This window comes from Xanthomonas sp. LMG 12461 (assembly GCF_009192935.1).
In the GTDB taxonomy this organism is placed as follows: domain Bacteria; phylum Pseudomonadota; class Gammaproteobacteria; order Xanthomonadales; family Xanthomonadaceae; genus Xanthomonas_A; species Xanthomonas_A sontii.
This window is the reverse complement of the sequence record NZ_NQYT01000036.1, coordinates 54,429-135,524: the sequence shown is the minus strand read 5'-3', so window position 1 is coordinate 135,524 and position 81,096 is coordinate 54,429. Positions and strand designations below refer to the sequence as shown.

General features: G+C 68.8%; 63 protein-coding genes and 1 pseudogene (1 of these 64 cut by a window edge). 1 reads left to right on the top strand and 63 read right to left on the bottom strand.

The window, feature by feature from the left end; genetic code table 11:
• The 40 genes and pseudogenes from CEK68_RS10430 to CEK68_RS10230 all read right to left on the bottom strand — a co-directional run.
• Nucleotides 1-1,802, bottom strand: a 1,802-nt coding sequence (locus CEK68_RS10430; RefSeq protein WP_152239313.1) for a methyl-accepting chemotaxis protein, incomplete at its 3' end; no start/stop codon positions are given.
• Between the two features lie 346 nt (nt 1,803-2,148).
• Nucleotides 2,149-4,377 carry a methyl-accepting chemotaxis protein gene (locus CEK68_RS10425; RefSeq protein ID WP_152239312.1) on the bottom strand — a complete coding sequence of 743 codons (2,229 nt, stop codon included), beginning with the start codon at nt 4,375-4,377 and terminating at the stop codon, nt 2,149-2,151.
• A gap of 249 nt (nt 4,378-4,626) precedes the next feature.
• Complete coding sequence (locus tag CEK68_RS10420) at nt 4,627-6,996, bottom strand: methyl-accepting chemotaxis protein (RefSeq protein WP_193314159.1); 2,370 nt, start codon at nt 6,994-6,996, stop codon at nt 4,627-4,629.
• Between the two features lie 13 nt (nt 6,997-7,009).
• Complete coding sequence (locus CEK68_RS10415) at nt 7,010-7,780, bottom strand: transporter (RefSeq protein WP_017913687.1); 771 nt, start codon at nt 7,778-7,780, stop codon at nt 7,010-7,012.
• A 238-nt stretch (nt 7,781-8,018) separates the two neighbouring features.
• The gene (locus tag CEK68_RS10410; protein WP_152239311.1) at nt 8,019-10,667 is read right to left on the bottom strand and encodes a methyl-accepting chemotaxis protein; all 2,649 of its coding nucleotides are present in this window, start codon (nt 10,665-10,667) and stop codon (nt 8,019-8,021) included.
• A 383-nt stretch (nt 10,668-11,050) separates the two neighbouring features.
• Nucleotides 11,051-13,303: a methyl-accepting chemotaxis protein gene (locus CEK68_RS10405; RefSeq protein ID WP_152239310.1), complete on the bottom strand. Its 2,253-nt coding sequence runs from the start codon at nt 13,301-13,303 to the stop codon at nt 11,051-11,053.
• Nucleotides 13,304-13,768: 465 nt separating this feature from the next.
• The gene (locus tag CEK68_RS10400) at nt 13,769-16,030 is read right to left on the bottom strand and encodes a methyl-accepting chemotaxis protein (RefSeq protein ID WP_152239309.1); all 2,262 of its coding nucleotides are present in this window, start codon (nt 16,028-16,030) and stop codon (nt 13,769-13,771) included.
• Between the two features lie 743 nt (nt 16,031-16,773).
• On the bottom strand, nt 16,774-19,014 hold the full coding sequence (locus CEK68_RS10395) for a methyl-accepting chemotaxis protein (RefSeq protein WP_152239308.1): 2,241 nt from the start codon (nt 19,012-19,014) through the stop codon (nt 16,774-16,776).
• Nucleotides 19,015-19,505: 491 nt separating this feature from the next.
• Nucleotides 19,506-21,509, bottom strand: a complete 2,004-nt coding sequence (locus CEK68_RS10390; RefSeq protein ID WP_148827701.1) for a chemotaxis protein CheA — start codon at nt 21,507-21,509, stop codon at nt 19,506-19,508.
• A 31-nt stretch (nt 21,510-21,540) separates the two neighbouring features.
• Complete coding sequence (locus CEK68_RS10385) at nt 21,541-21,906, bottom strand: response regulator (RefSeq protein ID WP_010341778.1); 366 nt, start codon at nt 21,904-21,906, stop codon at nt 21,541-21,543.
• Nucleotides 21,903-22,211 carry an STAS domain-containing protein gene (locus CEK68_RS10380; RefSeq protein WP_010341777.1) on the bottom strand — a complete coding sequence of 103 codons (309 nt, stop codon included), beginning with the start codon at nt 22,209-22,211 and terminating at the stop codon, nt 21,903-21,905. The genes CEK68_RS10385 and CEK68_RS10380 overlap by 4 nt, the downstream gene beginning before the upstream one ends.
• Before the next feature lie 109 nt (nt 22,212-22,320).
• Nucleotides 22,321-23,571 carry a chemotaxis protein CheW gene (locus tag CEK68_RS10375; protein WP_226977836.1) on the bottom strand — a complete coding sequence of 417 codons (1,251 nt, stop codon included), beginning with the start codon at nt 23,569-23,571 and terminating at the stop codon, nt 22,321-22,323.
• Between the two features lie 224 nt (nt 23,572-23,795).
• Nucleotides 23,796-24,578, bottom strand: coding sequence for a ParA family protein (locus CEK68_RS10370; RefSeq protein ID WP_017910758.1), 783 nt, complete (start codon nt 24,576-24,578; stop codon nt 23,796-23,798).
• Nucleotides 24,578-25,525 (bottom strand): flagellar motor protein MotD, encoded by a 948-nt coding sequence (gene motD / locus CEK68_RS10365; protein WP_150411407.1) that lies wholly within the window; start codon nt 25,523-25,525, stop codon nt 24,578-24,580. The genes CEK68_RS10370 and motD overlap by 1 nt, the downstream gene beginning before the upstream one ends.
• 7 nt (nt 25,526-25,532) lie before the next feature.
• Nucleotides 25,533-26,273: a flagellar motor protein gene (locus CEK68_RS10360; RefSeq protein WP_010341770.1), complete on the bottom strand. Its 741-nt coding sequence runs from the start codon at nt 26,271-26,273 to the stop codon at nt 25,533-25,535.
• Nucleotides 26,274-26,616: 343 nt separating this feature from the next.
• Nucleotides 26,617-28,368 carry a chemotaxis protein CheA gene (locus CEK68_RS10355; protein ID WP_152239306.1) on the bottom strand — a complete coding sequence of 584 codons (1,752 nt, stop codon included), beginning with the start codon at nt 28,366-28,368 and terminating at the stop codon, nt 26,617-26,619.
• A gap of 4 nt (nt 28,369-28,372) precedes the next feature.
• The gene (locus tag CEK68_RS10350) at nt 28,373-28,984 is read right to left on the bottom strand and encodes a protein phosphatase CheZ (protein ID WP_152239305.1); all 612 of its coding nucleotides are present in this window, start codon (nt 28,982-28,984) and stop codon (nt 28,373-28,375) included.
• Complete coding sequence (cheY, locus tag CEK68_RS10345; protein ID WP_010341542.1) at nt 28,985-29,377, bottom strand: chemotaxis response regulator CheY; 393 nt, start codon at nt 29,375-29,377, stop codon at nt 28,985-28,987. It lies immediately after the preceding gene.
• Between the two features lie 19 nt (nt 29,378-29,396).
• Nucleotides 29,397-30,146 carry an RNA polymerase sigma factor FliA gene (locus CEK68_RS10340; RefSeq protein WP_010341541.1) on the bottom strand — a complete coding sequence of 250 codons (750 nt, stop codon included), beginning with the start codon at nt 30,144-30,146 and terminating at the stop codon, nt 29,397-29,399.
• Nucleotides 30,143-31,027, bottom strand: coding sequence for a P-loop NTPase (locus CEK68_RS10335; protein ID WP_010341540.1), 885 nt, complete (start codon nt 31,025-31,027; stop codon nt 30,143-30,145). The genes CEK68_RS10340 and CEK68_RS10335 overlap by 4 nt, the downstream gene beginning before the upstream one ends.
• Nucleotides 31,014-32,630, bottom strand: a complete 1,617-nt coding sequence (gene flhF, locus CEK68_RS10330) for a flagellar biosynthesis protein FlhF (protein ID WP_152239304.1) — start codon at nt 32,628-32,630, stop codon at nt 31,014-31,016. The genes CEK68_RS10335 and flhF overlap by 14 nt, the downstream gene beginning before the upstream one ends.
• Before the next feature lie 170 nt (nt 32,631-32,800).
• A complete protein-coding gene (gene flhA / locus CEK68_RS10325; RefSeq protein WP_026143395.1) occupies nt 32,801-34,861 on the bottom strand; it encodes a flagellar biosynthesis protein FlhA in 2,061 nt (686 codons plus the stop codon).
• Nucleotides 34,862-34,878: 17 nt separating this feature from the next.
• A complete protein-coding gene (flhB, locus tag CEK68_RS10320; RefSeq protein ID WP_017909010.1) occupies nt 34,879-36,009 on the bottom strand; it encodes a flagellar biosynthesis protein FlhB in 1,131 nt (376 codons plus the stop codon).
• A 105-nt stretch (nt 36,010-36,114) separates the two neighbouring features.
• Nucleotides 36,115-39,003: a diguanylate cyclase gene (locus CEK68_RS10315; protein WP_152239303.1), complete on the bottom strand. Its 2,889-nt coding sequence runs from the start codon at nt 39,001-39,003 to the stop codon at nt 36,115-36,117.
• A 234-nt stretch (nt 39,004-39,237) separates the two neighbouring features.
• Nucleotides 39,238-40,029, bottom strand: a complete 792-nt coding sequence (fliR, locus tag CEK68_RS10310) for a flagellar biosynthetic protein FliR (protein WP_017909008.1) — start codon at nt 40,027-40,029, stop codon at nt 39,238-39,240.
• A 529-nt stretch (nt 40,030-40,558) separates the two neighbouring features.
• Complete coding sequence (locus CEK68_RS10300) at nt 40,559-40,828, bottom strand: flagellar biosynthetic protein FliQ (RefSeq protein WP_010343869.1); 270 nt, start codon at nt 40,826-40,828, stop codon at nt 40,559-40,561.
• A gap of 4 nt (nt 40,829-40,832) precedes the next feature.
• Nucleotides 40,833-41,663: a flagellar type III secretion system pore protein FliP gene (gene fliP / locus CEK68_RS10295; protein WP_026144375.1), complete on the bottom strand. Its 831-nt coding sequence runs from the start codon at nt 41,661-41,663 to the stop codon at nt 40,833-40,835.
• Nucleotides 41,664-41,665: 2 nt separating this feature from the next.
• On the bottom strand, nt 41,666-42,085 hold the full coding sequence (gene fliO / locus CEK68_RS10290) for a flagellar biosynthetic protein FliO (RefSeq protein ID WP_193314162.1): 420 nt from the start codon (nt 42,083-42,085) through the stop codon (nt 41,666-41,668).
• A 5-nt stretch (nt 42,086-42,090) separates the two neighbouring features.
• Nucleotides 42,091-42,366: a flagellar motor switch protein FliN gene (gene fliN, locus CEK68_RS10285; RefSeq protein WP_223875781.1), complete on the bottom strand. Its 276-nt coding sequence runs from the start codon at nt 42,364-42,366 to the stop codon at nt 42,091-42,093.
• A 59-nt stretch (nt 42,367-42,425) separates the two neighbouring features.
• A complete protein-coding gene (gene fliM / locus CEK68_RS10280; RefSeq protein WP_017911180.1) occupies nt 42,426-43,433 on the bottom strand; it encodes a flagellar motor switch protein FliM in 1,008 nt (335 codons plus the stop codon).
• A 13-nt stretch (nt 43,434-43,446) separates the two neighbouring features.
• The gene (locus tag CEK68_RS10275) at nt 43,447-43,965 is read right to left on the bottom strand and encodes a flagellar basal body-associated FliL family protein (RefSeq protein WP_017909004.1); all 519 of its coding nucleotides are present in this window, start codon (nt 43,963-43,965) and stop codon (nt 43,447-43,449) included.
• A 251-nt stretch (nt 43,966-44,216) separates the two neighbouring features.
• Nucleotides 44,217-45,533 (bottom strand): flagellar hook-length control protein FliK, encoded by a 1,317-nt coding sequence (locus CEK68_RS10270; protein ID WP_152239300.1) that lies wholly within the window; start codon nt 45,531-45,533, stop codon nt 44,217-44,219.
• Nucleotides 45,530-45,991, bottom strand: a complete 462-nt coding sequence (fliJ, locus tag CEK68_RS10265) for a flagellar export protein FliJ (protein ID WP_010341649.1) — start codon at nt 45,989-45,991, stop codon at nt 45,530-45,532. Before fliJ ends, CEK68_RS10270 begins: the two co-directional genes overlap by 4 nt.
• 3 nt (nt 45,992-45,994) lie before the next feature.
• Nucleotides 45,995-47,371, bottom strand: a complete 1,377-nt coding sequence (locus CEK68_RS10260; protein ID WP_152239299.1) for a FliI/YscN family ATPase — start codon at nt 47,369-47,371, stop codon at nt 45,995-45,997.
• Complete coding sequence (locus CEK68_RS10255; protein WP_017908680.1) at nt 47,368-47,991, bottom strand: FliH/SctL family protein; 624 nt, start codon at nt 47,989-47,991, stop codon at nt 47,368-47,370. Before CEK68_RS10255 ends, CEK68_RS10260 begins: the two co-directional genes overlap by 4 nt.
• Nucleotides 47,988-48,977, bottom strand: a complete 990-nt coding sequence (fliG, locus tag CEK68_RS10250) for a flagellar motor switch protein FliG (RefSeq protein WP_017912588.1) — start codon at nt 48,975-48,977, stop codon at nt 47,988-47,990. The genes CEK68_RS10255 and fliG overlap by 4 nt, the downstream gene beginning before the upstream one ends.
• A gap of 10 nt (nt 48,978-48,987) precedes the next feature.
• Nucleotides 48,988-50,709 carry a flagellar basal-body MS-ring/collar protein FliF gene (gene fliF, locus CEK68_RS10245; protein ID WP_043091960.1) on the bottom strand — a complete coding sequence of 574 codons (1,722 nt, stop codon included), beginning with the start codon at nt 50,707-50,709 and terminating at the stop codon, nt 48,988-48,990.
• Nucleotides 50,710-50,721: 12 nt separating this feature from the next.
• The gene (gene fliE, locus CEK68_RS10240; protein WP_010341655.1) at nt 50,722-51,084 is read right to left on the bottom strand and encodes a flagellar hook-basal body complex protein FliE; all 363 of its coding nucleotides are present in this window, start codon (nt 51,082-51,084) and stop codon (nt 50,722-50,724) included.
• A gap of 256 nt (nt 51,085-51,340) precedes the next feature.
• On the bottom strand, nt 51,341-54,865 hold the full coding sequence (locus CEK68_RS10235) for a glycosyltransferase (protein ID WP_152239316.1): 3,525 nt from the start codon (nt 54,863-54,865) through the stop codon (nt 51,341-51,343).
• 138 nt (nt 54,866-55,003) lie between these two features.
• Nucleotides 55,004-55,600: pseudogene (locus CEK68_RS10230) on the bottom strand (leucine zipper domain-containing protein); the annotation flags it as partial.
• Between the two features lie 305 nt (nt 55,601-55,905).
• Between CEK68_RS10230 and CEK68_RS10225 the strand changes: the two are divergent.
• Nucleotides 55,906-56,355 (top strand): hypothetical protein, encoded by a 450-nt coding sequence (locus CEK68_RS10225; protein WP_152239298.1) that lies wholly within the window; start codon nt 55,906-55,908, stop codon nt 56,353-56,355.
• Nucleotides 56,356-56,746: 391 nt separating this feature from the next.
• Here CEK68_RS10225 and CEK68_RS10220 read toward each other — a convergent pair whose 3' ends face one another.
• The 23 genes from CEK68_RS10220 to flgJ all read right to left on the bottom strand — a co-directional run.
• Nucleotides 56,747-58,057 carry an FkbM family methyltransferase gene (locus CEK68_RS10220; RefSeq protein ID WP_226977835.1) on the bottom strand — a complete coding sequence of 437 codons (1,311 nt, stop codon included), beginning with the start codon at nt 58,055-58,057 and terminating at the stop codon, nt 56,747-56,749.
• A gap of 116 nt (nt 58,058-58,173) precedes the next feature.
• Nucleotides 58,174-58,791 carry an acetyltransferase gene (locus CEK68_RS10215; RefSeq protein ID WP_017912569.1) on the bottom strand — a complete coding sequence of 206 codons (618 nt, stop codon included), beginning with the start codon at nt 58,789-58,791 and terminating at the stop codon, nt 58,174-58,176.
• Nucleotides 58,788-59,927 (bottom strand): aromatic ring-hydroxylating dioxygenase subunit alpha, encoded by a 1,140-nt coding sequence (locus CEK68_RS10210; RefSeq protein WP_152239296.1) that lies wholly within the window; start codon nt 59,925-59,927, stop codon nt 58,788-58,790. Before CEK68_RS10210 ends, CEK68_RS10215 begins: the two co-directional genes overlap by 4 nt.
• Before the next feature lie 25 nt (nt 59,928-59,952).
• Nucleotides 59,953-60,600, bottom strand: coding sequence for a NeuD/PglB/VioB family sugar acetyltransferase (locus CEK68_RS10205; RefSeq protein ID WP_152239295.1), 648 nt, complete (start codon nt 60,598-60,600; stop codon nt 59,953-59,955).
• Nucleotides 60,597-61,358, bottom strand: coding sequence for an SDR family oxidoreductase (locus CEK68_RS10200; RefSeq protein WP_017908527.1), 762 nt, complete (start codon nt 61,356-61,358; stop codon nt 60,597-60,599). The genes CEK68_RS10205 and CEK68_RS10200 overlap by 4 nt, the downstream gene beginning before the upstream one ends.
• Before the next feature lie 14 nt (nt 61,359-61,372).
• Nucleotides 61,373-62,134, bottom strand: coding sequence for an SDR family oxidoreductase (locus tag CEK68_RS10195; RefSeq protein ID WP_017908528.1), 762 nt, complete (start codon nt 62,132-62,134; stop codon nt 61,373-61,375).
• 2 nt (nt 62,135-62,136) lie between these two features.
• Entirely contained in the window at nt 62,137-63,177 is a 1,041-nt protein-coding gene (locus CEK68_RS10190) for a ketoacyl-ACP synthase III (RefSeq protein ID WP_152239294.1), read from the bottom strand.
• Between the two features lies 1 nt (nt 63,178).
• Nucleotides 63,179-63,403, bottom strand: coding sequence for an acyl carrier protein (locus CEK68_RS10185; RefSeq protein WP_017908530.1), 225 nt, complete (start codon nt 63,401-63,403; stop codon nt 63,179-63,181).
• Nucleotides 63,400-64,578 carry a DegT/DnrJ/EryC1/StrS family aminotransferase gene (locus CEK68_RS10180; RefSeq protein ID WP_152239293.1) on the bottom strand — a complete coding sequence of 393 codons (1,179 nt, stop codon included), beginning with the start codon at nt 64,576-64,578 and terminating at the stop codon, nt 63,400-63,402. The genes CEK68_RS10185 and CEK68_RS10180 overlap by 4 nt, the downstream gene beginning before the upstream one ends.
• A 271-nt stretch (nt 64,579-64,849) precedes the next feature.
• Nucleotides 64,850-66,334: a sigma-54 dependent transcriptional regulator gene (locus CEK68_RS10175; protein WP_017908532.1), complete on the bottom strand. Its 1,485-nt coding sequence runs from the start codon at nt 66,332-66,334 to the stop codon at nt 64,850-64,852.
• A complete protein-coding gene (locus CEK68_RS10170; protein WP_010341669.1) occupies nt 66,331-66,714 on the bottom strand; it encodes a response regulator transcription factor in 384 nt (127 codons plus the stop codon). The genes CEK68_RS10175 and CEK68_RS10170 overlap by 4 nt, the downstream gene beginning before the upstream one ends.
• Nucleotides 66,715-66,729: 15 nt before the next feature.
• Nucleotides 66,730-68,133: an RNA polymerase factor sigma-54 gene (rpoN, locus tag CEK68_RS10165; protein ID WP_152239292.1), complete on the bottom strand. Its 1,404-nt coding sequence runs from the start codon at nt 68,131-68,133 to the stop codon at nt 66,730-66,732.
• A 267-nt stretch (nt 68,134-68,400) separates the two neighbouring features.
• Nucleotides 68,401-69,033: a response regulator transcription factor gene (locus CEK68_RS10160; RefSeq protein WP_017908534.1), complete on the bottom strand. Its 633-nt coding sequence runs from the start codon at nt 69,031-69,033 to the stop codon at nt 68,401-68,403.
• Nucleotides 69,034-69,125: 92 nt separating this feature from the next.
• Nucleotides 69,126-69,704: a PilZ domain-containing protein gene (locus tag CEK68_RS10155; RefSeq protein WP_017916432.1), complete on the bottom strand. Its 579-nt coding sequence runs from the start codon at nt 69,702-69,704 to the stop codon at nt 69,126-69,128.
• Nucleotides 69,701-70,000 carry a hypothetical protein gene (locus CEK68_RS10150; RefSeq protein ID WP_150411152.1) on the bottom strand — a complete coding sequence of 100 codons (300 nt, stop codon included), beginning with the start codon at nt 69,998-70,000 and terminating at the stop codon, nt 69,701-69,703. Before CEK68_RS10150 ends, CEK68_RS10155 begins: the two co-directional genes overlap by 4 nt.
• A complete protein-coding gene (gene fliS, locus CEK68_RS10145; protein WP_010341674.1) occupies nt 69,997-70,416 on the bottom strand; it encodes a flagellar export chaperone FliS in 420 nt (139 codons plus the stop codon). The genes CEK68_RS10150 and fliS overlap by 4 nt, the downstream gene beginning before the upstream one ends.
• 148 nt (nt 70,417-70,564) lie before the next feature.
• Nucleotides 70,565-71,887, bottom strand: a complete 1,323-nt coding sequence (gene fliD / locus CEK68_RS10140) for a flagellar filament capping protein FliD (protein ID WP_017916434.1) — start codon at nt 71,885-71,887, stop codon at nt 70,565-70,567.
• 198 nt (nt 71,888-72,085) lie between these two features.
• Complete coding sequence (locus CEK68_RS10135) at nt 72,086-73,270, bottom strand: flagellin (protein WP_152239291.1); 1,185 nt, start codon at nt 73,268-73,270, stop codon at nt 72,086-72,088.
• Nucleotides 73,271-73,365: 95 nt separating this feature from the next.
• Complete coding sequence (locus CEK68_RS10130; RefSeq protein ID WP_152239290.1) at nt 73,366-74,550, bottom strand: flagellin; 1,185 nt, start codon at nt 74,548-74,550, stop codon at nt 73,366-73,368.
• Between the two features lie 829 nt (nt 74,551-75,379).
• The gene (locus tag CEK68_RS10125; protein ID WP_152239289.1) at nt 75,380-76,564 is read right to left on the bottom strand and encodes a flagellin; all 1,185 of its coding nucleotides are present in this window, start codon (nt 76,562-76,564) and stop codon (nt 75,380-75,382) included.
• A 332-nt stretch (nt 76,565-76,896) separates the two neighbouring features.
• Nucleotides 76,897-78,102 (bottom strand): flagellar hook-associated protein FlgL, encoded by a 1,206-nt coding sequence (gene flgL, locus CEK68_RS10120; RefSeq protein ID WP_017915411.1) that lies wholly within the window; start codon nt 78,100-78,102, stop codon nt 76,897-76,899.
• Nucleotides 78,099-79,973, bottom strand: a complete 1,875-nt coding sequence (flgK, locus tag CEK68_RS10115) for a flagellar hook-associated protein FlgK (RefSeq protein ID WP_017915412.1) — start codon at nt 79,971-79,973, stop codon at nt 78,099-78,101. Before flgK ends, flgL begins: the two co-directional genes overlap by 4 nt.
• Before the next feature lie 11 nt (nt 79,974-79,984).
• Nucleotides 79,985-81,096, bottom strand: partial view of a flagellar assembly peptidoglycan hydrolase FlgJ gene (gene flgJ, locus CEK68_RS10110; RefSeq protein ID WP_148828686.1) — the 3' portion only. It continues 97 nt past the right edge of the window; 1,112 of the gene's 1,209 nt are visible here — the last part of the coding sequence; its start codon lies off the right edge, out of view; it ends in the stop codon at nt 79,985-79,987.

The window sequence follows — 81,096 nt, the reverse complement described above, 5'->3', positions numbered from 1 at the left end:
TCGTCGATCGGCGTCTTGATCTCCTTGGCGGCGTTGGCCGAACGCTGGGCGAGGGTGCGCACTTCGCTGGCGACCACCGCGAAACCGCGGCCCTGTTCGCCGGCACGGGCCGCTTCCACCGCCGCGTTGAGCGCCAGGATGTTGGTCTGGAAGGCGATCCCGTCGATCACCGAGATGATGTCGGCGATCCTCTTCGACGAGGCCTCGATGCCGCTCATGGTCTCGACGACCTGGCCGACCACCGCGCCGCCCTGCGAGGCGACCGAGGCGGCGCCCACTGCCAACTGGTTGGCCTGGCGCGCGTGCTCGGCATTCTGCTTCACCGTGGAGGTCAGCTCCTCCATCGACGCGGCGGTCTCTTCCAGGCTCGCCGCCTGCTGCTCGGTGCGGCGCGACAGGTCGTCGTTGCCGGCGGCGATTTCGGTGGCAGCGGCATTGATGCTGACCGCCGCGGTCTGGATGCGGCCGACGATGCCGGTCAACTGGTCGGCGGTGGCGTTGGCGTCGTCGCGCATGGTGGCGAACACGCCGTGGAACTCGCCTTCCATGCGCGCGGTGAGGTCGCCGGCGGCGATGGACTGCAGCAACGCCGACAGCTTGCCCAGGTTGTTGTCGCTGACCTCCATCATCGCGTTGAGGTCCTGCACCATCAGCCGGAAGTCGTGTTGGAAGTGCGCGGCATCGCCGCGGGCGCTGAAGTCGCCGGCGGCGGCGGCCGCCGCCAGGCGCTTGATCTCGGTATTGATCGCCAGCAGGCTGGCCTTGGCCGCATCCATCGACTCGTGCAGCACCGCACGACTGCCGGGCAGGCGCCGGGCGTCGCGGCGCAGGTCGCCGTTGGCGTATTCGTTGAGCACGCCGATGGCGTCGACGATGGCGTCCAGGTGCTCGAACATCATGGTGTTGATGCCCTTGCTCAGCTCGCCGTAGACGCCCGGGAAGTCCTGCGGCATGCGGTGCGACATGTCCTTGTCGGCATGCAGTTCGATCATCAGCGCGGTTTCGCTGGAGAAGCGCTGCAACTGGGTCTGCATCCGGCCCATCGCGACCAGCAGGCGGCCGGGTTCGTCGCGCGCGTCAGTGCTCACGTCGTTGTCCAGGCGGCCATCGGCGATGGCTTCGGCGGCGCGGGTGGCGCGGCCGAGCGGCCCGGTCAGGCTGCGGGTGATCGTCCAGCCCAGCAGGCCACTGACCAGCAGGACCGCAAGGCCGCCGGAGATGAGGATGATGCGGCCCCGCGCCATCGCTGCCGAGGAGATCGCATAGGCCTCCCGGCTCAAGCGCCGCTGCAGATCGGCATTGGCGCGGATCGCCGCCTGCTGCTTCTCCATCGCCAACGCGGCATCGCCCAGCAGCAATGCCTGCGCCTGGGCGTTCAGGTCCTTCTCGCCGAGCGCCAGCACCTGGTTGTTGAGTTGCACCGACTGCGCCCGCGTGCGCTCGATCGTGGCCATGGCCTGGCGTTCGGCCGGGGTCGCCGGCATCGCCGACAATGCATCGTGCGCGGCCTTGTAGCGCGCCCGGTTGCGCTGCACGATGTCGATCATCTTCTGGTTGGCCGCATCGCCATCGACGATGGTGATGGACAGCAGCCCGATCTGCACATTGGTGTTGGCGTCCAGCATCTCGTTGGAGAGGCGGACCTTTTCCATGTTGCCGTTGACGATGCTGTCCAGTTCGCGATGCGCCCTGGCCATGGTCAGCAGCCCCATGGCGACCAGTACACCGGACAACAGGATGAGGATGCCGAACGCCATGCCCAGGCGCCGACCGACGTTGTAGCGTTGCAGAAGTGCGTTCATAGCCGACCTTTGGGGGGCAGAAGGAGTCGGGTCGCACGCGCTGGCAGGCCAGCGTTGCGGCGCCTCGTGGCGATGCGCTGCCACCCCATGGATATCGACATGGCGGCCAGGAATTGAGCGGTGTGCGGATCCTTGTTGGCGGGCGGTTAGGAAGCTGTCTGCCTTCCGACGCGTGTTGGTCGGCGAAGGCAAAATCCGACGTGGTTCCGACATGCGCCGGCGTGTAATGCACCGAGCTATGGTTCGCGTATTGCAGGAATGCGCAGCTGCGTAAGGGCTGCGCTGCGAACGCCGGGCGTTACCGCCGGGACCGGTCGCCATGCCGGCGGCATGGCGACCGTACGACTCAGAACTCCTGCCAGTCGCCGCCGGCCGCGACCGCGGTGCGCTTGGCGGGCTGCCGCTGCGGACGCGCCGTCACCTTGGCCGCACGCGGCGCGTTGCCCGTGGCAGGCGGCGCCGTTGCCGCACGCACGCCGGCGTTGTCGATCTTGAACAACGCCACGGTGTCGCTGAGCTGGCCGGCTTGTTCCTCCATCGAGCGTGCGGCGGCGGTGGCTTCTTCCACCAATGCGGCGTTCTGCTGAGTGGCCTCGTCCATCTGGGTGACGGTCTGGTTGACCTGCTCGATCCCCGACGCCTGCTCCTGCGAGGCCGCCGAGATCTCGCCCATGATGTCGGTGACGCGTTGCACCGAGGCCACGATCTCGCTCATGGTGCGGCCGGCCTGATCGACCAGCGCCGAGCCCTCGGCCACGCGCGCGACCGAGTCGTCGATCAGCGACTTGATCTCCTTGGCGGCGCCGGCCGAGCGTTGTGCCAGGGTGCGCACTTCGCTGGCGACCACGGCGAAGCCGCGGCCCTGGTCGCCGGCGCGGGCGGCTTCCACCGCGGCATTGAGTGCCAGGATGTTGGTCTGGAAGGCGATGCCGTCGATGACGCTGATGATGTCGGCGATCTTCTTCGACGAGGCCTCGATCCCGCTCATGGTCTGAACAACCTGGCCGACCACGTTGCCGCCCTGTGAGGCCACAGAGGCCGCGCCCACCGCCAACTGGTTGGCCTGACGCGCGTGCTCGGCGTTCTGCTTGACCGTGGAGGTCAGTTCCTCCATCGACGCGGCGGTTTCTTCCAGGCTCGCCGCCTGCTGCTCGGTGCGGCGCGACAGGTCGTCGTTGCCGGCGGCGATCTCGGTCGAGGCCGCGTTGATGCTGACCGCCGCGGTCTGGATGCGACCGACGATGCCGGTCAGCTGTTCGACGGTGGCGTTGGCGTCGTCGCGCATCCGCGCAAACACGCCGTGGAACTCTCCATCCATGCGCGCGGTGAGATCCCCGGCGGCGATGGATTGCAGCAGGGCCGACAGCTTGCCCAGGTTGTGGTCGCTGACCTCCATCATCGCGTTGAGGTCCTGCACCATCAGCCGGAAATCGTGCTGGAAGTGCGCCGCATCGCCGCGGGCGCTGAAGTCGCCGGCGGCGGCGGCCGCGGCCAGGCGCTTGATCTCGGTATTGATCGCCAGCAGGCTGGCCTTGGCCGCGTCCATCGATTCGTGCAGCACCGCGCGGCTGCCGGGCAGGCGGCGGGCGTCGCGGCGCAGGTCGCCGTTGGCGTATTCGTTGAGCACGCCGATGGCATCGACGATGGCGTCCAGATGCTCGAACATCATGGTGTTGATGCCCTTGCTCAACTCGCCGTACACGCCCGGGAAATCCAGCGGCATGCGGTGGCTGATGTCCTTGTCGGCATGCAGTTCGATCATCAACGCCGTTTCGCCGGAGAAGCGCTGCAACTGCCGCTGCATCGCGTCCATCGCCAGCAGCAGGCGTCCCGGCTCGTCGCGGGCGTTGGTCGTGACGTCGTTGTCCAGGCGGCCGCTGGCGATGGCCTCGGCGGCACGCGTGGCGCGGTTCAGCGGCATGGTCAGGCTGCGGGTGATCGCCCAGGCCAGGAAGACGCTGACGACCAGGACGGCCACTCCACCTGCGATGAGCATGTTGCGGCCGCGCGCCATGGCGCGCGTTGCCGTGGCGTAGGCGTCGTGCGTCTGCTGTTCCTGCAAGGCGACGTTCTGGCGGATTTTCGCTTGCCACGCCAGCGTGGCCGGGCGCGAACGCTCGCTCAGCAGTGTCTGCGCCTCGGCGTTGCGCCCGGCGTTCGCCAGGTCGATCACCTGATTGTTGAGGGTGCGCGCGATATCGCGCGCCGCATCGATGTCGGCGCGCAATTTGACCACGCTTGCACTGGTTGCGGGAAACTTTTCCAGTTCGTTGCGCAGGTCGCTATAGCGTTGACGCTTATCCTTGATCTCGGCGAGCGCCTCTTTGTTGAGATCCTCGCTGGTCACCATGGACAGCGTGCCGAGTGCGACCAGGATGCTTGAGTTGGCATCGAGCATGCCGTTGCTGATCCGCATCTTCTCGACACTGACCTTGACGATGTTGTCCAGTTCATGGCGCGCGCCTGCCATGGATAAAAGGCCGGCCGCGACCAGCAGGCAGGACAGCAGGATCAGCAGGCCGAAGGCAGCGCCGAGGCGGCGTCCCACGTTGTAGCGTTGCAGAAAGGAATTCATGTCGACCTCTTCGTTGACGGTGTCCCTGGCACGTCCAGGTCCTTGTCCCTACAGGCTCCGGCGGCATGTGCGTGGCCGGAGGGGCGAGCGTGGCGGTCAGAAAAGTGAAGAAAGAAACCCAATATCTTGCTGTACACCATGTTTTGCCGTCGCTCGAAGGTGATATCGGCGTAACGGCGTAGTTCTGGATGCGTCGTTGGTCGTAAGGCGATTCCCGACGCTGTCTGATTCATTTCCCTACACGCCTCCTCAAGCGGTGAGCGGCTGCCACTGGGTGCCGATCGCGTCGGCGATGGCCTGCGCGTTCGGTTGAGGCGCCTGCGTGGCATGCGACGTTGCAGCAGTGGCCGAATGGCCGGCCACCACCGCGGCGATGAAGGCCGGGGCAGGGGCGGCATGCACGGCGTGCTGTTCCACCCGGAACACCGCCACCGCGTCGCTCAGCTGCGCCGCCTGGTCCTCCATCGACCGCGCCGCGGCGGTGGCTTCCTCGACCAGGGCAGCGTTCTGCTGGGTGCTCTCGTCCATCTGCGTGACGGTGCGGTTGACCTGCTCGATGCCGGCGGACTGCTCCTGCGAGGCGGCGGAAATCTCGCCCATGATGTCGGTGACGCGGCCCACCGAGGCCACGATCTCCTGCATGGTCTGGCCGGCGCGCTGAACCAGTTCCGCGCCGGTGGCGACGCGGCCGACCGAGTCGTCGATCAGGCCCTTGATCTCCTTGGCGGCATTGGCCGAGCGTTGCGCCAGCACCCGCACCTCGCTGGCCACGACGGCGAAACCGCGGCCCTGTTCGCCGGCGCGTGCGGCTTCCACCGCAGCGTTGAGCGCCAGGATGTTGGTCTGGAAGGCGATGCCGTCGATCAACGAAATGATGTCGGCGATCTTCTTCGATGCGGTCTCGATGCCGCTCATGGTGTCCACCACCTGGCCGACCACCGCGCCGCCTTGCGAGGCGACCGCGGCGGCGCCGGCGGCGAGCTGGTTGGCCTGGCGCGCGTGCTCGGCGTTCTGCTTGACCGTGGCGGTCAGCTCTTCCATCGAGGCGGCGGTTTCCTCCAGGCTGGCGGCCTGCTGTTCGGTGCGCTGCGACAGGTCGCTGTTGCCCTGGGCGATTTCGGTGGCGGCGCTGTGGATGTCGCCGGCGGCACGCTGGATGCGGCCGACGATGTCGGCCAGGCGCTCGGCGGTGCCGTTGGCGTCGTCGCGCATGGTGGCGAAGATGCCGTGGAACTCGCCGTGCATGCGCGCGCCGAGATCGCCGTCGGCCAGCGCGCTGAGCAGCCGCGAGACCTCGGCGATGCTGATCGCGTTGGCGTCGAGCAGGCCGTTGAGTTGCTGCGCCAGCATCAGGAAGAAGCCCTGCTTGCCGGTGCGGTCGATGCGCTGCGACAGGTCGCCGGCGGCGGCGCTGCGCACCACCGCGGCCACTTCCGCTTCGACACGGGTCTCGGCGGTGCGGTCGCGCCATTCGCAGACGAAGCCCAGGTGCGCGCCTTCGGCATTGCGGATGGCGGAAATCTCCTGGGCGATGCAGACCTCGCGGTAGCGCACCTCGCGCTGCGCCGCGCCTTGCCGATCCAGCCGCTGGTAGATCTCCGCGTCCTGCGAATTGCCGACTTCCAGCAGCGCCACCGATTGGCCCAGCAGCGGCGCAGAGCGGTCGAACGCCGGCGCGCAGGCGCGGATGTCCTCGGCGTGGGTCTGCAGCAGGGTCTGCAGCGCGGTGTTGGCGTAGATGATGGTCAGGTCGGGATCGGCGATGTACATGCCGGTGGAGGCGTTGTCCAACGCGGTGCGGATGCGCAGGTTTTCCGCGGCGACGCTGCGTTCGCGTTCGATGCGCTCGCGCAGTTCGCGCTGCATCCGCGCCAGCGCCGCCATCAGGCTGCGCCCGTGCCTGGCCGCGACCGGGATGGGCTGGTCCAGGCGGCCCTCGGCGATGTGCTGGGCCGCGTCCATCGCCACCCGCGGCTCGCCGCCGAGCAATTGCGCGATCGAGCGCAGGATCCAGGCTGCGGCGGCGGCCAGGCACAGCACGGCCACCAGCACCGCGCCGGCCTGCTGCCAGGTGGCGCGCTGGCTCTGCTGTTCGGCGGCTTTGCGGCTCTGCTCGTTCAGCGCCAGGATGCTGTCGCTGATCGTGTCCATCTCGGCTTCCAGCCGCGTGAACTGCGCGGTGAAGTCGGCATAGGCGGCACTGCTGTCGCCCTGCGACTCGGCCAGCGTCACCACCTTGTCGGCGGCGGCGATGTAGCGCTGCAGCGCCGGTCCCGCCGCATCCAGTTGCGCGCGCAGGGTGCCGTCCAGCGGCAGCTTCTGGTTGTCGTCCAGCGCCTTGCGGAACTCGCCGGCGTGTTCGCCCAGCGCCGCGCGCGCCGCCTTGACCCCGTCCGCATCCTGGTGCGCCGCCGCCAGCAGCGCAGCGGTGACGTCGCCACGCAGTGCGTCATGCATCATGTCGGCCTGCATGTGGTTGCGCAGCGCGTCCGAGGATACGACCTGCGCGGCGACCGAGCGCAGCAGCCCCTGCTGCGCGCCGTAGCCGACCCCGCCCAGCGCGAGCAGGGCGAGCACCGCCACCAGCACCAGGATCCCGAGCATATGCATGATTTTCATCGGTGTGGCCCGATCAGAAACGGAAGGACAGGCCCGCGCCGAGCGCGTGGTCCGGCGAACGGTCGTTGAGGCCGCGGCTGTACACCACGTCCAACTGCACGTCCTGGGTGAGCAGCCAGGCCGAGCCGATGTCGAGCAGGGCGATGGTGCCGCCGTCGTCGGCATGCGCGATCTGCGGCAGGGCCAGCTCCACGAACGAGCGGGTGCGGTCGTTCCAGGCCTTGCCCAGCACCACGCCGAAGATGCCGGCGGTGTAGCGATGCCCGCCGTCGCCTTCGTCGCGGATCACGCCCGGCATCATGCCCAGGGACACGCTGTCGCTGAGTTCCCATTCGGCCACCAGGCGGAACGAGGGGCGTGCGCCGCTGCCGCGTACGTTGCGCGCGCCGCTGGGCAGGTCCACGTGCAGCAGCCAGGCCAGCGAGGCGCCGCCGATCTCGCTGGCCAGGTGGTGCTTGAGGCCCAGCGAGATGTCGGAGAAGCCGGAGACGTCGCCGCCGACGGGGACGTCGATGGTCTGCCAGCCGTCGGTCTCCAGGCGCAGTTCCCAGGTCGGGCCGATGCCGTAGCGGAACAGGGTGGGCGTGGCATAGCCGTCGACATCGCCGTCGCGTTCCCAGGCCACGCTGGTTTCCACCTGCAGGCGGCGGTCGCCGACGGTGAGGCTGGATTCGACGAAGTCCGGGCGATCGGTGGCGATCGGCTCGGCCTCGGCATGGACATGGCCTGCGAGGCTGGCGAGGCCGCACAAGGTCAGACAGGTGGCGATAACGCGTCGCTTCATGGCGGCTCCCGTGGCGGTTCGGTCGGAACCGTGGATCCGGGCGCAGTGCGGCCGGCGCCGGGGCGCGCGTCGCGGCGCCCATGGCATGGCAGTTCCGCTTTCTATATCGACCCTGAATACACTTTCTTTACGAGCGTGACGCGCTAAGCGCTCTGTGGGACGTCGTCACCCGCTGCCCCGCAGCCGCACCGCGAGACGCACAGCGCGCCTCGCGGTGGCAGCGGGGCGCTGCAGCGGCTCAGAACTCCTGCCACTGCCCGTCGTCGGTCGACGCGGTCGCGCGCGGGACCGCCCGCAGCGGGGCCGCTGCCGGTCGCCGCGGCGTTGCTGCCGGGGCGGCCGGAGCAGGCGGAGCAGGGCGGCGCACAGGCGCCGGCGCGGCGCTCGCCACCGCGGCGCTGGTGTCCAGCTTGAACAGGGCCACGGCCTGGTTGAGCTGGCCGGCCTGGTCTTCCATCGAACGCGCCGCGGCGGTGGCTTCCTCGACCAGCGCGGCGTTCTGCTGGGTGGCCTCGTCCATCTGGGTGATGGTCTGGTTGACCTGCTCGATGCCGGCGGACTGCTCCTGCGAGGCGGCCGAGATCTCGCCCATGATGTCGGTGACGCGCTGCACCGAGGCGACGATCTCCTGCATGGTGGTGCCGGCCTGTTCGACCAGGGCGGAACCTTGTGCGACACGGCCGACCGAGTCGTCGATCAGGCCCTTGATCTCCTTGGCGGCATTGGCAGAGCGCTGGGCGAGGGTTCGCACTTCGCTGGCGACCACGGCGAAGCCGCGGCCCTGTTCGCCGGCACGCGCCGCTTCCACGGCCGCGTTCAAGGCGAGGATGTTGGTCTGGAAGGCGATGCCGTCGATCACGCTGATGATGTCGGCGATCTTCTTCGACGAGGCCTCGATCCCACTCATGGTCTCGACCACCTGGCCGACCACCGCGCCGCCCTGCGAGGCGACCGTGGCTGCACCGGTGGCGAGCTGGTTGGCCTGGCGGGCGTGCTCGGCGTTCTGCTTGACCGTGGAGGTCAGCTCTTCCATCGACGCAGCGGTCTCTTCCAGGCTGGCCGCCTGCTGTTCGGTGCGGCGCGACAGATCGTCGTTGCCGGCGGCGATCTCGGCCGCGGCGCCGTTGATGCTGACCGCGGCGGTCTGGATGCGCGCGACGATGGCGGCCAGCTGTTCGGTGGTGGCATTGGCGTCGTCGCGCATGGTGGCGAACACGCCCTGGAACTGGCCGTGCATGCGCGCGGTCAGATCGCCGGCGGCGATCGCTTTCAACAGCGTGGACAGCGCCTGCAGGTTGCCATCGGCGGTGGCCATCAACTGATTGAGGCTCTCGACCATCAGGCGGAAGTCGTACTGGAAGCGCTCGGCGTCGCCACGCACGCTGAAGTCGCCGGCGGCGGCGGCGCCGGCCAGGTGCTTGATCTCGGTGTTCATCGCGGTGAGGTTGCGCTTGACCGTGTCCATGGTTTCGGTCAGCACCGCCTTTTCGCCGGGCAGCCGATCCATGTCCTCGGACAGGTCGCCGATGGCGTAGCGGCCCATGATCTGCGCCAGGCGCATCTTGACCGCGATATGCGAGGCGGCCAGGGCGTTGCTGTCGTGGACCATGCGCCCGTAGTCGCCGGGGAAGGCCGCTTCGTCCATGCGGTAGCTGATCTCGCCGGCGTCGTGGCGCTGGGCCATCTCCTTCTGCGCGTCGAGTACCGCGCGCAGCTGCTGCTGCATGCGTTGCAGCGATCCCAGCAGCTGCCCCAATTCGTCGTTGCGCGGATACTGGATGCGGCTGTCCAGGCGGCCGGCGGCGACCGCGCTGGAGACTTCCACCGCACTGGCCAGCGGCTTGACCACCAGCCGCCGCAGCAGCAGGTAGAGTCCGCCGCTGAGCAGCAGCGCGGCGCACAGGCCGACCGCCACGATGGTCCACAGCAGGCTGCGCGCCTGCGCCATCAGCACCGCCTTCGGCACCGCCACGCCCAGCGCGAAGCGCTCCTGGGCCTGGCCGATCTGCAGCGGCACATACACTTCCACGTCGGTGGCGCCGGTCTGCGGATCGACGGTGTTGCGGCCGACGGTCTTGCCCTGGGCGATCTCGGCCAGCAAGGCGCGGGTGGCCGGATCCTGCAGCTTCTTGCCGACCAGTGCCGGATCGCGGTCGGCGACGATGGCGCCGCCCGGCGAGAGCAGGCGCACGCGGCCGGCACCGAGCGGGCGCAGCTTGGCGACGCGCTGCTGCAGCGTGGCCAGGCCGAAATCGGTGGTGACCACGCCCAGGAACTTGCCGTCTTCCAGGATCGGCGTGCTGACCGTGGTCATCAGCACCTTCTTGCCGGCGATCTCGTAATCGTAGGGTTCGGCGACGGTCGGCCGCAGCAGCTTGCGCGGATTCAGATACCAGTCGCCGGCGCCGGCCACGTCGTAGTCGCGCAGCGGATCGCGCACCAGTTTCCCGTTCTGCCAGGACCAGTACACCATGTAGCGGCCGCTGGCGTCATGGCCCGCGCTGTTGACGTAGTCCGCGTCCTTGCCGTCCAGCGCCTGCGGTTCCCATAGCGTGCCCATGCCGGTCCAGTCCGGATGCTGCTGCAGTTCGCGGCGCAGGCTGTCGCTGAACAGCTCGCGCGCCTTGTCGTGGCCGCGCTGGGCGAGCAGGGCATTGGCCAGCGCCTGGTTGGAGACCGCGGAGGCGCCGATGGTGTTGCCGATGCGCTCCGATTCCAGGCGCGCGGTGTCGGTCATGCCGACCTTGGCGGAGGCGAGCAGGGCGGAACTGCTGCGGGCGTAGATGATGGCGGCGGTAATGCCGAAGCACAGCAGGGCGGTCGCGGCCACGCCGAGCATCAGGCGGGTGGCGACACTGCTCGGGCGTGTGGAGGACGTCGTGGACATCGCGGTCGTCTCGATGGCGAGGAGGGAAAGATCGCGCTGTCGTGGACCGGAGTCTGTTGCCTGCGGGCACAGCAGGCCGGAGCGGAGACGTGCGCGACCTTACGGTTATCGGCACGGCGTCCCAGAAATGTAGGGCGTGTTTGTGGTGCGCCGCCACACGCGCCGCGGCACCGGCCCTGCGGCCGGAACTGGATGCTCTGTCGGTCGCGGTGGACGGCACTGCATCGCGATCGGTCCCCGATCACGGCATGTCGAGCGTCGGGCGCGGCGCCGAGCCGCACGACCAAGGCGGCTCGGCGGCCGACAGGACGATGACAACGAAAAAGCCCCGGGAGCGATCGCTCCCGGGGCCGTCGACGCGGACCGGCGGCGACGGCGCGTACTCAGAACTCCTGCCAGGTGTCGTCGCCCGCCGCGACCGCGACCGGCCGCGCCGATTGCCGGACCTGGCGGGCGGGGGGCTTGGCCACCGGCTTGGCCGCCGACCGTGCGGCCGGGCGGCTCGGTGCGCTGGGGACGCTGGCGACAGCCGGGTGGCCGAGCGGGGCGCTGCTCGCCTCGATCTTGAACACCGCCACGGCCTGGCTCAGCTGGCCGGCCTGCTCTTCCATCGAGCGCGCGGCGGCGGTGGCTTCTTCGACCAGCGCGGCGTTCTGCTGGGTGGTCTCGTCCATCTGGGTGACGGTCTGGTTGACCTGCTCGATGCCGGCCGACTGTTCCTGCGAGGCGGCGGCGATCTCGCCCATGATGTCGGTCACGCGCTGCACCGAGGTCACAATCTCCTGCATGGTCTTGCCGGCCTGATCGACCAGCGCCGACCCCTGTGCGACACGGCCGACCGAGTCGTCGATCAGACCCTTGATCTCCTTGGCGGCGTTGGCCGAGCGCTGGGCCAGGGTGCGTACCTCGCTGGCGACCACCGCGAAGCCGCGGCCCTGCTCGCCGGCACGCGCCGCTTCCACGGCAGCGTTGAGTGCCAGGATGTTGGTCTGGAAGGCGATGCCGTCGATGACGCTGATGATGTCGGCGATCTTCTTCGACGAGGCCTCGATCCCGCTCATGGTCTCCACCACCTGGCCGACCACCGTGCCGCCCTGCGAGGCGACCGTGGCGGCACCGGCGGCGAGCTGATTGGCCTGGCGGGCGTGCTCGGCGTTCTGCTTGACGGTGGAGGTCAGTTCCTCCATCGAGGCGGCGGTCTCTTCCAGGCTGGCCGCCTGCTGCTCGGTGCGGCGCGAGAGGTCGTCGTTGCCGGCGGCGATCTCGCTGGCGGCGCCGTTGATGCTGACCGCCGCGGTCTGGATCCGCGCGACGATCGTCGCGAGCTGTTCGGCGGTGGTGTTGGCGTCGTCGCGCATGGTGGCGAACACGCCCTGGAACTGCCCGTGCATGCGCGCGGTCAGGTCGCCGGCGGCGATGGCTTTCAAGAGAGTGGACAGCGCCTGCAGGTTGCCGTCGGCGGTGGCCATCAACTGGTTGAGGCTCTCGACCATCAGGTGGAAGTCGTACTGGAAGCGCTCGGCATCGCCACGCACGCTGAAATCGCCGGCGGCGGCGGCGCCGGCAAGGTGCTTGATCTCGGTGTTCATCGCCGTCAGGTTGCGCTTGACCGTATCCATCGTTTCGGTCAGCACCGCCTTTTCGCCGGGCAGCCGGTCCATGTCCTCGGACAGGTCGCCGATGGCGTAGCGGCCCATGATCTGTGCCAGGCGCAGTTTGACCGCGATGTGCGCGGCGACCAGCGTATTGCTGTCGTGGACCATGCGGCCGTAGTCGCCGGGGAACACGGTTTCGTCCATGCGGAAGCTGATCTGGCCGGCGTCGTGGCGCTTGGCCATCTCCGCCTGCGCGGCGAGCACCGCCTGCAACTGGCTCTGCATCTTGTCCATGCTCAGCAGCAGCACGCCGGCCTCGTCCTTGCTGCGCAGGTCGATCGCATTGTCGAGCTTGCCGCGGGCGATGGCGTCGGCCACGCCGATCGCGGTGCCGAGGCGCTTGAGCAACTGGCGGCGGATCACGATTGCCATGCCGATCGCGGCCACGATCACCAGCAGGTTGCCCAGCAGCACCGCCCACTTGTTCTGCGCGCGCACGGCGATCAGGGTCTCGGTGCGCTTTGCCAGCAAGCTGCGCTCTTCATTATTGAAGTCGCGGAGCAGGCCGCGGATCTCCTGCATCGCCTTGCGGTCGCGGGCCTCGCCGAACGCCGCGGCGATCTTCGCCGGGTCGTTGGATTGGGCGCGCAGCGCGATGATCTGCTTCTCGATGCCGACCAGGTCATCGAACGCCGCGTGCACCTTCTCCAGCCGCGCCTGCTGGCGTGGATTGTCCGCGGTCAGGCGCTTGGCCTCGGCGAAGTTCTTTTCGAATTCGGCGACGCCCGTGGTGAACGGTTGCAGATGCTGCTGCTCGCCCGCCAGCAGATAGCCACGCGAGCCTGTCTCGACGTTGAGGGCATCGATTTCCATCATGTCGCCGGTGGCCATCACCTTGTAGGTATGGTCGTTCATGTCGGCGGCGCTGTTGAGCGAAGACAGGCTGCTCAGGCTGATCGAGCCGATGACCACCGTGATCAGCACGATGACGGCAAAGCTGAGCGCGAGCCTGGCGGAGAGACTGAGATTCTTGAGCGTCATCGTCGGAGTCCTGGTGGAAAGGTGAAGCGTTGGGGATGGCGTTGCCCCTTGCCTGAGTCGATGTCCGCGAAGGCGTTGGGCGGTGCCCTATCTGTTTTTGTTGCAAGTCGAAAAGCTCAGTTGATAGTTCTTGTCTTTTCAATAGGCATTGACGATTTAGACTTCCTTTACGATTTGGCTTGTCTTGCTTTGGTTGCTTTGTGGCAACTCTTGTTCAAATTTGTAGACAATTTGTGTGCGCTACCCCCGTATCGGCGTGCGCACTCTGTTCTTTAAGGCGGGATGGCGCGGATTTAGATGCGCTTCACGTTGGCTTCACTCCGGAAGGGATAGGCGTCGCGCTTTTTCCGGGCGCCACGCCCGTCGATTCGCCTCCGGCCGTGTGGAATGACTCAAAAAAAAGCCCGGGAGCTGGCGCTCCCGGGCTTCGTTACCCGTGTCAGTGGGATCCGGGGTGAAGCGCGATCAGAACTCCTGCCAGTCGCCGCCGCCCGCAACGGCGGCCATGGGCTTGGCCGCGGCAACGGCCACCGGCCGGCGTGCGGCCGCCTGCGGTGCAGGCGCCTTGGCCGGTCGCTTGACGCTGGCGAGCGCGGCCGGCGGTGCGGCGCGGCGCGGTGCCGTCGGCGCCTGCTGGTCGATCTTGAATAGGGCCACGGCCTGGCTGAGCTGGCCGGCCTGATCCTCCATCGAACGCGCGGCGGCGGTGGCTTCTTCCACCAGGGCGGCGTTCTGCTGGGTGGCTTCGTCCATCTGCATCACGGTCTGGTTGACCTGCTCGATGCCGGCCGACTGTTCCTGCGAGGCGGCGGAGATCTCACCCATGATGTCGGTGACACGCTGCACCGAGGCCACGATCTCCTGCATGGTCTTGCCGGCCTGGTCGACCAGCGCCGAGCCCTGGGCGACGCGGCCGACCGAGTCGTCGATCAGGTCCTTGATCTCCTTGGCCGCATTCGAGGAACGCTGGGCGAGGGTGCGCACCTCGCTGGCGACCACGGCGAAGCCGCGGCCCTGCTCGCCGGCACGCGCCGCTTCCACCGCCGCATTCAAGGCCAGGATATTGGTCTGGAAGGCGATGCCGTCGATGACGCTGATGATGTCGGCGATCTTGCGCGAGGAGGCCTCGATGCCGCTCATGGTCTCGACCACCTGGCCGACCACCGTGCCACCCTGCGAGGCGACCGACGCGGCGCCGCTCGCAAGCTGGTTGGCCTGGCGGGCGTGTTCGGCGTTCTGCTTGACCGTGGAGGTCAGCTCTTCCATCGACGCAGCGGTTTCCTCGAGGCTGGCGGCTTGCTGCTCGGTGCGGCGCGACAGATCGTCGTTGCCGGTGGCGATCTCGCTGGCGGCGGCGTTGATGCTGACCGCGGCAGTCTGGATGCGCGCGACGATGGCCGCCAGTTGTTCGGTGGTGGCGTTGGCATCGTCGCGCATGGTCGCGAACACGCCATGGAAGTCGCCTTGCATGCGCACGGTCAGGTCGCCGGCGGCGATCGACTGCAGTAGGGACGACAGCGCCTGCAGGTTGCCGTCGGCGGTGGCCATCAGCTGGTTGAGGCTCTCGACCATCAGGCGGAAGTCGTACTGGAAGCGTTCGGCGTCGCCACGCACGCTGAAGTCGCCCGCCGCGGCGGCGACGGCCAGGTGCTTGATCTCGCTGTTCATCGCGGTCAGGTTGCGCTTGACCGTGTCCATCGTCTCGGTGAGGTTGGCTTTCTCGCCGGGCAGGCGATCCATGTCCTCGGACAGGTCGCCGATGGCATAGCGGCCCATGATCTGCGCCAGGCGCTCGGTCACCGCGATGTGCGCGGCGGCCAGGGCGTTGCTGTCGCGGACCATGCGCCCGTAGTCGCCTGGGAACACGGTTTCGTCCATGCGGTAGCTGATCTGGCCGGCGTCGTGGCGCTGGGCCATATCGGCCTGCGCGGCCAGCACGGCCTGCAGCTGCTGCTGCATGCGACCCATGGCGTTCAACAGGCGGCCGGTTTCGTCGCGGGCCTCGGTGCGCACGGCATTGTGCATGTCGCCATTGGCGATGGCCTCGGCGGTGCGGGTGGCCAGGCCCAGCGGTGCGGTCAGGCTGCGGGTGATGGTCAGCGCCAGCAAGGCGCTGAGTACCAGGGCCAGCACGGTACCGCCGATCAGCAGCATGCGGCCACGGTGCATCGCGTCCAGCGCCGACTGATAGCCTTCGGCGGCCTGCGACTTCTGCCGGTCGGCGAACTCGCGGATCTTGCTCTGCCACGCCAGGGTTGCCGGCAGCGCTTCGCGATTGAGCATCTCCAGCGCCTGGGCATTCTCGCCCTTTTCGCCCAGCGCGACGATGGCGTCGTTGATCTGTTTCGCAGCGGCGCGTTTGGCGTCCATGTCGGCGCGGATGACGCGGCCGCCGGCGGTGCTGGACAGCTTGTCCATCTTGGCGCGAGCCTCGGCGTAGCGCTCGCGCTGCCGATTGAAGGTCTCCAGCGCCTCTTGCCGCATCGTCGCGTTGGTGGAGGTGGTATAGGTGCTCAGCGCAACCAGCACGGAGGAGTTGGCGTCGAGCATCTGGTTGCTGAATTCGATCTTCGCCATGCGGTCCAGCACGATCATGTCCAGGTGCTTGCGCGCCTCGGCCATGCCGGACAGCCCGATGATCACCAGGACCACCGAAAGAAGAATCAGCACGCCGAAGGCCGCCGACAGGCGGACACCGACGTTGTAGCGTTGCAGAAGGCGGGTCATTTCACATCTCCAAGGGGCGAAAAGGTTGCTCGGCGCGCAGGAATGCGACGTCGGCGGTGGACGCGGGCAGACGCGGACGGCCTGCGCTGGGGGCGGCGCCAGTCACATGGCGTGATGACGGGCGACGCGACAGGCGGGTCGTGCGAAAGCGCCGCACTCGCGACGGTGACCATGGCGTTGGCATGCCCCAGTTCCGCCGGCCATCGCCGACGGCGTCGGTCGATCGCTCGGTGGATGCGTCTTCGGTGTCGCAAGACCGCATGCATGGTGGCCCCCCGTGTACGAATGAAGGAACGACGCGTGTTGTGGCGCGCCGGAGATCCCGGGTGTAGGCAAGCTGACGAAACGGACCAAGGAACGGCAAGTCGAAGCTGCGCGCGTGCCGAAGGCAGGCGCGAAAAGGAACAGTCGTCAGGGCTGCGGTTTCCCCGTTCGGTTTTGCGACTTCAGCGATCGGCGCATGCACCGAGCGATCCCTCTGAAGCGCCGAAGGACCTCCCCAGGCCCTGTCGGCACGCACCGGTGTAGACAAAAAGCGTGCGCTCGATTTGGTATCGACAGGCGCAGGAGATTCTTGAGCGCCTCAGTGCGGTCGTGCCGGCAGTGGTTGCCGTACGCCGCGTCGATGGAGACGATGCGGGCGCCAGCCAGCCAGCCTGGCTGCCCCGCACCGACATCGCGGCATCGCCTATCGAGCGGCCGTGCAGTGCACGGCCGCGCATCGACGCGACTGGGGCGAGGACTCAGAACTCCTGCCAGTCGCTGCTGGCCACCTGGGCAAGCGCAACGGACTGCGGCGCCGGCCGCGGCTTGCGTGGCGGCGCAGACGGCACGCTGCGTGGGGCGGGGCGGGCCGTCGACGCGACCGCGATCGATGCGATCGCCGGCAGGGTATCCAACTTGAACACGGCCACCGCGTCCTGCAACTGCGTGGCCTGTTCCTCCATCGAGCGCGCGGCGGCGGTGGCCTCTTCCACCAGGGCGGCATTCTGCTGGGTGGTCTCGTCCATCTGGGTGACGGTCTGGTTGACCTGCTCGATCCCAGACGCCTGCTCCTGCGAGGCCGCCGAGATCTCGCCCATGATGTCGGTGACGCGCTGTACCGAGGCCACGATCTCGGCCATGGTCTCGCCGGCCTGGCGTACCAGGGTCGAGCCATTGGCCACCTGGTCCACCGAGTCGTCGATCAGGCTCTTGATCTCCTTGGCCGCATTCGAGGAACGCTGGGCCAGGGTCCGCACCTCGCTGGCGACCACCGCGAAGCCGCGACCTTGTTCGCCGGCACGCGCCGCTTCCACCGCCGCGTTCAAGGCCAGGATATTGGTCTGGAAGGCGATGCCGTCGATCACGCCGATGATGTCGGCGATCTTCTTCGACGAGGCCTCGATGCCGCTCATGGTTTCGACCACCTGGCCGACCACGCTGCCGCCTTGCGAGGCCACCGAGGCGGCGCCCGCTGCCAACTGGTTGGCCTGGCGCGCGTGCTCGGCATTCTGCTTGACGGTGGAGGTCAGCTCCTCCATCGACGCAGCGGTTTCTTCCAGGCTGGCGGCCTGCTGCTCGGTGCGGCGCGACAGGTCGTCGTTGCCGGCGGCGATCTCGGTCGAGGCCGCGTTGATGCTGACCGCCGCGGTCTGGATGCGACCGACGATGCCGGTCAGTTGTTCGACGGTGGCGTTGGCGTCGTCGCGCATGGTAGCGAACACGCCGTGGAACTCGCCTTCCATGCGCGCGGTGAGGTCGCCGGCGGCGATGGACTGCAGCAAGGCCGACAGCTTGCCCAGGTTGTGGTCGCTGACCTCCATCATCGCGTTGAGGTCCTGCACCATCAGCCGGAAATCGTGCTGGAAGTGCGCCGCATCGCCGCGGGCGCTGAAGTCGCCGGCGGCGGCGGCCGCGGCCAGACGCTTGATCTCGGTGTTGATCGCCAACAGGCTGGCCTTGGCCGCATCCATCGACTCGTGCAGGACGGCGCGGCTACCGGGCAGGCGCCGGGCGTCGCGGCGCAGGTCGCCGTTGGCGTATTCGTTGAGCACGCCGATGGCGTCGACGATGGCGTCCAGATGCTCGAACATCATGGTGTTGATGCCCTTGCTCAGCTCGCCGTACACGCCGGGGAAGTCCTGCGGCATGCGGTGGGTCACGTCCTTGTCGGCATGCAGTTCGATCATCAGCGCCGTTTCGCTGGAGAAGCGCTGCAACTGGGTCTGCATGCGGCCCATCGCGACCAGCAGGCGGCCGGGTTCGTCGCGCGCCTCGGTGGCCACGTGGTTGTCCAGGCGTCCATCGGCAATGGCTTCGGCGGCGCGGGTGGCCTGGTTCAGCGGTCCGGTCAGGCTGCGGGTGATGGTCCAGGCCAGCAGGCCACTGACGATCAGCACGGCCAGGCCGCCGCCGAGCAGCATGTTGCGGCCATCGGTCATCGCCTCGGTGGCCGTGGCATAGGCCTGCTTCATCTGCGCGTCCTGGATATCGGCGTTTTCCCGAATCTTGGCCTGCCAGGCGGCTGTGGCCGGTCGCGCCTTTTCGTTCAATAGGGCTTGCGCTTCGTCGTTGCGATTGGCCGCGCCGAGCGCAATCACCTGATCGTTGATCTTGCCTGCGACCGTCCGTTGCGCATCGATCTCCGCGCGCAGCGTGCGGATGCGCTCGCTGGTTGAAGGGAACGCATCGAGTTGCCTGCGCATCTCCATATAGTGCGCGCGATGCTGCTTGATTTCCGCCAGTGCTTCCCGGTTGAGCTGTTCGCTGCTCACCATTGCCAAGGTGCCGAGCGCGACCAGGATGTTGGCGTTGTCGTCGAGCATGCCGTTGCTGATGCGGATCTTCTCGACGTTGATCTTGACGATGCGGTCCAGCTCGTTCCGCGCCCGCGACATGGACAGCAGGCCGGCCGCGACCAGCAGGCAGGACAGCAGGATCAATAGGCCGAACGCGCCGCCGAGGCGGCGGCCCACGTTGTAGCGTTGCAAGAGCGACGTCATGTTGGAACCCCCTGAAAATGGACGAGTCACGGCGTGGTCGGTAGCAGGGAAAACCGGTCGTAATGCTGGTTTCATCTGTGATGAAGTGCGTAAAACAGGCGAGAGGCATGCGAAAACATGCGCTCAAGCCACGCAAACACGACACACGACCCGTTTTCCCCGTTGCTGCGGCACGGCTTCAGCGACCGGCAGCTCCTCCGATCGCTCCCCTGAAGCGCCGGTTCCACCTCCCCAGGTGGGACCGACACGCACATGTAGACAAAAACTGTGCGCTCAATTGGCTATCGGCACCCTTGGCGCTTTCTTGAGGGCCGCGTTGCGGTCTTTGCAGTTCGGATGTGGGGCCACGTGGAGGCATCTGCTTGCAGTGCGTGTCCTGTTTCTAGCGACTGCGTACGCAGACACGCCGATCTGCAGCGCGCACCGCAAACAAAAAGCCCCGGCATCGCTGCCGGGGCTCGTGTGTGGCGTTGCGCGGGAGGGCGGGGCGGTCAGGCCGCCTGCTGCACCCGCAGCGAGCGGACCAGGCCACCGATGTCCACGATCAGGGCGACGCGGCCGTCGCCGAGGATGGTGGCACCGGAGATGCCGCTGATGCGCCGGTAGTTGTTCTCGATGTTCTTGACCACCACCTGCTGCTGGCCGATCAGTTCGTCCACTTCCAGCGCCAGCTTCTGCCCGTCGGCCTCGACCACCACCACCAGCGGTTCTTCGCTCTGCTCGATGCGGCCGAAGCCGTAGGAGTCGCTGAGCGAGAGGATCGGCAGGTATTCGCCACGGACCCGCAGCACGCGGCCTTCGCCGGCCATGGTGCGGATGTCGTCGGCCTTGGGCTGCAGCGCCTCGATGACGTAGGCCAGCGGCAGGATCAGGGTTTCGCCCGACACCGCCACGGTCATGCCGTCGAGGATCGCCAGGGTCAGCGGCAGGCGGATCAGCACGCGGGTGCCGCGGCCGGATTCGCTTTCCAGCTGCACTTCGCCGCCCAGGCCCTGGATGTTGCGGCGGACCACGTCCATGCCGACGCCACGGCCGGACAGGTCGGTGACCGCGTCGGCGGTGGAGAAGCCCGGGGCGAAGATCAGGTCCCAGACCTGCGCATCGCTCGGGTTGTCCGGCACGGCGATGCCGCGTTCGGCGGCCTTGGCCAGGATGCGGTTGCGGTTGAGGCCGGCGCCGTCGTCGCTGACTTCGATGACGATGTGGCCGCCCTGGTGCGAGGCCGCCAGGGTGATGGTGCCGGTCTCGTCCTTGCCGGCGGCGCGGCGCGCCTCCGGCAGTTCCAGGCCGTGGTCGATCGAGTTGCGCACCAGGTGCACCAGCGGATCGGCGATCTTCTCGATCAGGCCCTTGTCCAGCTCGGTGCCCTCGCCGATCGTGCGCAGGCGCACCTGCTTGCCGAGGCGGGTGGAGAGGTCGCGGACCAGGCGCGGGAAGCGGCGGAACACCGCGTCCACCGGCAGCATGCGCACGCCGATCACCGCTTCCTGCAGGTCGCGGGTGTTGCGTTCGAGCAGGTCCAGGCCGGCGAACAGGCGCTCGGCCACCGCCTGGTCCAGGCCGGTGGAGACCTGCTTGAGCATGGCCTGGGTGATGACCAGTTCGCCGACCAGGTTGATCAGCGCGTCGACCTTGTCGACGCTGACGCGGATCGAGCTTTCCGCTTCGTGCGCGGCGGCGGCGTTGCCGGCCGGCGCGTTGGCAGCCACGGCAGCGGCTGGCGCCGCGGTGGCGGCGGTCGGCGGCGCGGTCAGCACCGGCGCCGGCGCAGTGGCCAGGCTCGGCGGCGGCACCGGACGGATCTCCAGTTCGCAGTCGTCGATGACCCAGGCGAAGGTGTCTTCGATCGCGCTGCGCGGGATCTTGCCGACCAGGCCCAGGTCCCAGGCCAGGTAGGCCTCGAGCGGATCGAGTTCGGCGAAGCCGGGCAGGCGCGTGCTGCGGCAGGCGACCTGCAGCGGGCCGAGGTGTTCGAGTTCGCGGATGATGCGCAGCGGGTCGTTGCCGCTCATGAACAGCGACGGCGCCGGAGTGAAGCCGATCTGCCAGGCTTCCGGCTCGGCCGGCTGGTTCGCCGCCGGGGTGGCGACGGTGGGCGCGGCCGGGCCGCCGTTCAACGCGTGCTGCAGGCGCTCGTGCACGGCCTTGACCGCGGCCGGATCGGCCGGGACGCCGTGTTCGGCTTCGCGCAGCAGGGCGCGCAGCACGTCCACCGAGCCGAGGATGGCGTCGATCGCGTGCGCTTCGACTTCGCGCTTGCCGGCGCGCAGTTCGTCGAGCAGCGTCTCCAGCACGTGGGTGAGGCCGGCCATCGCCTCGAAACCGAAGGTGGCGGCGCCGCCCTTGATCGAGTGCGCGGCGCGGAACACCGAGTTGATGGTCTCGGGGTCGCGATTGCCTTCTTCCAGCGACAGCAATCCGGCTTCCATCGCATCCAGCCCTTCGCGGCTTTCCTCGAAGAAGGTGGCGTGGAAACGTTGCAGGTCCATGCTCATGGGGCGGGAATCCGGAAAAGGAGGGGAGGGATCAGCCCAGGACTTTCTGGACGGTGGCGATCAACTGTTCGGGATTGAACGGCTTGACCAGCCAGCCGGTCGCACCGGCCGCCTTGCCCTCGGACTTCTTCTCCGCCGCCGACTCGGTGGTCAGCATCAGCATCGGGGTGAACTTGTAGTCCGGCAGTTGCCGCAGTTCGCGGATCAGGGTGATGCCGTCCATGTTCGGCATGTTGACGTCGGTGACCACCGCGTTGAAGCGCTGGCCCTTGGCGCGGCCCAGCGCGACCGCGCCGTCTTCGGCTTCTTCGACGGCAAAGCCGGCCGAGGTGAGGGCGAAGGAGACCATCTGGCGCATCGACGCCGAATCGTCCACTACCAAGATACGTGCGCTCATGCCGCGTTCTCCACAGATTTCAGATTGTCAGGGGTTGCAGGAAGGCCCAGCGATTCGCTGACCCCTAGCAGGCGTGCCGCGTCGCGAAAGGTGGCGTTGCAGGCCTCGAATTCGGTGCGCTTGCCGTCCTTGCGACGGGCATCGACGAATGCGCACAGCACCTGTACGGATGCGGTATGGATGCGGCGGACTTCGCCGGCGTCCAGCCGCAGCACGTCGTCCGACGCAAGGAACGCGGTCAGGCGTTGTTTCAGGTCGGCGCTGGTCTCGATACCGAGATCTTCGCCAAGGGGGACTGTGCTCATCATTGCTCCGCACCAATGGTTCTATGGCAGATAACGGCCGTGGCCTGAAAAGCTTTAGCGGCGGTTGGAAAGTGCGGCACCGTTCCCAGTTGCCGCCCGCCGGCCCGGGTCAGTGCAGCAGTTGCTCGGCGTCGAGCAGGATCATCGGCTGCTGCGCCAGCCGCGCCACGCCGCGGAACAGATGGTTGGAAATGCGGCAGATGCGGGCGTTGTCCGGCGGCTCGATCTGCTGGTCGCTGAGGCTGGCCACGTCTTCCACCGCGGACACGCGCAGGCCCAGGGTCTCGCCATTCTCTTCCAGCACCACCACCCGGGTCTGCATGTCCATCTCGATCGGCGCCGCGCCCAGGTGCACGCCGAGGTCGAGCACCGGCACCACCTGGCCGCGCAGGTTCATGATGCCGAGCATGGCCGGCGGCGTGCCGCGCAGCGCCAGCAGCGGCACAGGCAGCACCACTTCCTGCACCTTCAGCAGTTCCAGCGCGTAGGCCTGCTCGCCGCAGCGCAGGCGCAGCCAGCGGGTGCGGCGCTCGGCCAGGCGTTCGGGGGCGATGGCCGAGCCATGCGGCACGGCCGGTGCCATGAAGGCCTGCAGGTTCGGCGGCAGCTTCGCGCCGGCGGCCTGGGCGCGGCTGGCTTCGGCGCGGCGTTCCGGCGGCACCGCCATCGGCGGACGCTTGACCGCGCGCGCGGCGGCGGCATCGTCTTCGGCGGCCAGATCGCGCGGCACGGCGGCACGCTGCCGCTCCATCGCCGCGACCGCGTCCAGGTCGGCCTGGCGCTCGGCCTGCTGGGCCGGGGTCAGCGCGGCGGGCGCGGGTGCTGCTTGCGACATGATGCCGGCCAGGGCTGGATCGGAATCGGCTTCGGCCAGCACCGCGGCAGCGATTTGCTCGGGCGTCGGGCCGGCCGGCGCAGGTGCGAGCGCCTGCTGCGACATGATGCCGGCAAGGGCCGGATCGGAATCGGCTTCGGCCAGGACCGCGGCGGCGATCTGTTCGGGCGTCGGACCAGCCGGCGCGGGCGCCAGCGCCTGCTGCGACATGATGCCGGCCAGGGCCGGATCGGAATCGGCTTCGGCCAGGACCGCGGCAGCGATTTCTTCGGGCGTCGGGCCGGCCGGCGCGGGCGCCAGCGCCTGCTGCGACATGATGCCGGCCAGGGCCGGATCGGAGTCGGCTTCGGCCAGGACCGCGGCGGCGATTTCTTCGGGCGTCGGACCGGCCGGCGCGGGCGCCAGCGCCTGCTGCGACATGATGCCGGCCAGGGCCGGATCGGAGTCGGCTTCGGCCAGGACCGCGGCGGCGATCTGTTCGGGCGTCGGACCGGCCGGTGCGGGCGCCAGCGCCTGCTGCGACATGATGCCGGCCAGGGCCGGATCGGAGTCGGCTTCGGCCAGGACCGCGGCGGCGATCTGCTCCGGGGTCGGTCCGGTTGCGGTCGGGGCGGGCGCCGTCGTCGCGGCGTCCGCTTGCACGTCGGCGACCGCGACCGGCGCGGGGCTCGGCGGCACGGCCTTCTGCTCCTCGGCGATCACGTCGTGGAGCAGGCCTTCCAGATAATCGTCGATGATCCCGGGGGTGCTCATGCGGCTTGCTCCATCGGCGTGGCGTCGCTGGCGATCAGCCATTCCAGCGCGCGGCGGTAGGCGGCCAGGCCGCGGCCCGGGTAGTCGCCCGGCACGCCGGCCACCGTCAGCGCCTTGACGTTGCAGATCTTGGTGTCGACCGGGATGGCGTCTTCCCACACCCGCTCGCCGTAGCTGTCCTGCATTTGCCGCAAGGTCTCGTTGCCGGCGCGGGTGCGCTTGTCGAACAGGGTCGGCAGGATCGAGGCGGGCAGCGGCCGGCGCCGCGAGCGCTCGACCATGTCCACGGTGCGGACCATGCTGGCCAGGCCGTGCAGGGCCAGCGGCTCGGCCTGGGTCGGGATGATCACGCGGTCGGCCGCCGCCAGCGCGTTGATCATCAGCAGGCCCAGGGTCGGCGGGCAGTCGAGCAGGATGTAGTCGTGCTGGCCGGCGTGGCGGGCCATGGCCTGCTGCAGCGCCAGGCCCAGGCCGGGCTGGTTGGCGCTGCGCCGTTCCAGCGTGGCCAGCGCGGTCTGCCCGCAGACGAAGCTCAGACGCTCGACCGCGGTGTCGCGGGCCAGCGCGGCGAGTTCGCCCGGCGGGGTCGCGAACAGGTCGAGCACGCCCGGCGGCTGCGGTTCCTGCGGCACGTCGAAGGCCCGGGTCAGCGAGGCGTGCGGATCGAGATCGAGCATCAGCACGCGGTGCCCGAGCATGGCCAGCCCACGGCCCAGGGCCAGCGTGGTGGTGGTCTTGCCCACGCCACCTTTCTGGTTGGCGATCGCCCAGATGCGCATCAGTTGACTCCTTCAATGGCAGGTACTGCGCGGGGGCCGCCGGCGTTGCCGGGGGCCGCCGCGGCGGGGGGTGTCGGGGTGGCCGGCACGGCGCCGGCGCTCAAACGATCGGAGGCCGACGGCGTCGCATCGCCGCTGTCGCCGGAGTCGGCCAGGATCACCAGCACCACGCGGCGGTTGGCGTTGCGGCCGGCCGGCGTGTCGTTGCTGGCGCGCGGGCGGAACTGGCCGTAGCCGATCATCGACAGCCGCGAGGGCTGCAGGCCCTGGTCGGCGAACAGGTGGACCACGCTGGCCGCGCGCGCCGCCGACAGTTCCCAGTTCGAGGGGAACTGCGCGGTGGCGATCGGGGTGTTGTCGGTGTAGCCCTCCACGCGCACCCCGTTGGGCACGCCGGACAGCACCTGCGCCAGTTCGGACAGGGTGGCGCGCGCGCTCTGGTCGAGCGCGGCCGAGCCGGAGCCGAACAGGATGTCGCTGTTGATCTCCACTTCGATCCACAGCCCGGCGCGGCGCACGGTGATCAGCTTCTTCTGGATCAGCGGCGCCAGCGCGGCGCCGAGGCGATCGGCGATGCTGTCGAGCTGGCGCTGCGCGCGTCGCAGCTGCTGCGCGTCGCGCAGGTCGTCGCCGCGCTGCGCGTTGCCCGAGGGCAGGCGGTTGGGATCTGGCAGGGTCAGCGCCGGGCTGGACTTGATCGGGGTCGGCCGCTCGCCGCCCTGGCCCTGCAGCGCGTGGTCGCCGACCTGCACCGGACGCAGGGTCGTCGGGGTGCCGCCGAACGCGGCGCTCATCGCGTCGGCCATGACCCGGTACTTGGCTTCGTTGATCGTGGACAGCGCGTACATCACCACGAAGAAGGCGAGCAGCAACGTCATCAGGTCGGCATAGGGGATGGCCCATGCCTCGTGGTTGGCGTGCTCGTCGTGGGAGTGCTTGCGGGCCATTCGGAACTCAATGCAAGAATCCGGCCAGTTTCGATTCGATGTTGCGCGGGTTCTCGCCCTGGGCGATGGCGATCAACCCTTCGATGATCATTTCGCGCTCGCCGCAGCTGTGCTTGATCACGCTCTTGAGCTTGGCGGCCATCGGCAGGAACAGCAGGTTGGCCGAGGCGATGCCGTAGATGGTGGCGGTGAACGCGGCGGCGATGCCGTGGCCGAGCTTGCTCGGGTCGGCCAGGTTCTTCATCACCGCGATCAGGCCCAGCACCGCGCCGATGATGCCCAGTGTTGGCGCGTAGATGCCCATGCCCTCGAACACCTTGGCCGCGGCCAGGTCGCAATGTTCCTGGCCTTCCAGGTCGATCTCCAGCATGTGCCGGATCGCTTCCGGCTCCACGCCGTCCACCAGCATCTGCAGGCCCTTGCGCACGAACGGATCCTGCTGCTGCGGCACCTGGTTCTCCAGGCCGAGCAGGCCCTGGCGGCGCGCGATGTTGCTCCATTCCACGATCTGCTTGAGCAGCGCCTGGCGGTCGCTCGGCGGCGGCCACAGGATCCACTTGGCGATCTGGAACGCACGGCGGAACACGGAGGGCGGGGTGTGCACCAGGATCGCGGCGACGGTGCCGACGATCACGATCACGAACGCAGCCGGCGACCACAGCGCCGAAATGCCGGCGCCCTTGAGGATGCTGCCGCCGATGAGCGACAGAATCGCCAACAGCAGGCCGATGAGACTGAGCTTGTCCATGCAGGAGGTATCGGCCAGGGGGCTTGGGACTTGATGGGTTGGGGGCCGGGAATGGGGAATGGGGAGTCGATGAAGCCGGGATTCGGGAATGGGAATTCGGGAATCGCAAAAGCGCGCGCACGCCAACCGCTCATCCCGGCTCTATCGCGTCGCGGCTGAAGCCGCTCCCACATTGGGGGTGAGGTACACGGGAGCTGCTGTTGCGATTCCCGAATCCTGATTCCCGAATCCCAGCCTCACCGCGTCGCGGCTGAAGCCGCTTCTACGGCGGAATCAGGGGAAAACGAAGCGCCAGGGAACCCGCTCTTACGATTCCCCAATCCCCATTCCCCAATCCCGGCTTTCAGGCCTTCAAGCCATCCACATCCAGGATCAGCGCCAGGCGGCCGTCGCCGATGAGGGTGGCGCCGGCGTAGCCGGGCAGGCCGCGCAGAGAGCGCGGCAGCGGCTTGATCACCACTTCCTCGCGGCCGCGGACCTGGTCCACGACCAGGCCCATGCGCGATTCGCCGGCCTGCAGCACCACCACGGTGAGCAGCGGCAGTTGCGGGGCGTCGATGTTGAGCCACTGGCGCAGGTCCACCAGCGGCAGGGTGTGCGACTGCCGGTCGAGCACGGCGCGGCCGTCGAACCAGCCCAGCGAGCGGCGCGGGGCGTGCAGCACTTCCACCACGCGCGCCAGCGGCAGCGCGTAGACGGTATCGCCGGCCTGCACCAGCAGGGTCGGCAGGATCGCCAGGGTCAGCGGCACGCGGATCAGGAAGCGGCTGCCGCGGCCCAGTTCCGACTGGATCTGGATCTGCCCGCTGAGTTCGCGGATGCGCGACTGCACCACGTCCATGCCCACGCCGCGGCCGGAGATGTCGGTGACTTCGGATTTGGTCGAGAAGCCGGGCAGGAACACCAGGTGCAGGCATTCCTCGGTGGTCAGGCGGGCGGCGGCCTCGGGGTCGATCAGGCCCTTCTCGCGGGCCTTGGCGCGCAGCCGTTCCGGGTCGATGCCGGCGCCGTCGTCCTGCACCTCGATGCTGACGTAGTCGCCTTCCTGCTGCGCCGACAGGCGCACGTGGCCGCCGCGCGGCTTGCCGGTGGCTTCGCGCAGCGCCGGGGCTTCGATGCCGTGGTCGATCGCGTTGCGCACCAGGTGCACCAGCGGATCGGCCAGCGCCTCGACCAAGTTGCGATCGAGCTCGGTGTCGGCGCCGATCAGTTCCAGTTCCACTTCCTTGTTGAGCGAGCGGGCGACGTCGCGCGCCACCTTGGGGAAGCGCGAGAACACCTTGCCCACCGGCTGCATGCGCGTGCGCATCACCGCCGACTGCAGGCGCGCGGTGGCGATGTCCAGGCTGCTGACCGCGCGGTCCAGTTCCTCGTCGCGCAGGCGCACGCGCAGGGTCTTGAGGCGGTTGCGCGAGAGCACCAGTTCGCCGATCAGGTTGACGATCGCGTCCAGGCGCTTGGTGTCCACGCGCACGGTGTGTTCGGCTTCGGCGGCCTTGGCCGGGGCGGCCGCGGCCTTGGGCGCGGCGCTGGGCGCGCGCGGCGCCGGCTGCAGCGCCTGCGGCGTGGCCGTCGGCGGTGCATCGCCGTGCAACTGGTCCAGCAGCGCTTCGAATTCGTCGTCGCTGATCAGGTCTCCCGCGGCCGCGGCGGTGGCCGGGACGGCGGCGGGCGCGGGCGCGGCGCTCTTCGCGGGTGCGGGCGCCGGCGCGTCGTCGCCGTGCGCGTCGAACTGCGCGATCAGCTCCGGCGGCGCGCGCGGCGGCTCCTGGCCGCTGCCGAAGGCATCGAGCATCGACTGCAGGTAGTCCAGCGACTGCTGCGCGGCGTCGAAGTGCCGCGCCTGCAGGGTGGCCTGGCCGGCACGGGCCATGCCCAGGGTTTCCTCCGCCGCGTGGCACAGCTCGACCATGGCGTTGATCGCCAGGAAGCCGGCGCCGCCCTTGAGCGTGTGGAAGCCGCGGAACACGGCGTTGAGCTGGCCGCTGTCCTCGGGCGCCTGCTCCAGCGACACCAGCTGCTCGCCGAGCCGGTCCAGGATCTCCTGGGCCTCGATGATGAAGTCGGCAGCGATGTCGTCGGGTACGGCGCTCATAGCGTTACAGTCCCAGGCCCGAGAGCAGGTCGTCGGCGTCGTGCTGCGACACGCCGTGGCGGTCCAGGCCGGGCAGGGCCGGGCCGGCCAGGCTGCCGTCGGCCTTCTTGTTTTCTTCCTTCGGCGGCAGACCCAGCGCGCCGAAGCCCTCGTGCACGCGGCGCACGATGCCGGCGACGCGACGGATGATCTGCCCGGTCAGGTCCTGGAAGCTCTGCGCCAGGGCCATTTCGGTGAGGTTGTGGCGGATCTTGTCGAGGATCTCGCCCTGGTCGCCGCTGAGGCCGCCGGCGGCGAGCTGGTCGGCCAGCGCACGGCATTCCTCGGCCAGGTCCAGGGTGCGGTGGCTGGCCTGTTCGGTCATCTCCACCACGTGGTCCAGGCGCGAGCAGGCGTCGTCCAGCTCGCCGGCCTCGCTGGGCACCACCGGCAGTTCGCCGAGCGCCTGCCCCAGATCGCGCGCGAGCCGGCTCAGACCCTGCATCATCGGCCGCGTGCGCCAGGCGGCGAGGGTGTCGATCTCCCTGCGCCAGCCGGCCTCGTCGCCGTTCTCCAGCGCGTCCAGCGCGCCTTGCAGGCGTTCGATCAGGGCGGTACGTTCGGCGGTGGCTTCCATTTAGGCGGTCGCTCCCAGGCGTTCGAAGATCTTGCCCAGCTTCTCCTGCAGCGTCTGCGCGGTGAACGGCTTGATGATGTAGCCGTTCACGCCGCACTGCGCGGCCTCGATGATCTGCTCGCGCTTGGCCTCGGCGGTGACCATCAGCACCGGCAGGTGCTTGAGCTTGTCGTCGGCGCGGATGTTGCGCAGCAGATCGATGCCGGTCATGCCCGGCATGTTCCAGTCGGTGACCACGAACTCGAACGGCGCCGAGCGCAGCGCGGCCAGGGCGCTGTTGCCGTCTTCGGCCTCGGCGGTGTTGGTGAAGCCCAGATCGCCGAGCAGATTCTTGACGATGCGTCGCATCGTCGAGAAATCGTCCACGATCAAAATCCGCATGTTCTTGTTCACCACTGACTCCTAAGGGTTCCTATTCTTCGTCTTCCAGACCGGCATCGGCGACCTCGAACGCCTTCAGGCGTCCGCGCAACCGTACCGTGGCCTGGCCATGGATCTGACACACGCGCGACTCGCTGACCCCGAGCACCGCGCCGATTTCCTTGAGGTTCAATTCCTGCTCGTAGTACAGCGACAGCACCAACTGCTCGCGTTCGGGCAACTGCGCGATGGCCTTGCCCAGCTCGCGGCCGAATTCGCTGCGCTCGAGCATCTGCTGCGGATTGGGTCCGCCCTTGGCGATGGTATCCAGTTCGCCATGGTCCTCGATGCGCGACTCCAGGCTCAGCACCTGGCCGCGGGCGGCATCTTCCATCAAACGCAGGTATTCGGGAAGCGGCATGTCCATCGCCGCGGCCACTTCGTTGGCGGCGGCGGCGCGGCCGGTGCTCTGTTCGATCTTGCGGATCGCCGAGGCGGCGTCGCGGGCGCGGCGGTGCACCGAGCGCGGCACCCAGTCGCCGCGGCGGATCTCGTCGATCATCGCGCCGCGGATGCGGATCGAGGCGTAGGTCTCGAACGAGGCGCCCTGTTCGGCGTCGTAGCTGCGCGAGGCCTCGATCAGGCCGATCATGCCGGCCTGGATCAGGTCGTCGATCTCGACGCTGGCCGGCAGCCGCGCCGCCAGGTGGTGGGCGATGCGCCGGACCAGGTCCGAGTGCTGGGTGATGTAGTCGTTGGCACTGTTGCGCTGGACGGCGCGGTAATGGGCGGCGGCGTTCATGCGGCCACCCCGCGCTGGATGATGCGCTCGACGAAGAACTCGACGTTGCCGCGCGGGGCGGTCGGCGCCTGCCAGCGTGCGGTGCGCCGGGCGATCTCGGAGATCGCCTGCGCCGACGGGCTGGACGGGTAGGCCTTGACCACCGGCTGCTGGCGCTGCACCGACAGGCGCAGCCAGTCGTCCTGCGGCACGCAGCCCAGGTAGTTCAGCGACACGTCGCCGAGGAACTTCTCGCAGACCCGGCTGAGCTTGTCGTACAGCAGGCGGCCTTCGTTGAGGTCGCGGACCATGTTGGCGACGATCTGCACCCGGTCCACGCCGCGCTCGCGCGAGAGGACCTTGATCAGGGCGTAGGCGTCGGTGATCGAGGCCGGCTCGTCGCAGACCACCACCACCGCGTCCTGCGCGGCCTGGCAGAAGGTCAGCACGCTGTCGGTGATGCCGGCGGCGGTGTCGACGATCATCACGTCCAGCTCGCGCTGCAGCTCGGAGAACACGTTGACCAGGCCGACGTGCTGGGCCGGCGGCAGCTCGGCCATGTAGCGGCGGCCGGAGGCAGCGGGCACCACCATCAGCCCGTTGGGCATGTCGATCAGCACCTCTTCCAGGGTGCAGCGCCCGGCGACCAGGTCGGCCACGGTGAACTTGGGGGTCAGCCCGAGCAGCACGTCGACGTTGGCCAGGCCCAGGTCGGCGTCCAGCAGCAGGGTGCGCTTGCCCATGTCGGCCAGCGCCATGGACAGGTTCACCGAGATGTTGGTCTTGCCCACGCCGCCCTTGCCGCCGGTCACGGCGATGGTGCGCACCGGACCCAGCGGTTCGCTGCGCGTCGCCGACAGGGGGAAGGCATTGGTCAGATTGACGTAGTCACGCGACGGCATGGGTCTGCTCCGGAGTACAGGGCTTATCGGCAGCGCGCCGCAAATCTTCAAGGCGCAATACCAGGCTGGCGGCGTTGGCGCGGTGCAGGTCGTCCGGCACACGCTGTCCATCGGTCACCCAGGTGATGGGGAGGCGGTGGTCCACGACCACCGACAAGGCACTGCCGAACCGCCCGGTCTCGTCCAACTTGGTCAGGATGACCCCCTGTGGGTCGGCGCCGGCGAACCGGCGCACCACCTCGTCCAGGTCGGAGAAATGGGCGTTGGCGGGGAGGACCAGCAAGGATCGGACCACGCGCGAGGCGCGCAGCCAGTGCAGCTGGGCGGCCAGGGCGCGGTCGCGCTGGCCCATGCCGGCGGTGTCGATCAGTACCAGCTTGTAGTCGGCCAGGCGCTCCAGCAGCTGCTGCAGCGCGGCGTCGCTGTCGGCCTCGTGCACGGCGATGCCGAGCTGGCGGCCGTAGCTGTGCAGCTGTTCGCGGCCGCCGACGCGGATGGTGTCGGTGGTGACCAGGGCCACGTCGCGGGCGGCATGGCGCTCCAGGAAGCGCGAGGCCAGCTTGGCGATGGTGGTGGTCTTGCCGGCGCCGGTCGGGCCGATCAGGGCGATCACGCCGCCTTCCTCGAGCGGGTCCAGCGCGGCGATCGGCAGGCGCTTGGACAGCAGGCCCAGCATCAGCCCACGGCCGCGGTGCAGCTCGAGGTCGGCGGGGATCTGCATGACCACGTCGCGGGTGATGCCGCTGTCGAAGCCGTAGTCGTCCATCAGCTCCAGCGCCTGGGCGCGGACCGGCGAGCCGCGCAGGCGCTCGTCGGTGAGGCGGTTCATCTCGCGCTCGATCATCTGCCGCATCAGCGACAGTTCGTCGCGCAGCTGCGTCAATTGTTCGTCGTTCTGCGGGGCGGGGAAGGTCGGCACTGCCGCCAGCGCCGCGGCCGCCGGGATCCCGGCAGCGGCCGGCGCATCGGCGGTCGCGACGGGCGCGGCCGGGGCCGGGCTCGCCACCGGGGTCAGCGCCACCGCGGGCACGTCGTCGCGCCAGGCCGGCACGGCCTCGGCGGCCGGCGCCGCGGTGGCGGCGGCGAACGGACTGGGCATGGGCACGCTGATCGGGGCGTTGCGGAACACGTCCTCGGGGATGCTGAACTCGGCGCGGCCGGTGACCGGCGCTGCGGCCTTGGCCGGGGCGGCCTGGCGTGCGGCGGCAGCCGGGGCGGCCGCGGCGGGCATCGCCGAGGCGGCCAGCGCCGCCGGCTGGGTCAGCGGCCGTGCGGCGGGAGCGGCCGGCGCGGCACCGCCGCGGCGCTCGCTGATCGCGGCCATCATCGCCATCGCCGGGCTGGCGGCGGCGTCGCCGCGTGCGGCACGCGGGGCCGCAGCGGCCGGCGCCTGGCTCGCCGCGGCGGCGCGCGGCGCCTCGTCCGGGCGCACCGCATCCAGCGCCCGCTGCACCAGGGCCTCGTCGTAGTTGCTGGCGGCCACGATCTCGATGCCCTCGTCGGTGCGCCGGTTGGACAGGATCACCGCATCCGGCCCGTGCTCGTCGCGCACCATCCGGAAGGCGGTGCGCATGTCGGGGGCGACAAAGCGTTTGATCTTCATGGGTGGGAGCCGGGAATGGGGAGTGGGGAATGGGGAATTGATGCGTGATCGGTGCCGATACGTGGCGGGCCGCGGTGTCGTGTCCGGTTTTTCGTGATCGTGTTCATTGCTCTCTCCGCTGCCGGGGCAAGGGTGCGATTCCCCATTCCCTGTTCCCGTTTCCCGTCATCTCAACTGATCGTGCCCACCAGCTTCAGCCGCTTGTCCTCCGGCACTTCGCTGTAGGACAGGACCGACAGCGCGGGGACGCTGTGGCGGACCAGGCGGGCGAGGGCGGCGCGGACCTGCGCCGGCACCAGCACCACCGCCGGTTCGTTGCGCGCCTCCTGCTTGCTCACGCAGTCCGCCAGACTTTGGTGCAAGCGTTCGGCCAGTCCGGGTTCCAGCGCCGCGCCGTTGCCCTGGGTAGAGTCCTGCAAGACGCGTTCCAATTGCGGGGCCAGGGTGAACACCGGCAGTTCCGGGGCCATGCCGGCGATCTCCTGGACGATGAACCGGCCCAGGGCGTTGCGCACGGCGGCGGTGAGCGCGCCGGGTTCCTGACTCTGCGGGGCGTGCTCGACCAGGGCCTCGACGATCTTGCGCAGCTGCCGCACCGGGATCTTCTCGATGAGCAGGTTCTGCAGCACCCGCACCACCACCGACAGCGGCAGCGCCTTGGGGGTGAGGTCCTCGACCAGCTTGGGCGCGCTCTTGGCCAGGGTCGCCAGCAGCTGCTGCACTTCCTCGTGGCCGAGCAGTTCCGGGGCGTGCTCGCGGATCAGGTGCGAGAGGTGGGTGGCGATCACCGTGGCCGGGTCGACCACGGTGTAGCCCATGGTCTCGGCCTGGGCGCGCAGGTGCGGCTGGATCCAGATCGCATCCAGGCCGAACGCCGGGTCCTTGCCGGGAATGCCGTCGATCTTGCCGAGCGCGCCGCCCGGGTCCAGCGCCAGCTCGCGGTCCGGGTGGATGTCGGCGGTGGCCACCGGCACGCCGTGCACCAGCAGGCGGTAGGCGTTGGCCGGCAGTTCCAGGTTGTCGCGGATGTGCACCGGCGGCACCAGGAAACCGATGTCCTGGGTCAGCTTGCGGCGCACGCCCTTGATCCGCGCCATCAGCTCGCCACCCTGGGTCTTGTCCACCAGCGGGATCAACCGGTAGCCGACCTCCAGGCCCAATGGGTCGATCGGGCGCAGTTCGTCCCAGCCCAGTTCGGCATTGGCCTGAGCGGCGGCCGCGGCCTGTGGTGCCGCCTCGGCCGCGGCCGGCGGCGGCAGCAGGCTGCGCTTCCACATCTTCCAGGCCAGCAGGCCCAGGATCAGCGCCAGCGTCAAGAAAGCGACGTTGGGCATGCCCGGGATCAGGCCGACCAGGCCCAGGATCGCCGCGGCCACCGCCAGCGCCTTATGCTGGCCGAACACCTGGCCCATCATCGAGGCGCCCATGTCCTGCGAGCGCGAGGCGCGGGTGACCAGCATCGCCACCGCCGAGGACACCAGCAGCGCCGGCAGCTGCGCGACCAGGCCGTCGCCGATCGACAGCAGGGTGTAGGTGGAGGCGGCCTGCGCCACCGGCATGCCGTGCTGCAGCACGCCGACCGCCATGCCGCCGATCAGGTTGATGAACAGGATCAGGATGCCGGCGATGGCGTCGCCGCGGATGAACTTGCTGGCGCCGTCCATCGAGCCGTAGAAGTCCGCTTCCTCGCGCACTTCCTCGCGGCGGGCCTTGGCTTCCTCGCGGGTCAGCAGGCCGGCGTTGAGGTCGGCGTCGATCGCCATCTGCTTGCCGGGCATGGCGTCGAGGATGAAGCGTGCGGTCACTTCCGACACGCGCCCGGCGCCCTTGGTGATGACCACGAAGTTGATGATGGTCAGGATCGCGAACACCACGATGCCGACCGCATAGTTGCCGCCGATCACGAATTCGCCGAAGGCCTCGATCACCTTGCCGGCGGCGCCGTGGCCGCCCTGGCCGTTGATCAGGATCACGCGGGTGGAGGCCACGTTCAGCGCCAGGCGCAGCATCGTGGTCATCAGCAGCACGATCGGGAAGATGCTGAACTCCAGCGGCCGCTTCACGTACACCACCGCCAGCAGCACCATCAGCGAGATGGCGATGTTGAAGGTGAACAGGGCGTCCAGCACCGGTGCGGCCAGCGGCACCACGACCATCGCCAGCATCAGCAACACGATCACCGGGGCGCCGAGCCCGTGCTTGATCATGTCCATGACTTTGCGCGTGTTCATCTGAGCGGCAGGCTGACTCATGGCTGGCTCCCCGGGGCGAATTCATCCACTTCCAGCGGCGGCAACGGCGGCATCGGCCCGCTGCGCCAGGCGCGCAGCGTGTAGACGTACGAGAGGACCTGCGCCACCGCGGAATACAGTCTCACGGGAATTTCCTTGCCGAGTTGGCCTTCCCTATACAAGGCGCGTGCCAAAGGCGGCGCCGAGATCACCGCCACGCGGTGCTGCTCGCCGACCTCGCGGATGCGGAAGGCGATCTCGTCCACGCCCTTGGCGACCACGGTGGGGGCGCGCATGCGCCCGCTCTCGTACTTCAGCGCCACCGCATAGTGGGTGGGGTTGACCACCACCACGTCGGCCTTGGGCACGGCTTCCATCATCCGCCGCTGCGACATCTGCATCTGCATCTGGCGGATGCGGCCCTTGACCTCGGGGCTGCCGTCGTTTTCCTTCATTTCCCGGCGCACTTCCTCGCGGGTCATCTTCAGTTTGCGGATGTAATTCCACTTTTGATAGGGCGCGTCGATCGCCGCCAGCAGCGCCAGCGCGCCGGCGGTGTACAGCAGCAGCCGCAGGGTGAAGCCCAGGCCGTGGCCGATGGCCTGCTCCAGCGGCTGCAGCAGCAGGCCACGCAGGAAGTCGGTGCTGCCCCACAGGCACAGCATCGCGGCGCCGCCGACGAAGCCCATGCGCAGGATCGACTTGAGCAGTTCGACGATGGTCTCGGCGCCGTACATGCGGCTGAGCCCATTCATCGGGTTGAGCCGGTCGAACTTGGGCATCAGTGCCTGGCCTGAGAAGCGCAAAGTGCCCATCAGCACCGGCGCGGCGAAGCTGGCCGCCAGGCAGATGCCGACCAGCGGCAGCACCACCCAGAGCAGGTTCAGCAGCAAGTCGCCGAAATGGCCGAACATCGCCTGCGGATGCTCGCGCAGCGACAGGTCCGGGCGCAGCGCCTGTTTCAGCCAGGCCACCGCCCCGGCGGCCATGGAGGTGGACAGGCCCATCAGGGCGAAGACGCCGGCGCTGAACACCGCGGCGGTCGCCAGTTCGCGCGAATGCGGGATGTTGCCCTGTTCGCGGGCTTCGCGCAGACGTTTGTCTGTTGGCTGTTCTGTGCGCTCTGCGCCTTCTTCGCTCTCGGACATCGGGGGTGCGCTCGGCCAGGATCGACCCTGCGCACTGCAAGGACCGTGCCGGTCGCTGGCCCGGATTCCGGGCGCTGCTGCCGCGCCTCTCGGCCGCGGCGGCGGCTAGGCGAGTTGCAGCTCGACCCGGTCGCGGCCCAGCCGCTTGGCCTGGTACAGCGCCGCGTCGGCGCGCGCCAGCAGGTGCTGCAGCGGTTCGCCCGGTCGATACCAGGCCACGCCGATCGAGGCGGTGATCGCCAACTGCCGCTCGCCGATGCGCAGCGGCTGCCCGGCGATGGTGGCGCGCAGGGCCTGCAGCCGCTCGCCGCAGCTCGGCGGCAAGCCGGGCAGCACGGCCAGCAGTTCCTCGCCGCCGTAGCGGCCGACCAGGTCGGCGTCGCGCAGGTTGGCGCCCAGGCGCCGCGCCACCTCGATCAGCACCGCGTCGCCCACCAGGTGGCCGTGTTCGTCGTTGATCCGCTTGAAGTGGTCGAGGTCGATCATCGCCACTGCCAGCGGGGTCTGCTCGGCGTCGCTGCGGCGCATCTGCGCCGCCAGCGCCTCGAGGATGCCGGCGCGGTTGAGCAGGCCGGTGAGGGCGTCGTGCGAGGCCTTCACCGCCAGTGCGGCGCGGGCGATCTCCAGTTCGCGCTTGTCGTGTTCCAGCTCCTCGGTGCGCAGCGCCACCAGTTCGGCCAGTTCGCGCTGGCGCTGGTGCAGGCGGCGTTCGCGCCAGTGCAGCAGGGCCACCGCCAGGCCGCCGCCGAGCACCAGGTACAGCGCGATCATCGGCTGGCTGCGCCACCACACCGGCGCCACCGAGAACGCCACCCGCAGCGGCGCCGAGGCGCTGCGCCGGTAGGCGTCCAGCAACTGCACCTCCAGCACGTAGTGACCCGGCGCCAGCGGCGGTTGCTCGAACTCGAAGTTGGGCGTGTGCAGCCAGCGGGTGTGTGCGCCCTCGAAGCGATAGCGGAAGCTGATGCGGTTGCGCTCGTCGTACAGGTCCGGTGAGCCGACCGCGATATGCAGCGGATCCTCGCTCCAGTGCAGGCGCGCGCCCGCGGCGATGGCGGCGCCGGCACGGCTGAACTCCTTGAGCGCCAGCCTTGGCGCCTGCGCCGGGAACAGCCGCGCCGGATCCAGCAGGTGGGTGACGCCACGGCTGCTGCCCAGCCATACCGAGCCGTCGTGGTCTTCCAGGAAGGCCGATTCGGACATGTCGTTCCAGAGCAGCCCCTGCGCCTGCGTCAGCCGCGACCAGGCGCGTCCGTCGTAGACGTCCACGCCCTGGTTGTGGCTGATCCAGATCCATCCGTTGCGGGTGCGGCGCAGGCTGTACAGCTGCAGGCCGCTCAACTGCGCATCGGCCGGCTGCAGGTACAGGGTGTCGCCGTCGAGCCGCCCTTGCCAGGCCCCGGGTCCATACAGGCTGGCCCAGGCCTGGCCATCGTCCAGGACCAGCAGCTTGCTGAGCACGGGTTGCGCCGGCGCACCATCCACGATCAGCCGGATCGGCGTCCAGGTCTCGCCACGCAGTCGGAACACGCCGGTCATACCCACCGCCAGCACGCTGCCGTCGCCACGCTGCTGGATGTCCGAATACTCGCCACCGGGCAGCGCCTGCACCTTCTGCGGCACCGCGTCGGCATCGGCCGCCGCCAGCAGATACACCCCGCGGTTGCTGAGGATCCACACCCGGCCGCTCGCATCCACGAACAGCTGTTTGGCGATGCCGTCCAGCGGCGGGTAGGCGCGCAGCAGCCGGCCCTGCGCGTCGTATCGGCGCAGCGCGCCGACCGAGCCGATGCTCCACAGCGTGCCGTCCGCGGCGCGTTGCAGGCCGATCATCTGCGTGCCGTGGTCGCTGGGCCAGCGCTGGAAACGGCCATCCTCGCGCAGGCGGTCGACGCCGCCCTCGTTACCGACCAGCAGGTCGCCGCGCTGGGTGCGCTGGATGCTCCAGGTCGGCGCGCGACTGATGCCCTGCGACACATCCCAGTTCTCGATCCAGCCGTAGCCGTTCCAGCGCAGCACGCCTTCGCCATCCATGCTCAGCCACAGGTCGCCGGCCTGGTCGAAGTGCATGGCGACGATGCTGCCCTCGGGCAGGCCGTTGCGACGGTCGAAACTGCGCCAGCGTCCCTGTTCCCAGCGTGCCAGGCCCTGGTTGGTCCGCACCAGCACGCGGTGCTGCGGGTCCAGCAGGATCGGCGTGCGCGAGGTCACCAGGGCCGGTCCGTCCAGCCCGGGGGGTGTCTGCTCCTGGAAGCGCGTCGCGCCGGCCTGCAGCCGCATCACCTTGCGACTGCCGACGACCCACAGGTTCCCGTCACGGTCGCGCACCGCATTGCGCCAGAATTCGGGGGGCAGGCCCTGGGCCTGGTCGTAGTGGGTGGCGCGACCGTCGGCATCGATCCGGCACAAGGCCTTGGCGCAGCCCAGCCACAGTGTGTCGTCGACGACGAACAGGTCGTGGATGTCGGCCAGCTCCGGTTGCCGCGCCAGCGTCGCCGCATCGAACAGGGGCTGCAGTTCCCATCCCTTCGCATCGGCCTTGCGCACCGCGCGCAGCAGGCGGTGGTCGTCCAGCACCACCGTGCCCCAGGCCGGTGCGGCCAGGCGCGGGCGGTTCAGCTGGCGATGCGACGGCAGGCTGTTGTGGTCCAGCGGGAGCCACCGTGCCGGCGCGCCGTCGTCCACGTAGATCGCATCGAAGGTGGCCACCCACAGCCGCCGCTGGGCGTCCTCGGCGGCATCGGAGATGTAATGGCCGCCGTGGCCCTGCAGCTTCACTTGCTGGAACTGGTCGCCGTCGAAGGCATACAGGCCGCTTTCGCTGCAGACCAGCAGGCTGCCGTCGCGACGCTGCAGCAGACAGGTGCCGGCCAGGCCGAGCAGGCCCTGGTCCTGCGCATAGTGCCGCAACGGGATCACCTGGGCCTGTGTCGCCCCGGTGCATGTCAGTGCCGACAGCAGCAGCCACAGCGGCCCCCACAGGCATCGACCCATGACCGTGCGCATGCGCGCTCAGCCGCCGCTGCACCGCCGTGGGACACGGCGATGGCAGGCACGAGCGGGCGCTGGCAGGCGATAGGGCATGGCGTACGGCGAGCGATGGAAGGAAGGACGGACCGCGGCGATCGACGGGATCCGGGACGGTCGGCGCTGCCGCCGCCCATCCTGGCCCGCCAACGGTAGCCTGCCGTCGGTATCGGCCGCGTCGCGGCGCAGCTTGAGCGCCGGTTAGGCGGTCAGCGCGCGCGCGGCGTTGAAGGCGGCATCGAACAGCCGCTGCACCGGCGCCCCCATCTCACCGACCAGCACCGCCAGCAGCGCCAGGCCCAGCACCACCGCCACCGGCAGGCCGAGCTGGATCGGGTTCAGCGACGGCGCCGCCTTGGCCAGCGCGCCGAAGGCCAGGTTCACCGCCATCATCGCCACCATGACCGGCAGCGCCAGGGTCACCGCCCCGCGCATGATGCTCATGAAGAAGTTCGGCGCCACCGAGGCCATGGCCTGCGCATCGGGCAGCGCGGTGCCGATCGGCAGCGCCTTGTAGCTGTCCACCAGCAGCGACACCACCGCCAGATGCCCGTTGGCGGTGAAGAACATCATGCCGAAGGCCAGGTAGAACCACTGGCCGATCACCGGCGAGTTGACCCCGCGCAGCGGATCGGCCATCTGCGCGAAGCCCAGGCCGGTGCTCTGCGAGACCAGTTCCCCGGCCATCGCCCCGGCCTCGAAGATCATCCGCAGCATGAAGCCCATGCTGGCCCCCACCGCCAGCTCCCGTGCCACGCTGAGCACCACCGCGGCATTGAACCCGTCCCAGTCCGGCACCGGCGGCAGGATCGGCGCCAGCGCAATCGCCAGCGTCCCGGCCAGGATCACCCGCACCCGCCCCGGCACCGCCTTGCTCCCGACCATCGGCATCACCGTCAACATCGCCCCGATCCGCAGCATCGTCCACAGCACCGCCCCGATCATCGCGAACGCCCGCGACCCATCGACGACCATTTGCGTGGCGGCATCCATCAGCCCGAGACCCCGGCAGACATCACGAATGAACGGCCAGCCCCGACCGCGCAACGCGAGCGGTCTGCAGCCAAAGACGGACGAGCGCATTCGCGAACAACAACGGACACCGTACGGGCACACAAGACAACGCCCCCATGGCCGCAGCTATAGCTTTTGCCGTTGCCGTTGCCGTTGCCGTTGCCGTTGTTTCTGCTGTTGTTTTGCTCTTGATCCACCGGGTCCCCTCCGCAGCGGCGGAGCTGGCGGGCAAAACCCCCCGAAGGGGGGCGGCGCACAAGGACGTGCGCCGTTTTCGGTCGGGGCAGGATGCCCCGTCCGAAAATCCCGTCAGCGGAGCGAACCCGCGTAGCGGGCGCTGCGGCGGGGTGTGCTTTCTTTTGGTTACTTTTCTTTGCACAAGCAAAGAAAAGTGACTCGCCGCCAGGCGAAAGCTTTTGCTGTTGCTCTTCACATAAAGAAAAGCACGCAGAGGCATCCACCACAAAGGGAGAAGGAGCAGTCAGGGAGGCAAACACAGCCATCCCAGCTACCCAATCAAATGCGGAATACGCTGAAACAGCATCGTCGTGTACTCCACCAGATGCGCCAGCAACATACTCCCCGTCGCAAACAACATCGCCGTCAACGCCACCACCTTCGCGATGAACGCAATGGTCGGCTCATTGAGCTGCGTCGCCGCCTGGAACACACCGATCACCACACCCACCGCCAACATCGCCAGCAACAACGGCCCCGCCACCCACAACACCGTGATCAACCCGCCACGCAACTCCGTCAGCGCCAGTTCCGGACTCATGGCCTCAGACCCCGTTGAAACTGGCGGCCAGCGTGCCGACCGTCAGCACCCAGCCATCGACCAGCACGAACAGCAGAATCTTGAACGGCGCCGAGATCAGCATCGGCGACATCATCATCATGCCCATCGACATCAGCACGCTGGCCACCACCAGATCGATGATCACGAACGGGATGAAGATCAGAAAGCCGATCTCGAACGCCGTCTTCAGCTCGCTGGTCACGAACGAGGCCACCAGCACCTGGAACGGCACCGCATCCGGGCCGCTGTAGGTGCCGTTGCCCGCCATGCCCGCGAAGGTCATCAGGTCGGTCTCGCGCACCTGCGCCAGCATGAACGCGCGCAGCGGCTGCGTGGTCAGCGTCCACGCCGTCTGGAAATCGATCTGGCCGTTGAGATACGGGCTCATGCCCTGGCCCCAGGCCTTTTCCCACACCGGCATCATCACCAACGCGGTCAGGAACAGCGCCAGGCCCATCAGCACCTGGTTGGACGGCGTCTGCCCGGTGCCCAGCGCCTGCCGCAGCAGGCCGAGCACGATGGTGATGCGGGTGAAGGCGGTCAGCACCAGCAGCAGCGACGGCAGCAGGGTGATGGCCGTCATCAGCAGCAGCGTCTGCAGCGGCAGGCTCACCGGCTGCGCGCCGATCTTGCCGACGTTGACCTCCGGCAGCGAGGGCAGGGTGGGCGCGGCGTTCTGCGGATTCTGCGCGGTCGGCGTGGCGGCGGGCGCCTGCGCGGCCTGCGCCCAGGCAAAGGCGGGCAGCAGGCTCAGCGTCAACAGGATCAGCAGCAGGCGCAGCCGGCGGGCGTTGCGGTTCCAGAAAAACGGCATGATCATTTGTCCTTGCGCAGCTTCTGCGCCAGAAGCTGGGCGAAATCGGGAAGCTGCTTGAACGGCTTGATCGAGGGCAGGGTCGGCGCAGGCGCCTGCGGCAGCGGCTCGGGCAGCTGATGCAAGGTGCGTACCCCGCCGGGCGAGACGCCGAGCAGCAGCTGTTCGCCGTTGACCTCGACCACCACCACCCGCTCCTTGGCGCCGACCGCCAGGCTGGCGACCACGCGCAGGCCTTGCGCCGGGCGGAAGCCGCTGCCGGGCAGGCGCTTGAGCACCCAGGCCATGGCCAGGATCAGGCCCAGCACCAGCAGCAGCGCGAACACCGCGCCGAGCAGGCTGGGCGCCGACGGTGCCGCGTTGCCGACGCCCGAGCCGTGCCTGGCGGTCTGCGTGGCAGCCTGCGTGGCGACGGCGAGCAGCAGGCTCACCGCAGTCTCCGGATGCGCTCGCTGGGGCTGACCACGTCGGTCAGGCGCACGCCGAAGCGGTCGTTGATGGTCACCACCTCGCCGTGCGCGATCAGGGTGCCGTTGACGTAGACGTCCAGCGGTTCGCCGGCGCCGCGCTCCAGTTCCACCACCGAACCCTGATTGAGCTGCAGCAGGTTGCGGATCGGAATGCGGCTGCGGCCGACTTCCAGCGACAGCGTCACCGGCACGTCCAGGATCACGTCCAGGTTCAGGTCGTTGGACTCGGCCATGGCGTCCGGCTGCAGGCTGTCGAACTGGGCCGGCGCCGGCTGGGTGGGATCGGTTTGGGTCATGGCAGGTCTTCCTGGGGAGCGGGGCGGCGGCGCAGCGCGCCGGGGGGATGGGTGGCGGTGATCTTCACCGCGTTCTGGCCGTGCGAGATGCCGAACTCGCCGGTGAACACCGGGATGTTCTCCACGCACAGCGGCACCTGCTTGGGCAGGTCGATCGGCAGCACGTCGCCGATCTTCAGCCGGGTCAGCTCGCGCAGGCTCATCTGCTTCTGCGCCAGCACGCTGGAAATGGTGACCTCCGAGCCGAACAGCTGCTCGCGCAGCATGATGTTCCAGCTCTCGTCGCGGTCCACGCGGTCGCTCTGGATGCCGGCGTCGAGCAGTTCGCGGATCGGCTCCAGCATCGAGTACGGCAGGGTCACGTGGATCTCGCCGCCGCCGCCTTCCAGCTCCACGTGGAAGCGGCTGACCACCACGTACTCGCGCGGGGTGACGATGTTGGCGAAGTGCGGGTTGACCTCGGAATTGAGGTACTCGAACTCCACCTCCATCACCGGCGCCCAGGCTTCGGCCAGGTCGGCGAAGGTCTGCTTGAGCATCAGCTGGATCACCCGCATCTCGGTCGGGGTGAACTCGCGGCCCTCGATGCGGGTGGGGTAGCGGCCGTCGCCGCCGAAGAAGTTGTCGACCACGGTGAACACCAGGGTCGGCTCGAACACGATCAGGCCGGTGCCGCGCAGCGGCTTGAACTTGATCAGGTTCAGGTTGCTCGGCACGTACAGCGAGTGCATGTAGTCGTTGAACTTGATCAGGTCGATGCCGCGCACCGACAGGTCGGCCGAGCGCCGGATCAGGTTGAACAGGCCGATCCGCCACAGGCGCGCGAAGCGCTCGTTGACCATCTCCAGGGTCGGCATGCGCCCACGGATGATCCGGTCCTGGCTGGAGAAGTCGTAGTTGCGCGCCTCGCCCGGCTCGGCCGGCGCCGGCTCGGTGTCCACCACGCCCGCGTCGACGCCATGCAGCAGGGCATCGATCTCGTCTTGGGAGAGCAGGTCGGTCATCGCGGCAGCGCCTTTACTGGGTCACGAAGCTGGTGAACAGGAGTTCTTCCACGCACTTCTTGCCGGTCTCGGCGGTCATCAGCTTCTGCGCGTCGGCCAGCGCCGCGGCCTGCAGCTTCTTGCGCCCATCGATGTTGGCGATGTCCTGCGCCTGCACCTGCGAGAACAGCATCAGCAGGTGCGCGCGGATCGCCGGGGCGTTCTCGGTGATCAGCTTCAGCTCTTCCGGGTCGCGGGTCATCAGCTGCACTTCGAGCTGCAGATAGTGCGGGCCGTCTTCCGCGCCGCCGTTGAGGTTGACCACGAACGCCGGGTCCATCGCGAAGTACTGCGCCGGCTTGGGGATCTCGGCGGTCTTTTCCTCGGCCTTGGCGTGGCCGCCCTCGGGCTTCTTCAGGAAGAAGAACGCGCCGGCACCGCCGCCGCCCAGCACCAGCACCGCCGCGACGACGATGATCAGCAGCTTCTTCTTCGACTTGCCGCCTTCCGGGGCGTCCTTGGCGTCTTTCTTGGATTTGTCGGCGGCTGACACTGAGCGGGCTCCTGAGGGGGGTCTGCCCCTGAGGATGCAATCGCCGTGCCGAAACCGGGCGCCTGGCGCGCCGGGTGTTTGACGGCGCCGCCGCGCGCGCCATGCCGGCGCGGGCCGAGACCGTTGTGGGAGAGGGGGTCGGGCCCAGCGGAGGGGCCTCAACCCCGACGTATCCTTCCGACGAACGTCGAGGCCGAGACCCGTCCCACTCCCTCGATCGCCGTGAAGGGGCGGCGGCGCGCCCCGGATCGTCAGGCGTAGGCGTCGAGCAGACCGCGCTGGCGCAACACCACTGCCGGAATCCCGACGCTGCCGGACAGGTCGTCGGCGAGCTCGCCGCCGCTGCGGCCGCCGCCCTGCGGCGTGCCCTGCGCATTGGCCTGCTGTTGCTGCGGCTGCTGCTGGCCGACGTCGGCCTGGCCGAGCTGGAAGCCGTGCTGGCCGAGCATGTCGCGCAGGCGCGGCAGGCTGTTCTCGAGGGCCTGGCGCACGTCGGCCTGGTTGCTGCTGAAGCTGGCGTTGACCTGGTCGCCGGTCATGTGCAGGCGCACTTCGACCGGGCCGAGCTCGGCCGGATTGAGCTTGATGTGGGCGTGGCCGATCTTCTGGTCGGCCAGCCAGCTGATGCGCGCGCCCAGTTCCTCGTCGAACTGGTTGCCGTGCAGGTTCGGGGTCGGCGTGGGCGAGCCGGTGAACGGCTGCGGATCGGCCAGCCGCGCCGTGGCGTGCAGTGGGGCCGCCGCCGTGGTCGGCACGATCGCGCTGGGATCGGCGGCGGGCGCGGCGTCGCCGCTCTCGCCACTCTTGCCGCCGGCCGCGGCGGCGATGGCGGCCAGCGCCGCCAACGGCGCCGCGGTGTCGGCGCCGCTCGCCTTGTCGGCGGACCCGGCCTGCGCCAACTGCATCGCGCCGAAGCCGCCGGCCGCAGAGGCCGGGGCGGTGCCGGCCGTTGCGGCAGTGCCGGCGGTGGCGGCAGTCGGATCGGTGGCGCCGGCCGCGGTCTGGGCCGCGGCGTCGCCGCCGAGCAGGGCGCCTACGCCGTTGGCCACGGCGCCGGCGACGCCGACCGCCAGCCCGGCCGCTGCGCCCAGCGGGGTCGCGGTGGCCGCCGGCAGCACCGCCGCGCCGATCGCCGGTAGCAGGCCCAGGCCGATACCGGCCAACCCGGCCGGCGGCCAGGCGCTGTCGTCGGGCTTGGCGTCCTCGTGCTTGTCTTCGGTCTTGGCCTTGCCCTTGTCGCTGCCCGAGGCCTTGGTCTCGGTGCTGCTCTTCTCGGCGTCCTGGGCGACCTTGTCGCCGGCCTGCGCGGTGCGCGCGGGGTCGCTGGCGGTGTCGTCCGCGGCGGCCGGACGCTTGTCCGCCTGGTCCTTGCCGGCGTTCTGCGCCGGCTTGGGCGTCTCGCGGGCGGCGGGCTTGGGCGCGGTGGTACGCGCCGAGCCGCCGCCGCCGAGCAGCTTGGCGAAGTCCTTGTCCTTGCCGCCGGCGCGGTCGGTGCCCTGCGTGTCGTTGCCGCCGCCGATCTGGCTGGCGCGGCCACTGCCGCCCAGCGCGGAAAGCGCGTTGTTCATCGTCCGTCTCCGTCATCGTGTTCGTCGGCGGTGGCCGCCAGGCGCGCGCGGCGCGCGCCCAGGTCGTCCATCTCGCGCTGGCTGCGGCGGTCGTCGACCTTGCGTTCCTGCGCGCGGTAGCTGGCCGCGAGCTGTTCCAGCACCTGCTTGTCGCGGCTGGCCAGCAGCAGCCGGCTGCGCTCCATCTCCACCTTTTCGCGGTTGCGGTCCACGGTCTGGCACTGCTGCTGCACCGCGCTCTCCAGCCGGTCCAGGAAGGCGCGGCGGTTGGCCAGTTGCGCCAGGCTGGTCGCGGCCATCTGGCTGTTGGCGTACTCCTCGGCGTAGCGGCGCAGTTCCTCCAGCCGCGACTCGTGGGTGGCCAGGGCGCGCTGGCGCTCGGCGAGATCGCGCGCGACCTCGTCTTCGTGCTGCTGGGCGCGGCGGAGCAGGGGATCGAGACGTTGCGATTGCATCATGGCTTAGTTCTCGCGGTCGACCAGGCGCTTGAGGGCGGCCTGGCTGTGGGGCAGATCTGCGGCTTTGGCGACGTCCTGTCCGAGGAATTCCATGATCTCCGGCCAGCGCTCCAGCGCTTCGTCCACGGCCGGATCGTTGCCGCGCTGGTAGGCGCCGATGGTGATCAGGTCGCGGTTGGCCGAGTACGCGGCCACCAGCCGCTTCAGCGAGCGGATGCGCAGGCGCCACGGCTCGTCGGCGATGTCCTGGACCACGCGGCTGACCGAGGACTCGACGTCGATGGCCGGGTACAGGCCGCTATCGGCGACGCGCCGCGACAGCAGGATGTGGCCGTCGAGGATGGCGCGCGCGGCATCGGCGATCGGGTCCTGCGGATCGTCGCCTTCGGTGAGCACGGTGTAGAAGGCGGTGATCGAGCCGCGGCCCTTGGCGCCGTTGCCGGCGCGTTCGACCAGCGCCGGCAGCTTGGCGAACACCGACGGCGGATAGCCGCGGGTGGTCGGCGGCTCGCCCACCGACAGGCCGATCTCGCGCTGGGCCTGGGCGAAGCGGGTCAGCGAGTCCATCAGCAGCAGCACGTTCAGGCCCTGGTCGCGGAACCATTCGGCGATGGCGGTGGCGCGGTAGGCGCCGTGCAGGCGCGCCAGCGGCGGGCGGTCGGCCGGGGCGGCGACCACCACGGCGCGGCGCAGGCCTTCCTCGCCCAGGGTGGTCTCGACGAAATCGCGCACTTCGCGGCCGCGTTCGCCGATCAGCCCGACCACGATCACGTCGGCGGCGGTGTAGCGGGTCATCATGCCCAGCAGGGTGGACTTGCCGACGCCGGAGCCGGCGAACAGGCCCACGCGCTGGCCGCGGCCGATCGGCAGCAGCGCGTTGATCGCGCGCACGCCCACGTCCAGCGGGGTGGTGATCGGTTCGCGCGCCAGCGGGTTGATCGACACGCCGGCCATGCCCACCGAGCCTTCGGCGCGGATCGGACCCTTGCCGTCCAGCGGCACGCCGTCCGAGTCGATCACCCGGCCGAGCAGACCTTCGCCCACTTCGACGCCGCCGCGGCGGTGCAGCGGCACCACCCGCGCGTTGGGCAGCAGACCGTGGGTTTCGGCACTGGGCATCAGCGAGGTGCGGTCGCCGGAGAAGCCGACGACTTCCGCGTCGACCCAGCCGCCGTCGACCTCGACCTTGCAGGTGGCGCCCATCGGCGCCTCGCAGCCGACGGCTTCCAGGGTCAGGCCGACCGCGCGGCGCAGGATGCCTTCGCGGATCAGGCCGCGGCCGGCGGCCGCGTCCAGATCGAGCTTGCCGAGGCGGCCGGCCAGGCGCAGGTTGCGCGCATCCAGCCAGTCGGCGGGGTGGGTGCCGGACAGCGCGCTCACAGGCCCGCTCCGGACTTGCGCATCACCGTTTCCAGGGCCGCGCGCAGGCGCGCCTCGAGGGTGCCGTCGATGCGCACCGATTCGGCGTGCACGCGCAGGTCGCCGCGGCTCAGGCTCAGGTCCGGCACCAGCCGGATGCCCTGATCCATCAGCGTCAGCAGCGGGGTCAGCGCGGCGATGTCGTCCGGGTGCAGGCGCACCTCGACGTCGCGGCGCGCGCCGCCGACCGCGTCCAGCGCCTCGGCGACCAGTTCCGACAGCAGCACCGGGTCGGCCTGGTAGGCGCGGCCGACCAGGCTGCCGGCGATGCGCACGGCCAGCTCGCCGAGCGCGCCGACCACCTCGTTCTCCAGCCGCGCCAGCGGCCGCGAGAAGTTGTCCAGGATGCCTTCGATCTGTGCGGTGAGGCGGCGGATCTCGGCCTGGCCCTGGGCCAGGCCCTCGGCGTGGCCGCGTTCGAAGCCTTCGTGCTGGGCCGCGGCCTCGATCGCCTGGATCTCCTCCAGGCTCGGCGGACGCAGCACCGGCTCGTCGGGCAGCGCGTCTTCGTAGGGCAGCGCCGCCAGCGCGGACGGGGCATCGAGTTCCGGCGCCAGCCAGCGCACCACGTTGCCGTTCATACCATGGCCTCCGCACCGCTACCGCCCAGGCTGATCACGCCTTCGTCGGCCAGGCGCCGCACGATCGCCAGGATTTCCTTCTGCGCGGCTTCCACGTCGGACAGGCGCACCGGGCCGCGCGCCTCCATGTCTTCCAGCAGGATCTCGGCGGCGCGCTGGGACATGTTCTTGGTGATCTTGTCGCGCACCTTGATGTCGGCGCCGCGCAGGGCCAGGCCGAGACGGTCGCCGCTGACTTCGCGGAGCATGGTCTGCAGGCCGCGGTCGTCCAGCTCCACCAGATTGTCGAACACGAACATCAGGTCCTGGATGCGGCTGCCCAGGTCGGCGTCGATCTTGCTGATCGCCGACAGCACGCCCTGGTCCGAGCCGCTGTCCAGGAAGTTGAGGATGTTGGCCGCGACCTTGACCCCGCCCACGTTGGACGACTTCAGGTTCTGGTTGCCGGAGAACTGCCGCTCCATGATCTCGTTGAGCTCGTTGAGCGCGTGCGGCGGGATGCCGTCGAGGGTGGCGATGCGCATCAGCACGTCGGCGCGGGTGCGCTCGGGCAGCAGCTTCAGCGCCTCGGCGGCCTGGTCGCTGTCCAGGTGCGCCATCACGATGGCGATGATCTGCGGATGCTCGTTGCGCACCAGGTCGGCGATGGAGCGCGGGTCCATCCACTTCAGGGTGTCCAGGCCGGTGGTGTTGCGGCCCAGCAGGATGCGGTCGATCAGGCTGCCGGCCTTGTCGGCGCCCAGCGCCTGCACCAGCACGTTGCGGATGTAGTCGTCGGCGCCCACGCCCAGCGAGGTCTTGCTGCCCAGCTCGGCGTTGAACTCCTCCATGACCTTCTCGACCTGGTCGCGCGAGATGCCGCTCAGCGTCGCCATGGCGATGCCGATCTTCTGCACCTCCTTGGGGTCCATGTGCTTGAGCACCTCGGCCGCGTCGGCCTCGCCGAGCGACAGCAGCAGCACGGCGGCGCGCTGGGTGCCATTCATTGCGTTCGCATCAGGCTTCACTGGCGACCCATCCCTTCACGACCTGCGCCACGCGCTTGGAATCCTGTTTGACCGCTTCGCGGGCCTGACGCAACCGTTCTTCGTAGGCGTCGGGCAGGGCGATGGCGGGATTGCCGCCAGCGCCGCCGCTGAGGCTGGCGGTGTCCTCACCCAGCGACGGCAGCAGCGGGTTGTCGTCGTCGAGCATCGACAGCTTGGCGTCGCGCGGCTCGTTGCCGTCGCGGTCGTGGCCCACCGACGCGGCCGGCGCGGGACCGGCGATCTGGCGCAGCGCCGGGCGCAGCACGCCGAACAGCAGCGCCAGCACCACCGCCGCACCCAGCACCAGGCGCGCGACGTTCATCACCCGCGGATCTTCCCACCAACCGGGCTTGTCGGCCGCTTCCGGGGCCTGGCGGACGAACGGGGCGTTCATCACCGAGACGGTGTCGCCGCGTTCGGCGTTGAAGCCCACCGCCTGCTTGACCAGGCCTTCGATGCGGGTCAGCTCGGCGGCGCTGAGCGCCTGCTCGGTCATCTTGCCCTTGGCGCCCGGCCGCATCACGTGGTCCACCAGCACCGCCACCGAGACGCGCTTGATGCGCCCGGCCGGCTGCCGGGTGTGCTGCAGGGTGCGGTCCAGCTCGTAGTTGCGGGTGGCGCTCTTGGAGCTTTCGGTCGGGGTCGCGGCGGCGGCCTGCTGGGTGCCGGCGGTGCCCGCGGCGGGCGGGGCGCCGGTGGCGCCCGGCTGGCCCGGCGCGCTGCCCGGCGAGTTGCTGGTCGCGCCGGGCGCGCCCTGCGGACCGCTGGTGCTGGTGCTGCTGTCGCTGACCTGCTCGCTGCGCAGCTTCGGCGGGTCGCCGTTGTACAGCTCGCGCGCTTCCTCGACCACCGAGAAGTCCATGTCCACGTTCACTTCCGGGTTGACCCGGCCCGGGCCGGTCATCGGCTCCAGCAGTTCGCGGATGCGCTGGTTGTAGGCGCTTTCCTGGCGCCGCACCTGATCGAACTGGGCGGCGTTGAGCGCGGCATCGCTGTTGGGGTCGGCGATGGTCAGCATGCGCCCGCTCTGGTCGACCACGGTGACGCGGTCCGGCGCCAGGTCGGGGATGCTGGAGGCGACCATGTTGACGATCGCATCGACCTGGTTGCGTTCCAGGGTGGTGCCGCCGCGCAGTTCCAGTACCACCGAGGCGCTGGCGGCCTCGCGCTGGCGGGTGAACGCGCTCGGCTTGGGGATGGCCAGGTGCACCCGCGCCTCGCGCACCGGGCGCAGGCTGGCGATGGTGCGCGCCAGTTCGGTTTCCAGGGCGTGCTGGTAGCGCGCGTTCTCCACGAACTGGCTGACCCCGAAGCCGGGATCCTTTTCCATCACTTCGAAGCCCATGTTGCCGTTGTCGGTCAGGCCGGCGCCGGCCAGCTTCAGCCGCGCGTCGTACAGCTTGTCCTCCGGCACGGTGATCGCGCCGGTGGCCTGGTCGAGCTTGAACGGGATCTGCGCGGTGCGCAGCAGGTCGGTGGCCTCGGCCGTGCCCTTCTCGTCCAGGCCGGTGTACAGGGGAGTGTAGGCCGGCTTCTGCGACCAGAAGAACACGAACAGGCCGGCGGCCACGGCCACCGCGATCATCGCCATCAGGCCGATGCGCCGGGTGAGCTGCAGGCTCTGCAGGCGGTCGAACCAGGCCCCGGCCTTTTCGCTGTTGAATGTGTCTTTGCTGATCGCAAGCGCCATCGTCTTCTACCCTTACAGCGGCATGTTCATCACGTCCTGGTACGCCTGGACGAGTCGGTTGCGGACTTCCACGGTAGCGCGAAACGCCACCTGGGACTGTTGCGCGGCCAGCATCACCTTGGCCAGGTCGGCGCTGGGGTCGCCCAGTTCGAAGGCCTTGGCGAGGTCGCCGGACTTCTGCTGGGCCTCGTTCACGCCGCCGATCGCGTTGCGCAGGGTCTCGGTGAAGCTCGGGCCCTGCACGCCCTGGCTGCCGCCCAGGCCTTCGATCGCATTGCTGCGGCCGACATCGCCCACCCGCGTCTGCGCCGCCTGGCCGACCTGGCCCTGGTAGCTGCGGATCTGCGAAAGGATGGAGCTGATGGAGTCGCTCATACGGTGAAGTCCCTGCCGGGAGACGGCTTGCCCGTATGCAATGCAAGCGGTGTGCCGAAACGCCACTCACGTGTCGCGCAGCCTCCGGACAGGCATGCGCGGGGAAGGCCGGCACCCGGTGACGGGTTCCTGGCGCCGGCGGCACGGCCGGCACGGACCGCGCGTCGGCAAGGTGTCGGCAGGTTGACGCCGTGCGCCGCGTCACGGTCGGACGCGGGCGCCGCGCGGCGACCTCAAGGCGGGAGAGGAGACCGACTCAGTCCGGCAGCCAGGCCGCCCGCCACTCCTGCAGATTGGCGCCGTGCAGCAACCAGTCGCGCTGCACCGTCGCGCGCAGGGCCATGCCGGCGGCGGTGCGTGCGTCGGCGTCGGCCAGGTGCGCGCGGATCGCATTGACCCAGTCGCGAAAGCGGTTCTTGACCAGGGTGACCGGCAGCGCGCCGTCGCGGTAGGGCGGCAGGTCGCTGGCCACCACCGGATAGCCGCAGGCGCCGTACTCGAGCAGGCGCAGGTTGCTCTTGCAGCGATTGAACAGGTTGTCTTCCAGCGGCGCCAGCGCCAGGTCCAGGCCCAGCGCGGCCAGCGCCTGCGGATAGCGGGCGAAGTCCACGCCCGCGTGCACCTCGTGCACGTGCCGGCGCAGCCGCTCCGGGCACAGGCCCATGAACACCCAGTGCACCTCGCCGGCCAGCGCCTGCACCACGTCGGCGATCAGTTCCAGGTCGCCGGTGTGGCTGAGCCCGCCGGCCCAGCCGACCCGTGGCTTGGCCGAGGTGGATGCCGCCGGCGGCACCAGCGTGCCCCACAGCTGCGGCTCCAGCCGGTTGCGCACCACGCGGATGTCGCCGTGCAGGCCGGCCAGCGCCTCGGCCAGGTCCGGCGTGGAGACGGTGACCCGGTCCACCAGCGTGGCGGCGCGCCGCAGCGAGCGCAGCACGTCCTTGGGCATGTGCTCGCGATGCGCGCTCTTCAGCGGCAGGTTCGGCAGGTAGTCGTCCAGCTCGTAGACCATGAAGGCAGTGCCGAACCGGCGCATGCGCTCCATCCGCGCCAGTTCCGCGTCGCCGACCCGGCGCTGCAGCACCACCACGTCGGCGCCGATGCGCTGCAGCTCCACCGGATCGAGCAGGCGCGCGTAGTACAGGCCGTCGATCTGCGCGGCCGCGGCCAGCGCCTGGAATGGCTGGATCACCCGGTATTGGCCGCTGCCGAAGGTGTCGCCGGGATGGGCCAGCACCCGCGGCAGCGGTTTCCAGGCCAGCGGCTGCCAGGAGAATTCGGACTCGGTCAACTGGAAACCGCCGGGCTGGTCCAGGCCCAGGCTCGGCGAATACGCCGGATCCTGCGCCAGCGCCGGCAGCCAGCGCTGCAGCAGCGCCTCGTCGGCCGCCTCGCTGCGCGTGGCCGAGGCTGGTTGCAGCAGCAGCGCCTGCGGCGTCCACACGGTCCAGGCGCCCGTCGCCGCGGCGCGCAGGCACAGGTCCACGTCGGCGCCGCCGGCGGCGAAGCCGGCCGCGTCGAAGCCGGACAGGTGTTCGAACAGCGCCCGCCGCACCAGCAGGCAATGCGCCGACACTGCGCTGTAGCGGTGTGCCACCTGCAGCCGGCCCATGTAGCCCGGCTGCGCCATCGCCTCGCCGGCGAAGGCGTGGCCGGCGCCGGCCAGCAGGCCCGGCAGCAGGCCGGCATGGGTGATGCGGCCGTCGGCGGACACGCCCTTGGCGCCGACGATGCCGACTTCGGGCCGCTGCGCGTGGTTCATCAGCGCGTGCAGCCAGCCGTCCTGCACCGCGGCGCTGTCGGCGTCCAGGAACAGCAGGTACTCGCCCTGCGCCTGGGTGGCGGCGAGGTTGTGCGCCTCGGCCTGGCAGACCCGCTGTTCCAGGGCGAACACGCGGATGCGGCCGTTGCCCAACTCGGCCACGGCCTGCATCCACGCGGTGATCTCCGGCGCCTGGCTGGCGTTGTCCACCAGCAGCAATTCATAGGCGGGGTAGGCGGTCTGTTCGAGCAGGCTGACCACCGCGCGCTGCAACGCCGGCAGGTTGTCCTGTGCCAGCAGCACGATTGAGACCGGCGGTTGCGCGGGGTGGCCGTAGTCGATGCGGAACAGGCCGCCCGGCAACGGCTCGACCGTGGCCTGCGGATAGCCGCGGGCCTGCAGGTGCGCGGCGATCGCGCGCTGGCGCGCCGGGCCGCCGGCCTCGGCGCTGGCCGGTGCGGCGACCAGCAGCGGCTCGGGCAGGTGCGCGATGCCGTCGCCGCCGTCGCGCAGGAACAGGCGCAGGATCAGCTCCAGCTCGCTGGCGCCGTCGTAAGCCGGATCGAAGCCGCCCAACGCCTGCACCGCGGCACGGCGGAACACCCAGTGGCCAGCCATGGCCAGCGGATTGCCCAGCAGCAGGTCCAGGTCCGGATCGGGCCGCAGCAGCGGCGCCAGGGTGTCCGCGTCCACCGCCAGCCATTCGTCCGCATACAGCGCAGTGCACTGTGGCTGCTGCGCCAGTTCCAGCAGCAGCCGCAACAGGCCGCCGGCATAGAAACGGCTGCCCGCGGCCACGCGCAGGCACCATTCGCTGCCCGGCGAGACATCCAGTGCGGCGGACAGCGCCGCCGCATCGGCCGCGGCCGGCAGCGGTGGCAGGATCCGGACCCGCGGGTCGGGCCACGCGGGGAGGGAGGCGTCGCCCAGCACCAGCGCCTGCACCTGCGCGAACGGCGTGCCCTCCAGCAGCAGGCTGTCCAGCGTGGCGTCCAGCGCGGCACGGTCGGCGCCGCGTGCGTCGACCAGCACGGCGAGCCGCGGCGCGCCGCCGAGGGCGTCCAGGCGCGCGTCGAGAAGGTCGCGTTGCGCCGGCGTCACCGTCCGCTGCGCCTGCCAGTCGCGCAGCGTCGCCTGTACGCAGACCCGCGCGTAGGCGTCCTGGATCGCCTGCAGCAGGTCCACCGGCGTGCCGGGGCCGCCGCCCAGCGGCGTCACCGTGACCTGGCGGACGTCGCCATCGCCGCGGTACCAGCCCATGGCGCGCACGCCCTGGCGGAAGTTGGCATGGCCCTGGTCGCCGATGCCGGGCTGGTCGCGGCCGGCCTGGCTGTACTGTTCCTCCGACACCCGGAAGCGGGTCAGCGGCTTTGCCAGCAGCGCCAGGTGGCCGCGGTGCAGCAGCTTGGCGTACAGCGCCAGGTCGCCGACCCAGTTGATGACCTTGCCGGCCAGCGTCATCAGCTCGTCGCCGATCTCCAGCAGGTCGCTGCGCCGGCACAGCACGCAGCTGGGCTCGCCGACGAAGTTGATGGTGTGGTCGGCCAGGAACGACAGCAACTCCGGCCCGTCCAGCAGCACGTCGCCGGCGAACGGGAAGGCGGTGGCCGGGATGTCCTCCAGCGGCGCGCCGTGGCTGTCGATGCGCTGGCGGCGCGAGGACGCCAGCAGGACGTCCGGTGCACTCTGCATCGCCGCGACCAGCGCGGCGACGCAGTCCGGCGCCAGCACGTCGTCGTCGTGCAGGAACTTGACGTACTCGCCCTGGGCCAGGGCGATGGCGCGCGCGGTGCTGCCGAGTTCGCCCAGGCGGCTGGGGTTGCGTTCGTAGCGGATCGGGAACCGCGCCGAGCCACGCTTTCGCTCCACCACCTCGGCGATCGCCTCGGTGGGGTTGTCGTCGCAGATGACCAGTTCCAGCGCCGGATAGGTCTGGGCCAGCACGCTGTCGAGCGCCTGCTCGAAGTAGCGCAGCTTGTAGGCCGGCATGACCACGCTGACCAGGGGCGGGTGGGGCATGAACGATGGACCGTGTCGAAGGGGGGCGGATTCGGCAGCGAGCGCAGTCGCGATCGAGCGGAGCAATCCCCTGATGAAGCAATAAGCATGCCGATAGATGTTTGCCGCGGTCCGCGCCGACGGGTTGGGCGTATCCACTGTGTGTAAACCCACTAGTTTGTTCATTGGGATACGGGAGATGGGCGGCAGGTATCCGAGGCTGGAGTGAGGGCGCTGCCAGTTGCCGTGGTGCGCCCAGTCGGGGAAGGCATCGGCGCGCTGTTGGGAGTTGAGGTAAGGCCGCGCGTAGGTCCATTCGCCCAGGCTGGTCTGTACGAGTCGCTCGGCTTTGCCGTTGGTACGCGGGGTATAGGGCTTGGTGCGCAGGTGACGCATGCCGAGCCTGCGTACCAGGCCGCGGAAGCGACGGGATTCGTAGCAGGCACCATTTTCGGTTAGAACACGCTCGAAGCTGCCCGGCAATCTGGCGGTAGGTTTGCCGGCAGCGGCGCTGCTCAAGGACCTGATCCACGATGGACTGCGCAATAGCGTGCGGGCAATGACGTGGCCGCGAGGAGCGATCCATCAGCCCCGCCGTGCCTTCTTCCTTGAACCGCCTGAGCCACTTGTAGGCAGTGCGCACGCTGACCCCGGCCGCATGCGCCGCCTCCTCCACGCGCAGACCATGAACAAGGATGCGATCCACCAGCAAGGCTCGACCTCGCGGGCTCAAACCGCATGTTTATGCAGGTCCATCCTGGGCTCCGGGGGCTGGGTCGGCTTAGTAACCCCATCTTCCAGATCGGCCGCGGATGAACAGCCTGCTGAGAGATTACATGAGCTTCCTGTTAATGTTATTGATCGAAGTGAATGTTTCGCAAGCGGTCTATTTTTCTGAAAAAAATTTTTGCTAGGATCGATCCGTGGGCTCCATCGCAATGAGTCGCATCGCTCCTGATGCTGCTTGCGAGGCTGCTCGCATGGGGCGCTGCATGGCATGCTTGCACGATCAGCTCATGGCAGTGTTTCGGAGAAATTTCAACTGAACGACAGGGGGAATAATGATCATTGGTAAAATTGCAGCGATCGCCACACTCGCTTTGGCTGCCGGATCTGCGCAGGCATGGACATTGGTTTACGCGACCGATTCAAACGGGAACATATCGTCCGGATCGCTGCAAACCTTGCGCACCGCGGTGGATTCTGGGGCAAGTGTGAGAGTTTTGATTACGGCGCCAAACAATAATCCGGAGCATGTATGGGGTTTGCTGTGCACGAATACCTCGCTGAGGCTGGATTCGTCGCAAGCCGTGGTGTGTTCGAGCGATCAGGACTTGTCAATGAATGTGGCAATGGGTTCGCAATTCGGTGCTGTGAGCAATCCTGCATATTCTGCGCACTTTTTGCTTAATACGTCAGGTCAGTTTGTTCAAGCAAATATCCGAGTTTCGAACGGGGAGTTGCTGTCGAATACGAAATATACGTATGCCATGCGCTGGTACGTTGAATGATTTTAATTTTCTTATGACATTGGGTGGCCTTTGAAGATGGTCTGATCAACGCCATTGAAGGATGAGGTCAGGTCACGTCGGAAAAGCTTACGGCGCTCGGGTCCTCAGTTTTTGCCGTTTCTGGCGCGTTTGCGGGGTGTTGCCTGGGTTACGTTACACAGGCACACCCTTTCCAATCGCTGGCATCGCCTGCTTTGCCCTTTGCCGCCATCGCCTCAAGCAACCGGTACTGCCCTGCGCATCGCTCGGAGGAGGATCGAGCGCGACGACCGCCTGGCGCGTCATCTATGGGTGATGTAGCTCAGTTACGCTTGAACGGCGCCGGGTAGACCCGCAGGGTGCGACCGCGCGATCTCCGAGCGACTCAATCGCGCCGCTGCGCATCGCCGTGTCATTCGACGTAGAGCACGGTGTCGTAGAAATAGAAAGCATACTGACGCAGGCGCAGCTTGGCGTCCGGCAGGATCCGGTCGAGTTCGGCGACGATGTCCAGCAGGTCGAGCGCATGGTGGTAGCAGGTGATGGCCATGCGCGGCCGGCAGCGCCCGATCAGCGCCGCGCCGCCGCGCAGCACCCTGGCCTCGGCGCCTTCCACATCCATCTTCAGGACACTGACCTCTTCGATCAGATCGTCCAGGCGCACGCCGTCCACGCGCGCGGCGCCGCTGCCGTCGATCCGGCTGCCCATGGTGCCCCGTGCGTCGAACGCCACCGGCCCGGCGACATCGCTGACGGCGGCGTTGTACAGGGTCGTGCGGCCGTCATCGTCTGCCAGCCCTTGCTGCAGGGCGGCGAAGTTCTCCGGATCCGGCTCGAAGGCATGGATGGCGGCGTAGCGGTGGCGCGATGCCGCACGAAACTTCTTGACCGTGTCGCCGCGATAGGCGCCGATATCCACGTAGTGTTCGCCCGCGCCAATGCGTAGCGGATGCTCTACGGCCGAATACACCGAGTAATACTCCTGCTCCATCGGGCACAGGACGTCCAGCAGCGGCCGCCGGTCGCCGTCCATGCGCATCTGCAGGATCGCGTCCAGCGTACGCACGCTCAGTGCATCGGCGAAGCGGCCGCGCATCGCGTCGAACTGCGCGGCGTGCGCCAGCGTCTGTTCCCGCGTCACCTGTCCGCTCTGATACACCAGCGGAATGTCCAGGGCGTACATCAACTGCGGCAGATCGATGCGGCGACCGCTGCCCAGGCGCTGCACTTGGTCGAAGTGCAGCCATGCGGTCGGCATGTAGGCGCAGTTGATCGTGGGCAACCCGGCCAGGTCCGGGTCGCGCAGGAAGGTCGCTGTCGGGCGCACGTCGTCGAAGCCCGCATCGGTGATGCGGCGTTCGTGAAACACATCGTCCAGGGCGACGATGCGGATGCCAGGGACGCGCTCGGCCAACAGCGCGGCGGCGCGGGCCGCGTACAGACCGCCGAGACTGGAACTGGGGGCCAGGAAGATCGCGCCGCCGGCGCGCTTGCAGGCATCGATCAGGTCGGCTTCGCGCTGACGCGCGGCCATGTGGTCGGTCATGGGTCCACTCGAAAGGGCACGCGAAAGGAGGCGTGCGAATGCTGGAAAGACGGATAAGAGGGGCATGTCGCGTGGTAGCGCGATCAGGCCGCGCGGCGATTGCCGCCCGTGAGCGATCCTAGCGAAGCCTGTTGCGCCGGAAGCGTGCATGCATCCCAGCCCGGCGTGCTGTCGCACGTGGCGCCGCTTTTGGCAAAGTGAATCGGAGACGTCGGCACAGCGACGCCACTTCCGTCACTGGCGGAACGTATCGTTGAGCGGCACCGCGACTCGCGCGTCCGCGCGCGCCTGCATCAACGCAGGATGCGGGCGCCGCCAGGCATCAGCGCGTCGTAGAAGCAGCGGTCCGGCAGCAGGTCCGGCACGGTGCCGGGCAGCAGCCATTCGCAGTGCCGGCCGATCTTCGCGTCGCTGCGGGTCATGCTGCCGCCGCCTAGGGTGCTGCCCTGGCCGATCTGGGTGCCGCGGCCGAGGTGGACGCCGGCATGCAGGGTGACGCAGGCACCGACACGGACGTCCTGTTCGACGATCACCTGCCGTTCCAGCCAGCTGCCGGCGCCGATGCTGCTGCCGGCCGCGAGGTTGCAGCCCGGTCCGACGTGTACGTTGCCGAGCAGGCGCACGCCGTCGTCGACATGCGACTGCGGCCACACCAGATCGACGCTGCCGTAGCCCGCCAGGCGCACGTCGGCCAGCAGCTTGTGCCGCGACTGGTTGACTGCGCGCTCGTCCATCGCGACGAACACGTCGGTCGCGGCGGGCGCATGGCTGGCGTGCAGGGCGCCCAGGTCGAAGTTGTAGCGGTCAGGCGACTCCAGGGCGATGCCCACGTGCGCCAGGCCGCAGGCCTGTGCGGTGCGTTGCGCCTGCTCCAGCGCATGGCCCTGGCCGATCAGCACCAGCGTCTTCATGCCGGTTGCTCCAGCACATTGGCGCGGTACCACAGGTGCTGGCGCACCAGCTCGGTCTCGTAGTCGCCATGCATGAAGGAGCGCGAATGCGGGCCGAAACCAGCCTGCAGGCGTTCCAGCACCGCCGTGTCCTCGGCGATCACCTGGTGCTCGATGCGCATCAGCGTGCTCAACAGGGCGGTGAAATCGGTCCGCTCGCTTTTCCGCCGGGCGGTGGCGACCCACAGGTGGTAATCGGTCTCGTGCGGCGAGACCGGGTCGTATTGCTGCAGCACGAAGGAGTCGCCGCGCACGCTGTAGAAGTTCACGTTCGGATACAGGAACCAGTTGTAGAACGCCGAGTCCTCGCCGTAGCGCTCGCACAGTGGCCGATACCAGTGATCCTGCACCGCGATCTCGGCCTTGGCCGGGAAGCTCAGCGCCTGCAGGGGGATCGGCGCGCCGCCCTGCAGCAGTTGCTCCACCACCGAGGGCACCTCGGCGGGGCGCTCGACATGCGCCGAGGGCTTGGGCGCGGCGGTCATCAACGGGTTGAAGGTCTTGGGATGGATGAACGGGATATGGTTGTAATCCTTCACGTTCTCCATATTGAGCTTCCAGTTGTAGCGCACCCGGTGGCAGCTGTAGATCAGCTGCGAGTCCACGTGCGATGCCGCCGCGCGCAGATCCTCCAGGAAGGCCGTCTCGAACTGCTCCTCCAGCGGCAGCGGGTGCTCGGCCATGTTCACGAACAGCAGTTCGCCGACCTGCTGCACATGCAGTTTGGTCAGGCAGATGCCGGCCTTCTCCTCGGCAGTGAACTGGTACAGGCCGGAGTTGGGCAGCCCGCGCAGCTCGCCCTCGGCGCCGAACGACCAGGCGTGGTATGGGCACACCAGCGGCCGCTTGCCGTGCGATTCGGTCTGGATCGCCGATTGCCGGTGCGGACACTGGTTGAGGAAGGCGCGGATGCCGGCCTCGGTGCGCTGCACCAGCACCGGCACCCCGGCAATCTGCCTGGCGAAGAACTGATTGCGCTCGCGCACCATCGAGGCGAAGCCGGCGAAGATCCACAGTGTGCTGAACAGGCGCTGTTGTTCCAGGCGCAGGCTGTGCGGGCTGATGTAGTGCTCGGCGTCGAGGGCGTGGCGGGTCATGCGGAACGGCGTCCTGGGTGCGGGGTCAACGGCTGAAGATGGTCCGTGCCGGATTTCCGGCGACGGTGACGTTGGGCGGCACGTCCTTGACCACCACGCTGCCGGCGCCGATCACCGCGCCGTCGCCGATCGCGATGCCGGGCAGGATGGTGGCATGCGGGTGGATGACCACATCGTGGCCGATGCGCGCGCCGCCGCCGACGAACACGAAGTTGCCGATCTGCACATAGTCGCCGATCACCACATCGTGGCCGACGATGGTGGTGGCGAGGATGGTGACGAATTCGCCGATGCGGCTGTCGGCGCCGATCGACACGCCGACCTCGAACAGGCTGCCGCGCCCGATCGGCGTCTCCGAGGCCTCGCGCAGGCGTGGCCGCAGCACCATGAAGTCGGCGCCGCGCGCCAGCAACGGCTGGCTGTAGCGGCGGCGCGCGGCCGGATCGCCGAGCGCGCAGACGAACAGGTCGCCGGGCACCGGCTGATAGGTGTCCGGGTCGCCCAGCAGCGGCCAGCGCAGGCCAGCGCCGAGCGCGCTGCGGCTGTCGAGGAAACCCTTGATGTCCCAGGCCTGGCCATGGCCTGGATCGTCGTTGCAGGCCATCGCCGCGACGCCGCGGCCGAAACCGCCGGCACCGACGATCAGCACATGTTGCGCAGGCGCAGCGCTCATGCGAACTCCACGCCGCCGTCCATGCTGAAGGCCTGGCCGGTGACCTTGCTGCTGGCGTCGGAGAGGAAGTACAGGCAGGCCAGGGCCACGTCCTCGGGGTCGCCGATGCCCAGCGGATAGCGCTTGCGGCTCTCCTCGAACCAGGCCTTGTCCTCGTTGATCAGAGTGGTCTCGACCAGACCTGGGCACAGCGCGTTGGCGCGGATCTGGCGCCGCGCCAGTTCCAGCGCCAACGGCCGCAGCATGCCGATCAGTGCCGCCTTGGAGCCGGCGTAGGGGCCGACGCCGACGGTGCCGGTCAGCGCGGCGATCGAGGCGAGGAACACGATGGAGCCGCCGGGGCGCAGCGCCTGCCGCGCGAGCAGGTGGCGGGTCAGCATCGTCGGCGCCACGTAGTTGATCGTCATCACCTCGGTGAGGAAACGCTCGCTGACCAGCTTCATCGGCGACAGGCCGCGGATGCCGGCGCTGTGCACCACGCCGTCCAGCGGCCCGCTCTCGGCGGCCAGGCGCTGCACGGTGGCGGCGTCGCACAGGTCGCCGGCGAACAGGCGGTGGTCGTCGCCCGGCAAGGCGTCGAGCAGGGCCTGCAGTCGATCAACGTCGCGACCGGCGACGAGCAGGCGTGCGCCGGCGCCGGCGCAGGCCTTGGCGACCGCCTCGCCGATACCTTTGGAGGCGCCGGTCACCAGGATGCGCTTGCCGTGCACGCCGTACAGCGTCTGCAGCAGCGCGGCGGGCGTTTCCGCAACGGACATGGGGGTCTCCGGGCTCATAGGCGGATCGGCAGGGACAGCCCGCCGTCGATGGTCAGGGTGCTGCGGGTGATCCAGCGGCTGGCGTCGGACAGCAGGTAGACCGCGCCATTGGCGACGTCGGCCGGGTCGATGCGGCCCAGCGGGGTCAGGGCGATCTTGTCGTCCATGTCCGCGGTGCTGCCGAGCCTGCTCAGCATCGGCGTGTCGACGTAGCCTGGAGCGATGCAGTTGGCGCGGATGCGGTGCCGGGCCTGTTCCAGCGCGAAGGAGCGTACCGCGGCCTCCAGCGCGGCCTTGGACCCGGCGTAGCCGGCGCTGGCCTGCGGCGCCGCGCGCGCGGTCAGCGCCGAGACGTAGACCAGCGAGGCGCCCTCGTGCAGCCGGCGCTTGGCCAGCAACTGCTGGGTCAGGATGACCGGCGCCAGGTAGTTCACCGACAGCATCTGCTGCAGGTGCTTCTCGGCGGCCATCCGGAACGGCACCAGCGCGGCGATGCCGGCGCACGAGGCCAGGCCGTGGTAGCGCTCGGCCGCTTCCAGCAGGGCCGTGCGGGTGGCGTCCTCGGTGAGGTCGCCGACGACGCTGCGGTGGCCCTCGCCAGGGAGCGCCGCGGCGACCGCCTGCAGACGTTCCGCATCGCGTCCGTTGAGGACCAGCGTCGCGCCCAGGCGCGCGCACAGCGCGGCCACGGCGGCGCCGATGCCCGAAGAGGCACCGGTCACCAGGATGGTCTTGCCCTGCAGCCCGAAGGCATCGGTCGTTGCAACAGGCGCCATCGTCAGGACTCGATCAGGTCGGGGAACACCGCACCGTCGATATCGACCAGGCAGGTGCCCCAGGACAGGCCGATGCCGAAGCCGCACAGCAGCACGCGCTTGCGGCCTTCTTCCAGTTCCCTGTTGATCCGCGCGGTCATGGTCACCGGCAGCGAGGCGCCGCTGGTGTTGCCGAAATCGTGCAGGGTGGAGGGCACCTTTTCCGGCGGCAGGCCGAGCTTCTTGCGGATGGTCTCGTTGATCATCCGGTTGGCCTGGTGGAACACGAAGTAGTCGATCTCGTCCTTGGACACGCCGCTGTAGTCGAGCAGCTTCTGCACCGCCGGCGGCACCCGCTGGGTGGAGAAGCTCAGCACCGCCACGCCGTCCAGCTGCAGGTCCACGCCACGGTGCCAGTGGTCGTTCTCGTCGGCGCGATACGGGATCAGGTGCTGCACCCCGACCGGCTCGCGATGGCCGCCGACCGGCAGGATGATCGCGCGATAGCCGCTGCCGTCGCTGTTGAGGTCGAAATGCATCGGAGCCGCGTCGGCGCTGAACTCCAGCGCGGTGGCGGTGCCGGAATCGGAGAAGATCGGATCGTCGAAGGTGGCGCTGCGGTCGCCCACCAGCAGCAGGCCTTTCTTGACCCCGCCGGCAGCGATCATCGAGCCGAGCAGGTTGATGCCGAACGGGTAGGCCGAGCAGCCCAGGTTGACGTCGAACGCCACCGTGGCGTGCGACAGGCCCAGGCGGTCCTGCAGGATGATCGCCGTGGCCGGGATCGGATAGTCCGGCGACTGGGTGACCACGATCAGCGCATCGACCTCCTCGCGCTGCCACTGCAGGCGCTCCAGCAGCACCTGCGCCGCGTCGAAGGCCAGATCGGAAAAGCACTGCCAGTCCGCGGCCATGCGCCGGGTGTGGATGCCGATGTTGCGCACCAGCCGCTCGCGTTCGGAGCGGATCTGCGGCCGGCAATCGGTGAGGTTGGAGACGACGCGCCTGGGCACGCAGGTCGCCATGCCGGCGAAGCGCACGTTGTGCAACGTGGAGGTCGGCATGCTATGCCTCGGTCAGCTGATAGAGATCGCCCAGGGTGACCACGGCGGCCAGGTGCTCGCCGGTGATGGTCTTGCCGTACTCCATGTCGAACATCACGATCACGCCCAGCGCGGCCAGCGAATCCCATTCGGGCAGCTCGCGCAACACCGTGTCCATGGTCACCTCGACCGGATTCTGGAAATCCGTGGCCGACAGGAAATTCTCGATAAACGTCTCTTGGCTCATGCTGCGGGTTCCACGGGTTGGGCGAAGGAGGGAGGGACCAGGGTGCGACGGGAATCGGACGCGGGCATGACGCCGCCCGCCGCGGCGATCAGGTCGACGATGGCGTCCACCTGCTCGGCCGCCAGTCCGGGAAAGATCGGCAGGCACAGCACGCGCTCGGCCATCTGCCGCGCCACCGGCAGGCCGGCCGGGGCCGAGGAGGGCAGGCCGCGGTACATCGGGAAGTCGCTGATCAGCGGGTAGAAATAGCGGCGCACCAGAATGTCGTGGCTGCGCAGCAGCCGGTGCAGTTCGTCGCGCACCAGTGGGAAGGCGTCCTCGACCAGGATCGGGAACGAGGCGTAGTTGGACAGTCCCGGTTCCCGCGGCGCCAGGCAGCGGATCCCCGGCACCTGCGCCAGGCGCCGACGGTACTGCGCGTCGATCGCCCCGCGCTGCGCCAGTGCGTCGTCGATGTGCTGCAGTTGCAGCAGCCCGAAGGCGGCGTTGATCTCGCTCATCTTGCCGTTGATGCCGGTGGCCACCACCGCGGTCTCGTCGACGAAGCCGAAGTTCTTCAGGCGGCTGATGCGCTGGTAGGTCTTGGCGTCCGGGCAGACGATGGCGCCGCCCTCGAAGGTGTTGAACACCTTGGTGGCGTGGAAGCTGAGCACGCTGAGGTCGCCGTGGCGCAGGATCGAGCCGCCAGCGTCCTTGACCCCGAACGCATGCGCGGCGTCGTAGATGACCTTGAGGTTGTAGGTATCGGCGATGCGCTCGATCGCGGCGGTGTCGCAAGGCGTGCCATAGCAGTGCACCGGCATGATCGCGGTGGTGTGCGGGGTGATCGCCGCCTCGATCTTGAGCGGATCCAGGTTCATGGTCTGCGGATCGATGTCCACGAACACCGGCTTGATGCCGCGCCACAGCAGCGAATGCGCAGTGGCGACGAACGAGTACGGCGTGGTGATCACCTCGCCGGTGATGCGCAGCGCCTGCAGCGCAGTCAGCAGCGCCAGGGTGCCGTTGGTCAGCAGCGCCAGGTGGTTGACCCCCAGATACTCGGCCAGCGCTTTTTCCAGTGCGCGGTGCATGTCGCCGCCGTTGGTCAGGATGCGGCTGCGCCAGATCTGCTCCAGGTAGGGGACGAACGCCTCCAGGGGCGGCAGCAGCGGACTGGTGACGGGGATGGACATGGGACCTGCCTGGCGACGGGTGGAAGTCCCCGGTGCGGAACGTGCCGCCCGGTGCTGTGGAAACGTGAAGCAAGCCACATGCCAAAGGTGCCTGTCCACTGTCGGCGGTGCCGATCGGGATGTGGTGCAGGCGAAACCTGGCTTGCCGCGAGCGCGCGCTGCGACAGCGCCCGCGTCGGGCCGGCAGGTGACGAGGAAAGGGAAGAGGGCGTGGCGTTCCGAGGGACAAGGGGCGCGTCGGGTGCGGTCGCACCCGACGCCGTGCGCCGGCTCAGCTCGCCAGTTCGGTCTGGTCGCGGTCGATGCCGTACTTGCGCAACTTCTCAACCAGGGTGGTGCGCCGCAGGCCCAGCAACTGCGCCGCATGCGCGACCACGCCTTGGGTGCGCTCCAGCGCCTCGTTGATCAGCGCAAGCTCGATGTTGGCCATGTGCCCGCGCAGGTCCAGGCCGCTTTCCGGCAGCGTCGCCGCGGCCTGGGCCGGCGCATCCGCGTCCGTCCCCGGCTTGCCGCCGACGTGCAGGTCGACCACGTTGGGCACCCGCCGCGGATCGGTTGCGATCGGCGCCGGCGGGGCCGAGACGTCGATGGACGAGGCAAAGTCGCCGCGGTAGCGTGCCGGCAGGTCCTGCACCCGCACCAGGCCGCCCGGGTGCAGCACCGCCAGGCGCTCGACCAGATTGGTCAGCTCGCGCACGTTGCCCGGCCACTCGTAGCTGCGCAGCGCCTGCAAGGCCTCTTCGGAGAAGCGCACTTCGCCGCGCCCGGTCCGCGCCAGTTGCGCGGCGATGGTGTGCACCAGCGCCGGCAGGTCGTCGCTGCGTTCGCGCAGCGCCGGCATCTCGATCGGAAACACGTTGAGCCGGTAGAACAGGTCCTCGCGGAACTGATTGCCGGCGATGCGTTCTTCCAGGTTGCGGTGGGTCGCGGCGATCACCCGCACGTTGCAGCGGATCGTGACGTTGCCGCCGACCCGCTCGAAGCTGCGCTCCTGCAGGACGCGCAACAACTTGACCTGCATCGGCAGGCTCATGTCGCCGATCTCGTCGAGCAACAGGGTGCCACCCTCGGCCATCTCGAAACGGCCCTTGCGCGCGCTCAGCGCGCCGGTGAACGAACCCTTTTCATGGCCGAACAGTTCGCTTTCCAGCAGATCCGGCGGAATTGCGCCGCAGTTGATCGCCACGAACGGACCGTCGCGGCGCGGCGACTGCTGGTGGATCGCCCGCGCCACCACTTCCTTGCCGGTGCCGGACTCGCCCAGTACCAGCACGGTGGTGTCGAAGGCGGCGACCTGGTCGATCAGCCGGCGCAGGCGGGTCACCGCCGCGCTGGTGCCGGTCGGGCCGTTGTCCTGCGCGGCACCGGCCTGGTGCTCGGCGTCCAGCCGCTTGAGGCTGGCGCGGCGCAGCAGGGTTTCCAACTGCGCGTGGCGCAGCGGCGCTTCCAGCTGCCACACGTTGGCTTCGTGCAGGCCATGGCGCTGCGCGAAGGCCTGCGCATCGCCGTTGAGCAGCAGCACCGGCGGCGGCAGCGAACTGCGCGCCACCCAGCCGAAGAAGGCATCGGCCTGGTCCTGGTCGTCGAGCCCGCCGACCAGGATCGCCATCCACTCGGTCTGCCGATGCCGGCCGGGCTGGACGTCGGCCACGTCGGTGACCCAACGCGGGTTGAGGTCCATGAATTCGAGCAGGCTGACGGTCCGCTCGGCGCGCACCGCGTCGTCATCGATCACCAGGATCCGCGATTCGCTCATGCCGGCACTCCTTCGGTCCGAAGTCCCTCCAGGATCGGCATCACTTCCTGGATGTAGGACAGCTTGCTGACGAAGTTGTCGGCACCGGCGCGCATGGCGTGCTCGCGGTGCTCGGCATCGTCGAAATGGCTGGCGATCACGATGTAGGGCGCCTGATCCTGGGTCTTGATCAGGCGCGTGGCCTGCAGACCGCCCATCTCGGGCATGGCCAGGTCCATCAGCACCACCTGCGGGCGCAGCGACTCGGACCGCTCGATGGCCTCCAGGCCATTGGCGGCGCTGCCGATCACTTCCATCCAGTCGAGCTTGCGGAAGTGGCGCATGGCGGCGTTGATGAAACCTTCGTGGTCGTCGACCAGAAGCACGGACAGTTTGTTCATATGCGTCGTTTTTCCTTAGCCCGCACGGGCCAGCAGCGGTTTGCTGCCGCGGCGGCGTTCGCGTGCGGGAGCGATGTCCAATTGTTCACGATACTTGGCGACAGTGCGCCTTGCCACGTTCACGCCCTGTCGCGACAGCAGCCCGGCGATGGCCTCGTCGGCCAGCGGCCGCCCCGCCGGCTCGGATTCGATCAGGCGCCGGACCATGGCGCGGACTGCCTGGCCGGACACCGCCGCGCCTTCCAGGCGCACGGCGAAGAAGTGCTTCAGCTCGAAGGTGCCGCGCGGGGTCTGCAGGTACTTGCCGGTGGTGATGCGGGAAATGGTCGACTCGTGCATGCCGATCGCCTCGGCCACTTCCTTCAGGGTCAGCGGCGCCATCGCTTCCTCGCCCTTGACCAGGAACGCCGACTGGCGCTCGACGATGGCGCGGGTGGTGCGCAGCAAGGTCTCGTAGCGCATCGACAGGCCGCGGGTCAGCCAGCGCGCTTCCTGCAGCATTTCGCGCAGTGGCTGCGCGGCGTCGCCGGCCTCGGCCAGGGCGCGCTCGTGCATCGGGTTGACGGTGACGCGGTGGGTGGTGGCCGGGTTCAGCGCGACACGCCAGGTGCCGTCGGCATGCCAGGCCACCACGTCCGGCAGGACATGGCCCAGATCCTGCGGCTGCAGGCTGTCGCCGGGGCGCGGCTGCAGCGACAGGATCAGCCGCACCGCCTCGCGCACGTCGTCGGTCTCGGCGTCGAGCTGGCGACCGAGCAGGGCGTAGTCGTGGCTGGCGAGCAGGTCGAGGTCGCCGGCGAGGATGCGCCCGGCCAGGTGGCGGCCGGGCACGCGGCCGGGCAGGTCGCTCAGCTGCGCCTGCAGGCACTCGCGCAGGTCGCAGGCGCCCAGGCCACCCGGGTCGCCGTGCAGCAGGCGCTGGCGGACGGCTTCGGCCTGCGCCACCGACAGGCCCAGCCGGGCGCTGGCCAGTTGCTGCAGGGTGTCGAGCGGGCCGTCCAGGTAGCCGGCATCGTCGCAGTGTTCCAGCCAGAACGCGGCCGCCGCCAGTTCCGCCACCGGCAGTTCCAGGGCCAGCCGCTGCAGCACGCGCAGGTGCGGATCGGTCGACTCGCCCGCGGCGATGCGCTGCATGCGGTCGTCTTCGCCGTCGTTCCAGCCGGCGGCGGGGATGTCCCACATCGAGGACTCGGGAAGTTCGTCGAATGCCGCGGTTTCCAGCGCCGCATCCTCGTGCTTCACCACCGGCTCGATCACGCCCTCGGGCTCTTCCAGCTCGAGCAATGGATTGGTCTCCAGTGCGCGGCGGATTTCCAGTTCCAGTTGCATGCCATCGAGCTGCAGCAGCCGGATCGACTGCAGCAGTTGCGGGGTCAGATGCAGTTGCTGGCCCAGTTGGGCGGAAACGGTCGGCTTCATGCGGACTTCCTCGGTTCGGCGCCAACCCTCTGGCGCCCGTGGAACGCATAGTGCTTGTCGCCCGACGGTAACAGAATCGGGGTGTTCCTGAGTAGGGTAGTCAAATTCCCGACAGGGTGTCAGGGATTTCCCGACATGCGGTGCGTGGGCGCCGGACAGTCGACGGCGAAATGCCTGATGCAGCGGGGTCCGGCGGAAGCGTCACGCCTGCTGACCGATTAAGGCAAGCGCCATGCCAATGTCCCGTGTCGGGATGCCGTCCCCAGTTCAGCTCAGCTCGCCCTGGTGGCGTGCGGCCAGCAGGACCAGATCGTTGGCGCGGCGGCAGCCCAGCGATTCCATCATCCGCGCGCGGTGGGTCTCGACGGTCTTGACGCTGATGCCCAGGTCCGAGGCGATTTCCTTGTTGCTCTGGCCGCGGCCGATCTGGCGCAGGATCTCGCGCTGTCGCGGCGACAGTGCGGCGATGCCGACCGGGCGCTCGCGGCCGAGCATCGGCGCGATCATCTTGGAGGAGATCTGCGGGCTCAGGAACACCTGGTTGGCGCTGGCCGCGCGCAACGCCAGCTCCAGCTCCAGCGGGGCGGCGTCCTTGACCACGAAGCCGGTGGCGCCGCGGTCCAGCGCATCGCGCACATGCACCGGGTCGTCGTGCATCGACATCATCACCACCCGGGTCTTGGGCGAGCTGTGCAGCACGTCGGTGAGCGCGTCCAGGCCGCTGCGCCCCGGCAGGGACAGGTCCATCAGCACCAGATCGGGGCGGTGCAGGGTGGCCAGGTCCACGGCCTGTTGCGCGTTGCTGGCCTCGGCGACCACGTCGACGTCCGCAAACGTCTGCAGCAGCCGGCTCAGGCCGGCGCGTACCAGGGTGTGATCGTCGACGATGATGACTCGCACGGTGCAGGTCCTTCTATTCAGAGCCGCACATTAGCCGAGCCGCCCGCCGCCGCCAACCTCGCCGCGGCGGTCCGGGGGGGCGGTGTGCCGGCTCAGCGCGCGCGCCGGCTGTCGGCGATCTGCCGGCGGTGCAGCCGGAACAGGTGGCGTTCCAGGGCCTCTTCCAGGCCCGGCGGCTGTGTCTCGAACCGTAGCCAAAGTTGCACGACGCCCGCGGTGGCGGCCTCGGCCAGCACCCGTACCGGCAGTTCCAGGTGGTCCGGGAGCCAGTCCGAGGGCTGCAGGCGCAGCAGGCCGGCGGCGCCGGCCGTGGCGCCCGAGCGCGCGCCCAACTCCAGCCGCACGCCCCGGCGCGACCAGCACAGCGGCCGCAGCGGCAGGGCATCCTCGTGCTGGCGGGCCAGCCGGCCCAGCAGCACCAGCATCAGGTCGAGCTTGGCCTCCATCCGCTGGGTCTGCGCGGTGGACTCGCTGCGGTCGTCGCTGCCGTCCTCGCCACGCAGATCCTCGATCTGCGCCAGGCTGCGCAACAGCGCTTCGCCGGCGGCGAGCCGGCCGGCGCCGTTGCCCAGGCGGAAATCCGCCGGCAGCGCCAGTTCGCAACTGAGGGTATCGTGGAACAGCTCGGCGTCGGCCGGGTGCTGCGCCGCGCCGTCCGAGCCGGTGTTCATCCCAGCAGTCCGGCCTGCGAGTAGAGCCGCGCGGCGTGGCTGGACTGGCGGCTGCTGCGCAGCCAGGCCGCGGCATGGTCGCGCTCCATGCGCATCTGCGCGGTCACCGCCTGCTGCAGGGCCAGCAACGGCTTCAACGCCTCGCGCGAGCGGTCTGCGCCGTCCTGCTGCAGATACGCCTGCAGGTGCCGCGCGTGGTCGGCGACCATGGCCTGGGCCAGCGCGTAGTCGTCGCCACGCAGGACCTCGCGCAACTCGTGCAGGTCGTTGTGCAGGTCGGCGAGCTGGATGCTCACGACGCGTTCGCCGTGGCCAGTTCGCGCTGCTGCGCGGGAATGGCGGCCCAGGCCGCGTCGATCTCGCTGAGCAGTTCCAGCGCTTCGGTCAGCGCGGCGTCGTCGTTGTGCAGGTTGGCTTCGGTCAGCCGGTGCATCACGTAGTCGTAGAGTGCCGACAGATTGCCGGCGATCTCGCCGCCGGCCTCGTGGTCGAGCGAGCCGTTGAGATGGCCGACGATGGCGCAGGCCTCGCCGATCGCCTTGCCCTTGCGTGCCTGGTCGCCCTGCGCGAGGCAGGCCTGGGCCTGGCGGATGCGCTGGCAGGCGCCGGCGAACAGCATGGCGACCAGCTTGTGCGGATCGGCATCGGTGACGCTGGTGGAAATGCCCATCTTGCGATATTGCTCGGCGTACTGGCGGCTGGAACCGTACATGGAAAACTCCTCGGGTGGATCGGCTGGCCTCCGCGCCGCGCCGGTGAGCGGCGACGCTGCGGTTGCTGCGGCCAATCCGTAATGACTGTCGATACTCTTTCTATCGGCCGCCACGCGTCTCGACTTGAGCCGCGCGGCCGCCTGTGCGTCATTTGAACTGCTTGGCCAAACCGTCGCTCACGCTCTGCATCTGCGTCACCAGCGTCTCCATCGCCGTGAAGCGCGCGGTGTACTGGTCGCTCAGCGCTTGCATGCGCTTGTCGAGATCGCCGAGTTGGTCGGTCAGGTCGGCGATGTGCTTGTTGATCGCGTCGGTCCGCTGGGTCAGCGTGCCGCTGGTGCTGTCCAGGTTGCTCTTCAGCAGCGTGCTCATGCCGGTACCGAAACTGCCGTTGTTGCCGAGCAGGGTCTTGGCCGCCGACGGATCGGCGGCCGCCGCGGTGTCGAACTTGGCGCTGTCGAAGCTCATCACCCCGTCCTTGTCGATGGTCACGCCCATCGCCATCAGGCCGCTCACGTTGTCGCTGACCAGCCGGCGCAGCGACTGCTGCAGGCCGCGCACCATCGCATCGCCGGTCATCGGCGAGGCCTTCTTGTTGGTGGCGTCGTAGGCGCTGGAGGACTTGAGCACGCTGTTGGCGGAGTTGTAGGCGCTGACCAGGGCGGTCAGATTGGCCTTCAGCGGGGTGTTGTCGTTGGTGATGTTGAGATTGAAGCTGGTGCCGGCCACGGCCTTGGTGAGATTGATGGCCACGCCGGGCACCAGGTCGGCGATGGTGTTGCTGCTGGAGGTGCGCTGGAAGCCGTCCACTTTCACCACCGCGTCGGCGGCGGCGATGGTCTGGGTCAGCCCGCCGTTGTTGCCGGGCGGGTAGGTGAGCTTGGCCAGGCCGCCGTCGCCGCCGGACGTGGTGATGGTCAGGGCGCCCTTGGTGCCGGTGTCGACCGCGTTGAGCACCAGATGGTCGCCATCGTCGGCGGTGACCACGCTGGCGGTCACGCCGGCACCGTTGGCGGCCTTGTTGATGAAGGCGGCCACGTCGCTGAGCTTGCTGCCGGCATCGACGTTGATGTTGAGCGTGGTGCTGCCGTAGGCGATGGTCAGGGTGCCGCCACCGACGACGGCGCCGCTGGCGTAGGCCGACGAGGTCAGTTTCTGCGACTGCGCCAGTTTCACCACCTCGATGCCGTATTTGCCGGCGTTGGCGCTGGAGGTCACGGTGGCGGTATAGCCGGCGCCGTCGTCGATGGTCGCCTTGTAGGCGCCCTTGTCGGCGCTGTCGGACACCGTGCTCATCGCCGTCTGCAGGTTGGACAGCGCGCTCTTGATCGTGCTCAAGGACGACAGTTGCGCGCTGGAAGCGGTACCGTCGCGGTTGATCCGGTCTTCCTGCGGCTGGCGTTCCTTCGCCACCAGTTTGGCGACGAAGCTGGGAATGTCCAGGCCTGAGCCGATTCCAGTGGTGGACATGGTGGTGGTCCTTGAGGTGGCCGGCACGCGGTGCGCCAGCGGCTGAGGGGAGTATCGGCGCGCGGGAGCGCTTCTTGAGCGGCGCCTGCGCGTTGCGACGGCTCCCCGTGCCATGCAAATCCTGTGCCGCATCCAGGGCGTCAAAAAAAAGCCCCTCCTTGCGGAGGGGCCCCGTGGTGCATTGCGGTGCGTCCGTGCTTAGCCCTGGAGCAGGCTCAGCACGCTCTGCGGCGCCTGCTTGGCCTGAGCCAGCATGGCGGTGCCGGCCTGCTGCAGGATCTGCGTGCGGGTCAGCTCGGCGGTTTCCTTGGCGTAGTCGGTATCGCGGATGCGGCTGCGCGAGGCCGACAGGTTCTCCGAGGTGGAGCTCAAGTTGGCGATGGTGGAGGTGAAGCGGTTCTGGATCGCACCCATGTCCGCGCGCGAGGAGTTCACCGAGGTCAGCGCGTTGTCGATGATGCTCAGCGCCTTCTGCGCGCCCTGGAAGGTCGAGATGTCCACGTCCTTCAGGAAGTTGGTGGTACCCGCGGCCGCGGTGGCGCTGGCGGCGATGCCGCTCTGGTCGAAGGTGATGCCGGTGGCACCGGTGGCGCTGCCCGCGGTGAACGAGAAGTCCTGGCCGCCCTTGACCGATTCCAGCTTCAGCTTGTTGCTGCTGTCCACCGAGGCGTACACGCCGGTCTGGGCCAGCTTGTCGTTGATCGCCGAGGCGATCTTCTTGGCCACGCTGGTGTCCACGTCGCCGACGGCCACCGAGACCGAGGCGATGCTGACGCCGTTGACGGACATGCCGGAGAAGCTGCCGCTGGCGGTGGCGGTACCCGAGGCCAGGGCGTTGGTGGTGGTCTGGGTGGCGGCGAAGCCGGCCTTGCCCAGCGCGGCGGCGCTGGCGTTGACGATGCTGTTGATGCCGATGGTCTGGCCGGCGTCGGCACCGATCTGGAACAGCGCGCCGGAGAACGAGCCGTCCAGCAGCTTGGTGCCGTTGAAGTTGGTCTGGCTGGAGACGCGGTCGATTTCCGAGGCCAGCTGCTTGACTTCCGAGTTCAGCGCGCCACGGTCGGTGGTGGAGTTGGTGGCGTTGGCCGACTGCACCGCCAGTTCGCGGATACGCTGCAGGTTGTTGCCGATTTCGACCATCGCGCCTTCGGCGGTCTGCGCCAGCGAGATGCCGTCGTTGGCGTTGCGCGAGGCCACGTCCAGGCCGCGGATCTGGGTGGTGAAGCGCTCGGAGATCGCCAGACCGGCCGCGTCGTCCTTGGCGCTGTTGATGCGTAGGCCCGAGGACAGGCGCTGGATCGTCGTCGCCAGGCTGGCGCTGGTGGTATTGAGGTTCCGCTGAGCGTTCAGCGACATTACGTTGGTATTGATGACCTGTGCCATTTGTACGCCTTGGTTTTAACGTGTTTGATATCGTTTCCGCTCGAGGGCTTCTAATGGCGTAGAAGCCCTCGGCGGTGCATCGCGGCTTGCTGCGCTTAGCCCTGGAGCAGGCTCAGCACGCTCTGCGGCGCCTGCTTGGCCTGAGCCAGCATGGCGGTGCCGGCCTGCTGCAGGATCTGCGTGCGGGTCAGCTCGGCGGTTTCCTTGGCGTAGTCGGTGTCGCGGATGCGGCTGCGCGAGGCCGACAGGTTCTCCGAGGTGGAGCTCAGGTTGGCGATGGTGGAGGTGAAGCGGTTCTGGATCGCACCCATGTCCGCACGCGAGGAGTTCACCGAGGTCAGCGCGTTGTCGATGATGCTCAGCGCCTTCTGCGCGCCCTGGAAGGTCGAGATGTCCACGTCCTTCAGGAAGTTGGTGGTGCCCGCGGCCGCAGTGGCGCTGGCGGCGATGCCGCTCTGGTCGAAGGTGATGCCGGTGGCACCGGTGGCGCTGCCCGCGGTGAACGAGAAGTCCTGGCCGCCCTTGACCGATTCCAGCTTCAGCTTGTTGCTGCTGTCCAGCGAGGCGTACACGCCGGTCTGGGCCAGCTTGTCGTTGATCGCCGAGGCGATCTTCTTGGCCACATCGGTGTCCACGTCGCCGACGGCCACCGAGACCGAGGCGATGCTGACGCCGTTGACGACCATGCCGGAGAAGCTGCCGCTGGCGGTGGCGGTACCCGAGGCCAGGGCGTTGGTGGTGGTCTGGGTGGCGGCGAAGCCGGCCTTGCCCAGCGAGGCGGCGCTGGCGTTGACGATGCTGTTGATGCCGATGGTCTGGCCGGCGTCGGCGCCGACCTGGAACAGCGCGCCGGAGAACGAGCCGTCCAGCAGCTTGGTACCGTTGAAGTTGGTCTGGCTGGAGACGCGGTCGATTTCCGAGGCCAGCTGCTTGACTTCCGAGTTCAGCGCGCCGCGGTCGGTGGTGGAGTTGGTCGCATTGGCCGACTGCACCGCCAGTTCGCGGATACGCTGCAGGTTGTTGCCGATTTCGACCATCGCGCCTTCGGCGGTCTGCGCCAGCGAGATGCCGTCGTTGGCGTTGCGCGAGGCCACGTCCAGGCCGCGGATCTGGGTGGTGAAGCGCTCGGAGATCGCCAGACCGGCCGCGTCGTCCTTGGCGCTGTTGATGCGCAGGCCCGAGGACAGGCGCTGGATCGTCGTCGCCAGGCTGGCGCTAGTGGTGTTGAGGTTGCGCTGAGCGTTCAGCGACATTACGTTGGTATTGATGACCTGTGCCATTTTGATATCTCCTCTAAGCGATTTGTCCGGCAACCCATTGGTGCCTGGAGCCTCCGCAGGGGGCCATCAATTGGCCAGTGCCGCTGCTGGTATAAGTAACGGCAGTCGGTGCGCAACCTTTAGGGATTTACTGCCGAAAATTTGGCGTTTCGGCGATTTGCGTGACACCAGAAACGCGGCGAAAGGCTTGTTTCGGCCGCGCTTCGTCAAACTTTAGGCGTCTTGCACAAGTCGGGGAAAGAGCGGCCTGGATCGCGCCGAGGGCGATGCGCGCGATGCTCTCGATCGTGTGTCGCGTCGACGACGCGAACGCTTGACCTGCCGGTACGCAGCGCATCGCGACGCGACGGCTTGGCCATCTCTCCCTCTACCTGTCTGATCGCCTTACGGCCGTCCATGGCGATGAAGTAGAAGGAGCGTCGGTTGTCCGGCGATGTAGGCAATGCCGGCGCGCTTTCAGGTCGTGCACTGCGTTGATGACGCATGACAGGCGATCTTGAAGTGCGGCCACGGTCATCGCCAACTGCTGACCGCCATCCAGCCCACTGGTCACGTGTCGCGCGACAGCGCAGGCGGTCGGTGGCCATGGCTGTCTCCCGTCGATCCTGCATAACGGGTCGCATGCACGGGATCGCCGCGAATAGCATGGCCACGCCGTCAGCTGGCCGTCGCCCTGCCAGTCATGGTAGCGCTCGCCTTCGGCGTCGAGGACCGGCAACGCGCGGAGATGGCGCTTCCTCCGGGATGCGACGGCCCATCGCGGGAAGAGGAAACAAAAAAGGCCCCTCCTTGCGGAGGGGCCTCGGTGGTGCAATGCGGCTGGCGACGCTTAGCCCTGGAGCAGGCTCAGCACGCTCTGCGGGGCCTGCTTGGCCTGGGCCAGCATGGCGGTGCCGGCCTGCTGCAGGATCTGCGTACGGGTCAGCTCGGCGGTTTCCTTGGCGTAGTCGGTATCGCGGATGCGGCTGCGCGAGGCCGACAGGTTCTCCGAGGTGGAGCTCAGGTTGGCGATGGTGGACGTGAAGCGGTTCTGGATCGCACCCATGTCCGCGCGCGAGGAGTTAACCGAGGTCAGCGCGTTGTCGATGATGCTCAGCGCCTTCTGCGCGCCCTGGAAGGTCGAGATGTCCACGTCCTTCAGGAAGTTGGTGGTGCCCGCGGCCGCAGTGGCGCTGGCGGCGATGCCGCTCTGGTCGAAGGTGATGCCGTTGGCGCCGGTGGCCGAGCCCGCGGTGAACGAGAAGTCCTGGCCGCCCTTGACCGATTCCAGCTTCAGCTTGTTGCTGCTGTCCACCGAGGCGTACACGCCGGTCTGGGCCAGCTTGTCGTTGATCGCCGATGCGATCTTCTTGGCCACATCGGTGTCCACGTCGCCGACGGCCACCGAGACCGAGGCGATGCTGACGCCGTTGACGACCATGCCGGAGAAGCTGCCGCTGGCGGTGGCGGTACCCGAGGCCAGGGCGTTGGTGGTGGTCTGGGTGGCGGCGAAGCCGGCCTTGCCCAGCGAGGCGGCGCTGGCGTTGACGATGCTGTTGATGCCGATGGTCTGGCCGGCGTCGGCGCCGACCTGGAACAGCGCGCCGGAGAACGAGCCGTCCAGCAGCTTGGTACCGTTGAAGTTGGTCTGGCTGGAGACGCGGTCGATTTCCGAGGCCAGCTGCTTGACTTCCGAGTTCAGCGCGCCACGGTCGGTGGTGGAGTTGGTGGCGTTGGCCGACTGCACCGCCAGTTCGCGGATACGCTGCAGGTTGTTGCCGATTTCGACCATCGCGCCTTCGGCGGTCTGTGCCAGCGAGATGCCGTCGTTGGCGTTGCGCGAGGCCACGTCCAGGCCGCGGATCTGGGTGGTGAAGCGCTCGGAGATCGCCAGACCGGCCGCGTCGTCCTTGGCGCTGTTGATGCGCAGGCCCGAGGACAGGCGCTGGATCGTCGTCGCCAGGCTGGCGCTGGTGGTGTTGAGGTTCCGCTGAGCGTTCAGCGACATTACGTTGGTATTGATGACCTGTGCCATTTTGATATCTCCTCTAAGCGATTTGTCCGGCAACCGGTTGGTGCCTGGAGTCTCCGCAGGGGGCCATCAATTTGGCCAGTGCGGCTGGTGATATAAGTAACGGCGACAGGCTCGCAACCTTTAGCGATTTACTGCAGAAAATTTGCCGTTCCGGCGATGCGCAAAACACCAGGAATACCGCGGAGAGCCTTTCTCGGCCGCACTTCGGCAAACTTTAGGGTTGCCTGCGCGTTGTCTACCTATCCAGCGGCGATGACGATCTTTGTATAACGCGAAAGGCCCGGAAGCGTCGCCGCGCTCCGGGCCTTTCTGTATATCCGGTATATCGCCGATCAGCCGAGCCGGTCGAACAGCGACATCCTTTGCATCTGGGTAAAGATGGTCTGTGCCGCTTTCAGCGCCGACTGTTCCAGTTGGTACTGGGAGATCGCCTGTGCGTAGTCGAGGTCGCGCAGCGAGGACAGGGTGGTCTTCAGGGTGACGTCGTTGGAGGCGCGCAGGTCGGTGGCGTTGTCGATCGCCGCGAGCTGGGCGCCGCCGGCGGCGCGCGCGTCGATCATCTTCGACGAGGCCTGGGTGATGTCGCGCATCGACGACTGCAGACCATTCTGCAGGGCAGCCTTGGCGGCCGGGGTGATCGGATCGGTGTTGAGCAGGTTGACCAGGTTGCTGATGGTGGAGAACACGTCCTTGGTGGTCGAGGCGCCGATCTGGAAGCTGTCGCCGGCGGCGGGGGCGCCGTCCACGCGCATCTTCAAGCCGGGCAGGCCGATGCTCTCGCCGGCGGCATAGGTGCCTGTATTGACCACCGCGCCACTGCTGTCGCGCACCTCGTAGGTGGTGGCGGCGGTGAACACGACACTGTAGCTGCTGCCGTTCCAGGCGCTGCCGGAGCCGTCGCGGCTGAAATCCAGCAGCAGGCCGGTGCCGGTGTTGCCGGCGGCCGCATGCGCGTCCACGGTGCCGTCCCCGGTGGGCACGCGCATGAAGATCTCGCTGCCGGGCAGGGTGTCGGAGACCTTGGTGTCCGGTGCCACTTCCACGCTGCGCTGGGTCTGGTTGCCGCTGTAGACCACGTTGCCCGAGACCACGGCGAACGGGGCCGCATCGTCGGCGGTGCCGCCGAACAGGTAGCGGCCGGAGCCGTCGGTGCTGTTGGACAGGCTCAGCAGGCTGTCGTGCAGGGTCTTCAGCTCCGCGGCGATGGCCTTGCGGTCGGGCGTGGTCAGCGCCGAACTATTGGCTTCCACCGTCAGATCCTTGACCCGCGCCATCAGGTCGCCGGCCTGCGCCAGCGAGTTTTCCTGCAGGTTGAGCCGATTCTGCACGTTGTTGGCGTTGTCGCCGAAGCGCGCCAGCGCGGCCACCGTGCGGTCCAGGCTGACCGCGGTGCCCGCGGCGACCGGATCGTCGGCCGCACTGACGATGCGCTGACCGGTGGAGAGCTGTTGCTGCAGGTGCGAGATCGTCGCCTGCTTGCCGAGCATGGTGTTGAGCGACTGATTGAAGATCATGCCGCTGGAGATGCGATTGCTCATCGGACCGCGCTCAGGATGGACTGGAACAGGGTGTCGGCGGTGGAGATCAGGCGCGAGGCCGCCTGGTAGGCCTGCTGCAGCCGCAACATGTCCGCCGCTTCCTCGTCGAGGTTGACGCCGGACAGCGAGTCGCGCGCGTCCTGGGCGCTGCTCTGGATCACGTCCTGCGCATCGGCCGCGTACTTGGCCTGGCGCGCCGCCGAGCCGACCGTGGTGGTCAGGCCGGCCACCGCACCGTTGAGGGTGATGGTGCCGCCGTTGAAGGCCTTGGCATCGTCCAGGTTGGACAGCAGCAGGGCGTTGCCGTTGTTGCTCGAGCCGACCCCGGTCGGGCCCACCGCGAAGCTGTCGCCGGCGGACGGGACGCCGTCCATGGTCAGGCTCCAGCCGTTGGCGCTGATGGTCTGGCCGGCGGTGTAGGTCTGCGGCGCGCCGCCGTTGATCGAGTAATGGGTGGAATCGATGAAGGCGATGTTCGCCGGCGTCAGCAGGTTGGCGTTGCTGGCGTTGGTCGCGGCGACGTTGCTGACCTTGCCGGTGCCCTGGTTGCTGAGCGTGGCGCTGGCCTGGATCGGCGTCGCCGCGGCGATGCGCGAGGGGTCGCTGATGGCCACGGACAGCTTGCTGATGGCATTGGCGGTGGGCTGCAGCAGGAACTTGTCGCCGCTGGCGGCGGTGCCGGAGACCTGCAGGGTCACGCCGTTGACCACGAACGGATCGGCGTTGGTGCCGGAGCCGCTCATCGGGACGCTGGCGCCGGTGTCGGCGCGGCTGGCGCTCCAGGCGGTGCCGTTGTAGGTCAGCAGCAGGTTCTGCCCGTCGAGCTTGCTCAGGTCGCTGACGCTGGCGGTGAACGCCGCGGTGCCGGTGTTGGCGCTGTTGCCGTCCACGGTCGGCGCCGGCAGGTTGAAGAAATCGCCGCCCATCTGGCCGTACAGGTCCATGCCGGCGTGGTGCTGCTGGTTGTAGCTGCTGGCCACGCCGGTGGCGATGCGGCCGAGTTCGGCCTTGGTCGGATCCAGGACGTTGCTGCGGAACTCCAGGAAGCCGCCGATCTGCCCGCCCAGTGCCTTGCTGGTGAGCGGCGTCGAGCCGCCGGGGGTCTTCAGCGCGATCTGCAGCTTTTCCGGCTGGTAGGGATCGGGACTGGTGACCAGGGTCGACGCATTCGTGCCGACCACCATCGCCTGGCCGCCGGAGGTGTAGACGTTCATCATCCCGCCGTCCTGCTGGATGACGCTGCCGCCGGTGTAGCCGATGAGCTGGCCGATCATCTGGTCGCGGCGATCGAGCAGGTCCGGTGCGGCGGCATTGGCGTTGGAGCCGATCTGGCCGTTGAGCTTGGCGATCTCAGTGGCCAGGCGGTTGGCTTCGGCGGTGCCGGCCAGCAGGCCGTTGTTGACTTCGCTGCCGAGCGAGTCGAGCTGGCCGTTGAGCTGCTTGAAGCGGGTGACCAGCGAATTGCCGGCGTCCAGCAGGTTCTGCCGGTTGGCGCTGGCCGAGGCGTTGGAGGACAGGCCGGTGGTGGCGTCGAAGAAGTTCGACCACTGTCCGGCGATGCTGGTGGCCTTGTCCGAGAACAGCCCGTCGACGCGGCTGGACAGGCTGGAGAGCTGCTTCAGCCGGGCGACTTCGCCGGTGCTGTCGAACAGGCGCGAGATCGCCAACTGGTCGGCGACGCGGGAGACGTCGGTGATCTGGGTGCCGTTGCCGATGAACTCGCTGCCGTACTGGCTCGGGACCGTGGTCGCGAACGTCGTCCGCTGCCGGCTGTAGCCGTCGGTGTTGATATTGGCGACGTTGTGGCTGACCGTGGACAGGGCCCGCTGGAAGGCGAGCAGGGCGCCGGTACCGGTGGAGAGGATGGACATGGACGGCTACCTCAACGGCGCACGAGGCCGGACGGATCGACGGTGCTGGCCAGAACGCGCTCGATGCCGCCGGCGGCGGCGCTGCCGATCGCGGCGACCGCGCGGCCGATGGTCGGGCCGCCGGCGATGGCGGCGATCTTGGCTGCGTAGGCGGGGTCGGTGGCGTAGCCGGCGCGCTGCAGGCCCTGGGCGAAGCCGCGGATGTCGGTGCCGGCCTTCAGCGCCTGCTGGTAGCGCGGATTGGTCTTCAGCAGGCGCACGTAGTCGGCGAAGCTTTCCGCCGGCGAGGAATAGGCACGGAAATCGGCGGTCTGCGACTGCTTGACCCCGTCCACGTACTCGTGGGTGCCGGTGGTCACGCGGTCGCCGTTCCAGCCGGTGGCCTTGATCCCGAACAGGTTGTTGGAACTGGCGCCGTCGCCGCGGGAAATGCCGCGGCGGCCCCAGCCGGTCTCCAGCGCGGCCTGCGCGACCAGGGCGCGCGCGTCCACGCCCAGTTCCTGCGCGGCCTTCTGCGCATGGTTCCAGATCTTGGCGACGAAGCCTTCCGGGGTCCGCTCGCCGAGGCTGGCCGCGGCGGCGTTGGCGGCCGCGGCGGCGCTGGGATCGATGGCGGTGCCGCTGTCGGCGGCCGCCTGCACGTTCGACCAGCGGTCGTCGGCACCGGCCCAGGACATGCCGGCGCTGCCGTCGGCCGGGCTGCTGCCGATGGCCTGGTGCATGGCGCTGCTCTCGCGGCCGGCGATCATGTCCAGCACCTGTTGCTGCGGGGCGGCGGTCGCCTCGGCGCCGCTCCACGGGCCGACGCCGGCGCCGGCCGTGGCACCGGCGGCAAGCGCGGCCTCGCCCTGCAGCGCCATCGGGCCGTTGCCGGACTGGCCGGACACCAGCGAGTAGGCCTTGGCCGCCTTGGCCGCGCCCAGCGAGGTATTGGCCGGCGTGGTCGCCGCCGGCTGGCCGCCCCCGAGCTGCTTGGAGATCATCGCCGCCAGGCCCAGCCCCTTGCCGTCGGTCAGGCCCTTGGCGAGCTGCTGGTCGTACATGTCGCGGAAGGTCTGGTTCTCGCCGGGGAACAGCGAATTGCCGAAACTGGCCTCGCGCATGCTTTTGACCAGCATGTTGG

What these genes read in the sequence shown, in the direction of transcription:
- CEK68_RS10425 (WP_152239312.1), bottom strand. Translation starts at nt 4,377, where the DNA reads ATGAATTCCTTTCTGCAACGCTACAACGTGGGACGCCGCCTCGGCGCT.
- CEK68_RS10420 (WP_193314159.1), bottom strand. Translation starts at nt 6,996, where the DNA reads ATGAAAATCATGCATATGCTCGGGATCCTGGTGCTGGTGGCGGTGCTC.
- CEK68_RS10415 (WP_017913687.1), bottom strand. Translation starts at nt 7,780, where the DNA reads ATGAAGCGACGCGTTATCGCCACCTGTCTGACCTTGTGCGGCCTCGCC.
- CEK68_RS10410 (WP_152239311.1), bottom strand. Translation starts at nt 10,667, where the DNA reads ATGTCCACGACGTCCTCCACACGCCCGAGCAGTGTCGCCACCCGCCTG.
- CEK68_RS10405 (WP_152239310.1), bottom strand. Translation starts at nt 13,303, where the DNA reads ATGACGCTCAAGAATCTCAGTCTCTCCGCCAGGCTCGCGCTCAGCTTT.
- CEK68_RS10400 (WP_152239309.1), bottom strand. Translation starts at nt 16,030, where the DNA reads ATGACCCGCCTTCTGCAACGCTACAACGTCGGTGTCCGCCTGTCGGCG.
- CEK68_RS10395 (WP_152239308.1), bottom strand. Translation starts at nt 19,014, where the DNA reads ATGACGTCGCTCTTGCAACGCTACAACGTGGGCCGCCGCCTCGGCGGC.
- CEK68_RS10390 (WP_148827701.1), bottom strand. Translation starts at nt 21,509, where the DNA reads ATGAGCATGGACCTGCAACGTTTCCACGCCACCTTCTTCGAGGAAAGC.
- CEK68_RS10385 (WP_010341778.1), bottom strand. Translation starts at nt 21,906, where the DNA reads ATGAGCGCACGTATCTTGGTAGTGGACGATTCGGCGTCGATGCGCCAG.
- CEK68_RS10380 (WP_010341777.1), bottom strand. Translation starts at nt 22,211, where the DNA reads ATGAGCACAGTCCCCCTTGGCGAAGATCTCGGTATCGAGACCAGCGCC.
- CEK68_RS10375 (WP_226977836.1), bottom strand. Translation starts at nt 23,571, where the DNA reads ATGTCGCAGCAGGCGCTGGCGCCCGCACCGGCCGGTCCGACGCCCGAA.
- CEK68_RS10370 (WP_017910758.1), bottom strand. Translation starts at nt 24,578, where the DNA reads ATGCGCATCTGGGCGATCGCCAACCAGAAAGGTGGCGTGGGCAAGACC.
- motD (WP_150411407.1), bottom strand. Translation starts at nt 25,525, where the DNA reads ATGGCCCGCAAGCACTCCCACGACGAGCACGCCAACCACGAGGCATGG.
- CEK68_RS10360 (WP_010341770.1), bottom strand. Translation starts at nt 26,273, where the DNA reads ATGGACAAGCTCAGTCTCATCGGCCTGCTGTTGGCGATTCTGTCGCTC.
- CEK68_RS10355 (WP_152239306.1), bottom strand. Translation starts at nt 28,368, where the DNA reads ATGAGCGCCGTACCCGACGACATCGCTGCCGACTTCATCATCGAGGCC.
- CEK68_RS10350 (WP_152239305.1), bottom strand. Translation starts at nt 28,984, where the DNA reads ATGGAAGCCACCGCCGAACGTACCGCCCTGATCGAACGCCTGCAAGGC.
- CEK68_RS10340 (WP_010341541.1), bottom strand. Translation starts at nt 30,146, where the DNA reads ATGAACGCCGCCGCCCATTACCGCGCCGTCCAGCGCAACAGTGCCAAC.
- CEK68_RS10335 (WP_010341540.1), bottom strand. Translation starts at nt 31,027, where the DNA reads ATGCCGTCGCGTGACTACGTCAATCTGACCAATGCCTTCCCCCTGTCG.
- flhF (WP_152239304.1), bottom strand. Translation starts at nt 32,630, where the DNA reads ATGAAGATCAAACGCTTTGTCGCCCCCGACATGCGCACCGCCTTCCGG.
- flhA (WP_026143395.1), bottom strand. Translation starts at nt 34,861, where the DNA reads ATGAACACGCGCAAAGTCATGGACATGATCAAGCACGGGCTCGGCGCC.
- flhB (WP_017909010.1), bottom strand. Translation starts at nt 36,009, where the DNA reads ATGTCCGAGAGCGAAGAAGGCGCAGAGCGCACAGAACAGCCAACAGAC.
- CEK68_RS10315 (WP_152239303.1), bottom strand. Translation starts at nt 39,003, where the DNA reads ATGGGTCGATGCCTGTGGGGGCCGCTGTGGCTGCTGCTGTCGGCACTG.
- fliR (WP_017909008.1), bottom strand. Translation starts at nt 40,029, where the DNA reads ATGGATGCCGCCACGCAAATGGTCGTCGATGGGTCGCGGGCGTTCGCG.
- CEK68_RS10300 (WP_010343869.1), bottom strand. Translation starts at nt 40,828, where the DNA reads ATGAGTCCGGAACTGGCGCTGACGGAGTTGCGTGGCGGGTTGATCACG.
- fliP (WP_026144375.1), bottom strand. Translation starts at nt 41,663, where the DNA reads ATGCCGTTTTTCTGGAACCGCAACGCCCGCCGGCTGCGCCTGCTGCTG.
- fliN (WP_223875781.1), bottom strand. Translation starts at nt 42,366, where the DNA reads ATGGCCGAGTCCAACGACCTGAACCTGGACGTGATCCTGGACGTGCCG.
- fliM (WP_017911180.1), bottom strand. Translation starts at nt 43,433, where the DNA reads ATGACCGACCTGCTCTCCCAAGACGAGATCGATGCCCTGCTGCATGGC.
- CEK68_RS10270 (WP_152239300.1), bottom strand. Translation starts at nt 45,533, where the DNA reads ATGAACAACGCGCTTTCCGCGCTGGGCGGCAGTGGCCGCGCCAGCCAG.
- fliJ (WP_010341649.1), bottom strand. Translation starts at nt 45,991, where the DNA reads ATGATGCAATCGCAACGTCTCGATCCCCTGCTCCGCCGCGCCCAGCAG.
- CEK68_RS10255 (WP_017908680.1), bottom strand. Translation starts at nt 47,991, where the DNA reads ATGAACGGCAACGTGGTGCGCTGGCTGGCGCCGGAACTCGATGCCCCG.
- fliG (WP_017912588.1), bottom strand. Translation starts at nt 48,977, where the DNA reads ATGAATGGCACCCAGCGCGCCGCCGTGCTGCTGCTGTCGCTCGGCGAG.
- fliF (WP_043091960.1), bottom strand. Translation starts at nt 50,709, where the DNA reads ATGGCGCTTGCGATCAGCAAAGACACATTCAACAGCGAAAAGGCCGGG.
- fliE (WP_010341655.1), bottom strand. Translation starts at nt 51,084, where the DNA reads ATGAGCGACTCCATCAGCTCCATCCTTTCGCAGATCCGCAGCTACCAG.
- CEK68_RS10235 (WP_152239316.1), bottom strand. Translation starts at nt 54,865, where the DNA reads ATGCCCCACCCGCCCCTGGTCAGCGTGGTCATGCCGGCCTACAAGCTG.
- CEK68_RS10225 (WP_152239298.1), top strand. Translation starts at nt 55,906, where the DNA reads ATGATCATTGGTAAAATTGCAGCGATCGCCACACTCGCTTTGGCTGCC.
- CEK68_RS10215 (WP_017912569.1), bottom strand. Translation starts at nt 58,791, where the DNA reads ATGAAGACGCTGGTGCTGATCGGCCAGGGCCATGCGCTGGAGCAGGCG.
- CEK68_RS10210 (WP_152239296.1), bottom strand. Translation starts at nt 59,927, where the DNA reads ATGACCCGCCACGCCCTCGACGCCGAGCACTACATCAGCCCGCACAGC.
- CEK68_RS10205 (WP_152239295.1), bottom strand. Translation starts at nt 60,600, where the DNA reads ATGAGCGCTGCGCCTGCGCAACATGTGCTGATCGTCGGTGCCGGCGGT.
- CEK68_RS10200 (WP_017908527.1), bottom strand. Translation starts at nt 61,358, where the DNA reads ATGTCCGTTGCGGAAACGCCCGCCGCGCTGCTGCAGACGCTGTACGGC.
- CEK68_RS10195 (WP_017908528.1), bottom strand. Translation starts at nt 62,134, where the DNA reads ATGGCGCCTGTTGCAACGACCGATGCCTTCGGGCTGCAGGGCAAGACC.
- CEK68_RS10190 (WP_152239294.1), bottom strand. Translation starts at nt 63,177, where the DNA reads ATGCCGACCTCCACGTTGCACAACGTGCGCTTCGCCGGCATGGCGACC.
- CEK68_RS10185 (WP_017908530.1), bottom strand. Translation starts at nt 63,403, where the DNA reads ATGAGCCAAGAGACGTTTATCGAGAATTTCCTGTCGGCCACGGATTTC.
- CEK68_RS10180 (WP_152239293.1), bottom strand. Translation starts at nt 64,578, where the DNA reads ATGTCCATCCCCGTCACCAGTCCGCTGCTGCCGCCCCTGGAGGCGTTC.
- CEK68_RS10175 (WP_017908532.1), bottom strand. Translation starts at nt 66,334, where the DNA reads ATGAGCGAATCGCGGATCCTGGTGATCGATGACGACGCGGTGCGCGCC.
- CEK68_RS10170 (WP_010341669.1), bottom strand. Translation starts at nt 66,714, where the DNA reads ATGAACAAACTGTCCGTGCTTCTGGTCGACGACCACGAAGGTTTCATC.
- rpoN (WP_152239292.1), bottom strand. Translation starts at nt 68,133, where the DNA reads ATGAAGCCGACCGTTTCCGCCCAACTGGGCCAGCAACTGCATCTGACC.
- CEK68_RS10155 (WP_017916432.1), bottom strand. Translation starts at nt 69,704, where the DNA reads ATGAACACCGGCTCGGACGGCGCGGCGCAGCACCCGGCCGACGCCGAG.
- fliS (WP_010341674.1), bottom strand. Translation starts at nt 70,416, where the DNA reads ATGTACGGTTCCAGCCGCCAGTACGCCGAGCAATATCGCAAGATGGGC.
- fliD (WP_017916434.1), bottom strand. Translation starts at nt 71,887, where the DNA reads ATGTCCACCACTGGAATCGGCTCAGGCCTGGACATTCCCAGCTTCGTC.
- CEK68_RS10135 (WP_152239291.1), bottom strand. Translation starts at nt 73,270, where the DNA reads ATGGCACAGGTCATCAATACCAACGTAATGTCGCTGAACGCTCAGCGG.
- CEK68_RS10130 (WP_152239290.1), bottom strand. Translation starts at nt 74,550, where the DNA reads ATGGCACAGGTCATCAATACCAACGTAATGTCGCTGAACGCTCAGCGC.
- CEK68_RS10125 (WP_152239289.1), bottom strand. Translation starts at nt 76,564, where the DNA reads ATGGCACAGGTCATCAATACCAACGTAATGTCGCTGAACGCTCAGCGG.
- flgL (WP_017915411.1), bottom strand. Translation starts at nt 78,102, where the DNA reads ATGAGCAATCGCATCTCCAGCGGCATGATCTTCAATCAGTCGCTCAAC.
- flgK (WP_017915412.1), bottom strand. Translation starts at nt 79,973, where the DNA reads ATGTCCATCCTCTCCACCGGTACCGGCGCCCTGCTCGCCTTCCAGCGG.